112 protein-coding genes and 12 pseudogenes (1 of these 124 cut by a window edge) are annotated in these 111613 nt (G+C 59.9%); 71 read left to right on the top strand and 53 right to left on the bottom strand.

What is annotated here, in order from left to right; translation table 11 throughout:
• The 3 genes in view from ELH03_RS34795 to ELH03_RS34785 are tightly spaced (each overlapping or abutting the next) and all read right to left on the bottom strand, a layout consistent with a single transcriptional unit that may run on beyond the window.
• A protein-coding gene (locus tag ELH03_RS34795; protein ID WP_130767499.1) for a sensor histidine kinase crosses the window boundary here: on the bottom strand, positions 1-590 show its start. It extends 805 nt beyond the left edge of the window; the window shows 590 of its 1395 coding nt (coding positions 1-590); the start codon lies at positions 588-590; its stop codon lies off the left edge, out of view.
• The gene (locus ELH03_RS34790) at positions 587-1258 is read right to left on the bottom strand and encodes a response regulator transcription factor (protein WP_130767498.1); all 672 of its coding nucleotides are present in this window, start codon (positions 1256-1258) and stop codon (positions 587-589) included. The genes ELH03_RS34795 and ELH03_RS34790 overlap by 4 nt, the downstream gene beginning before the upstream one ends.
• The gene (locus ELH03_RS34785) at positions 1255-1746 is read right to left on the bottom strand and encodes a PepSY domain-containing protein (RefSeq protein WP_245504927.1); all 492 of its coding nucleotides are present in this window, start codon (positions 1744-1746) and stop codon (positions 1255-1257) included. Before ELH03_RS34785 ends, ELH03_RS34790 begins: the two co-directional genes overlap by 4 nt.
• On the opposite strand from ELH03_RS34785, the gene ELH03_RS34780 reads away from it, so the two are divergent.
• A complete protein-coding gene (locus ELH03_RS34780; protein WP_130767497.1) occupies positions 1733-2008 on the top strand; it encodes a PepSY domain-containing protein in 276 nt (91 codons plus the stop codon). The genes ELH03_RS34785 and ELH03_RS34780 overlap by 14 nt on opposite strands.
• Positions 2005-2568 (top strand): cytochrome b/b6 domain-containing protein, encoded by a 564-nt coding sequence (locus ELH03_RS34775; RefSeq protein ID WP_130767496.1) that lies wholly within the window; start codon positions 2005-2007, stop codon positions 2566-2568. Before ELH03_RS34780 ends, ELH03_RS34775 begins: the two co-directional genes overlap by 4 nt.
• Positions 2569-2667: 99 nt before the next feature.
• On the opposite strand, the gene ELH03_RS34770 is transcribed toward ELH03_RS34775, so the two are convergent.
• Positions 2668-2940 (bottom strand): DUF982 domain-containing protein, encoded by a 273-nt coding sequence (locus ELH03_RS34770; RefSeq protein WP_130767495.1) that lies wholly within the window; start codon positions 2938-2940, stop codon positions 2668-2670.
• A gap of 313 nt (positions 2941-3253) precedes the next feature.
• On the opposite strand from ELH03_RS34770, the gene ELH03_RS34765 reads away from it, so the two are divergent.
• The gene (locus tag ELH03_RS34765; protein ID WP_130767562.1) at positions 3254-3712 is read left to right on the top strand and encodes an EF-hand domain-containing protein; all 459 of its coding nucleotides are present in this window, start codon (positions 3254-3256) and stop codon (positions 3710-3712) included.
• Between the two features lie 53 nt (positions 3713-3765).
• Entirely contained in the window at positions 3766-4155 is a 390-nt protein-coding gene (locus tag ELH03_RS34760) for a DUF302 domain-containing protein (protein WP_130767494.1), read from the top strand.
• A gap of 138 nt (positions 4156-4293) precedes the next feature.
• Here the strand turns inward: ELH03_RS34760 and ELH03_RS34755 are convergent, their stop codons facing one another.
• Both ELH03_RS34755 and ELH03_RS34750 read right to left on the bottom strand, forming a co-directional pair.
• Positions 4294-4989 (bottom strand): VIT1/CCC1 transporter family protein, encoded by a 696-nt coding sequence (locus tag ELH03_RS34755; RefSeq protein ID WP_130767493.1) that lies wholly within the window; start codon positions 4987-4989, stop codon positions 4294-4296.
• Positions 4990-5174: 185 nt separating this feature from the next.
• Positions 5175-6281 carry an APC family permease gene (locus ELH03_RS34750; RefSeq protein ID WP_245504926.1) on the bottom strand — a complete coding sequence of 369 codons (1107 nt, stop codon included), beginning with the start codon at positions 6279-6281 and terminating at the stop codon, positions 5175-5177.
• A gap of 236 nt (positions 6282-6517) precedes the next feature.
• On the opposite strand from ELH03_RS34750, the gene ELH03_RS34745 reads away from it, so the two are divergent.
• Together ELH03_RS34745 and mgtA are read left to right on the top strand one after the other, a co-directional pair.
• A complete protein-coding gene (locus ELH03_RS34745; RefSeq protein WP_130767561.1) occupies positions 6518-7402 on the top strand; it encodes a universal stress protein in 885 nt (294 codons plus the stop codon).
• Between the two features lie 193 nt (positions 7403-7595).
• Positions 7596-10241 (top strand): magnesium-translocating P-type ATPase, encoded by a 2646-nt coding sequence (mgtA, locus tag ELH03_RS34740; protein WP_130767492.1) that lies wholly within the window; start codon positions 7596-7598, stop codon positions 10239-10241.
• A gap of 42 nt (positions 10242-10283) precedes the next feature.
• On the opposite strand, the gene ELH03_RS34735 is transcribed toward mgtA, so the two are convergent.
• From ELH03_RS34735 to ELH03_RS34730, 3 genes are all read right to left on the bottom strand, one after another.
• On the bottom strand, positions 10284-11213 hold the full coding sequence (locus ELH03_RS34735) for an ABC transporter ATP-binding protein (RefSeq protein ID WP_245504938.1): 930 nt from the start codon (positions 11211-11213) through the stop codon (positions 10284-10286).
• 79 nt (positions 11214-11292) lie between these two features.
• Complete coding sequence (locus ELH03_RS37685; protein WP_018073256.1) at positions 11293-11445, bottom strand: hypothetical protein; 153 nt, start codon at positions 11443-11445, stop codon at positions 11293-11295.
• Between the two features lie 36 nt (positions 11446-11481).
• Positions 11482-12147, bottom strand: a complete 666-nt coding sequence (locus ELH03_RS34730; RefSeq protein ID WP_197729084.1) for a CBS domain-containing protein — start codon at positions 12145-12147, stop codon at positions 11482-11484.
• 244 nt (positions 12148-12391) lie between these two features.
• On the opposite strand from ELH03_RS34730, the gene ELH03_RS34720 reads away from it, so the two are divergent.
• Positions 12392-13444 (top strand): type III polyketide synthase, encoded by a 1053-nt coding sequence (locus ELH03_RS34720; RefSeq protein WP_130716785.1) that lies wholly within the window; start codon positions 12392-12394, stop codon positions 13442-13444.
• A 46-nt stretch (positions 13445-13490) separates the two neighbouring features.
• Here the strand turns inward: ELH03_RS34720 and ELH03_RS34715 are convergent.
• The 4 genes and pseudogenes from ELH03_RS34715 to ELH03_RS34700 all read right to left on the bottom strand — a co-directional run.
• Positions 13491-13593: pseudogene (locus ELH03_RS34715) on the bottom strand (phosphoketolase family protein); the annotation flags it as partial.
• A gap of 69 nt (positions 13594-13662) precedes the next feature.
• Positions 13663-14835 (bottom strand): acetate/propionate family kinase, encoded by a 1173-nt coding sequence (locus tag ELH03_RS34710; RefSeq protein ID WP_130767491.1) that lies wholly within the window; start codon positions 14833-14835, stop codon positions 13663-13665.
• Complete coding sequence (locus ELH03_RS34705) at positions 14828-15181, bottom strand: hypothetical protein (protein ID WP_130686290.1); 354 nt, start codon at positions 15179-15181, stop codon at positions 14828-14830. The genes ELH03_RS34710 and ELH03_RS34705 overlap by 8 nt, the downstream gene beginning before the upstream one ends.
• Complete coding sequence (locus ELH03_RS34700; RefSeq protein ID WP_130767490.1) at positions 15162-16796, bottom strand: MBL fold metallo-hydrolase; 1635 nt, start codon at positions 16794-16796, stop codon at positions 15162-15164. Before ELH03_RS34700 ends, ELH03_RS34705 begins: the two co-directional genes overlap by 20 nt.
• A gap of 215 nt (positions 16797-17011) precedes the next feature.
• Here ELH03_RS34700 and ELH03_RS34695 point away from each other — a divergent pair, with 215 nt between their 5' ends.
• Positions 17012-17659, top strand: coding sequence for a BON domain-containing protein (locus ELH03_RS34695; protein ID WP_130767489.1), 648 nt, complete (start codon positions 17012-17014; stop codon positions 17657-17659).
• Positions 17660-17737: 78 nt separating this feature from the next.
• Here ELH03_RS34695 and ELH03_RS34690 read toward each other — a convergent pair whose 3' ends face one another.
• Positions 17738-18247 carry an Hsp20/alpha crystallin family protein gene (locus tag ELH03_RS34690; RefSeq protein WP_165420556.1) on the bottom strand — a complete coding sequence of 170 codons (510 nt, stop codon included), beginning with the start codon at positions 18245-18247 and terminating at the stop codon, positions 17738-17740.
• A gap of 206 nt (positions 18248-18453) precedes the next feature.
• Here ELH03_RS34690 and ELH03_RS34685 point away from each other — a divergent pair, with 206 nt between their 5' ends.
• Positions 18454-18897, top strand: coding sequence for a hypothetical protein (locus ELH03_RS34685; protein ID WP_018246470.1), 444 nt, complete (start codon positions 18454-18456; stop codon positions 18895-18897).
• Here ELH03_RS34685 and ELH03_RS34680 read toward each other — a convergent pair.
• Positions 18860-19603 carry a response regulator gene (locus tag ELH03_RS34680; protein WP_130713372.1) on the bottom strand — a complete coding sequence of 248 codons (744 nt, stop codon included), beginning with the start codon at positions 19601-19603 and terminating at the stop codon, positions 18860-18862. The two genes, ELH03_RS34685 and ELH03_RS34680, sit on opposite strands and share 38 nt — an antisense overlap.
• Before the next feature lie 122 nt (positions 19604-19725).
• Here ELH03_RS34680 and ELH03_RS34675 point away from each other — a divergent pair, with 122 nt between their 5' ends.
• Complete coding sequence (locus tag ELH03_RS34675; RefSeq protein ID WP_130767487.1) at positions 19726-20460, top strand: helix-turn-helix domain-containing protein; 735 nt, start codon at positions 19726-19728, stop codon at positions 20458-20460.
• The gene (locus ELH03_RS34670; RefSeq protein ID WP_130767486.1) at positions 20438-22357 is read left to right on the top strand and encodes a hybrid sensor histidine kinase/response regulator; all 1920 of its coding nucleotides are present in this window, start codon (positions 20438-20440) and stop codon (positions 22355-22357) included. The genes ELH03_RS34675 and ELH03_RS34670 overlap by 23 nt, the downstream gene beginning before the upstream one ends.
• A gap of 343 nt (positions 22358-22700) precedes the next feature.
• Here ELH03_RS34670 and ELH03_RS34665 read toward each other — a convergent pair whose 3' ends face one another.
• The 3 genes from ELH03_RS34665 to ELH03_RS34655 all read right to left on the bottom strand — a co-directional run bounded on the left by ELH03_RS34665 (position 22701) and on the right by ELH03_RS34655 (position 25920).
• Positions 22701-23348, bottom strand: coding sequence for a BON domain-containing protein (locus ELH03_RS34665; protein WP_130767559.1), 648 nt, complete (start codon positions 23346-23348; stop codon positions 22701-22703).
• A gap of 124 nt (positions 23349-23472) precedes the next feature.
• Positions 23473-24828 carry a trypsin-like peptidase domain-containing protein gene (locus ELH03_RS34660; RefSeq protein ID WP_130767485.1) on the bottom strand — a complete coding sequence of 452 codons (1356 nt, stop codon included), beginning with the start codon at positions 24826-24828 and terminating at the stop codon, positions 23473-23475.
• Positions 24829-24936: 108 nt separating this feature from the next.
• Complete coding sequence (locus ELH03_RS34655) at positions 24937-25920, bottom strand: zinc-dependent alcohol dehydrogenase family protein (RefSeq protein ID WP_197730032.1); 984 nt, start codon at positions 25918-25920, stop codon at positions 24937-24939.
• Positions 25921-26084: 164 nt separating this feature from the next.
• On the opposite strand from ELH03_RS34655, the gene ELH03_RS34650 reads away from it, so the two are divergent.
• On the top strand, positions 26085-26384 hold the full coding sequence (locus ELH03_RS34650) for a hypothetical protein (protein ID WP_130767483.1): 300 nt from the start codon (positions 26085-26087) through the stop codon (positions 26382-26384).
• A gap of 1 nt (position 26385) precedes the next feature.
• Complete coding sequence (locus tag ELH03_RS34645; RefSeq protein ID WP_029873000.1) at positions 26386-26796, top strand: universal stress protein; 411 nt, start codon at positions 26386-26388, stop codon at positions 26794-26796.
• Positions 26797-27223: 427 nt separating this feature from the next.
• Here the strand turns inward: ELH03_RS34645 and ELH03_RS34635 are convergent, their stop codons facing one another.
• Entirely contained in the window at positions 27224-27682 is a 459-nt protein-coding gene (locus ELH03_RS34635; RefSeq protein WP_197730031.1) for a pyridoxamine 5'-phosphate oxidase family protein, read from the bottom strand.
• 128 nt (positions 27683-27810) lie between these two features.
• Here ELH03_RS34635 and ELH03_RS34630 point away from each other — a divergent pair, with 128 nt between their 5' ends.
• Positions 27811-28632, top strand: a complete 822-nt coding sequence (locus ELH03_RS34630; RefSeq protein WP_130767481.1) for a universal stress protein — start codon at positions 27811-27813, stop codon at positions 28630-28632.
• On the opposite strand, the gene ELH03_RS34625 is transcribed toward ELH03_RS34630, so the two are convergent.
• Together ELH03_RS34625 and ELH03_RS34620 are read right to left on the bottom strand one after the other, a co-directional pair.
• A complete protein-coding gene (locus ELH03_RS34625) occupies positions 28629-30491 on the bottom strand; it encodes a heavy metal translocating P-type ATPase (RefSeq protein ID WP_130767480.1) in 1863 nt (620 codons plus the stop codon). The genes ELH03_RS34630 and ELH03_RS34625 overlap by 4 nt on opposite strands.
• A 26-nt stretch (positions 30492-30517) precedes the next feature.
• On the bottom strand, positions 30518-30841 hold the full coding sequence (locus ELH03_RS34620) for a TraR/DksA family transcriptional regulator (RefSeq protein WP_130716809.1): 324 nt from the start codon (positions 30839-30841) through the stop codon (positions 30518-30520).
• Positions 30842-31066: 225 nt separating this feature from the next.
• Here ELH03_RS34620 and ELH03_RS34615 point away from each other — a divergent pair, with 225 nt between their 5' ends.
• A complete protein-coding gene (locus ELH03_RS34615; RefSeq protein ID WP_130807001.1) occupies positions 31067-33742 on the top strand; it encodes a cation-translocating P-type ATPase in 2676 nt (891 codons plus the stop codon).
• A gap of 67 nt (positions 33743-33809) precedes the next feature.
• Positions 33810-34643 (top strand): universal stress protein, encoded by an 834-nt coding sequence (locus ELH03_RS34610; RefSeq protein WP_130767478.1) that lies wholly within the window; start codon positions 33810-33812, stop codon positions 34641-34643.
• Between the two features lie 221 nt (positions 34644-34864).
• Here the strand turns inward: ELH03_RS34610 and ELH03_RS34605 are convergent, their stop codons facing one another.
• Genes ELH03_RS34605 through blh form a run of 5 tightly spaced genes read right to left on the bottom strand, consistent with a single transcriptional unit; the run spans position 34865 to position 38115 of the window.
• Positions 34865-35662, bottom strand: a complete 798-nt coding sequence (locus ELH03_RS34605) for a sulfite exporter TauE/SafE family protein (RefSeq protein WP_130767477.1) — start codon at positions 35660-35662, stop codon at positions 34865-34867.
• Positions 35644-36075, bottom strand: coding sequence for a YeeE/YedE family protein (locus ELH03_RS34600; RefSeq protein WP_130767476.1), 432 nt, complete (start codon positions 36073-36075; stop codon positions 35644-35646). Before ELH03_RS34600 ends, ELH03_RS34605 begins: the two co-directional genes overlap by 19 nt.
• Positions 36072-36482 carry a YeeE/YedE family protein gene (locus ELH03_RS34595; protein WP_130767475.1) on the bottom strand — a complete coding sequence of 137 codons (411 nt, stop codon included), beginning with the start codon at positions 36480-36482 and terminating at the stop codon, positions 36072-36074. The genes ELH03_RS34600 and ELH03_RS34595 overlap by 4 nt, the downstream gene beginning before the upstream one ends.
• Complete coding sequence (gene bigR / locus ELH03_RS34590) at positions 36479-36826, bottom strand: sulfite-sensing transcriptional repressor BigR (RefSeq protein WP_130767474.1); 348 nt, start codon at positions 36824-36826, stop codon at positions 36479-36481. Before bigR ends, ELH03_RS34595 begins: the two co-directional genes overlap by 4 nt.
• Positions 36817-38115, bottom strand: a complete 1299-nt coding sequence (gene blh, locus ELH03_RS34585) for a bifunctional sulfur transferase/dioxygenase Blh (RefSeq protein WP_130767473.1) — start codon at positions 38113-38115, stop codon at positions 36817-36819. Before blh ends, bigR begins: the two co-directional genes overlap by 10 nt.
• Before the next feature lie 116 nt (positions 38116-38231).
• Here blh and ELH03_RS34580 point away from each other — a divergent pair, with 116 nt between their 5' ends.
• The 8 genes from ELH03_RS34580 (at position 38232) to ELH03_RS34545 (ending at position 44012) form a co-directional block, all read left to right on the top strand.
• Positions 38232-38426, top strand: a complete 195-nt coding sequence (locus ELH03_RS34580; RefSeq protein WP_130767472.1) for a hypothetical protein — start codon at positions 38232-38234, stop codon at positions 38424-38426.
• 450 nt (positions 38427-38876) lie between these two features.
• Positions 38877-39335, top strand: coding sequence for a hypothetical protein (locus ELH03_RS34575; protein ID WP_130767471.1), 459 nt, complete (start codon positions 38877-38879; stop codon positions 39333-39335).
• Between the two features lie 13 nt (positions 39336-39348).
• Entirely contained in the window at positions 39349-39771 is a 423-nt protein-coding gene (locus ELH03_RS38720; RefSeq protein ID WP_130767470.1) for a copper resistance CopC family protein, read from the top strand.
• Complete coding sequence (locus ELH03_RS34565) at positions 39768-40643, top strand: CopD family protein (protein WP_130767469.1); 876 nt, start codon at positions 39768-39770, stop codon at positions 40641-40643. Before ELH03_RS38720 ends, ELH03_RS34565 begins: the two co-directional genes overlap by 4 nt.
• A 74-nt stretch (positions 40644-40717) precedes the next feature.
• Positions 40718-41191, top strand: coding sequence for a DUF305 domain-containing protein (locus ELH03_RS34560; RefSeq protein ID WP_245504924.1), 474 nt, complete (start codon positions 40718-40720; stop codon positions 41189-41191).
• Between the two features lie 17 nt (positions 41192-41208).
• Positions 41209-42669, top strand: a complete 1461-nt coding sequence (locus ELH03_RS34555) for a YncE family protein (protein WP_130767467.1) — start codon at positions 41209-41211, stop codon at positions 42667-42669.
• 51 nt (positions 42670-42720) lie between these two features.
• Positions 42721-43248 (top strand): RNA polymerase sigma factor, encoded by a 528-nt coding sequence (locus tag ELH03_RS34550; protein WP_130767466.1) that lies wholly within the window; start codon positions 42721-42723, stop codon positions 43246-43248.
• Entirely contained in the window at positions 43245-44012 is a 768-nt protein-coding gene (locus ELH03_RS34545; protein ID WP_130660220.1) for an anti-sigma factor family protein, read from the top strand. Before ELH03_RS34550 ends, ELH03_RS34545 begins: the two co-directional genes overlap by 4 nt.
• On the opposite strand, the gene ELH03_RS34540 is transcribed toward ELH03_RS34545, so the two are convergent.
• The gene (locus ELH03_RS34540; protein WP_130767465.1) at positions 44009-44443 is read right to left on the bottom strand and encodes a hypothetical protein; all 435 of its coding nucleotides are present in this window, start codon (positions 44441-44443) and stop codon (positions 44009-44011) included. The two genes, ELH03_RS34545 and ELH03_RS34540, sit on opposite strands and share 4 nt — an antisense overlap.
• Before the next feature lie 125 nt (positions 44444-44568).
• Positions 44569-45759: a Na+/H+ antiporter NhaA gene (gene nhaA / locus ELH03_RS34535; RefSeq protein ID WP_130660222.1), complete on the bottom strand. Its 1191-nt coding sequence runs from the start codon at positions 45757-45759 to the stop codon at positions 44569-44571.
• A gap of 285 nt (positions 45760-46044) precedes the next feature.
• On the opposite strand from nhaA, the gene ELH03_RS34530 reads away from it, so the two are divergent.
• The 5 genes from ELH03_RS34530 to ELH03_RS34510 all read left to right on the top strand — a co-directional run bounded on the left by ELH03_RS34530 (position 46045) and on the right by ELH03_RS34510 (position 49666).
• A complete protein-coding gene (locus ELH03_RS34530; RefSeq protein ID WP_130660223.1) occupies positions 46045-47388 on the top strand; it encodes a chloride channel protein in 1344 nt (447 codons plus the stop codon).
• Positions 47389-47546: 158 nt separating this feature from the next.
• Positions 47547-47924, top strand: coding sequence for a GFA family protein (locus ELH03_RS34525; protein WP_130767464.1), 378 nt, complete (start codon positions 47547-47549; stop codon positions 47922-47924).
• A 206-nt stretch (positions 47925-48130) separates the two neighbouring features.
• Entirely contained in the window at positions 48131-48301 is a 171-nt protein-coding gene (locus tag ELH03_RS38365; RefSeq protein ID WP_245485469.1) for a hypothetical protein, read from the top strand.
• 507 nt (positions 48302-48808) lie between these two features.
• Entirely contained in the window at positions 48809-49162 is a 354-nt protein-coding gene (locus ELH03_RS34515) for a MarR family winged helix-turn-helix transcriptional regulator (RefSeq protein WP_245485470.1), read from the top strand.
• Between the two features lie 87 nt (positions 49163-49249).
• A complete protein-coding gene (locus ELH03_RS34510; RefSeq protein WP_130767463.1) occupies positions 49250-49666 on the top strand; it encodes a hypothetical protein in 417 nt (138 codons plus the stop codon).
• 72 nt (positions 49667-49738) lie between these two features.
• On the opposite strand, the gene ELH03_RS34505 is transcribed toward ELH03_RS34510, so the two are convergent.
• The gene (locus tag ELH03_RS34505; protein WP_130767462.1) at positions 49739-50050 is read right to left on the bottom strand and encodes a hypothetical protein; all 312 of its coding nucleotides are present in this window, start codon (positions 50048-50050) and stop codon (positions 49739-49741) included.
• Between the two features lie 22 nt (positions 50051-50072).
• Positions 50073-50474 carry a response regulator gene (locus tag ELH03_RS34500; protein WP_130660229.1) on the bottom strand — a complete coding sequence of 134 codons (402 nt, stop codon included), beginning with the start codon at positions 50472-50474 and terminating at the stop codon, positions 50073-50075.
• 91 nt (positions 50475-50565) lie between these two features.
• Between ELH03_RS34500 and ELH03_RS38585 the strand changes: the two genes are divergently transcribed.
• Positions 50566-50694: a hypothetical protein gene (locus ELH03_RS38585; RefSeq protein ID WP_281035124.1), complete on the top strand. Its 129-nt coding sequence runs from the start codon at positions 50566-50568 to the stop codon at positions 50692-50694.
• Positions 50695-51065: 371 nt separating this feature from the next.
• A pseudogene (locus tag ELH03_RS34495) lies at positions 51066-51189 on the top strand (glutaredoxin); the annotation flags it as partial.
• Between the two features lie 242 nt (positions 51190-51431).
• On the opposite strand, the gene ELH03_RS34485 reads toward ELH03_RS34495, so the two are convergent.
• On the bottom strand, positions 51432-51920 hold the full coding sequence (locus tag ELH03_RS34485) for an invasion associated locus B family protein (RefSeq protein WP_130660231.1): 489 nt from the start codon (positions 51918-51920) through the stop codon (positions 51432-51434).
• Between the two features lie 518 nt (positions 51921-52438).
• Between ELH03_RS34485 and ELH03_RS34475 the strand changes: the two genes are divergently transcribed.
• Positions 52439-52666, top strand: a complete 228-nt coding sequence (locus ELH03_RS34475; RefSeq protein WP_130660232.1) for a hypothetical protein — start codon at positions 52439-52441, stop codon at positions 52664-52666.
• 677 nt (positions 52667-53343) lie between these two features.
• Here ELH03_RS34475 and ELH03_RS34470 read toward each other — a convergent pair.
• Positions 53344-53901 (bottom strand): nucleotidyl transferase AbiEii/AbiGii toxin family protein, encoded by a 558-nt coding sequence (locus ELH03_RS34470; protein ID WP_245504937.1) that lies wholly within the window; start codon positions 53899-53901, stop codon positions 53344-53346.
• A 437-nt stretch (positions 53902-54338) separates the two neighbouring features.
• Between ELH03_RS34470 and ELH03_RS34460 the strand changes: the two are divergent.
• Positions 54339-55308, top strand: a pseudogene (locus ELH03_RS34460) (AraC family transcriptional regulator).
• A 60-nt stretch (positions 55309-55368) separates the two neighbouring features.
• On the opposite strand, the pseudogene ELH03_RS34455 reads toward ELH03_RS34460, so the two are convergent.
• Positions 55369-55637: pseudogene (locus tag ELH03_RS34455) on the bottom strand (SDR family oxidoreductase); the annotation flags it as partial.
• Here ELH03_RS34455 and ELH03_RS34450 point away from each other — a divergent pair.
• Entirely contained in the window at positions 55585-56253 is a 669-nt protein-coding gene (locus tag ELH03_RS34450; protein ID WP_348636486.1) for a TetR family transcriptional regulator C-terminal domain-containing protein, read from the top strand. The pseudogene ELH03_RS34455 and the gene ELH03_RS34450 overlap by 53 nt on opposite strands.
• Here ELH03_RS34450 and ELH03_RS34445 read toward each other — a convergent pair.
• Positions 56247-57233 (bottom strand): pectin acetylesterase-family hydrolase, encoded by a 987-nt coding sequence (locus ELH03_RS34445; protein ID WP_165420553.1) that lies wholly within the window; start codon positions 57231-57233, stop codon positions 56247-56249. The genes ELH03_RS34450 and ELH03_RS34445 overlap by 7 nt on opposite strands.
• A 284-nt stretch (positions 57234-57517) precedes the next feature.
• Between ELH03_RS34445 and ELH03_RS34440 the strand changes: the two genes are divergently transcribed.
• A complete protein-coding gene (locus ELH03_RS34440) occupies positions 57518-58465 on the top strand; it encodes a LysR family transcriptional regulator (RefSeq protein ID WP_432422309.1) in 948 nt (315 codons plus the stop codon).
• A gap of 163 nt (positions 58466-58628) precedes the next feature.
• Here ELH03_RS34440 and ELH03_RS34435 read toward each other — a convergent pair whose 3' ends face one another.
• Positions 58629-59357, bottom strand: coding sequence for an SDR family NAD(P)-dependent oxidoreductase (locus ELH03_RS34435; RefSeq protein ID WP_130767459.1), 729 nt, complete (start codon positions 59355-59357; stop codon positions 58629-58631).
• A 95-nt stretch (positions 59358-59452) separates the two neighbouring features.
• On the opposite strand from ELH03_RS34435, the gene ELH03_RS34430 reads away from it, so the two are divergent.
• Both ELH03_RS34430 and ELH03_RS38715 read left to right on the top strand, forming a co-directional pair.
• Positions 59453-59875, top strand: a complete 423-nt coding sequence (locus tag ELH03_RS34430) for a winged helix-turn-helix transcriptional regulator (protein WP_130767458.1) — start codon at positions 59453-59455, stop codon at positions 59873-59875.
• 194 nt (positions 59876-60069) lie between these two features.
• Positions 60070-60537 carry an alpha/beta fold hydrolase gene (locus tag ELH03_RS38715; protein WP_368389699.1) on the top strand — a complete coding sequence of 156 codons (468 nt, stop codon included), beginning with the start codon at positions 60070-60072 and terminating at the stop codon, positions 60535-60537.
• Positions 60538-60714: 177 nt separating this feature from the next.
• Here ELH03_RS38715 and ELH03_RS34420 read toward each other — a convergent pair whose 3' ends face one another.
• On the bottom strand, positions 60715-61071 hold the full coding sequence (locus ELH03_RS34420; RefSeq protein ID WP_130767456.1) for a winged helix-turn-helix transcriptional regulator: 357 nt from the start codon (positions 61069-61071) through the stop codon (positions 60715-60717).
• 134 nt (positions 61072-61205) lie between these two features.
• Here ELH03_RS34420 and ELH03_RS34415 point away from each other — a divergent pair, with 134 nt between their 5' ends.
• The 3 genes and pseudogenes from ELH03_RS34415 (at position 61206) to ELH03_RS34405 (ending at position 63558) form a co-directional block, all read left to right on the top strand.
• A complete protein-coding gene (locus ELH03_RS34415) occupies positions 61206-62060 on the top strand; it encodes an SDR family oxidoreductase (protein ID WP_130767455.1) in 855 nt (284 codons plus the stop codon).
• A gap of 125 nt (positions 62061-62185) precedes the next feature.
• Positions 62186-62323, top strand: a pseudogene (locus ELH03_RS34410) (aldehyde dehydrogenase family protein); the annotation flags it as partial.
• 233 nt (positions 62324-62556) lie between these two features.
• Entirely contained in the window at positions 62557-63558 is a 1002-nt protein-coding gene (locus ELH03_RS34405; protein ID WP_348633885.1) for an alpha/beta fold hydrolase, read from the top strand.
• An 83-nt stretch (positions 63559-63641) separates the two neighbouring features.
• Here ELH03_RS34405 and ELH03_RS34400 read toward each other — a convergent pair whose 3' ends face one another.
• The 3 genes from ELH03_RS34400 to ELH03_RS34385 form a co-directional block, all read right to left on the bottom strand.
• Positions 63642-64814 carry a Fic family protein gene (locus tag ELH03_RS34400; RefSeq protein ID WP_130767454.1) on the bottom strand — a complete coding sequence of 391 codons (1173 nt, stop codon included), beginning with the start codon at positions 64812-64814 and terminating at the stop codon, positions 63642-63644.
• Between the two features lie 598 nt (positions 64815-65412).
• Positions 65413-66354: an NmrA family NAD(P)-binding protein gene (locus ELH03_RS34395; RefSeq protein WP_130767453.1), complete on the bottom strand. Its 942-nt coding sequence runs from the start codon at positions 66352-66354 to the stop codon at positions 65413-65415.
• 270 nt (positions 66355-66624) lie between these two features.
• Positions 66625-67692 (bottom strand): IS110 family RNA-guided transposase, encoded by a 1068-nt coding sequence (locus ELH03_RS34385; RefSeq protein ID WP_130806999.1) that lies wholly within the window; start codon positions 67690-67692, stop codon positions 66625-66627.
• Positions 67693-67895: 203 nt separating this feature from the next.
• Between ELH03_RS34385 and ELH03_RS34380 the strand changes: the two genes are divergently transcribed.
• On the top strand, positions 67896-68699 hold the full coding sequence (locus ELH03_RS34380) for an AraC family transcriptional regulator (RefSeq protein ID WP_105008647.1): 804 nt from the start codon (positions 67896-67898) through the stop codon (positions 68697-68699).
• 133 nt (positions 68700-68832) lie between these two features.
• Here the strand turns inward: ELH03_RS34380 and ELH03_RS34375 are convergent, their stop codons facing one another.
• Positions 68833-69213 (bottom strand): RidA family protein, encoded by a 381-nt coding sequence (locus ELH03_RS34375; RefSeq protein WP_105008646.1) that lies wholly within the window; start codon positions 69211-69213, stop codon positions 68833-68835.
• Between the two features lie 155 nt (positions 69214-69368).
• On the opposite strand from ELH03_RS34375, the pseudogene ELH03_RS38360 reads away from it, so the two are divergent.
• From ELH03_RS38360 to ELH03_RS34355, 5 genes and pseudogenes are all read left to right on the top strand, one after another.
• A pseudogene (locus tag ELH03_RS38360) lies at positions 69369-69584 on the top strand (carbon-nitrogen hydrolase family protein); the annotation flags it as partial.
• Positions 69585-69926 (top strand): hypothetical protein, encoded by a 342-nt coding sequence (locus tag ELH03_RS38355; RefSeq protein ID WP_245504945.1) that lies wholly within the window; start codon positions 69585-69587, stop codon positions 69924-69926.
• A 52-nt stretch (positions 69927-69978) separates the two neighbouring features.
• A complete protein-coding gene (locus ELH03_RS38350) occupies positions 69979-70191 on the top strand; it encodes a GNAT family N-acetyltransferase (RefSeq protein WP_245504946.1) in 213 nt (70 codons plus the stop codon).
• A gap of 150 nt (positions 70192-70341) precedes the next feature.
• Complete coding sequence (locus tag ELH03_RS34360; protein WP_130767636.1) at positions 70342-70521, top strand: hypothetical protein; 180 nt, start codon at positions 70342-70344, stop codon at positions 70519-70521.
• 160 nt (positions 70522-70681) lie between these two features.
• Positions 70682-71290: a J domain-containing protein gene (locus tag ELH03_RS34355; RefSeq protein WP_130767637.1), complete on the top strand. Its 609-nt coding sequence runs from the start codon at positions 70682-70684 to the stop codon at positions 71288-71290.
• A 74-nt stretch (positions 71291-71364) separates the two neighbouring features.
• Here the strand turns inward: ELH03_RS34355 and ELH03_RS34350 are convergent, their stop codons facing one another.
• From ELH03_RS34350 to ELH03_RS34340, 3 genes are read right to left on the bottom strand one after another with little or no spacing between them, the layout of a single operon-like run.
• Positions 71365-74631, bottom strand: a complete 3267-nt coding sequence (locus ELH03_RS34350; RefSeq protein ID WP_130767638.1) for an error-prone DNA polymerase — start codon at positions 74629-74631, stop codon at positions 71365-71367.
• Entirely contained in the window at positions 74628-76145 is a 1518-nt protein-coding gene (locus ELH03_RS34345) for a Y-family DNA polymerase (protein WP_130767639.1), read from the bottom strand. The genes ELH03_RS34350 and ELH03_RS34345 overlap by 4 nt, the downstream gene beginning before the upstream one ends.
• Entirely contained in the window at positions 76060-76818 is a 759-nt protein-coding gene (locus tag ELH03_RS34340) for an ImuA family protein (protein WP_128404318.1), read from the bottom strand. The genes ELH03_RS34345 and ELH03_RS34340 overlap by 86 nt, the downstream gene beginning before the upstream one ends.
• 292 nt (positions 76819-77110) lie before the next feature.
• On the opposite strand from ELH03_RS34340, the pseudogene ELH03_RS34335 reads away from it, so the two are divergent.
• Both ELH03_RS34335 and dinB read left to right on the top strand, forming a co-directional pair.
• Positions 77111-77883 (top strand): annotated as a pseudogene (locus tag ELH03_RS34335) (SOS response-associated peptidase family protein).
• A 258-nt stretch (positions 77884-78141) separates the two neighbouring features.
• Positions 78142-79242 carry a DNA polymerase IV gene (dinB, locus tag ELH03_RS34325; RefSeq protein ID WP_165420565.1) on the top strand — a complete coding sequence of 367 codons (1101 nt, stop codon included), beginning with the start codon at positions 78142-78144 and terminating at the stop codon, positions 79240-79242.
• Positions 79243-79391: 149 nt separating this feature from the next.
• On the opposite strand, the gene ELH03_RS34320 is transcribed toward dinB, so the two are convergent.
• The 5 genes and pseudogenes from ELH03_RS34320 to ELH03_RS34300 form a co-directional block, all read right to left on the bottom strand.
• A complete protein-coding gene (locus ELH03_RS34320; RefSeq protein ID WP_028734429.1) occupies positions 79392-79670 on the bottom strand; it encodes a hypothetical protein in 279 nt (92 codons plus the stop codon).
• Between the two features lie 9 nt (positions 79671-79679).
• Positions 79680-79979 (bottom strand): DUF982 domain-containing protein, encoded by a 300-nt coding sequence (locus tag ELH03_RS34315; protein ID WP_028734430.1) that lies wholly within the window; start codon positions 79977-79979, stop codon positions 79680-79682.
• Positions 79980-80053: 74 nt separating this feature from the next.
• Positions 80054-80530 carry an Hsp20 family protein gene (locus ELH03_RS34310; RefSeq protein ID WP_128404304.1) on the bottom strand — a complete coding sequence of 159 codons (477 nt, stop codon included), beginning with the start codon at positions 80528-80530 and terminating at the stop codon, positions 80054-80056.
• 171 nt (positions 80531-80701) lie between these two features.
• A pseudogene (locus ELH03_RS34305) lies at positions 80702-80832 on the bottom strand (ATP dependent DNA ligase); the annotation flags it as partial.
• Between the two features lie 20 nt (positions 80833-80852).
• The gene (locus tag ELH03_RS34300) at positions 80853-81746 is read right to left on the bottom strand and encodes an SDR family oxidoreductase (RefSeq protein WP_128404303.1); all 894 of its coding nucleotides are present in this window, start codon (positions 81744-81746) and stop codon (positions 80853-80855) included.
• 146 nt (positions 81747-81892) lie between these two features.
• On the opposite strand from ELH03_RS34300, the gene ELH03_RS34295 reads away from it, so the two are divergent.
• Complete coding sequence (locus ELH03_RS34295) at positions 81893-82213, top strand: plasmid stabilization protein (protein WP_128404302.1); 321 nt, start codon at positions 81893-81895, stop codon at positions 82211-82213.
• Positions 82214-82270: 57 nt separating this feature from the next.
• Complete coding sequence (locus ELH03_RS34290) at positions 82271-82669, top strand: PPC domain-containing DNA-binding protein (protein ID WP_130767640.1); 399 nt, start codon at positions 82271-82273, stop codon at positions 82667-82669.
• 28 nt (positions 82670-82697) lie between these two features.
• Here ELH03_RS34290 and ELH03_RS34285 read toward each other — a convergent pair whose 3' ends face one another.
• On the bottom strand, positions 82698-83771 hold the full coding sequence (locus ELH03_RS34285; protein WP_130660425.1) for a PAS domain S-box protein: 1074 nt from the start codon (positions 83769-83771) through the stop codon (positions 82698-82700).
• A gap of 305 nt (positions 83772-84076) precedes the next feature.
• On the opposite strand from ELH03_RS34285, the gene ELH03_RS34280 reads away from it, so the two are divergent.
• From ELH03_RS34280 to ELH03_RS34255, 6 genes and pseudogenes are all read left to right on the top strand, one after another.
• Positions 84077-85108: an IS110 family RNA-guided transposase gene (locus ELH03_RS34280; protein WP_128410172.1), complete on the top strand. Its 1032-nt coding sequence runs from the start codon at positions 84077-84079 to the stop codon at positions 85106-85108.
• A gap of 612 nt (positions 85109-85720) precedes the next feature.
• Positions 85721-86692 carry an alpha/beta fold hydrolase gene (locus ELH03_RS34275; protein ID WP_128404316.1) on the top strand — a complete coding sequence of 324 codons (972 nt, stop codon included), beginning with the start codon at positions 85721-85723 and terminating at the stop codon, positions 86690-86692.
• A gap of 63 nt (positions 86693-86755) precedes the next feature.
• A pseudogene (locus tag ELH03_RS34270) lies at positions 86756-87495 on the top strand (alpha/beta hydrolase).
• Positions 87492-88364: an alpha/beta fold hydrolase gene (locus tag ELH03_RS34265; RefSeq protein WP_128404300.1), complete on the top strand. Its 873-nt coding sequence runs from the start codon at positions 87492-87494 to the stop codon at positions 88362-88364. The pseudogene ELH03_RS34270 and the gene ELH03_RS34265 overlap by 4 nt, the downstream one beginning before the upstream one ends.
• 26 nt (positions 88365-88390) lie before the next feature.
• A complete protein-coding gene (locus tag ELH03_RS34260; RefSeq protein ID WP_018495045.1) occupies positions 88391-89068 on the top strand; it encodes an isochorismatase family protein in 678 nt (225 codons plus the stop codon).
• A gap of 51 nt (positions 89069-89119) precedes the next feature.
• A pseudogene (locus ELH03_RS34255) lies at positions 89120-89748 on the top strand (pyridoxamine 5'-phosphate oxidase family protein).
• 10 nt (positions 89749-89758) lie between these two features.
• Here ELH03_RS34255 and ELH03_RS34250 read toward each other — a convergent pair.
• Positions 89759-92470: an ATP-binding protein gene (locus ELH03_RS34250; protein ID WP_245511922.1), complete on the bottom strand. Its 2712-nt coding sequence runs from the start codon at positions 92468-92470 to the stop codon at positions 89759-89761.
• Between the two features lie 274 nt (positions 92471-92744).
• Here ELH03_RS34250 and ELH03_RS34245 point away from each other — a divergent pair, with 274 nt between their 5' ends.
• The 5 genes and pseudogenes from ELH03_RS34245 to ELH03_RS34225 all read left to right on the top strand — a co-directional run bounded on the left by ELH03_RS34245 (position 92745) and on the right by ELH03_RS34225 (position 96500).
• The gene (locus ELH03_RS34245) at positions 92745-93551 is read left to right on the top strand and encodes a GNAT family N-acetyltransferase (RefSeq protein ID WP_130767642.1); all 807 of its coding nucleotides are present in this window, start codon (positions 92745-92747) and stop codon (positions 93549-93551) included.
• A 337-nt stretch (positions 93552-93888) separates the two neighbouring features.
• The gene (locus tag ELH03_RS34240; RefSeq protein ID WP_130767643.1) at positions 93889-94725 is read left to right on the top strand and encodes a hypothetical protein; all 837 of its coding nucleotides are present in this window, start codon (positions 93889-93891) and stop codon (positions 94723-94725) included.
• A pseudogene (locus tag ELH03_RS34235) lies at positions 94706-94999 on the top strand (hypothetical protein); the annotation flags it as partial. The gene ELH03_RS34240 and the pseudogene ELH03_RS34235, both read left to right, overlap by 20 nt.
• A gap of 237 nt (positions 95000-95236) precedes the next feature.
• Positions 95237-95686 carry a MarR family winged helix-turn-helix transcriptional regulator gene (locus tag ELH03_RS34230; protein ID WP_130727998.1) on the top strand — a complete coding sequence of 150 codons (450 nt, stop codon included), beginning with the start codon at positions 95237-95239 and terminating at the stop codon, positions 95684-95686.
• A 4-nt stretch (positions 95687-95690) separates the two neighbouring features.
• Positions 95691-96500 (top strand): NAD-dependent epimerase/dehydratase family protein, encoded by an 810-nt coding sequence (locus tag ELH03_RS34225; protein ID WP_130767644.1) that lies wholly within the window; start codon positions 95691-95693, stop codon positions 96498-96500.
• Positions 96501-96768: 268 nt separating this feature from the next.
• On the opposite strand, the pseudogene ELH03_RS38345 reads toward ELH03_RS34225, so the two are convergent.
• Positions 96769-96942 (bottom strand): annotated as a pseudogene (locus ELH03_RS38345) (GMC family oxidoreductase); the annotation flags it as partial.
• Between the two features lie 4 nt (positions 96943-96946).
• On the opposite strand from ELH03_RS38345, the gene ELH03_RS37675 reads away from it, so the two are divergent.
• Positions 96947-97150, top strand: coding sequence for a hypothetical protein (locus tag ELH03_RS37675; RefSeq protein ID WP_165420564.1), 204 nt, complete (start codon positions 96947-96949; stop codon positions 97148-97150).
• Between the two features lie 647 nt (positions 97151-97797).
• On the opposite strand, the gene ELH03_RS34210 is transcribed toward ELH03_RS37675, so the two are convergent.
• Together ELH03_RS34210 and ELH03_RS34205 are read right to left on the bottom strand one after the other, a co-directional pair.
• The gene (locus ELH03_RS34210) at positions 97798-98790 is read right to left on the bottom strand and encodes an MDR family oxidoreductase (RefSeq protein ID WP_130767645.1); all 993 of its coding nucleotides are present in this window, start codon (positions 98788-98790) and stop codon (positions 97798-97800) included.
• 48 nt (positions 98791-98838) lie between these two features.
• Positions 98839-99594: a FadR/GntR family transcriptional regulator gene (locus ELH03_RS34205; protein WP_130697066.1), complete on the bottom strand. Its 756-nt coding sequence runs from the start codon at positions 99592-99594 to the stop codon at positions 98839-98841.
• Between the two features lie 132 nt (positions 99595-99726).
• Here ELH03_RS34205 and ELH03_RS34200 point away from each other — a divergent pair, with 132 nt between their 5' ends.
• From ELH03_RS34200 to istA, 9 genes are all read left to right on the top strand, one after another.
• Positions 99727-101184, top strand: coding sequence for an FAD-binding oxidoreductase (locus ELH03_RS34200; protein WP_130767646.1), 1458 nt, complete (start codon positions 99727-99729; stop codon positions 101182-101184).
• Positions 101185-104703, top strand: coding sequence for an indolepyruvate ferredoxin oxidoreductase family protein (locus ELH03_RS34195; RefSeq protein ID WP_130697070.1), 3519 nt, complete (start codon positions 101185-101187; stop codon positions 104701-104703). It begins immediately after the preceding gene.
• Positions 104700-105521, top strand: a complete 822-nt coding sequence (locus ELH03_RS34190) for an enoyl-CoA hydratase/isomerase family protein (protein ID WP_130697072.1) — start codon at positions 104700-104702, stop codon at positions 105519-105521. The genes ELH03_RS34195 and ELH03_RS34190 overlap by 4 nt, the downstream gene beginning before the upstream one ends.
• A 75-nt stretch (positions 105522-105596) precedes the next feature.
• The gene (locus ELH03_RS34185; protein WP_130697074.1) at positions 105597-106562 is read left to right on the top strand and encodes an isopenicillin N synthase family dioxygenase; all 966 of its coding nucleotides are present in this window, start codon (positions 105597-105599) and stop codon (positions 106560-106562) included.
• Positions 106563-106630: 68 nt separating this feature from the next.
• Positions 106631-107668: an ABC transporter substrate-binding protein gene (locus ELH03_RS34180; protein ID WP_130767647.1), complete on the top strand. Its 1038-nt coding sequence runs from the start codon at positions 106631-106633 to the stop codon at positions 107666-107668.
• A gap of 115 nt (positions 107669-107783) precedes the next feature.
• A complete protein-coding gene (locus ELH03_RS34175) occupies positions 107784-108848 on the top strand; it encodes an ABC transporter ATP-binding protein (RefSeq protein ID WP_128408856.1) in 1065 nt (354 codons plus the stop codon).
• Positions 108845-109702, top strand: coding sequence for an ABC transporter permease (locus ELH03_RS34170; RefSeq protein WP_130728006.1), 858 nt, complete (start codon positions 108845-108847; stop codon positions 109700-109702). The genes ELH03_RS34175 and ELH03_RS34170 overlap by 4 nt, the downstream gene beginning before the upstream one ends.
• Complete coding sequence (locus ELH03_RS34165; protein ID WP_130713136.1) at positions 109702-110484, top strand: ABC transporter permease; 783 nt, start codon at positions 109702-109704, stop codon at positions 110482-110484. The genes ELH03_RS34170 and ELH03_RS34165 overlap by 1 nt, the downstream gene beginning before the upstream one ends.
• 535 nt (positions 110485-111019) lie before the next feature.
• Positions 111020-111613 (top strand): IS21 family transposase (gene istA, locus ELH03_RS34160; RefSeq protein ID WP_130767648.1); only part of this gene is annotated, 594 nt, incomplete at its 3' end.

The raw sequence follows: 111613 nt of genomic DNA, 5'->3' as shown, positions 1-111613 counted from the left end.
ATGCGGTCGAGAGGTCTCAATCCGATCCAAAGCTGCCCGATCGACATCAACACGAGGAGCGCGGCAAGAACGGCGACATAGGGCAGAATGTCGAGAGCAAATCCAACGCGAGCGCTGTCGACCTCGTCGGCATCCACCGCCACTGCGATGCGTATGGGCCTCCTGCCCTCAGGTGCGGCCAACGACAGCACGCGTTCCTGAACAAGGACATCTTTCCCCTCCGGCCCGGAGAGACGATATTGGTGCATGATACCGACAGGATGTGACTCCTCCGGCAGAGGCAGGACATAGTCGAAGAGCGAGGAAGATCGGACCTCCGCCTTCCCCACAGGATCGTCGATCTGCCAGTAGAGCCCCCCATAGGGTATCAGGAAACGATTGTCCGGAGGGTTCTCGGGCACCTGCAGCTTGCCTCCGGGCAAGAAGCGGATCACAGCCGCCAGACGGTTTATGTGTCCGGTCAGCTCGTTCTGCACGCGCTTGCTGTAGCTGTCCGCAAAGATCTGAACGAGAGCGCCGGATGCTGCGGCAAGGCAGATCGACACTGCTATCAGAGACGTGATGATGAAGCGGCTGTGAAGCGACCTCATGTCCCCTCGCCCGATACTATCTGGTATCCGAAGCCTCGGCGCGTGATGATCGCGTCCCTTCCAAGCTTCTTTCTCAGCCGTCCGATCAGTACCTCCACCGAATTGCTCTCCCGTTCAAAGTCCTGAGTGTAGAGCTGCTCGGTAAGTTCGAGCTGGGAGATCGCGCGACCGCGATTCTGCATCAGCACCGATAGGCATTTGTACTCCATAGGCGTGACATCGACAGGCATCCCGTCCACCATGACCGCACGTCGGCGGGGGTCGATAGAAACGGGACCTGACGATAGGACAGCACTGGCGTGCCCGGAATACCTTCGCAGGACCGCGTGCAGCCTGGCGAGAAGCTCCGCGATGCGGAATGGCTTGCCAAGGTAGTCGTCGGCGCCAGCATTGATGCCCTCGACGCGCTCCTCCCAGTTGCCGCGCGCCGTCAAGATGATGACCGGCATGTCACGACCGTTCGACCGCCACTTTTTGAGGATCGTTAGGCCGTCGATCTTCGGCAGACCCAGATCAAGGACGACGGCGGCGAAGTCGTCATGCTCGCCGGCGAACAGAGTGGCTTCCCCATCGGATTCGTGGACGACGTTGAAACCGGCCTTGGTGAGCTGGGCGGTCACGTCACGGGCTATGAGCGGGTCGTCTTCGGCAAGCAACAGGCGCATCATTCGTTCTCGATTTCGACGATCCTGCCTGACGCGGCGTCCACTTCCACCTCGGTGACCTGACCGCTGCCCCTCAGAATCCGGAACTCGTAGATTATGCGATCGTCATGCCGATCGACACTGACATCGATCAATTCGCCGGGCAGCTTGGCGAGGACTTTCGCCTTCAGTATGGCAAGAGGCAGAATCTTCCCTTCGTGGACCCGTTTAGGCAGGTCGTCGTGCGACGGCAGATCATCCGCTTCGCGGGAACGAGCAGGCAAATCGTCGGCATGCGCGCTCCATACCGGAAGCGACGGCCACAGAAGGACAAAGCAGACGAACGCGAGCGTGCGGGGCGGGTACATCGTCGGAGAATATCCTATCGAAGGTGACAATAACCTGACAATCGCGATCAGGTCGCCGTCAGGTCGCGCCCCATAGGTTCGAAGCCGACCAGATGAGCAAAACCGCTCCTGGGATGATGGAGAAAAACCAATGAAGAAGATCATGTTCGCAACCCTCCTGCTCGCCACCGCGTCGATCGGCGTTGCCCACGCCGAAGAAGGTCAGAATTGCACGCAGGCTCCCAAGGACAGGTGGCTGAGCGAGGACGGCATCAAGGAAAAGGCCAAAGCCGAGGGCCTCGACGTGCGCCGGGTGAAAATGGAGGGCAGTTGCTACGAGGTCTACGCCGTCGACGCGAAGGGCAAAAAGGTCGAAACCCTGTTCAACCCGGAGACCGGCGCAGTGGTCGGCAACGAAAGCGAATGACCATGGGCAGGATGGACATGGATGCGGCGGGCGCTTGCTCGCCGCCAAAGATCAGGGTCTGGGATCCGGTGGTGCGGATGTTCCACTGGGGTCTGGTGGGGCTGTTCGCGTTTTCCTTTCTGACGGGCGACGAGTGGAAGCAGGCGCATATTCTGTCTGGCTACGCCATCGTCGGTCTCCTACTCGTGCGGATCATCTGGGGCTTCGTCGGCACTCACCACGCGCGTTTTTCCAATTTCATCTACGATCCGGTCACGACCCTCGGCTTCATGCGTGACAGCCTAGCCATGCGCGCCAAGCGCTACATCGGCCACAATCCGGCCGGAGGTGCGATGGTGTTCGCGCTGCTCGTCGCCATTTCGGGCATTGCCGCAACCGGGTACATGATGACGACGGACGCCTATTGGGGAGTGGAATGGGTGGAAGAGGCGCATGAACTCCTAGTCAATGTGACGCTTGGCCTCGTCGGCCTTCACATCGCTGGCGTCCTCTTGGCAAGCATCGAGCACAGGGAAAACCTTGTCCGAGCGATGCTAACCGGCAGGAAGCGAGCCGATTGACCTGGATCGGCGTCGCGGCCGAGTAGGACCTGAAGCCATGGAAGGCACCTGGGTTAAGGACTTGTTGCTCACTTGACCGAGCTGATCTCGTGCTGGCGTCTACGAACGACCACGGGGCGCGCAGGTGGACATCCTGGCTTCGTCAGCGGCCTGAATGAAAGCCTTGCGCGCGGTCTCCTGCGAGACATGCCCGCTTACGGCCGCGGCGCAGATCTCTCTCGCGAATGCGTGCTCTCTACGCGAGCCTTTCCATCGGTTGGCGAGAAACTCGAGCGCCTCGCTCGCTCCGCCAACAGCCTCAGGGGCGTTCATTCCCACCTGGACGAAAACAGGTTCCGACCAGGTTCCTTCAATCTGTTTCTGGGACGTCATCCTCGATCTCCTGAACGTTTCGAACTGCGAGCGGGGCATCATCACGAGGGCCGGACCACGATCAGGCGCTGGCTGATGGCGTCAGGATACCGCGTTCGACCGGCGTGGACGTTGATATCGATCAAGCCAGGCACGATCGCACTCTGAAATCACCTTGTTCTCGCCTTAGCCGGCTCGCTCCTCGGTGTCGCTTCAGCCGCGATCGTTCCTCGGCGACGCAGGTGGCTGGCGTCGCAGTCATGGCGCGGCGCGAAGGCGATCGGTCCGTCCTCGACGACTCGAACCGTACAAGTGGTTTGATCCAGCGCAATGTCTGAAACCGGTGTGCATCGTATCCTCAAAGGGCGCTCCAACTCGTGGAGGACTATACTCAAAGAGGAGAGTCAGGATGTCCATGTTCAGACTGCCAACGATCGCTATGCTGGCCTTGCTCGGTGCCGTCGGTGCCATGGGCAGCGCCTCCGCCCAGACGAAAAGTCCAGACCCGGCCCAGTCTGAGGCAAAACCCGAGGCCAACGGATCGGAAATGATGCCCGGCATGATGGGCCGCAACATGATGTCATCGGACATGAATGAAGGAATGCGCATGATGGGGCCAATGCGCGGTCATATGATGAAGATCATGTTCGTCATCGCCGATACTGATGGGGACGGCGCAATTTCTTTCGAAGAGTTGACCGCAATCCACAAACGCGTCTTCGACGCGGTCGACGCGAACAATGACGGCAAAGTCACACCTGAAGAAATGCAGGCGTTCATGCAAGACATGTGATTGGATACCGAGCATTTGCAGGCCGTTGCATGGGAGCCCAAAGGAGACTTCTCATGACCTACACGCTCGATAGAACCCTCTGGGCGACCAGTTTCGACGATGCGGTCGGCAGGACCAAATCCGCGCTCATCAAGCACGGTTTCGGTGTTCTGACGGAGATCGATGTCAAGGCAACCATGAAAAAGAAGATCGACGCCGACATCGATGACTACCTCATCCTCGGAGCCTGCAATCCGCGCATGGCGTTCGAGGCGATGAAACTGGAACCGAAGGTGGGGGCCATGCTGCCGTGCAATGTCATCCTGCGCGGGATCGATGGCGGCAATGTCATGGTGAGCGCCATCGATCCGGTCGCATCCATGCAGGCGATCGACAACGAAATGCTGACCAGTCTGGCAGGCAGGGTCCGCTCGATGCTCGCCCAGGCGGTGGCCGAGATCTGACGAGTACGAGTTCCGGCCCTTGAGCCCTGAGGAGCCGAACTTGCGTCGGCTCCTCTTTCGTTGCGCCAGAACCGCAACATCCTAAAAACTCACCCCGTCCTCAAGCTGGGCGTGCAGGAGGGGGCGGAAAGTTACTCGTCAGACTGCGGTGCCAACCAGCGCACCGATCCCCGCCGTCAATGCCATAGCGAAAGCGCCCCAGAAAGTGACGCGCGTGGTGGCCCTCCAGACCTTGGCGCCGCCCGCTTTCGCACCGATAGCGCCCAGCAGCGCGAGGAAGGCCAAAGACGCGGTTGCAACGGTGTAGATCAGCAAGGAGGCGGGCGAAAGTACGACCATGAGCAGGGGCAATGCGGCCCCCACCGCAAACGTGACGGCCGACGTCAAGGCCGCCTCAACCGGCCGGGCCGCCATGTGTTCGACGATACCGAGTTCGTCGCGCGAATGCGCGTCGAGTGCATCATTTGCGGTCAGTTGGATCGCGACTTGCCTGGCCAGCTCGTCGGTAAGACCGCGTTTGACGTAGATCTCCGTCAGCTCCTCGTACTCACCTTCGGGTTGCGTCTCCAACTCGATCCGTTCTCGCGCGAGATCGGCTTCCTCGGTGTCCGCTTGGGAGCTTACCGACACGTATTCGCCGGCTGCCATGGACATTGCGCCCGCGACCAGACCAGCGATGCCTGCTACCAGGATCTGCGAGGGTCCGGCGGACGCGGTGGCGACGCCCATGATCAGGCTCGCCGTCGAGACGATTCCATCGTTTGCGCCAAGGACGGCAGCCCGTAGCCAGCCGATGCGGGAGACCAGGTGATGTTCCGAATGCAGTCTGCTCATGCGCGTCTCCAGGACAAAGTCGATTTTGACGTAGTGAGTGCGAGATTAACCGATGAGCGCAACGTCGATCACGAGCAACGCGGCACTCGCGATCACAGCCGCGACGAGCACCCAGAACGGGCAAATGAACACACCCGGAGGCAGCGCTATGGTCTCGGTCATCCTTATGCGGATCAGCGCCAGGTTTACCAAGTGAACAGCCCCAAAGTGCACTGCGATGTCAGCTTGGCGAGACCTTCGAGCGGTACGAAGATAGCAAACACCAGGATCGCCGTGGCCCCGATCAAAGTGGCGACGATTGGCGTTCCCGTGTGAGGGTTCAGGCGTCCGAGCACCTGGGGCAGGTTTCCCTGTTGGACCAGGCCGTAGATCACCCGAGAGATCATAATCATGTGCACGATGATGCCGTTTAACGTCGCGATGATCGCGATCGCACTCATGGTCACGAGCGGCATGCCCGTCAGGCGTTCAAAGACGAGTGCGAGCGGCGCGGGCGAGCTTGCCAGTTCGTCCGGAGGAACAGTGACCACAGCGACCCATGTGACGCCGGCATAGATGACGGCAGTCAGCCCCAACGTCACGAAGAGCGCGCGAGGCAGAGTCTTCGACGGCGTCTTCATCTCTTCGGCAATGTTGACCACGTGTTCGAAGCCGATGAAGGAGAACACCGCAATCATGGCGGTACCGAACACGCCGACCCAGGCCGTGGGATTGCCGCCGGGCCATGCCTCCGGCAGGCGTTCGATCAGGCCAACGCCTTCGGAGAACCCCGCTCCGACAACGAGGAGGAGACCACCGACCTCGATGAGCGTCATAACACCGGCGAAAGTGATCGAGCTGGCTGTCGCCAGGCATGAAATAGCAGCCATTGTCAGCACGACGCCGGCGATGATCGAGGATCCAGGAAGCGGCAGGAGGACGCCTACATATCCAGCACTACCAGCGCTGATCGTCGCTGCCGAGATGATCGCCGTCACGATGACCAGCAACCCGGTCACGATCGTGAACCATCGCACTCCAAATGCCCTATCGACATAGGCGGCTTCACTTGCGCTGACGGGCATTCGCGTGCCGAGTTCCGCAAACGAGGCCGCGCTCAAGCCCATGACTGGTGCTGCACCCAGAAACGCGAGCGGTGCATGCATGCCCGCCCGCCCGGCGGCGACGCTGACGAACACGTAAATACCCGCGCCTATGGTGACGCCGAGAGCGTAAAGGACGGCGTGCGACAGGGTTAGCGTGCGTGCTAGTCTCGGCCGCATCCCGGTGGTTTCGGCGGTCGTTGAATTCACCTCGCGCTCCCATTGTCACAGGCACGTCCTCCTGAATTCAATACCGGATCTCGGCCATCAAGGATTTGACCACGATCAACTTCCGCAGACTTCCAGTTGGAAAGGCACCGGTGTGAACGTCCGGTTATCCTGGCGCTCTTCGAAGGAGAGGCGGAATTCTGGCACGCGGCGCCGTGCCGAGGCCAGAGAAGCCGGAGCGCCGGCAATTGCGTTACATCAATGCCGAGTTGAGACGAATGGAGATAGATGATTGCAATCGTGGCGGTCCGCGAGAGATGGAGCAGGACATGACGGCACAATATTTTCTCCCGCTGGCAACATATCCCGATTCAAGTTCCGGATTGATCATTTCGAACGCCGTAACGTTTGCTGGGTATTACAGCGCGCATCTTCACGCGTGCGCGCTAACAGTCGCGATTCCGCACATCCCCAACGCATGGTCGTCTTTGCTGCTCGATACTCCGAAGATGATCGAGCATGCCGAGATTTTGAGCCGCGATCGTGCCGCAACGCTGGTTTCAGCGGCAACGAACCTCGCAGCGAGCGCCGAGGTTGAATTATCTTGTCGAACGGTGAAAACCGCCTTGCCCTTATTGCACGACACGGCAGCCACGGAAGCACGTTTTTTCGATCTGGCTATTCTCGAATGTATCGCGGACGTTCCCGATACCCGTATTGTCGCCGAAGCGGTCATATTCGGATCCGGCCGGCCAGCCATCATCTTTCCCAAAAAGACCCTTGCGGGCCCAATCGACCATCTGGTCATCGCCTGGGACGGAAGCCGAGCCGCCGCTCGGGCCGTCAACGATGCAAACCCTTTCATTCACAAGGCCAAGCGGGTCTCGGTCCTATCTCTGACGGGCGAAAAGCCGCTGCCGGAGCCAAGCGGAGTCCACCTCGCTGAGATCCTGGTTTCGAGCGGCGTCAATGCAAGCTCAACGGCCGCTCGGTTTACTTCGTCATCCATCGGACTCAGCATTCAGCGGACAGCGCTGGAACTGGGCGCCGATCTTCTGGTCATGGGAGGATTCGGACACTCAAGGCTGCGAGATTTTGTCTTGGGCGGAGCAACCGATGGCGTGTTGCACGAGCCTCTTTTGCCCGTCCTCATGTCACATTGACGAACTGTCCCCGCCGTGGCGTATGACTGGCTTCGGCTGCTATCGAGCGGCGGGACCTTACCGGGTTCGAACGGCGTGGACGTTGATATCGATCAAGCCAGGCACCTTCGACGCGAAATACGAAGCTTGACAACCATCAATGACGTCCTCCTGGCGAAGACGATAATCGGCGAAATCACATACGGAGTTCGCCATGGATATCCCCGTTCCTCCTACTCCTCTCCCTTCGTCCGCTTTAGAGGTCGCGATCCCTGCCTACTGGACGAGGTCGCCCTCGGAGCTGGGCGCTGCCCTCGCCACGTCCCTGCAGGACGGGCTAACGTCCGGCGAAGCGGAAGAACGCGTGCGACGGTTCGGGCCGAACTCTCTGTCCGAGGAAAGCGGCGGAGGCATGTTGGCGAACTTCGCGCGCCAGTTCAAAAGTCCGCTCGTGCTCGTGCTTGTGTTCGCAGCGCTCGTCGCGGGTGGCGTCGGCGAAGTCCACGACGCCATTATCATCAGCATCATCATTCTCGCTAGCTGCTTTCTGGGCTTTCTTCAGGAACATGGCGCGCAACGAGCGGTCGAGGCGTTGCGACAGCGAATTTCTCTCACTTCAAAGGTCCGCCGCGACGGCGCCGACAAGGTCGTGGCCGCAGTCGGCATCGTGCCGGGCGACCTGATCCTGCTCTCGGCGGGGAGCCTCGTGCCTGCCGATGCAGTCATCGTTGTCGCGCAGGATCTAAACGTCAGCGAAGCGACGCTTACCGGAGAGACTTTTCCCGTTGCTAAGGCGCCCGGCGTTTCGACCAAAGACGCCGGTCTTGGGGACCGTTCCAACTGCGTGTTCACGGGAACCTCGGTTCGGAGCGGCACTGCGACTGCCCTTGCGATCGCGACCGGCCCCCGCACGGAATTCGCACGGATCGCCAGCGCCGTCGCGCGCCAGATTCCGGAAACGGAATTCGCGCGAGGTGTGCGGCATTTCGGATTTCTGATGACGCGGATCATGCTCTGCATCGTCGTCGTCGTCCTGGTGGCGAATCTCCTGCTTCACAGACCTATCGTGGACTCTCTGCTTTTCTCGCTCGCGCTTGCCGTCGGCCTGACGCCTGAGCTGCTGCCTGCGATCATCAGCGTGACGCTCGCGCGCGGCGCCCGGACGATGTCGAAGTCTGGCGTGATCGTCCGCCGCCTCGATGCAATGGAGAACCTTGGCAGCATGGACGTGCTCTGCACGGACAAGACGGGCACGCTGACCGAGGGCGTCATCCGCCTCGACAGTTGCGTCGACCCGCAGGGCGTCGTCTCACCTGAAGTGAGGCGGCTGGCGCTTCTCAATTCGGCGTTTCAATCAGGAATGAAGAATCCTCTCGACGACGCCGTGACGGCCACGATCGCGGCCGGGGAGATTTCGTCCGACGCCCGCAAGCTTGCCGAGATCCCCTACGATTTCTCGCGCAAGCGCCTATCCGTAATCGTTGCCGGCAAGGACGGTGCGCCGCTGTTGATCTGCAAAGGAGCGGCCTCCAACGTGATCGGCGTCTGCGCCGCCGTCATGGCCGCGGGCCGCGAGCTGACCTTGAACGACAATGTCCGCAAACAGTTGGACGACGTCTGCCGGCAATGGGGAGAAGCAGGCATGCGCGCGCTCGCAGTCGCCACCCGGCCCATATCCGAAGCAACTCCCAAAATCTCGAGGGAAGACGAATCCGGACTTTGCCTGCAAGGTTTTCTGCTCTTCTCGGATCCGCCGAAGGCTAACATTTCAGCCGTAGTAGCAAGCCTCGTCGAACGAGGGGTGCGGATCAAGGTGATATCGGGAGACAACCGATATGTCGTCCGGCATCTCGCGTCGGCGATCGGAATCGACGGTTCCCGCATGCTCACAGGGAAAGAGGTCGGCCGCATGAGCAACGACGCACTGTTCAGCCGTGCGGGAAAAACCGACCTGTTCGTCGAAATCGACCCAAATCAGAAGGAACGGATCGTGGCGGCCCTCCGCAAGGCCGGACACGTGGTCGGATATCTCGGAGACGGGATAAACGATGCGCCCGCCCTTCACGAGGCGGACGTCGGGATTTCGGTGGACGGCGCGGCCGACGTCGCCCGCGAGGCTGCCGACGTCGTCCTGATGCGGCAGGATCTCGCGGTCCTTTCGAAAGGCGTGGACGACGGACGCAGGACCTTCACCAACACGATGAAGTACATATCGATCGCGACCAGCGCCAACTTCGGCAACATGATCAGTATGGCAGCGGCGTCGCTCGTGCTGCCATTCCTGCCGCTCCTTGCCAAGCAGATACTGCTAAACAACCTGCTGTCGGATCTGCCGGCGATGGCAATCGCCACGGACAAGGTCGATCCGGCAGACCTTCGGCGTCCGCAGCGGTGGGACATCTCCCGCATAAAGAGGTTTATGCTCTGGTTCGGGCCGCTAAGTTCTATCTTCGATCTGGCGACGTTCGTCGTCCTTCTGGCAGTGTTTTCCGCCGGACAGGACGAGTTCCGCTCTGCATGGTTCGTTGAATCGCTAATGACGCAGTTGGCGACCATGCTCGTCATCAGGACGCCCGGTCCGATCTGGAGGAGCCGGCCCAGTCCGCTGCTATTCGGTACGGCGATCGCCGTCGGTGCGGCGGGAGTGACCATCCCCTACACCGCGGTCGGCGGGCTTTTTGGTTTCGTTCCGATCCCCCTCGAAATTCTCACAGTGCTTTTGGGTATCAGCTTGTTCTACGTAGCAGCTCTCGAGACCGTGAAGATCTTCTACTTTACGACGCTGTCAACGGAGGACCATTCACAGCCCCGAACATCACGCCGTCGGCCTCGCACTCGAACAAGGCGCCATTCAAAATAGGCGCGATCGCTCAGCGCGGGCGCGCGGAATATCAAAATGCACTCATATTTCGTGGTTGCCAGCGCCATCGAACTTCGCGGCGTCCCTGATTAGCCGAAACTTCACCTGGGTCACCCTGAGGTCACGATACCAGTCCACGATCGCCCCCCAAGGGTCGACGATCTTCGCCAGTCCCGAGACGAAGGCGACAACGGTGCCTATCTCGGTCTTGCCGGTGACAACATAATAGCCCCCCAGGACGAAGATGCCGACATAGCCCAACTGCGCCATGAGATTCATGAGAAAGTTCATGGCGTACTTGTAGCGGTAGATCTCCATGTTGGCGGAGAAGATCGCTCCGATGCGCGAAGTTTGAGGATCCTCTCCCTGGCCACCTTCGATCGCATGCACCATGCCTTCGCTGACGTCGCGCATGATGGCGACCTTCGCCTCGACCCGGCGGTTGATCGCGGCCTGCATCATCGGGACGAACGCAATCTGCGGGGCGAAGGTCGCTGCGACGGCCAGCATCATCAGCGGCTGGAGATAGATCAGGTAGCTGCAGACGGTGACAAGGATGCCGACCTGCAGCAGCGGCTCGGAGATGCTGGTTCCAACGAAACCGCCGACCGGCTCGGCTTCCGCAAGAACAATCGACAGCTCGACGCCCTCGAGCATGGATTCTGACGGCGGCGTCTCGGCCTGATGCAGAACACGCGCCCGCAGCCAGAGCGTGCCCTTCTCGCCCACCCAGCTTCTGTAGAGATTGAGGGTGAATTTTACCGCGCCCTCCAACACTGCCACCGCGAGGTAGAGGGATACGAGAAAGAGAAGCGACCCGTATGACGCTTGCTCGGTCGCCTCATTGACGATCCGGCGCTGGAGTTCGAGAGGCGCCGCGCCGATAACAAAAAGAACCAGGGACAGCCCGGCGATCAACGCCTGATGACGCCTTCCCATCAGCCAGATGAAACTGAACAGGTCGGAGGGCATCGAATCCGTCGCGCTTCCGGTCTTTTGCGAGACGCGGCCCGGCAATCCAATCCTGGAGGGCCAAATGTTCATCGCGCACTCACGGGTCAGAGAGAGAGCGCTCGACGCGCCCGCTTCGAGAGTCGTCGGATGGTTTCACCAGCAGGACGCCCACGACCGTCCCGACCATGAGGATCAGGATGACGAGGAGAAGCCTCGACATGACGGCGTCTGCGATGACCCTGACAAACATGACGGAAACTCCAGGCACGATTTCATCGTTCGAGGCTCACCATGCGGAAGCCAGGGTGATCTTGTTCACCACGCCGCCGACGCCGCGGACGCTTTCCGCCGCCACCCTGGCCGCTGAGCGTTCCAGCTCCGTCTCGACCTCTCCCCTCAGGGTGACCACCCCGTTGGAGACGGTCGCATTGACCATGGGGGGCGTTATTTCAAGCTCGGCGTCCAGGCGGCTACGAACCGCGATCCCGAGGGCCTCGTCGCCGGAAGCGGTGCACTGCCGTGGAACATCGAGAAGCGCTCGCATCAAGTCGCGACGGCTGATCATTCCGGCGAGCCTGCCGTTCTCGACGACGGGCAGGTGTTTGATGTCGTGGGCCTGCAGGAGTTCGGCGAGCTGGCTCGCGGTGGCGGTCGGGGCGGCGCTGATGACAGGCGTCGACATCACGTCCTTGACGCGCCAGCTTCGGGCCTTCACATAGTCCGCCAGTGCATCTTCGCGGTCGCGCGTATGCGGTACCGCCCGTCTCGCCCAAGACGACGCCACCCGGCGCAGCAGGTCTCCTTCGGTGACGATGCCCGTGAGCCGCCCTTCGCCATCGACGACGGGCACCGCGCCGATCTTGCTGGCGTTGACGATCTCGACGGCTTCCCTGACGTTGTGTCCCTCGTCGAGCGTCGTCACGGGGGTCGTCATGATGTCTCTAGCAAGCATCGCGCTGTCTCCTTGTTGATCGGACGATTACGGAGCCAACACACGTCGAGCGCATTGACGTGGATCAAGCCTGACACGAAGCCGCGGGAGGCCGTCTTCGCGCGTCGTCGTCTCCGGAGCCTTCCGACGAAGTGCGGCATCAGGCCCGCCGGCATTGCAACCTTTTGCAGGATCAAGACGTTATGGTTCGGTCTCGTCCTCGCGCGGCGCACCAAAGTCTTTCCGCGCCGTCGCAAGGAGTCTTATGCAGCATTCCGTCAAGCTGGTATCCGTCGGTACCGCAGTTCCGCCACATGTCATCGACCAGCGTGACGCGGCGCGAGCGTCGCACACCGCGTTCTCATCGCGATTTGGCGATTTCGAAAAGCTGGCAAGGGTGTTCGAAACCTCGGGGATTCGACGCCGCTATGGCGTCCGGCCGATCGAGTGGTATCTCGAGACGTCGGGATGGCCCGAACGAAACCTCGCTCATATCGAGGGCGCGGGTGCGATGTTCATGTCCGCCGCCTGCAAGGCTCTGGCGTCGGCGGGCCTTACAGCAGGCGACGTCGACACGATCGTAACGGTCTCCTCGACTGGTATTGCGACACCTAGTCTGGAGGCGAGGGTAAGCAGAGAGCTGGGTTTCCGGGACGACGTCGAACGGGTGCCCGTGTTCGGCCTCGGCTGTGCCGGCGGAGTCTCCGGGCTTTCGATCGCGTCACGGCTGGCGGCATCTCGGCCAGGCTCCGTCGTGCTGGTGGTCGCGGTCGAGACCTGCACATTGGCATTTCGCATGGACAAGCTTACGAAGGCGAACATCGTGGCGACCGCCCTCTTCGGCGACGGGGCCGCCGCCTGCGTAGTCCGTGCCAGCGAGGCCGGTCTGGCCGAGATCGAATTTGCAGGCCAGCATACGTGGCCCGACACGCTGGACATCATGGGATGGAGCGTCGATCCGGAAGGTCTGGGCGTGATCTTCGACCGTGCGATACCACCGTTCGCCGAAACTCACGTGCTGAAGGGCGTGACATCCATACTCGCCCGATCAGATCTCACTCCTGCCGACGTTGACCGGTTTGCGTGCCACCCCGGTGGATCCAAGGTCATCACCGCCTTGGAATCGGCACTTAAACTGAGCCAGGGAACCCTCGACAAGGAACGTGAGGTTCTCTCGGATTATGGGAACATGTCGTCGCCAACCGCGCTGTTCGTACTCGAGAAGCTTCTTGCGCACGGACTACCCAGGAGAACTGTCCTGACGGCGATGGGACCGGGCTTCACGCTTAGCTGCCTCTCGTTGAGGGCTGCAGCATGATCCCCTCGATCATTCTTCTCGCCGCGGTCACGCTAGAGCGGGTGGTGACACGGTTGAGATGGGCGTAGATGAAGTTGAGGCCGGGCGTCGTTCCCCAAGGTCCCAGAAGGGGGCTTGATTTGTTCCGGCCGAAGCGGCTCGCGCAGAAGTTAGCGGTCGATGAGTTCGAGCTCGCGAGCGGTGAGCTGAAGGCTGCTATGTTCAGACCTGTTCGATCCTTAAAGCCTGTGCCGGCTGATGACTTCGATCGCTTCTTCGGCGATGACCTGTTCCTCGTCGGTCGGAATGACAAGGGCGACGATTTCGCTTTCCCTCGCGCTGATCACGGTCGCATTCATCTTGTTCGCGGGCTCGCTCAACGAGAGACCCAGCCAACCCAGATGGTGGGCGACGCCACTGCGTATTTCCGGTTGATGCTCGCCGACGCCGGCGGTGAAGATGACGGCGTCCACCCCGCCTAGAGAGACGGCAAGCCTTCCTATCTCGCCGGCGATCCTGAAGCAGAAGAGGTCGAGGGCTTCCCTGGACTCCGGATGGAAATCCTCCAGCAGGACCCGGACGTCGCCGCTTTTGCCGGAGACTCCGAGCAGCCCGCAACGGTGGTAGAGGAAATCCTCGAGACGTTCCGCGTCGTGGAAATTGTTGCGCAGAAGGTGGACGACAGCGCCCGGATCGAGCGAGCCCGGCCGGGTCGACATCGGAATCCCGTCCAGCGGGGAGAAGCCCATGCTTGTGTCTATACTCACGCCGTCGACCATGCCGCAGAGGCTCGCGCCGCTTCCAAGATGCGCACAGATGACACGGCCGGCGGCCAGGTCTGGATCGTGTTTCCTGAGTTCGCCGGCGACGTACTTATAGGAAAGACCGTGGAAGCCGTATCTGCGGATCCCGGCGTCATGCAACTCTCTTGGAATGGCGAGCCGTGAGGCAAGACTGCTCTGCGACGAATGGAACGCGGTATCGAAGGACGCTGTCTGCAGTATGTCCGGATAAGCGCTCCGGACTGCGCGGACGATGGCAAGCGCAGGAGGAAGGTGCACCGGCGCAAGATGCGTCAGGTCTTCCATTCTGAGGACGACCTTGGGTTCCAGCAGAACGGGGCCATCGAAGACCTGTCCCCCATGGACGATGCGATGGCCGGCCACCACGGGGTCGAATCCTCTGCGGACGATGCAATCGACGACCTGCGAAACCAGCCGCGCGTCGATCGCTGTGCTGGAGGGAAGATCGACGGCCTCGTCCCCGTCAGAAAATCGGAAGGTGAATCTTGACTGGTCTCCGAGCGTGGCAACACCGCCTCCCAGCCGGAGTGCCCGACCCTCCTTCAGCCTGAAGACGCCGACCTTGAGGCTGGAGGACCCGGCATTGAAAGTGACGGCAACCCTATCCATGGCCCGAAGCCCTGGAGCGTGCCGTCCCAGCAGACTTCGCAGCCACCTTCGTTGCAGCCTGCCCGGCTGCCTCCTTGCTTGCCTCTTCGAAGAACTCGCATGCGTACTCCAGGGCGGCCGTCTCGTCTTCCGGCGAAAGACCGAACGGCGCGCACTGCTCCTTCATCGCCCGCAGGACCTTCTTCTTCAACGCGGCGACCGCAAAGGCATTCTTCGAAGCGAGAACCTCCCGCAGGCAGGTTATAGCGACGACCTCGAGGACGATAAGCTTGCCTTGCACCTCCCCCTGGGTCGGTATCGCGAAGCGTTCTCCGCCGCGCTTGCAGTCACGATCCATGATTAGCATTGAAATCTCTCCTCCCTTCGACCGCCGAAACATCGTCCGGGTCCAGTGCGCGTCGAAGCCTGCGCAGCACGACCGCGCGGCCCCTCTCGTCGGCCACGGATTTCAGACGATCGGACAGGTCCAGAACGAATCCCTGATAGTCGTTGTTCCAGTCAGGCCTGCCGGGCACGACCGGCTTGATACGTGCGGGCGTCGTGTCTTCGATGAGGCGTGCACCCGCCGGTGAAAGCTCGTAGGCGTCGTCCAGCGACGGGCAGACGACCTTTGCGGAAACTTGCTTCGAGAGACGCGCGGACATCGCTTCACGAGCGCGCTCCTCTCCATGGACAAGGAAGACTGCGTTCCGGATCGGTTCCCGGCCAGCAACCCACGCATCCAGTTCGCTTGCATCCGCGTGTCCGCTGTAGGCGTCGAGCGTGGCCATCCTGGCGCAGACGTGAATCTCCTCGCCCTGGATGCGGATATCGGTCGCGCCCTCCTGCAAGATACGGCCAAGCGTCCCCGCCGCCTGGAACCCGACGAACAGCACGGTGCACTCCGGCCGCCAGAGCCAGTTCTTCAGGCGGTGGCGGATCCGCCCCGCCTCGCACATTCCGCTTGCCGCGATAATGATGTGAAAGCCACGGACGAGATCGAGGGCCTTCGACTGCTCGGCCGTCTCGGTGAAGCGGACGTTCGGCGCGTTGAGCGCGCGAAGGAACGCCTTGCCGTGACCGAGGTCGGCCGCATGCTTCTTGAATGCCTCGGTCGCTCGCGACGCGAGCGGCGAGTCTATCATGATCGGGCACCGCGGCACCTGTCCTTCGTCCATGAGGGCGACGAGATCGGTCAGCACTTCCTGAGTCCTCTCGACGGCGAAGGAGGGAATGAGAAGGACCCCGCCGGGGCTGTTCGAGCTCGCCACCACTTCACGCAGTCGGTCCCGTCGATCTTTCAGGGCGTACTCTTCCCGTTCCCTGTCTCCGTACGTGCTTTCGCAGATGAGGTAATCGACCCCGGAAGGCGCCCGAGGGAGATTTTCGAACAGTTTATTGCTCGCGCCGACGTCCCCCGAGAACAAAATTCTTGTCGCCCCGTCGGCGCCGGGCGTCTCGACTTCGATCGATGCGGAACCCATCAGGTGACCAGCATTCCAGTAACGGAACCTTACGCCGCCAACGGTCTCCCGCCACTCGCCGTACTCGACCGCGATGAACTGCGGCAGCATGCTGCGGGCGTCGTCGGCGGTATAGATGGGCTCCACCGTCTCTCGCGCCCGTCTGCGATTCCTTCCGTTGAACTGTCGGACCTCCGACTCCTGGATGTGACCCGAATCCTGCAGCATGATCGTGCAAAGGTCGATCGTTGCTGCCGTTGCAAAGATTGGCCCGCCATATCCCGCCTTCGCGAGCTTCGGAAGCAGGCCCGAGTGGTCGATGTGCGCATGTGTGAGCGGCACTGCGTCGACTTTCTCGGGATTGAATGGGAGCGGCTTGTAGTTCAGTTCCTTTTCCGATTTGGACCCTTGAAACATCCCGCAATCAACGAGAATGCGCCCCCCGACCGTCTCCAGCAGGAAGCACGATCCGGTCACCGAGCCCGCGGCGCCGTGGAAGTGAAGGATCGGATTGGCCATGACAGCTCCTATGTGTTGTCGGGCACTTTAAGGCACCCCGGACGACCGCACGTTGACGAAGGTCAAAGACATGTTCGGTGCTCGCCTGACGTTCTGTCGATTGGGAAGATGCAGGTCGTCGCCGGTTCAATTGACCGAGCGCAACGCCGGAAATTTTGGACGGCGCATCATACCCCGCGGGGCCAACGGGCTTCGGAATCCAACAGGAGGTAGAAATGACGGACTTAGGAATCCAACAGGACATAATCGACGAGCTGGCGTTCGAACCCAGCATCGACGCCGCCCATATCGGCGTCTCGGTGGAAGATGGCATTGCGACCCTCTCCGGTCATGTGTCGACCTATGCAGAAAAGCTGACAGCGGAAGACGTTGCAGCGCGGGTGAAGGGCGTCCGGGCGGTGGCCGTGGAGATCGAGGTGCGGTGCGTAGGTCACAGGCAGCATGCGGACGACCAGATCGCATCGCGGGCGATCGACATCATCGCCTGGAACACGGCGCTTCCTGAGGGACCGGTTCATGTAAAGGTCGAGAGCGGCTGGGTGACGTTGTCGGGCGAAGTGCGCTGGCAGTTCCAGAGGGCTGCCGCCGAACGTGCAGTCAGGAAGCTCGGCGGCGTGGTCGGCGTCCTCAATCTGCTGACGATACGGCCGTGCCCAACGGTGCCGGACGTCCGCCGTCGGATCGAGGACGCGCTGAAACGGAGTGCCGAAGTCGACGCCGGCGGCATCTCGGTGAAGGTTCAGGACGACAAGGTCGTTCTCGAAGGCGGCGTGCGCGCCTGGCACGAGCGCAGCGTCGCCGAACGGACGGCCTGGTCTGTTCCAGGCGTTGCGACCGTCGAGAACCACATTCGCATCAACTGAAAAAGAGGGAGGGGTCGCCCCCTCCCTCTCTCCGCGCCCACCGTACGCCACCCCCTCGGCGCAGCGGAGGGTTGACCGTCAAGCCGCCTTGACCGTGATCTTCTTGTCGTTCTTCTGCCGCTCGGGCGTCTTAGGCAGCGTTACCTTGAGAACGCCGTTGGAGAACTTCGCCTCGATCTTCTCGCTGTCCACGCCGCGCGGCAATTCCAGGCTTCGGTGGAACGATCCGTAGCGCCGTTCGGAAAGGTAATAGTCGTTTTCCTTTTCCTCCTTGGCCTCGTTCTTCTCGCCCTTGATGGTGAGCACACCGTCGGCGAGCGTGACGTCAAGATCCTTGGCGTCGACGCCCGGAAGCTCGGCCGACAGCTCGAAGGCTTTGTCGGATTCAACGAGATCGACGGCGAGCATGCCGCGCGAGAACGCGGCCGGCATCCTGCTGAAGGCCCGGTCGAAAATCGACGGACTGCCGAAGTCGTTGAACACGCGGTCGATCTCGGATCGGAGGCTGTCGAGGGGCCACCAGCGGTCGGCAGGCGCCGCCGGCCTTGCTTCGGTCTTAACGGAAAGTTTCGTTGCAGAGTCTGCCATTGTCATTCTCCTTCTCTCAAGAATGCCGTCGTTCACAGGCGGCGACGCGCACATAGAACAGTCCATCGCGTTCTCAGTCTTTGATCACCGTCAAATCACCCTGGCTTTTGTCATTCGAGTTTCCCCGAACTGGCGATTGACCTGGGACAAGGCCCCAACTGCCGGACCATGCGAACATTTCCTCTCTATCGAGGAGGAAAGCCGTCATGACATCGGGATATTGCGTCCGCCTGCTCCACTTGGACGATGCGCTGATCGCCTACAGCCTGATTCAGGTGGCGGCTCCGTGCTTTTCTGCCGACGATTGGGCGCAAGTGGTGGCGAACGCCGATCGGTGGACGCTCGTCTCGTTAAAGGATCCGGCAGGCTATGTGCGGGGGCTGGCCGCCTACCGGATCGGCGCGCATCCGATCGCCGGACGATTGATGGACGTTCCGATCTTCGCGGTGGCGAGCGTCATTGACGACATGACCATCACGGACCTCCTGTTCACCTCGCTTCGAAGGCGATCGGCGGGATGCGACTACATGCGGTTCTGGGCGCAGTTTCCAGGTGATTTCTCAGAGATGGAAAGCGAAGACCGATTTCGTCGGTGGGATCATGGCCTGATGTTCAGGATCGACCGGAAGCCGTCTCCGGCCTTGCTGTGAAGAGATATCCGACGCCACGAACAGACTTGATCAGGCTTGGATTTGCCGCATCCGTCTCTATCTTGCGCCGCAGCCTGACGATCAGTGCGTCGATGGTGCGGTCGAAGCCGTCGCGGCCACGCTTGTGCGTCAAGTCCATCAGCATGTCACGCGTCATGACACGCCCTGCATGGGTGGCGAATACATGCAGCATGTCGAACTCCCCCGTAGACATCGCCACTTCGTCCCCGGCCGGGTTCGTCACCGCTCTCCGTTCCACGTCAAGCCGCCATCCAGCGAAAAAGAGCACGCCTGCTTCCGGGGGTGCGGCTTCGTTGGAAACTGTGCGTCTCCGCAGGACCGTCCTCACGCGGGCGAGCACCTCCCGGAGATGGAATGGCTTGCCAATGTAGTCGTCCGCGCCGACCTCCAGACCGACGACGCGGTCCATGACATCGTCGCGGCCGGACAGCATGATGATGGGAACGTCCGACCCTGAACGGATTTCCCTTGCGAGCTGGAGCCCGTCGCAGTCTCCCGGCATGACGAGGTCAAGCAGAACGGCGTCGAATTTCGCCCCCGCCATTCTGGCGCGCATCTGTGAGCTGCTGCCTGCCACGTCGACGTCGAATCCCTCCTCGCCGAGATACTGCGCGAGCATTCTTTGGATCCGGACATCGTCGTCCACGACAAGTATGCGGGTCCGTCTGACAGTTCCGCTCGTCATTCCAGCATTCTTCGCTCGTTACGGATTGTTACACAATCGCACCAAGTCTTACGCTTCTCGCATTCCGGTGTCATCAGCGTTCGGTCAAATCCAGGCGACGCAACGGCAGATGGAGCCACGACATGCAAGCGGTATCAAACATCCATTCACTCGAACGGCCACTGTCGCATGGAATGATCGACTTCGCCCCGCTGTTCATGCGCCAGACCGTCGAGACTGCCCAGTCGGGAACCACGATCTTCTTTGAGGGCGACGCCGCCCGGCACGTGTTTCGCATCGTGCGCGGGAACGTCCGCATATGCCGGTTCCTTCCCGACGGCCGCCGCCTCATCATCGGTTTTCTTAGTGCAGGCGACCTGGTTGGACTATCATTTCGCAACCGCTACATGTTTGCAGGCGAGGCTATCGATGAGGTGGCCTTCACCCGGATGAACAAGCGGACGCTGGAAGAGGAACTGCAACTCGTGCCTGATTTCCGGCTTCAGCTTCTGTCGCAACTTCGCGACGAAATCTCCGCAGCGCAGGACCACATGCTCCTGCTGTCGCACAAGAACGCCGAGCAACGCGTCTGCACCTTCCTGCTGCATCGGCTGGAACGGAGCGAGGGACGGGACGGCCGGACGATCAGTCTGCCGATGGTTCGCGCCGATATCGCCGACCATCTCGGCCTAACGATCGAGACCGTGTCGAGGACGCTTACCAAGCTGGTCGCCAAAGGCATACTATTGCCTGCGGACAAGCATCAGTTCAAGGTTGCGAGCCGGTTGGCACTGGCCCGCACCGCCGACGAAGACCCGGACGACGTGTTCGAGGACGTAGACGCAGGAGCACGCTATGCTGGAACACGCTATCAGTGAGACAGACCTGGACCGGATCGTGCGCATGTTCGACGGCTCCAATCTGATCGTCCACGGCTTCGATGGCGTCATCCAGCGCTGGACCTCAGGCTGCGAGCAGCTCTACGGGTGGTCCGCGTCGGAGGCCGTGGGAAAGGTGGTTCACGATCTTCTGGACACGCGATTCCCGGCGGACGTGGAGGAGCTTCGGACCGAAGTGCGTAACAACGGGTCCTGGACCGGACAGGTGGGGCACCGGCGAAAGGACGGTGCCAGACTCGCGATCGTGACGCGGTGGACCGTTCTCGAACTTGGGGATCCGGACACGCTCATCGTCCAGTCCAACAACGACGTGACCCTCAAGCAGCAGGTCGAGGACGAGCTGCGGGAGCGGCAGGCACACCTCCAGTCCATCCTAGCTACGGTCCCCGACGCGATGATCGTGATAGACGACAAGGGTTGCATCGCCTCGTTCAGCACCGCGGCGGAAAAGCTGTTCGGGTACTCACCGCACGAGGCCATCGGGCAGAACGTCTCGATGCTGATGCCGTCTCCGGACAGGGAGGCGCACGACGGATATCTGGATTCATACATTCAGACCGGACGCCGCCGGATCATCGGCTACGGGCGCGTGGTCGTCGGCCTCAGGAAGAACGGGACCACCTTTCCGATGGAGCTCTCGGTCGGCGAGGCGGTCGCCGGCGGCAAGCGGACGTTCACGGGCTTCGTCAGGGATCTGACGAGCCGCCACCGCATTGAAGCCGAGCTGCGGCAGTCACAAAAAATGGAGGCGGTCGGACAGTTGACCGGAGGGCTCGCGCACGATTTCAACAATCTGCTCGCCGTCATCAGCGGCAATCTCGAAATGCTGGAGGCCCGTCTTGCCGAACCGGGGCAGTTGTCCCTGTTGCGGGAGGCGCAATCAGCGGCCGACGACGGCGCGAGACTGACCTCCCAGCTTCTGGCATTCGGAAGGCGGCAGGCCCTCGCACCAAAAGAGCTGGACGTCGGCGCCCTGCTTGGAGAGTTTTCAGACCTCGCCCAGCGAACGCTCGGCGATTCCGTCGAGCTCCGGACGATCATTCCTGGACGGCGGCTGAGCGCAATGGCAGACAAGGCGCAGCTTCAAAGCGCGCTTCTCAACCTTTCGATCAACGCCAGGGACGCGATGCCTGCCGGGGGCCGTCTGACGATCGAGATATCCGGCGTCGAGATCGACGCCGACTACGTCGGGATGTACCCGGCGATCCGCCCCGGCAGATACGTCCTCATTTCGGTCACCGACACCGGCACCGGGATGACGTCCGAGGTGAGGGAGAGGGCTTTCGAGCCGTTCTTCACCACGAAACCGACGGGCTCGGGAACGGGTCTTGGACTCAGCATGGTCTACGGTTTCGCCAAGCAATCCGCAGGACACTTGCAGCTCTACAGCGAACCTGGCGAGGGGACGACGGTGCGCCTCTTCCTTCCACGCGCCGACGCCGGGAAGAATTCCCATCCGGACGAGCAGCGGGCCGAGGACGCCCCGTCTCGGGGCACGGAAACCATCTTGGTGGTCGAGGACGACGCGAGAGTTCGCAGAGTGACGGTCAGCCGCCTGCAGACGCTTGGCTACTCTGTGATCGAAGCTACGAACGGGATCGACGCATTGAAGGAGCTAGAGGCGGGGCACGACGTTGCACTGCTGTTTTCAGACGTCGCCATGCCCGGCATGAACGGCGACGAACTGGCCCGCAAGGTTCGCGAACGCTGGCCGAGGGTGAAAATTCTTCTCACCTCGGGCTTTTCGGAGCCCCATGCTGCGGAGAAGGAGATCGAAGCAGGCGCCGGCTGGCTAAAGAAGCCGTACACGGCGTCGGAGATGTCGACCCGTCTCAGGCTGCTGCTCGACGAGAAGTATGATGGCGATTCCGCTTGACGGCGGGATTCCAAGTCGGAGAAACGGGAGACTCTCATTCGCGCTGTCGCCGTTGATATACGGAACATCGAGCTCGATAGGCGTCTTGGCGACAGTTCCAGTCAACATCCCGGATCGGCCTTTCCAGGCAACAAGCTTTTCCTGACGCTCGCGACGGAGGCTCAGCATCGGCAGGTGCAGAATTTCGTTTCGAAGACGAGAGTGACGCGCCAGTCGGGCAAAGCCGAAAAGACGGTCTGATCTTCGATCTCGGGATTGGTGGCGTATGCGAGGGCGCTCGCAACGGCGCCCTTGCCGCTGAGTGGGCGGAGCGGCTAGCGTCCAGCCGCTCGCAATAATTCGATCACCCGACCGTCAGCCGGTCGTCGAGAGTGCTGATCCCCGGAGCGGACCATGCCGCGCGCTCCGCTGCCTGTCGTTCCGACCAGGTCTCCACCTTGCCGGACAGTATGACGTTTCTGCCTTGGACGTCGATTCTGATTGCATCGGCCTCCAGAGCGGCGTCGCGCTGGAACGCATCCTCTATGCGTTTCTTGACGTCCACGGCCGTAATGCGTGGCTTGAGTTCCACGAGGTTGGATACCCCCACCACGCCGGCGAGATCGCGCACGGCATCGTAAGCTGCATTCTTTTGATATTGCCACTCGACCTGGCCGCGGAGGGTTATCCACCCCTTGAGGACCCGCACCTGCACCGAATCCTTTGGCACGGAGACGTTCCAGTCGAGCATTTTGACAGCCCTACGAGCGATGTCGTCGTCGTCTGTTTCCTTCGGTCCGAAAATCTGGACCTCAATGTCGGCAGCTATTCCGCGTACGCCCTTGACGCGACTGACCACTCGCTCGGCGGCTTCCTTCTCCGCGTAGGTACGCACGTGACCAGTCAGGGTTACAATCCCGCTGTGGACCGCGACGCCGATGCCAGCCGCGTCGATGCTGGGTTCGAATTCCATTTCGTCGAGAATGCTCTGTCTGAGATGAATGTCGTTCATGACAACCTCCTTCAGGTTTGCGACGAGACGATCGTGCCAGCGCCGCAGAATTTCGTCGTTGATCTTCATCAAGCACGAGAGCGACCTTGGTATTTCAGCGGACAGAAAACCGTCTGCGGGGCTGCTACTGGGTCTGCACGTCGGCGGCCACGAAGAGGCGGTGGCCGTTCCTCACGACCGTGACGAGCGCGCGGACATGCTCCTTCACGAGAATTGCGAGCAGTTGGCCGACGTCCGTTACCGGCTGCCGGTCGACAGCGACGATAACGTCGTCTGGCTGCAGGCCGGCCTGTGCCGCGACCGAACCCTCGGCGACGACGACGACGCGCGCGCCGAGACCGTCGGGGGAGTTCGCCATCTCGACGTCGGCGAGAGGGCCACGGGAGATATGGATGGTACGGGGAGCGGCCGGTTCGGCGACCGGCGCGTCGGAAACCACGGGAAACACCTCCATCCTTCGGCTGGCGCGATCGATCTGGAAGGACGGCTTGGACTGCAATGGTAGCGAACCCACAAGTCTTCGGACGTCGGACGCGCCGCGCACCGTCCTTCCGTCGACCATTCGAACGACGTCGCCCGGCTGAATTGCTGCATTCGCAGCCGGCGAACCAGGCCGGACTTCGCTGACGAGCGCCCCCGGCCCTTCATCGACGCCGAACGCTCTTGCAAGACCGGGCGTCAGGTCCTGAGCGACAATTCCGACCTCGCCGCGTACCAGCTTGCCGGTCAGGATGAGCTGCCGCATCACGATACCGACAGTCTCGGCGGGCACTGCAAAACCAATGCCGATGCTTCCGCCGGCGGGGCCGATGATCGCGCTGTTGATCCCGACGACGACGCCGTCCTCGTTTACAAGTGCGCCGCCCGAGTTGCCGGGATTTGTCGATGCGTCCGTCTGAATGAATCCTTCGTACCCCTCCGATCCAACGGCGCGGCGTCCAAGCGCGCTGACGATGCCCATCGTGGCGGTCTGGCCCAGGCCGAAGGGATTCCCGATCGCCACGACGACGTCGCCGACATGGAGCGAGGACGCGCTTCCAAAATCGGCCTGAACAAGATGATCGGGTGGAATTTGAACGACGGCGACATCCGTCTCGGGATCAGCGCCGACGAGTTTCGCTTTGAAGCGTCGGCCATCGGAGAGCGCCACCTCGATTTTCGAGGCGCTTGCTATGACATGTTGGTTGGTGACGATGTAGCCGTGGACCTCGTCGATGACGACACCCGAGCCGGCCGATTGGAAGCCGTGCTCTGCCGGCGCGGCGTCGTCAGGTAGTCCGAAAAACTTTCTGTAGAAGGGATCGGCGAGCGTCGCATCCGCGTCGTCGAGTTCCTTGCCCTGCACCGAGATGCTGACGACGCTCGGCACGACACGCTGGAGCATCGGCGCGAGCGACAGGCTGTTTGCGACGGCTGGAGCCGACAACAGGCTCTCACCTGCGATGAAGAGCGCCCCCAGGGCTAGCAACGAACGCGACATCTCTGATCTCCTCGCGGAAGCGCCGCCGGTTGTCGACGGACGTCTTGACGAAGAAGCTTCCGTTTTGCCCGATCGATCCGCATTGATCCTCGTCAACGAGGATGGCGGCTATGGCACGATGATGGCTGCGCCGTTGATGCGGCCTGCCCGCAGGTCGTCGAGAGCCTCGTTTGCATGTTCAAGCGCGTAGACGATGGTGACGCATCTGACCTCGGCCGCCTTCGCGATCGAGAAGAATTCCGCCCCGTCGCCCCGCGTCAGGTTCGCCACCGAGACGACCCGCCGCTCTCCCCAGAGCAGACGGTAGGGCATGCTCGGGATGTCTGACATGTGGATGCCGCCGCAGACCACCGTTCCGCCCTTCCGCACTACGTCGAGCGCCATCGGCACGAGCTCGCCGGCCGGCGCGAAGATGATGGCGGCGTCGAGCGGCACCGGCGGCCTCTCACCGGAGAACCCGGCCCAGACGGCGCCAAGATCAAGCGCGAACTTCCGCCCAGCCTCGTCTCCAGGACGCACGAACGCATAGACGCTCTGGCCCCGATGCTTGCACACCTGCACGAGGATGTGGGCGGCCGCGCCGAACCCGTAGATGCCGATCGTCCTCCCCTTGCCCGCCATCTTCAAGGATCGCCACCCGATGAGGCCAGCGCAGAGAAGAGGCGCGGTCGCCACCGGGTCCGTATCGTCAGGCAGTTCGAACGCGTAGCCCGCCTCGACGACCGCGTGTGTCGCGAAGCCGCCGTCGATCGTGTAGCCGGTGAAGCCGGGGGCGTCGCAAAGATTCTCGCGGCCCTCCCGGCAATATGCGCAGTGGCCGCAGGTGTGGCCCAGCCAGGGTACCCCGACTTTTCGACCGATAAGACGACGAGGAACGCCCTCGCCCGTTGCGATCACGGTTCCCACAATCTCATGACCCGGAACGAGGGGAAGCTTTGGCTGGGAGAGGTCTCCGTCGCAGACGTGAAGGTCCGTCCGGCAGACGCCGCAGGCCCCCACCTTGACGACGACGTGGCCGGGCGACGCTGGCGGGTCCGGCCGCTCCACGAGACGGAGCGGCCGCCCCACCTGTTCCAGTACCATCGCCCTCACGCTTCCCTCCACCGGCATGTGCCACGTTCTAATTGTATCACCACCTTCCCGACCTTGGCTTGATCCCGGTCAAACATCCGGATTGATGCTCGTCAAAGACGGAACGCCTTGGAGCAGATAGGCTTCTGGACACAGCGCCACGACCTCATCCAAAGGAGACGGACATGCGCGAACAAGAAAAGACCCTCAAGGCAGCAACCGACATAGCCACGGCTATTCCTCCAGTCGAGCGAACGTCCGCAGACCTTGTTCTCGAACGTCGGGACGAGGATCGCTGGGAGGTGACGGCGGCCACGCCGCGAGGCCAGGCGTGGGCGAGAGACCATTTCTGCTGCGCGCTCCGGCAATCCTTCACTGGCACCATGTGTCTCGACATCATGAGCGCCGATCGGCTTCTCAAGGAAGCGCATGGCGATGGACTGACCACCGAGTTCGTCAGCCTGTCTGGAAAGGACATATACTGACATGTTCGCCACAGTCGTCTGCGCCATCGGCCGAGGATCCCGGCAACGCATGCTCCAGCTCGTCGAAACGGCCCGCGCGCAGCTCGCGCCCAACGGAAGCCTCCACCTCGTTCACGCGGTGGAGGGCCTGCCCTCGTCGGCCTCCCCGGACGATTGGGCGGTCGAGGTGATGGCCGCCGCCGAGACCAGACTTTCGGAAGCTTTGCGGTCGACGGGCACTCCTGCTTCGATACACGTCCGCGCGGGCAACCCGTCTCAGGTCATCGTCGCCATCGCGAAGGAGATCGCCGCCGATCTCGTCTTGATCGCCTCTCACCGGGACGACGTGCTCGACCGGGTCTTCGGCTCAGTCGTGGACCATGTCGTGCAGCGCGCACCATGCTCCGTACTCGTCTTGCGAACGACCCGGTGAGCCGCGCGCTTCAAACAACCGTCTTCGCTTCAGCCTCCCTGGCCTGACCGGCGGCGGCGTCTCGATACAGTTCGGCGGCATGCGACAACGTTCGTGACCCGGCCTCGCACAGCCGCGCCACCTCCCTGGGATACTCCTCTAGCTCGCTCTCAACGTAGTCCGAAAGGACCTCGACAGCATCACTGTTGTCAATACTACAGACAAGTCGAGCCAGGAAATCGAAGTATCGGAGCCCCCGTCGCGCGGCGGACGCCGTCAAATCCGTGGTGACCCTCACCGACGCGGCGCAGATCTCGTCTTGAAACAGGAACCCCGTGCGAACAATGGGCGCGAGGTTGGCGTTCAGCGTGGCGCTGCGATGCAGGCTGGGGGATATGGCATGTGATGCTCCTTTTGTGGGATGTGGTCTCGGCTCGAGCTCCGGCGTTCACTCCGTTCTGACTGCGCTCCGTCCCGACACGGCCGTGACGGCAATGCCGTAGAAGACGTGAGGAGAACCATCGAGCATTGGGACCTCGTGGGGCTTCATGGAGCCGATCTCCCACCAGTCCGAATACTTTTGGAGAAGCGACCACGCATGGAGCCTTTCGCTTCGTCGCGCGTCGCTGTCCGGAAACTCCTCGAACCGACCGTCGACGACGACGCTTTTCCAACCGCCGGCGGCAGGACGCTGCTCGACGTGAAGGCAGACCCTGTCGTTTCCCCGCATCCAGTCGAGCTTCTTGCCGGGCATGGTGAAGCTATAGGCGACGCCGCTGGAGAAGGCGAAGTAGATTGCCGCCACGTAGGGCTGGCCATCCTTGCAGCATGCGAGATGACCGAAGCGCTCGTTCTCAAGGATCCGGTAACACTCACCGGGGTTGATCTCCGTCAGATTGATCGTCATGGCCGTGTCCTCCAGCTTTAATGAAGGCGCGATCATAAGAGCATCGTTGCGCCGCGGCCTTGACAAAGCGCAATGCGAACTCTCTCTGCGGCATGCATCATACGGCTGTTTAACCTCAGGAGGCCAGCATGAAGCCGCAGTTCCATCTTCCGTTGTCGACCTATCCCGACGCGAGTTCCTTCGCCATAATCGACAATGCTATCGGCCTCGCTCGGCAGAACGACGCCGATCTCGTCGCAAGCATCCCGCAAATGCGGATCCCCCAGGTCCATCAGCCCTTTCCCACTTTTATCGATGTCGACACATGGCGGGAACAAGCAGAGCGGTATAGCCGGGACAGCGGGACTTCGCTGCGGGAACACGTCGCCGACACTACTTCGGAAACTGGCTTCGAGGTGCGAATCCACGGATTCGAGGTCAGGGAACCGTTCGTCTATGAACGCTTTTCTGAAATTGCCAAGTGCTACGACCTTTCCATCGTCGAAGCCTCGGAGCTCTCCCGACAACTCTCCGAAACGCTGCTATTCGGAAGCGGCCGTCCGCTCGTGCTATTTCCAGCCACCAGCGTCTACTCTCGTGTGGACACGATCGCCGTCGCCTGGGACGGCAGCGCCACTGCAGCGCGCGCCCTTTCCTGCGCACGGGTCTTCATCGAACGCGCGATCAAGGTGCAGGTCATCTCGATCACCGACGACAAGGAGATCGACGAGGCGAACCGCGCCCTCCTGATCTCCTCTTTGAAGCACGCAGGATTGGACGTGGAAGACGTTGCGATCCAGGCAGGCGGCGAGACCGCGACCGCCGCCATTCAATCGGCCGCGCTGGAACGAAAGGCGGACCTCCTCGTCGCGGGAGGGTTCGGCCATTCCCGGCTTCGTGAGTTCATCCTCGGCGGCGTCACTCGGGAACTGCTCGTCAAGGCAGAGCTGCCGGTGCTTCTCGCCCATTAGAGGGCGCGAAGGGCGTTGAGAATGACCGCCACGTCGATGGCCTCCTGAAGCAATGCGCCGCCGACCGGCGGAAGGTATCCCGCTCCCGCGAACCCCATCGCGAGGAGCGAGAGACCTATGCCGGCATAGATGCTTTGAAGCGCGATCTTGCGGGAACGACGCGCGATGCCGATCGCCGTCGCTATCTTGGTGAGGTCGTCCCGGACGAGCACGATATCCGCAGCCTCCGCGGCCGCGGCAAGGTTCTCGACGCCGACCGCGATTCCGACATCGGCTGCCGCCAGCGCTGGCGCGTCGTTCACGCCGTCGCCGACCATCAGCACTTTCCCGTGGACGCGCTCCTTTTCGATGACTGCGACTTTGTCTGCGGGAGCGAGCCTCGCCGCGACGTCGTCCAAGCCCAGCGAGCGAGCTATGGCTGCCGCGACAGCCAACTCGTCACCAGAAGCCAGGACCACTCGAGAGATTCCCGACGCCCTGAGCTGGGCGACGAGTTGGACAGCGTCTTCGCGTAGCCGGTCTTCGAGCGTGATCGTGCCAGCCGGCGTGCCGTCAAACAGCACCTTTACACGCATTGCACTGCGTGAGCCGTCAGCCCCGGACGGCGGCGCCTCTCCGAAATACGTGTCTCCTCCGACGCTGACGCGCACGCCATCGACTATTCCGGAAATTCCGGATCCCGCGGTCTCGGTCACCTCCGATGGACGGCTCAGTACCAAGCCACGTCTATGCGCCTCGTCCACCAGCGCGCGTCCAACCACATGCCCCGACGCCTGGTCCAGCGAGCCGGCGAACCGCAGGATTCTGTCTGGATGCACCGGCCCCTCGATATGGCCGACTTCCGGCTGTCCCGCGGTGAGCGTCCCCGTCTTGTCGAAGACCGCGACGGTGGCCTGGGCGAGTGCCTCGAGAGGTCCCGCACCCTTCACCAGAACGCCCTCCTTTGCGGCTTTCGAAGTGCCGGCCGCAAGTGCGACTGGTACCGCAAGGATCAACGGACAGGGCGTGGCGACGACCAGCACGGCCACGATCCTTGACAGGTCTCCGGACATGAATGCCGAGACTCCTGCAATCGCTACCGTGGCGAACAGGAACCACACCGAGAACCGGTCGGCCAGGCGCATCAGCTTCGCCTTGGAGCGCCTCGATGCTTCCACGAGCCTCACTATTCCGGCATAGGTGCTGTCCTCGGCTCGGCTTAGAACGCGGATTTCGATCGCGTCCCCCTCGTTCGTAGCGCCACTTGAAATGTTGCCACCCCTGGCGATGCGCACTGGGAAAGGCTCTCCGGTCAGCACCGCCTGGTCGATCGTCGCGACTTCGCCGACGAGAGCCCCGTCGGCCGGTACGACGTCACCCTTGCGTATCAGGAGCACGTCGCCGACCGCGACCCTCTCGGTCGGAATTTCTTCGAAACCGGTTCCGGCAAGCCGCAGAGCCGTCCGCGGAACTTGCGCCAGCAAGGCCGACATGCCCTCGTCGGCGCGACGATGTGCGTATGCCTCCAGAAACTGACCGCCGGAATACATGAGACCGACGATCGCTCCAGCAAGATATTCGCCGAACCATAAGGAGGACCCCATGGCCAAGGCTGCGATCAGGTCCAGACCGTATTCCCCATTTCGCACCTTCTTGGCGATCTCAATACAAAGAGACAGCAGAATCAGGCTGGTGCAGCCTACCAGGATCAACCGATATCCAAGGCCATGATCCGCGAGATAAAAGGCGAGTGCGGCCGCAAGCGCAAGGAGCGACGACAGCACCAGAAGGCCCGACCGGGAGCCCGCCGCCCTCAGTCGCGACATGCCGCCCTCAGGCCACGTCCACCTACCCACCCTCCAAGCCGCCGCTGTAGCCACCTCTCACCCTCCCATCAATCCAGAAGTCAGCGGAACGATTTTGCGCAATCGATGCAGAACGGCGTATAGGGAACCGCAGTTAGCCGCTCCTTGCCGATCGGATGGTGGCATTTGACGCATCGCCCATATGTGCCGTCGTTCAGCCGGTCGATAGCCGCGTCGATGGCCGCGATCTGATCGCGCCCCTCGGCTTGCATCTCGCGAAGAACTTCGTCGTTCTCAACCTGGGTCGCACGCTCCTCGCTGTCCTTCTCGAGCGCGACGCAGAGATCCGCATCGATCGCTCCGAGACGACGGACAAGGTCATCCTTCATCGTCTGCAACACGGCCTGTACTGAGCTTTTATTCATTTTAGTGCCTTCCAATCTTGCCTGATCAATGCGGGTCCACACGCGGCATCGTCGGGAACCAATCCAAGCGCAGCGCGTGGCCGCATAAAGCCGCCGTCCATAAATCGGCTCCAGCATATCTCAGTTCGATCGAAGCTCCTTGATCCCGGTCAATGCCTCGTGCGCGGGAGCACATAGGCTGTCGGGGGAGCCTTCAATGAAATCGTCGCGACAAGCCCGGAGCCCATGATGAATCTGACGGCGCAGACACCCGCCCCCACGACGCCTGCGGTGATCGGACTGACAAGCATCGAGGCCGAGGAACGCCTCGCCGAGCTTGGACCCAACACGCTGCCCGAGCCTGAGCCCCCATCGCCGCTGCGGGTCTTTCTCATCCAATTTCGCAATCCGATCATCTACATCCTCTTGCTGGCATCGGCGCTCTCGTTTGCGACCGGCAGGATCGAAGACGGCCTGTTCATTCTCGTCGTGCTTCTGATCAATGCCTCCATAGGCACCTACCAGGAGTATTCTGCGGATCGAGCGGCCGCCGCCCTTCGCAAGCTTGAGCAGCCGTCGGCCAGGGTCATACGGGACGGCGTGGCTTGCAGGATCGAGGCCAAGCGGCTGGTCGTGGGCGATCTCGTTCTTCTGGAATCCGGCGACCGAATCCCTGCCGATCTGATGCTTGTCGATGCAAGTGATCTCCGATGCGACGAGTCGCTTCTGACCGGCGAGTCGATGCCGGTCCCCAAAGGGCGAACCGTCGAAGGATCGTCGGATGAAACCGCCAGTTCCATGCTGCTCGCGGGTTCCCTGGTGACGCGCGGGCGAGCCAAGGGCGTCGTGACCGCTACAGGTACCGCGACCATGCTTGGCGGCATCGCCGCCGAGTTGGGAAGAGCCAGTTCGTCGCAGCCCCCGCTTGTTGCCCGTCTGGCGAAGTTCACGAATGCGCTCGCGGTTTTCGTAGGATTGGCAGCTTTGGTGCTGGTCGTCGCGGGCTTCATGCGGGGCCTCCCTCTGCACGATCTTGTCATGATGTCCGTAGGTCTGGCGGTGAGCGCTGTTCCCGAAGGGCTCCCGATCGCGATCTCCGTCGCCCTTGCCGTCAGCATGCGGCGGATGGCCGCCCGCAACGTCATCGTCCGAAGCATGCCGGCCGTTGAGGCCCTGGGGTCGACCACGATAATCGCCACGGATAAGACGGGTACCTTGACCAGCAACGTGCAGACGGTGACCGAAATTCGCCTGCCGGACGGCGCGGACATCGCCCTGGACGCCCATGCAGATCTCGACAAGTGCGAGATCAGGGCGAGCGGCCTGGACAGCGACCTTGTCCGCGAGAGGGCGCGCAGGCTGCTACGCGCTGCACTACTCGCAAACGAAGGAACCCTGGCTCGCCGCGACGATCTCTGGGTCGCCGCCGGAGACACGGTCGACGTGGCGCTTCTTGCAGCAGGACGGAAGGCCGGGCTGGGACAGGAAGAGTTGAACGACCGATACCCGCTGGCGGCAAGGATCGCCTACGAGCCCGAGCACAAATACGCTGCGTCCTTCCACCACGGCAGTGATCGGATTCATGTCTTCGTCAAGGGGGCGTCGGAGGTGCTCATAGAAATGTCTGATCGCATGGACTCCGCGGGAAACATAGTCGAAATCGACCGTGCGTCGCTTTTGGCGCAGAAGGAAGAAATGGCCGCTCGGGGCCTCAGGGTGCTCGCGTTCGCCGAAGGGGAAATCGGCGCGTCCCTCGCCGGAAGCCTCGGACACGGTCACCTTGTCGATCTCGTGTTCTTGGGGCTGGCCGGACTGCAGGACCCGGTCCGGCCTGAAGTGCCGACGGCTATGAAAGACTGCCACGCGGCGGGCGTGGAGGTCGTGATGGTGACCGGGGACGACCCGCGGACTGCTGCCGCGATTGCCCGAGATGCCGGCCTGAGCTTTCACGCGGGCCAGGTCGTTTCGGGCTACGACATCGATGAAGCCGCTCGAGCGGGCGACCAACGGCTGGACGAGATCACGAGAGAGGCCCGCATCTACGCCCGCGTGCAGCCAACGCAGAAATCGGCGATCGTCGCATCTCTGATCCGCAATGGCCATATCGTCGCCGTCACCGGAGACGGCGTGAACGACGGTCCGGCGTTGAAGAAGGCGCATGTCGGCGTCGCGATGGGACTCAGGGGAACCGAGGTGGCGAAGGAAAGCGCCGATCTCGTCGTCACGGACGACAACTTTGCATCCATCGTCGCGGGGATCGCAGAAGGCCGGGCGGCCTATCGCAACATCCGCAAGGTGGTGCTGATGTCGGTCGCAACGGGCGCCGCCGAGGTCCTGCTCTTCATGCTCGCGCTGCCGTTCGGCCTGCCCATGCCGCTTCTCCCTGTTCAGCTCTTATGGCTCAATCTCGTGACAAACGGCATCCAGGACGTCGCGCTTGCCGGCGGCAGGCCGGAAGGAGACGAACTGGCGGGGCCGCCACGTTCTCCGCTCGAACCTGTCCTCGACCGGACGATGATCCGGCGCGTCGTCCAATCGACGGTCGTGATCGGCGGAGCAGCGTTCCTGGCATTCCAGTGGATGATTGCGCATGGATATGGCGTACCCGAAGCCCGCAACATAACGCTTCTGATCTTCGTGATGTTCGAGAACGTCCAGACCCTGGCATGCTCCTCCGAAAGACGATCGATATTCTCCGTCGATATCCTTCGGAACCGGTTCCTGCTCCTCAGCGTGCTCGCCGCCCAGACGATCCACATCTCGGCGATGTACGTGCCGTGGCTTAGCGGAACGCTCGGCCTGTCGCCGATCACGCCTCTTGAATGGGGCCTCAGCATGCTGATCGCTAGCTCCCTCGTTCTCGTGACCGAGGTCGACAAGCTCGTCTCCCGGCGACGCCGCGATCGTTCATCCCATGCTTGACGAAGATCAAAGAACGTCGCCGCAAGTGCCGTTATCCTCTCGATATTCAACAAGAGAGGTGATCGAAATGTCCATTCGCACGGTAATGAGCATCCTGACTTCCAAATATTTCGACGAAGACCTGAAGGCCGCCGTGGAGTTTTGCGGAGCCTCCGGAGCGCATCTCAGCGCGGTCGTGATCTGCATGGGCGCGTCGCCGATGATGGGAGAATACAACTCCCTGTCGACCGTCTGGCTGGAAGAACGCCAGCGCGAAATCGAGGAACTCGTCAAGAAAGCCGAAGAGATCAAGGCGTATCTCTCGCACACCGGTCTGTCCTACGACGTGCAGGACGTCTATACGGAATATGCTTTTGCGCGGGAGGACATTGCAGAACGGGCGCTCTATGCCGACGTCGTTCTCGTCGGCCGCCAAGCGTGCAAGGACGAGGAACTCCAGAAACGGGTCATGGATGGCGCTCTGTTCCATACGCCGACGCCGGTCATCATCAACCGCGGACGGCGGCCGCTCTCTTCCACTTCCAAATCGATCGTACTGGCATGGGATTCGAGCGACGAGGCGTCGCGTGCCGCAAGGCAGGCCCTCGACCTGTTGAAGACGGCGGAATGCGTCTACGTGACGATGGTCGATCCAGTCTCGCGAGAGCGGGTGAATGGAGAAGAACCAGGCGCCGACATCGCGAGCTTCCTGTCCCGTCACGGAGTCAAGGTTCAGGTGGATCGCGTGGCCAGCGGCGGAAACGCGGCCGACGAGGTCCTGAGGCAGCATGCGATGGACGTGAACGCCGATCTGATCGTCATGGGAGCATACAATCACCCTCGCTGGCAGCAGACACTCTTCGGAGGCGTGACACGCAACATGATCGAGCAAAGCAGCGTGCCAATATTCATGGCGCATTGAGGGGGAAGGACACGGCCGCGTTCCACGCGCGCCGTGCCGGAGTGGCGGCATGTCGCTTTCAGACACGATGGGTACGACCATCTCCATCAGCGACGCCGCCGCTGGTCTCTACAAGATGGTCAACGTGTTGGTGTTGCAACGGTCGCTCGCTCTTCATACGTAAGGGTCACTTCTGGCCGGAAGTCGCGGCTCGCCTGCTGTCGAGGCCTTCGCTTGGCGCCTTAGCCCGGCACCACCGTCCCCCAGTTCCGATACAGGATGTAGCCCGCGACCACGAAGATGAGCGCTGCGAACAGGCGGTTGAGGATGTTCTTATAGGCGCTGAGCCGGGTGGCGAGCAGCATGCCGAGTACGCCGCCGACGATGCCGCCGCCGATGAATTCGGCGGCAAGCCACCAGTCCACCAGGCCTGAACTGGCATAGTTCAAGGCCGTCGCCAGTCCGAACGCACCGACGGAGAGGAGAGAAGTGCCGATCGCGTTGATCATCGGCATGCCCGTCGCCAGCATGAGGCCTGGAACGGTCAGGAAGCCCCCGCCGATCCCGAAGAAACCCGATGCAGCGCCGGCGGCGAGTGCTACGGCGGCGGTGGCAAGGCACATCCTGATGTCGACCGGACGGCACTCTACCGTCACCGCCTTCCTAGGCTTCAGCATCAGAGCGCCGACGACCGCCATCAGGACGCCAAACAGGAATATCAGGCGATCTCCGTCCATCGCCTTGCCGAGACTGGAGCCGCCGAGGGCGCCGACGACGCCGAGCGCGGAGAAGACGGCCGCGCAGCGCCACCAGACGTGCCCCTTGATCGCGTGGCTTGCGAAATTCGCGAAGGCATTCACCGAGACCGCAAGCGCACCCGTTCCGATGGCGATATGCGGCTGGGTCACGCCAACCACGTAGAGCAGTAGCGGCGTCGCCAGGATGGACCCGCCACCGCCGAGCAGGCCGAGCATGAAGCCGACGATTCCGCCGGAGCCAAGTGCCGCCAAAATGGAGGTGTTCACGTCCGTCTGCTCCATACTCTGTCATACAAGGTCATCCCGACCAGCATGGCGATGACGAACAGGAACGTCTGGGGAAGGCCGACCGATAGGGATGCGACGGCCGGACCGGGACAGAAGCCACCGATCCCCCAGCCCAGGCCGAACAAGGCCGAACCGACTACCAGCGCAGCATCGATCCGGCGGCCCGTCGGCACGTGGAAGCTGTCGTCAAAGGCTGGATGCCGCATCCGCTTCATCACCTGCACGCCGATAAAGGCGACGACGACGGCGCCGCCGAGAACGAAGGCAAGGCTCGGATCCCAGTCCCCGAAGACGTCGAGGAAGCCCTGGACGCGGACAGGGTTCAGCATGCCGGACAAGGACAGTCCTAAGCCGAAGACAACGCCCGAAGCGAGCGCCGCCACGAATTGGTAGATGTTCTGGTTCATAACCCCACACCTCGCAGAAGTGCGACGGCGACCGCGCCAGCCGTCAGGAACGTGGCGACCGCCACCATCGACCGCGGCGACAGACGGGCAAGCCCAAGCACGCCGTGGCCGCTGGTGCAGCCCGATCCCATGCGCGAGCCGAAGCCGACAAGCAGTCCGGCCACGATGAGCAGCGGCCAGCCGGTGGTGATCTGCACGACCGGCCAGCCGCCGAACATGAGCAGATAGGCGAGCGGCCCGAGCAACAGCCCGAGCGCAAAGGCGAGATTGGTCGTCAAACCGATCCCTTGAGCAAGACGCCCGACGATCCCGCTGATCCCGGCAATCCGGCCGTTGAGGAGCAGAAGCATGACGGCCGACACGCCGATCAGCATGCCCCCGACCAATGAGGGGAGATACGCGTTCACTTGTCATCCTTTACGCAGAAAATGTCATAGAGGGCGGCGACCAGTTGCGCGGCCTTCTCTTCCGTCAGGCGGTAGAAGATCTGTTTCCCCTCCCGCCGGGTTTCGACGATCCCGGAGCCTCGCAGTACCGTCAGGTGCTGCGACAGATGCGGCTGGTGGAGGTCGAGATTCTCTTCAAGCTCGCCGACCGAATACTCGCCTTCCACCAGGGTACAGACGATCATGAGGCGCGCTGGATGGGACAGCGTCTTCAGGAGGTTCGCTACCTCTCCGGCCCGGCTGGCCATCTCGGCGGGGGAAAGCCCCGCCCTCCTCATCGCCTTTAGATCGGTGGTCATTCCCATGCTGCTCCCTGTAATGCATCGAGCGGAAACTTGAGGTAGCGCTTGCCGTTGGCTTCCGGCTCCGGCAGGCGCCCGCCGCGGATGTTCACCTGCAGGGCATGCAGGATGAGCTTCGGCATCGGCAGCGTCTTGTCGCGCTTCGTCCTGAGCACCACGAATTCTTCTTCCGTCACGCCAGCAAGATGCGGGTTGAACTTCTTCTGATCGGCCACCGTGCTTTCCCAGCGAGGTGCCCGACCGTCCGGCTGGTAGTCGTGGCCGGTAAAGATCCGCGTCTCATCCGGGAGCGCGAGGATGTCCTGGATCGACTTCCACAGGACGCGGGCGTCACCGCCGGGGAAATCGGCGCGCGCCGTACCGCTGTCGGGCATGAAGAGCGTGTCGTGCACGAAGGCCGCGTCTCCGATCAAAAAGGTGATGGAGGCGAGCGTGTGTCCCGGAGAGAAAAGCACTTTGGCATCGATCGAGCCGACCTCGAAGGTCTCGCCATGGGCAAACAGCCGGTCCCATTGCGAGCCGTCGGTGGCAAGCTCAGGCCAGTTGTAGATGCCCTTCCATAGCTTCTGGACGTCCACGACGCGCTCGCCGATCGCCGTTTGCGCGCCGGTCTTCTCTTGCAGATAATGGGCGGCGGAGAAATGGTCGGCATGGGGGTGGGTGTCGAGGATCCACTCGACCGTCAGCCCATTGTCGCGGACGTAGTCGAGGATCGCGTCCGCGTTGATGGTCGCCGTAGCTCCGGACTTCTCGTCGAAGTCGAGTACCGGATCGACGATAGCGCACTTGCGGGTCACCGGATCGGAAACCACGTACTGGACGCTCCAGGTGCGCTTGTCGAAGAAGCCCTTCACCTGCGGCCTGCGGGCAGCATGTTGCTTGAGCCAGGCTGCGGCGGCGCTGGTGTCGAAACCGCGGCTGCGTCCGAATTCGACGACCTTGTCGACAGGCATGCTGCCGTCCAGAACCTCTCCAATCAGATAGAGGTTAAGCGCGCGCTTGCCGGTCTCGCAATGTGCAAGAACGGGTCCGTCTGATTCATCGACGGCTCGCTGGAAGGCACGGACGTCCGCCTCGGTGATCGTGTCGGCTGTGACGGGAATGAACGCATAGGACAGGTCGCAGTGCTTCGCTTGCTGGCTTTCGGCTCGCGTGTTCGGCTGGGACGTATCCTCGTTGTCCGGTCGGTTGTTGATGAGTGTCTTGAATCCCTGGTCGCGGAGCGACTGGATATCCTCGGCACTTGGCTGCGGCGAGACCGACAGTTTCTCGGATATTTCGGTTACAGGCATGACTGGCTCCGTGGTGCCTAACAATATATGATATAATATATTGTATATTAATAGACATTCAATGGTAGGCAAGGAACTTTGTGCTCGCCCTGTGGTCTCCGTGGCCGCGCAGGTTGGTGGCGATTCAACGCGTCGAATTCATCCGCTTCCGTGATGGCCAAGGACTTGAACTCGCCAAGCACGCCGGCATCGTCGTCGCGGCAACTCGGCGGCCGACGAACGGCGAGTATGCGCTGAACATCACGACAAACTCCGGCGTGACTGTCAGGGGCGAACTGTCGTTCTCGGGGACAAAGGGCGCAAGCAAGTAGGGATAAGAAGACCATGGCCACCTTGACGTCCCGGCAGGCGGCGAAGCCGCTCAAGGTGCATAAAGGTGGCTGGCGCTGAGCCGAACACGAAAAGCCCCACGGGGCCCGTCGTCGTCAAAATCTCCGGAGGCATTATGTTGCCTGCTTAGCCGTTTTGCTGCTCAACGCTTAGCCCCGGACGCATTATCGGGCATGCGGTATCCAACCCGCGCATCAGAGCTTGATCGCCGACGAATGCGACGCCTGCTACCTCCCCGCAGGCGTTGCCAACATCCCTGGCGATAGGCACACGAGGAATTCTAGCGATCCTCAGGAATAAAGTCTTCTGGTCACTGTCTACCCTGGTGTGACGTTCGTGCACCTCATCCAGCGTCGCTGATGGGACCATGGATTTGGGTATGTCGAGTTGGATTGAGCGAACCGGTGTAAGGTCAAGGTGAAGAGATGATTATGCGGACATTGTTGCGTTCCGTCATAGCCGGATTTGCTGCGCTCGCCGCAAGTTTCGCTATCCTTGGGATGGCCGACAGGCTCGGCATCGTAACGGCCAGGGGCGAGTTTCAGCGGTTGGTGAAATCCGCTGTCGGACCGTATCTGTCGGACATGGGCCTGCCCGCGATCCGAAGCAGCTTTCACCTTCCATCCCCACAATCGTCTGTCTTTATGGTCGGTTTCGAGATCGCAGTCTGGATGGGCATGGCTTTGGCCTGTGGCTTCATCGAGCGCCACTTTCCAGGGCCTCCGCTGATCAAAGGATTGATTTATGCAGCACTGATCTGGCTGATCAACGCGGGGATTGTCTCGCCGGCGTTCGGTGAAGGATTTGCAGGAAGAAGAGCCGGCCCTCTGGGGATTGCGAGCGCGACGGCTCATGCCTGCTTCTTTATCATCCTCTCCCTTCTGATTTAGCAGCTCCTGGGTAATGCGAAACGGAAGTGCTCGTGGGTCATCAACGCCAATCTCGAAAAGGAACGAAACCATGGTCCTGCGCTTTGTCACATTCGCAACTGCCTGCCTCCTTTGCGCCGCCACTTCGGTATTCGCACACGCGCGGCTAACCATTTCCGACCCTGCGGAGGGCGCAACGCTACGCGCGTCTCCGCCAGCGGTCTCGCTGACGTTCTCTGAGGGGCTTGAGCCAGCCTTCTGTCACGTGACCCTCGCAGCCGCATCTGGCGAACCCGTCAATGTAGACCGCGAAAAAGTCGGCGGCGACAGGAGCACTATCCTGTCGGCTTCGATCCCGAAATCGCTTGTGCCCGGCCGATACATGGTCCGGTGGAATGTCCTGTCCACCGACGGCCACAAGACTTCCGGCACGTCCAAATTCACGGTCGCGCCATGACAACGCATCAAGCCCTCGTCCTTGACCGCGTCCTGCTTGACGCGGCGCTGGCCTTTTTTTGGGGCGGCAGCGGCATGGTCTTCGTGACCGCGGGAGGTGCCCGAGCGCGGCTGCTGGCGACGATGCGCGTGCCCCTTTTGGCAAGCAGTTCACTTGCGGCTACCGCAGCCATTGCCGCACTAGCAGTCCAGACCGCTGAAATCGCATCGGATTGGACCTCGGTCTTTCAGGCTGATGTGCTGACGACCGTTGCCCTTCACACCGCGGTCGGCTTTTCCACCGTCGCGGGGGCCATCACCTCGGTGGCTTTGTTCGGCGCAGTTTTCGCCGGGCACTGGCGAACTGCGGTCGCTCTTGCCGGCTTGGCTATTTGCGAGACGGTGACCAGGAGGCATGCCGCTGCCTCCTTTGACCTTGCCGGCTCGGCTCGTATGACTGTGGATGCCATCCATGTTCTGTCGGCAACAGCCTGGGTCGGAGCGCTGCCGCCATTCTTATTGCTTGTGGCAATGTCCCGGATACCAGAACTTCGCCGCGAAGCCGTGATGTCGATGCAACGATTCTCCACGCTCGGTCATGCGGCGGTCGCTCTCGTCCTGCTCAGCGGCGCGACGAACACATGGCTGATCGTTGGGCGTCTGTCGCTCCACCCGAACTCTCCCTACCAATGGAAGCTGCTCGTGAAGATCGCTGTCGCACTGGCCATGACATGCCTGGCAATCGCGAACCGTTACTTGATCGTGCCGCTCAACCGAAATCATCCCGAGACATCAAGAAACTTCCTGATGGTCGCTGCGGCCCTTGAGATCGCACTCGGTCTGCTCGCCTTCGCTCTTGTCGCGTCCTTCGGACTCGAAGACCCGACGGCATAAAAAAAGACGCTCTCTTCGGGAATAGACACCGCCCTCAGGTGTCTACCCCGGATATAACAAGAAGGAAGAAGTCGATGAACATCTGGTCCCACCGAAAGTCGACGGTCCTTGCGGCCGCGATCCTGGCCACAGCCGGAACATGTGCGGCATTCGCGCATGACCCGGTGCAGCACATACATCCGGCCAACCTAGTGGCCGACGCTACAGAGGCTGCCTTTCTCGCCGAGAACAATACGGCCATGGACAAGATGATGGCGGACATGGAGGTCAAGCCGACCGGCGATGTCGATCGTGATTTCGTGGCGATGATGACGCCTCATCACCAGGGCGCGATCGATATGGCACTCGCCGTCCTGAAATACGGCAAGAACGAACAGCTTAAGCGCATCGCGCAAGAGATCATCGTGGATCAGCAGCAGGAGATTGCGGCAATGAAGCTTGCGACCGGTGATCCACTCCCCCCATCCGACGCCGCCCCTACACAGCTCGCACCGGAGACTACCCCCGCCGAATCCATGCAGAGCATGGATCCAGGAATGAAGATGTAACCTAAAGGTCGTTACCCATGAACATTCGGACATCTTTCGCCGCCAGCTTGCTGGCGGGCAGCATGCTATTGCCTTTTTCTGCCTTCGCCGGCCAAGCGCCCTTCGCAGATTCCGCCCCGGATATTCCGGTGAGCAGTAAGGACCGCGTCTACGCCGCCGAGCAGTTTTCGAATACGGTCTCGGTCACCGATCCGGCGACCAACCAGCTTCTTGGCGTGATCAAGCTTGGCGATCCTCAACCCGGCAACCTCTCGCCGCTCTACAAGGGGCAGGTTCTGGTCCATGGCATGGGCTTTTCGCCCGACAAGAAGACGATCGCGGCCGTCTCCATCGGCTCGAACTCCGTCACCTTCATCGACACTGCGACCAACACGGTGAAGCACACGACCTATGTGGGTCGCTCGCCGCATGAAGCCTTCTATACCCCGGACGGCAAGGAAGTCTGGATCACCGTCCGGGGTGAAGATTACATTTCCGTCATCGACGCCAACACGTTCGAGGAGAAGACCCAGATCAAGGTGCCTGCGGGTCCTGGCATGCAGATTTTCTCGCCGGACGGAAAGTACGGCTATATCTGCTCGTCGTTCAACCCCGAGACGGTCGTGGTCACCGTCGCCGACCATCAGATCGTCGGCCACGTGAAGCAGGCGAGCCCGTTCTGCCCGAATATCGCTGCCTCGCCGGATGGCAAGCAAGTCTGGTTCACGCTGAAGGACATCGGCAAGGCCCAGGTGTTCAATGCTCAGGCGCCATTCGACCTGATCAAAACGATCGATACCGGACCAATCACCAACCACGTCAACCTCGTCACGAACAAGAATGGCAGCTTCGCTTACGTGACAGTCGGCGGATTAAACGAGGTCAAGGTCTTCCGGACCGACAATTTCGAGCAGGTCGCGACGATCCCGGTCGGCAATCTGCCGCACGGAATCTGGCCGTCGGGTGATGGGACCCGCGTCTATGTCGGCCTGGAAAACGCCGACGCCATGGCTGCGATCGACACGCTGACGAACAAGGTTATCGCCACGATACCGATCGGCCAAGCAGCGCAGGCTGTCAATTATGTCCCGAACGCGGTACCGGAGGGCGATGGCCTGCAGAACCTGCAACCACTCGGGACCGCGGGCGTCGCCGCTCACCTGAAGCTCGAAATGAAGGGCGACAAGGAAAACAAGGCGCCGACGAGCGTGTCCCTGTTCGATCAGGGTCTGACCCAAGTTCTGCAGGCATCCGTCACTGGACTGGAGCCGAAGAAGATGTATGTTTTGGCACTTTCCGAAAAGGCAGATGGCAGCGGACCGCTCCAGGGCCTCTCAAGCTTTATGACCAACCCAGCCGGCTCGGCGATCGTCAACGCTGTCGGGCCGATCCGGCAGATTGTGGAAGCCAAGCACAAGGACGAGCGGCGCTACCTCGTGGTTGCCTCGGTTGAAGACGGCAAACCGGGCAACGTCCTGCAGGTGCAAACTGCGGAGTAGAGCGAACCGACGGCCCGCGGAACAGCGGGCCGTCTGTCTGGAGGTCAGGATATGGATGACTTGCTTCTACAGGTAGAGCCGATGATCCCGGCCTTGAGGCGTTACGCCAGAGGTCTTGTGCGGGACATCGAAGCTGCTGATGATATCGTTCAGGACTGCCTGGAGAGGGTGGTTTTCAACTGGAGCCGCCGGCGCGACGACAATCCGCGTTCGTGGGTGTTCGCCATCCTGCACAACCTAGCAGTCAATAGGCTCAGGCAGGATGCCCGGCGTGGCGGCTCCGTGCCAATCGAGGACGTTCCCGAGGCTACAGGCGCGCGGGCGGCAACGCAGGAGGAAACGGTCTATGGCCATGAGGTGATGGCGGCGATCGAACGCCTGCCGCCGGATCAACGCAGCATTCTGCTCCTGATCTCGGTCGAAGATTTGACTTACGCGGAGGCGGCGAAGGTACTGGAAATTCCTCTCGGCACGGTGATGTCAAGGCTTTCGCGAGCGCGGGAGCAGTTGAGGACGATACTGGAAACCAAGCCGTCGGGTGGCTCAGCCGGCCGCCCGTATATCTGGAGGGTAAAATGATCATGAGACCAATTACCGAAGACGACCTCCAGGCCTTTGTCGACAATGCGCTCGATGCTGAGCGGCGTCGCGACGTGTCCGAATATCTGCTGGCGAACCCCGAGGCTGCCGCACGTGTCTCCTCCTACCGGACCCAAGCCGCGGCGTTGCGCTTGACAATGGACCCTGTGGCGCGCGAGCCTCTGCCGTCGAGGCTCAACCTCAAGACTATCATGGCAGCGCGCCCCATTTCCCGTAGACCGCAATGGTTCCGGCTTGCTGCCGCTGCTGTCCTGATGCTTACCGTCGGCGCGACGGGCGGCTGGATCACCAGAGGCTACACGATCCCATCGATGGAAGGTATTGCTGCGCTCGCGCAGGAAGCTTCCGCGAGCTACAGCGTCTTCGCCTCCGACCGGCTTCGCCCCGTTGAAGTCAGGTTTGACGGCAGCGAGAATCTGCAGCAGTTTGCAGCCGCGACGCTCGGGCGCTCTGCCGCTATCCCAGATCTCAGCAAGTCGGGCTATCGCCTCATGGGCGGTCGCGTGATCCCGACAGCGCGCGGTCCTGGCTTCATGCTGATGTATGACAACGACAAGGGCAGCCGGATCGTCATGCTCGCGCGCCACATGACGGTGGATCAGGACAAGCCGATGGTCAAAAGCGGCAAGGACGACATCCGCGGCTGGAGCTGGGCAAAGAATGGCATGGGCTACAGCCTGGTTGGATCGTTGCCGTCAGAAGAGCTTCACCCGATCGCCGATGCAGTACGCTCGCAAGTCTAGCGCTTGAAACCCAGGTCAAAGGTGAGATCATGTCCCTCTGCCGCTTCCCTCAGATTGCGGCCTGCGAAATCACGCCCCGTGATATCTACCCTTCGCGCCGCGGCCTCCTGAGCGCAGCCGCAGCATTTTTCCTTGTGAGCAGCGATTGCAGCGGCGCTTTCGGCTTTGGTGAGTGGTGCGGCGCCGGCCATCGAAGCAAGAGCGGTGGTGACAGCGCCGGCGAGGACGATGGAGTTGATGGTGGCGCTATCTCCCCGACACTTGTTACACGGATCGCTATCAATAGCTCGTGATAGCTCGCCAGGTCGCCGGAAATTCAACCGCCACGAGCGGCGCGCGAGACCTGCAATCGCTTCCAAGTCCTTACCAACATGATGAAGCTGCGTGGGACGTGTATTCACATCGAGAGATTGCGCCGTCGTCGACTGCATCGTCGCGTTCTTGCGAGCACGAGGACCAATTAGGGGCAGAAGAACTTGACGACCGCGAGCCACGAACCTTCATTCGAACAGGCCCTGTATGATCTGGAGACGCGTCGCGGCAAGTTCGTCAACAGCTACGGCCGGCTAATCTTCCTTCGGCTCGCCATCAGCACCGCAGATCCCACCACACCAGAGATCGCCGAACCGAGCAGGATGCCGATCTTGACCTTGTCCTGCACGGCTGGGTCGTCGAAAGCGAGGAGACCGATAAATAGGCTCATGGTGAAGCCGATGCCGCACAGGAGTGCAATACCCGTCATTTGCGTCCAGTTTGCCGTTGCCGGAAGCTGCGCTAAGCGCAACTTCACGAGGAGACCGACGACCGACAGCACGCCGAGCAACTTGCCTGCAAACAATCCCGCTGCAACCCCAAGCGTATGAGGATCTGCTAAACTCGAGATGGACGTGCCAAGAAGGGAAACGCCCGCGTTGGCGAAGCCGAATAATGGGACGATGACGAATGCCACGGGCCGATGAAGGAAGTGTTCGAGCCGGTGCAGCGGGGATTCCGCGTCGCTAGCCTCCGGAGCGCCGGGCGAGAGTTTGATCGGTATCGTCAAGGCCAGCAGCACGCCCGCAAACGTCGCGTGGATCCCCGAGATGAACATGAGCACCCACAAGGCGACGCCAAGGGCGAGATAGAGCGTCAGCGTCTTCACGCCAGCTCGGTTGATCAAAAACAGGAGGGCCAGAACCACGGCAGCTCCAGCAAGAGCCGCGAGATTGAGACCGCTTGTGTAGAAGAGTGCGATGACAAGGACGGCGCCGAGGTCGTCGATAATGGCAAGCGCCGCCAGAAAGATTTTCAGCGACCCAGGAACCCGGTTCCCAAAGAGCGATAGCACTCCGAGCGCGAAGGCAATGTCGGTGGCCGTCGGGATCGCCCAACCGCGGAGGCTTGCTGGCGTTTCGGCATTGAATGCCAGATAGATGAGGGCTGGGGCGAGCATTCCTCCCGCCGCGGCGGCACCCGGAAGGATTCGCCTGCTCCAGGTCGAGAGCTGGCCATCGAGCATCTCGCGCTTGATCTCCAGACCGACGAGCAGGAAGAACACGGCCATGAGGGCGTCATTGATCCAATGCTGCAAGCTCAGTGGTCCGACGTAGAGATGTAGGGCCTGGAAATATGCGCGAGCCAGCGGCGAGTTCGCGACCGCAAGGGCCATCGCCGCGGCGGCCATCAGAACGACGCCGCCGGAGGCTTCGCTATCAAGAAATCTGCGCAGACTAGATTGAATGCGACCGGTCGCGATCGGCAGGGACATGGGTTCGCGCTCCCTTGTGGAAGGTTGATCTTTGTCTCCGTCGATTTCGGGAAGCCCGCGGCGCACGCAGCACACGCCATCCGGCAAGGGATACCTAAAAGCAACAGGGATTTCCAGCGTCCCCCGTCCGATATATCCACGTCTCGTAACACTCGACCGCTATAGACATCCTGCGTGCTTCGGCACGCCAGCGGCCCTGCGCACGTTCGACATGTTGCAATTTGGGGGTGATCTTCGCGCGCGATGGCGCTAGTAAGGGACAATCCCGCATCGCCGAGCACCGACATGCCACCATCCTATCGATATTCCAAGCTCTTTCGCCGCTCCCGCGTCTTATGGGGCTCTTTTTCGCTTTGGCAGCCGAGGCTGGTGTTTTGGTGCGGGGCATTGGCAATCGGGGTGATCAGCGTCGGCTTTGCGAAGCTTGCGGATCTGGCGCAGAAGAGCTTCGGGTCTCTCACCTCGTCCGGTGAATGGGCCTTCCTGCTGCCACTTGCGCTGACCCCGCTTGGCTTCATGCTGTCGGCCTATCTGGCGGCGACGCTGTTTCCGAACTCGCAGGGCAGCGGCATTCCGCAGGCGATCGCCGCGCGACATCTGCGGGACGAGGAAGATCGGACGCGGCTGCTGTCGCTGAAGATCGCCTTCGGCAAGATTGTGCTGACGGTGCTCGGGCTGTTCTCTGGCGCCTCGATCGGCCGCGAGGGTCCGACCGTGCAGGTCGGAGCGTCGATCATGCTCGCCGTCGCCCGGTTCAGTGGCATGGCGCAGGCGCGCGGGCTGATCCTTGCGGGTTCAGCGGCGGGAATTGCAGCCGCCTTCAACACGCCGCTTGCTGGCATCGTCTTCGCGATCGAGGAAATGAGCCGGACCTACGAGTCTCGGGCGAACGGGCTGGTGCTCACGGCCGTCATCCTCTCCGGTCTCGCGGCACTCGGGCTTTCGGGCAGCTACAACTATTTCGGCATGGCATCGGCTGCCCCCACCGAGCTTCGCGACTGGGGGCTGGTTCTGATCTGCGGCATCGGCGGTGGTGCGCTTGGAGCGGCCTTCAGCGGCTTCGCGTTGCACTTCGGCCAAAAGATCCGCCGCTGGGCGCAACCACAGCCGCTGAAGCGCATGCTGGCGCTTGCGGGCATCTGCGGACTGGTGATCGCAGTCATCGGCGTGGCGTCGGGAGGCACGACTTTCGGCACCGGCTACGAGCAGGCGCGAGCTGCGGTCGAAGGCAATGCCCTGCCTCTGCTCTTCTTCGTTGAAAAGCTCGCCGCCAGCTTCCTGTCCATGCTGTCAGGTATTCCGGGCGGCATCTTTGCGCCGTCGCTTGCCGTCGGCGCCGGTTTCGGCAGCACCGTCGGATCGCTGCTCGGCACCAGCATCGCGTTAGCGGCCATCCTCGGCATGGCCGGTTATTTCGCGGGCGTCGTGCAGGCGCCGATGACGGCCTTCGTCATCATCCTTGAAATGACCGGCGACCACCAGGCCGTCATCCCAATCATGGCGGTGTCGATGATCGGCTACGTGACGTCGCGGATCCTGTCGCGCGAACCGCTCTACCACGGTCTTTCGCGCGTCTTCATCGCAGCGGCGATCAGGGCGAGGCGTGTTGTCGAAAGGGAATTGGAGTAGCGTGCCTACACGGACGAGCGACGAACCTGCGCGGCATGCTCCCGGCGTCGAAACGCTTCTAGGGCTGTGCTCGATCCGTCCACCGGCATCGCGGGGTCGACGACGGGAGGCCTGACTAGTCGGTTGGCTTCGCGGACATCAATTAGGAGGAGCACGGAATGAGACGAGCGGCCAGTTGTTCATGCGGCCAGCTTTCGATAATCGCCGACGGAGAACCCGTCAAAATCTCCGTCTGCCATTGCCGGGCCTGCCAGCGTCGCACCGGCAGCGCGTTCGGAGTGGCCGTCTTCTTCCAAGCGGATCAAATTGAGACTTCCGGAGCGTCGAGCACCTACGTCCGGTCGGGCGACAGCGGGAGATCGATCGAATTCAGGTTCTGCCCTGCATGCGGTTCGGCGGTTTTCTGGATGCCGGAGTTCAGGAAAGGGCTCGTCGCCGTCCCTTTGGGATGCTTCGCCGACCCATCCTCGCTGGCGCCAACGCAAAGCGTCCACGAGGAAAGTCGCCTGGAATGGGTGTCGTTCGATTTCGCTTAGGCAAAGGCGCATCGGCACTGGCTCTTTCTCCAAGCGATTTCCGAGGGCCGTCCTCTAGTTTGTGATTTCCTCGCGAGCAAGAAAACCATTAATATCCCGGCATGATATTTTCAGCGTCCGCGATAGGTTTGAAGCTGTTCGGGCTCGTTAGCCTTCCCTTCCACCGACGTCCTGAACCGACGTCGACGGAAGCCAGCGAAAACGTTGTGGTAAGTCTCCTGCTCGACGAATGGTGCAGGCATTCGGCAACGAACCGAAACGATCCGAAGTCCTACGCCGCCATCCCGAGGATCGTCGCGCTTCGTGCGGCGGGGAAGACCGTCGACGAAATCCGGTCCGAGATTTTCACGGAAGCCGCGGCCGAGGAGGCAGACTAGGGAGGAACATTCACAGGTTCAATCTCGTGGATCATCAGACCGCCTCGATCGATTCGGACACGTCATCATAGTCACGGGCCACAGCGCTCGAAGCCACATTTAACCAGCTCTTCTGAGTCCGCAGTAAGAAGCTCAGCATTACGCCGCCAGCCGGTGAAGATGCCGGCCATTCCCTTGAAGGCTCACGTTCAAAGGAGTGGCAGCGCTTCGGATTCGCATCTTTGAAGCACGACAGAATTTTCTAGTGAGGTCACGAAATTGGCACAGTTTTTTTAGCAACATCGGGAGAATATGGCTCGCGATCTATCCGTCGACGCCGTCGCGACCCAACACTTACCGCATCGGCTCAACTTGCAAACCGTTCTCCTATTGTGTGCCGCTGTTCATATCACATCATGACATTTGAGAAGGACTATTCGCATGCCTCGATCGGGACGCCGGACTTCTGGCCTGACTGACGATGTCTATGAAGGCCTGGCGGGGTTCCGGCTAGCCATGAGGCGGTTTTTGTCGTTCAGCGAGGCGGCCCTTGCCGAGGCTGGTGTCACCTCCCAGCAGTATCAGGCTCTCCTGGTCGTGCGCACGGCGCCGGGCTGGCAGATCAGGCTTCGCGACCTCGCCGAACAGATGCTCATGCAACACAACAGTGCCGTTCAGCTTGTGGATCGGATGTGCTCGGCAGGCCTAGCGGAGCGGATACCCGCAGAAGATGACAAGCGCAGCGTGCTGATCGGCCTGACGACGAAGGGCGAGCTGTCCCTTGAATCCCTGGCGAAGGTTCATGTTGAAGCAATGCTTGCGCACGAGCCGCTGCTGGCTGAATCCCTGTCTCGGCTTCGTCAGGTGACGGAACTGACCTGAAGTCACTCACCATTTCTTAATCGCGACGCGCTTGACCTCCGAACGCACTATTGTATCATGGCGTGATATAAAAGGAGGAGAACAGCTATGCAAAGCGGCGAAGGTGGCTGGTCCAACTACCGACCGTCCAAGACCCTATGGGCCTGGTCCATCGTCGGGGCCTCGGCATTGACGATGGCGCTTGGCTTCACCTGGCGAGGATGGACGACGTCGGGAAGGGCCAGGGTTATGACCGACATCGCCGTCCGAAACGCGAAGGCGGATCTGGTCGCGGGCATCTGCGTCCATAACTTTGTGACGGCGAAGGACGCACAGGAGAACCTTAAGGCCCTGCAGGCGAAGTCGTCATGGCAACGTGACGACTTCATCACCGATGGAGGCTGGGCCAAAATCGCGGGGATCGACGGTACTATCACGAACGCGGCCGACGCCTGCGCCGACCAGCTCGTGAAGATGAAGGAACTGCCGCAATCGGGAGGAGATGCCGCAGTCACCGACAGCTAGAGTTCAGGCCGGAAGTGATGAGTTATCCGGTCCTCGCGAGGCCCGTCCGAAATGATTTCGGGCGGGCCATTTTCACGATCTGAAATCGCCAACAGCCTCCGAATCCTGCAATACCTGCAGAACCTCTCTTGTCATGAGGTGAGCGGCCATCAGGACCGCAGGCGACAACGGTCTGCCGTCGCGCGCGTCCCGGCATATTTTCAGAAGGCCCACCAGCTCGATCGGGTTCTCGATGAATCCGTCCAGCGCGTCTTCAAGACCCTTGGGAAACTGCGATCCGACCTGGATCGCGAGCTCGCCGTCCTCCCTTAGCACTCCCCGACTGATCAGAATGATTTCCAGCCGCCCTGTCCAATGACCGAGTTCGGCGCGTCTATCGATCATGTCGTCCCCCTCCCTAGCCTGTTCAAACGAAGAGCCGCATTCCTCCTGGCGGGACGCATCGTTCGCCTTCGCGGATTGTTCTCAGATATTCGAGAACGTCCCGGATCAAGTTTGGATGGGCGGGTTTCGATATCAGGCCGATAACCTTTGAGAGATCGGTTTCAATCAGTTCGGGGCTTCCCGTGACTATGACGACCGCAACGCCGAAATCGCACGCGAGATACTGCCCGATCCGTGGACCGGTCGCTCCGTCCCTCAGGTTGACGTCCACCAAAGCAATCGTGCTGAAGGCGGCGAACTGCTGCGCGGTCTCAAAGCTGTCGGCAATCCCGGATGTCTCATAGCCAAGCGTCATCAGAATATCCTCAAGATCAGACGCGATCAGCATGTCGTCTTCGACAATCAGTATTTTCTCCCCAGCCACCAATTTCCCTCATTCGTTCATGCTGCATTCATGATTGACAATATGGGCGAACCACCAAAGAATGTCACCACATGATATAATGAGTGAGCCCATGACCAAGACCGCCTTCCTCTCTGCTGTGTTTGCCTGCTATGTCGCGGTCATGTTCGCCCTCGCTTCCATTCCCAGCGAGACATCTTCTGAGGTCTCGCAGGCTCAACAGCTACAGGCGGGGAATTGATCTCCGGCGCAGGGGCGAAAATCAACCATGGACTGTGGCGTCGGAGCGTGACCATGTCCCTCGATAGCAAGGTTTTTCTGGTCGCCGTCGTGCTATTCGTCGCGGCGATATGGGGCGGAGCGATCTACGCCTTCCTGCAGCTCTGACCCTCACATACATCATCACGTGACATTTTCTACTGGAAACGGAACCGTTGCGCGCGTCGCTCATTACTCTTGCGAAGGAGATATTCGACATGCAACGCTCGCTGATCCAGCCACACCACGCCTATGTGTCGCGCGATCCCGGACGACCGCGTTACGTGTCCCGGATCGAAAACGGCATCAGTTTTGATGGCAACCCAGGATAAAAAAGCCGCTCTCTATCGAGAACCTGAATTGAAGTGCGCCTGCGTTGGCGACGACGGCAACGTGCCGCTCGGCGTCGGGTCGCTTACAGAAAACCTGATGGGTGGCGATGGCATTGTGGATGATCACGAAAACTGTGGCGCTGTGACAACGATGAAAGGGGTTGAAATGCACGCCGAACAAGACGAATCCTTTTACAACGTCCGAAGCCTACTGCACTGCTATGGCATTGGTCGGCACGAGGCGGAGCGGCTTCTTCAGCGGTTTGGCAACTCGAAGCAGGAACTGGATCTACTCCTTTCAGCCCGTGGCAGGACTCCCAGGCATCGCCTGAAGGAACTTGCGACACCCGAGCAGAGAGCCCCGTTTGGAATAGGCTGAATTCGCCCCTCAGTTGCAGTGGGCAACGCGCTCTAGCGCCGCTGTCACCCCTGTCAGTGAATAGGTATAGGTCGTACGAGTGCCTCCCGCCGACGTCGCATGCAGCATCATTTGGCTGCCGGACCGAAGTGCATCGACGAGTTCCGGTTCGAGAGCGGCCTCCGAAACCCAGGCGGCTTTGTCCTTGACGAACATTTTGAACGTCTTGTCCCCGATTGAAACCTGCACTGTCGAGTCAGTTTTCAATGCGTATCCTAGGATCGCTTCCGGTTCATTGCCGCCCCCCTTCTCCGCCGGCGCGATCAGGAAGTAGTTTTTTCCATGGTCGACATTGGCGGGAGCAGATTCCTTCGGCACCGAGAGCGCATAGCACACCCGAGATCCGTTTCTTATAAAGGAATACACGCCCCAGTCGCCGCTTTGAGACACCATCCTAGCCGCAGCATGGGCGGCCAATGGCATCGATGCGGCGACAGCAAGGCTGGCAAGCTTCTTCATTTTTTCCTCTTCCTGAAGTGTCGAATTAACGCTCGCGGCCGGACCTAGCGGGGGTTGGTTGCACGTTTCCCGCGCAGGAACCGGACCTCTTCGAAGGTGATGCATCCGTCCGCGACATGGCCCTCCCACACCCGGTTTCCAAGCCGGCAGGTGATTATGAGGCCCCCGCTCTCAACGGCGCCGGGAGTTGAGGACACCGTGACGAGATTTTGCTTGCGATATCGCTGAAACTCTCTGGTCGTGAGGCCCAGACGGTCGGCAAGCACTTCGTCTGAAAGTAGGGATTTGGGGTTCGGGATGTCGGACATGTTGAAGGTCGAGCTCGGGCCGCATCAATATCATGACGTGATATAATTCATTCCGGACTGGTGGTTCAACCCCTTGGCGCACGGAAATGGTTATCTGACCGATTTTGATGGAGAGCCGAACTTATCCCGCGTCCTATCTGCCGGAAGATGCGAATGATGTTCAATTTTTCAGATTTCTGCTAAAACGTCTCTCCTGAAGGAGTAGGTGTCATGTTCGCAGCGAGTTTAGTTCCTGACGCGTTCTATTGGGCCAGGCCCCTCAAGCAGAGTGATGGTCGCCTCACCGTCGTCCAGATATCGACAGTCTTCGGCGTAGATCAGGACTATTGGACTCTGGCGGTGCTGGGGAGCGATCAGCACCAGATGATCGGCGACTATGAAATTGTCGCGCTCGCAGAGCCTCCTGAAGACCAATCTATACGTCTTGCGGCCGAGTAGCGGAATAGCGGTGGGTTTTATTGCCCGCGCTATCTATCGCCGACGCTTGTCACGTGCCCAATCCGCAGGCCGCAGATCGTCTCGCGGGTGCGCGATGCGGCGAACGTACTCGGCGATTACAGGGTCGTCGGTCAAATGCCTTTGAAACTGCAGCTCGTCCATTCGGCCGGCGCGATAGGCATTTACTATCTCTTCTTGGGCGGCGGTTAAGGTTGCCTGACCACCAGGCTCTGGCCAGACGACGCCGAGCTGGGTAGGCACACCCCCCGTAGCTCCTTCTTTTTTCTCACAATCGTCCACCGTAACCTCCTCCAAGGCGCGATCGCTCACGGCATCGTCAAGCTAGTCCTCTTGATGGAGCGCCCATGTCGCGATGGTGCACGAATGGATAACATGGCCATTTGCCGTTAGTTCCAGCGTCGCTCGCAGTAGACTTTCCTCGAAAAGACATTGAATTCCGAAATTTCGTGGGCGCTGGCGATAGTCCCCACTCACGGAAAGACTTGAAAATCTTGTTTTATCGAGCGTCGGCTCGGAGTGGGACCGGCGCGAAGTTGTCGCCCCGGTCGGACACCTTCAGCTTGCCCGCCTTGAACGGAATCGAACCGGCGGCCCGGCAATTGGGAGTCCGGACCGGCCCATATGAAATCCTCGCAATCAAGTGTGCTTTCGATCTGCTATCGGAGTAGGTTTGGAAACCTCTTCTCGCGCAACTGCTCTATCGCTTTTTCTGACGATTTCCACGGCTCTCCCTTGAGCATAGGAAGGACATCCGTCCAAATGAGACCGAAGGCATCAATAGCGTCGTCGTCGGTGAACCCGATCCCTGGCGGGAGCAAGGGCGCAATATCTTCCGTCAGGCTTTTTGTCAGCTTCTCGAGCATGCGTTGCTCGGCATTTACCCTCGTGATCACATTCTCCTCGATTGATAGGTAGTGCTCGAATGCAGCGACAAGCCGCCCTGGATCGAGGGAAAGCTCCCGGAACCCCTCGTGGAGTTCGAACAGATCGCGGTTCTTTCTCCGCTGTAGAAGTGCCCTGAGCTTTGTGCCAAACAGCTCTTCCTTGTCATAGGATATGATGTCCGCGGCACCGTTGAACCATCCGTTCTCCACCTTGAACGGATATCCTTTCGTGCCATACAACGACGTGTGCTCGCGTGTGTTGATCTCGACCTTGAGCTTAAGCGACGTTCCGGGCTCGGTCTCGGGCGCAAAGGAGCTCCGCCAATGCATCTTCACGGGTAAACGTCGAGTACCCGCTCATCAGTTTGTTTTCGATGTAATCATCCAACGATGGCATCCGTCAATCATACGCAAAAACAAACAGAAATATAGGGGTTTTGCATATGGTTGGCGACAGATCGTCGCCAGAGGCACCCGGCCCTTCGTTTTCTTAACACGGTAAAGACGGCCGAGCATGGGCGCTTTGATGCGGCCCATGAATTGGGCCATTTTTGCACCGGCATGGAGGCCCGAGCGGCAGACGAGCCGAGGAGGAGGCAAATCGCTTTGCTTCCTCCTTCTTGATGTCCGGCCGCAGACGTCATAGCGCGGCTGCCACGCATTCACACATTGAATCAAATCGTCGAAGCTAAGAACGAACCGATGGCGAGTTTGTTAATGTTGATTTCACTCAATCTAATGCTCGTTCGTCTCATTTAAGGCCGTCCATGTCACCGCCAATCGATTGGCTCAGCCGTCTTCTTGAATTGATGACCGTAAGCGGTCGATTGGAACTGCGCTGCCTCTATGGCGCACCGTGGCAGGTGGTCTATGGCCAAAGCGCCATGAGCGATATCGTCTATCATGTGGTCCTGAGCGGCGTGGCATTCGTGAACGATGCGGATGGTGGTGTGCCGCAGCGCCTTGAGGCAGGCGACATCCTGCTCGTTCCGACCGGTACCCCCCCATCTCTTGCATGATGGTAGCGGCGTCCAGCCAAGCCTGGCGACCCAGCGCGTCGGCCTTAATCTGACGATCAGCGAAAACGCAGGATCTGGCGAACGATTGGATATGCTGTGCGGACGGTTCATCCTGACACCACCCCATGATCGCCTGTTGGGCGCCTATTTAAGTTCCCGTCTGATCGTGCGCGGGATGCCACCCTCCCCGACTTTGCAGAAGACTGCTACGCGCGACCAATTGACGAGCCTGGTAGCGCTCATGCGAATGGAGACAAGTATCGAGGGCCTTGGCGGTCATGCCATGCTCAATGCACTCTCGGCGGCCCTGTTTACGCTCGCACTGCGGCTGGCCAGCGAATCCGACGAAGCGCCTCCCGGACTGCCTGCTCTGGCGGGGCATCAAAGGCTCGCACCGGCACTCACTGCGATGTTCCTCGACCCGGCCCATCCATGGACGCTTCCCAAACTCGCCGACCTCTGTCATATATCCAGGGCAACACTGGCGCGCCATTTTCAGCGCAATCTCGGCCGATCTGCCGACGCCCTCCTCTTCAATATCCGCATGAGTGTGGCGGCTAATGAACTGAAGGAAACAACCAACTCTACCGCAGCTATCGCGGAGGTCGCAGGCTACCGCTCAGAGGCCGCCTTTCAGCGCGTGTTCAAACAGCATCTCGGTATGACGCCTGCACAATGGCGTAGGGCATCGCGTGCATCAGACCACAAGCGAAAATGATCGCTTTGAAATCTAACACCTGTTTGTCGACAGCCTTGCCCTCCACCACTCCAAAGGAAGTCAGACCGACTTCACCTCGCCATCATCCATGCGCAGTGTGGTACCGTCATCCAGTGCGCGGCCGGGGAGACAATGAACGCCATCAGCTCGGCGATTTCCTCCGGCTCGCCATAGCGGGCAATACCGGCTTCCTTCGGAAAGCGGGCGGTTGCCTCCTCCACAGTCATGTCGTGCAATGGCGCCCAATGTTCCAGGTAGCTGCGGCGGCGGCCGGTCATGACAGGTCCGGGGAGCACGCTGTTGACCTGCACGCCATCCTCGATGCCCCGTGCGTATATTATTGAATGGGAAGACATTCGCTTCGAGAACAATTCATTGAATCCGGCGTCGCAACGCTGCATCAGCGCGGCTTCTTCGCGGCCGGGGTACGCGAGATATGAAGCCGGCGCACCACAGGGTTCCTTCATCAACCATTTCGGATCGAAGGAAGCGTTCGCAATCGCCGTACTGGATCGCTATGTCGAGCGGACCGAAGCCATCATAGCGGTGACCTTGGGTGATGAGACCCGGACAGCGATGGATCGCATGACGGCTTATTTCGACGTTATCACGGACGCCCTGGGCGGTGCTGGCTGGCGGCACGGATGCATGATCAGCAACATGAGCCTGGAAGCGGCCGAACACAGCGAGCTGATCCGTGGCCGGCTCGAACAGATATTTGCCAGCCTGACCCAGCATTTCTCTGCCGGCATCCGAGCGGCGCAAGCGTCGGGAAGTGTCCGGGCCGACCTTGACCCGGATGAACTGGCAGATGTTCTGCTCTCATCCTGGCATGGAGCCATGCTGAGGATGAAGGTCGAAGGTAGTCCCAGGGCCATCGACCGGTTCAAGCGTGTGGTGCTGTCCACACTCCTTACTCCGCAGGCCTCGCCAACGCTCTATTGAGAAAACGCCGGGCGCGTCCAATGGTGCTCGGGGGATTCGCTGTCCACGCAGGCCACGTCCTCTACCGGCTTGCCGATAACGACCGCAGCGAACCAATCGAGGAACCGCACGCCGCTCGTCTGCCGCGTATAGAGCCGATCCAGCGCATGCGGACGCCCGCGGTTGTCTAACGCATTCTTTGCTAGAACGGCGTCATAATACCCGCCGATGATGCCTTCGTCGTGCCCCCAGCTGGTGTAGGTGCGGAAGTTGGAAACCTTCGCCCGAATATAGGCGTGCGCCTGGTCCAGTTTTGCTGGAACGTCAGGCTTTCTCTCCCCGATCAGCTGCATGAACATTGCCTGGACGGCATCATGCCGCTCATTGTACTGGTGAAAGACGATGCCGGGATGAAGCTCGGCTGCGCGGATGTAGAGGTCCTCGATGGTCAGACCGTCGATCGGCACATCCTTGAAGCCTTCGACGCGCTTCAGGACGTTTTCGGTGCCCCACGACTTGAAAAGCGGGGCGAGTTTCTCGCTCAGGTGATAGGCGCCGCCGCCATCGGCGAAATGGGTGATCCTTGCCCCTGGATAGTGCTGGGCGACGATGTGCGTGAAGAGGGGCGAGGCAAGCGCGCCGGCGCTCCAGCCCATGACCGCGACAGTGTCCGGCTGCGGGTAACTCTTGAACATCCAGTCCAGGGCAAGCATGGCGTTGTCGAAGCCCTTATGCAGGATCGTTATCTTGCCTTCGAGGTGGCCATTCATCGCCGGCGTGTCATAGACAGGCGTTGCGTCACCCAGAAAGACGTCCCCGTTAGCCGTCGGAAGGTAAACTAGGGTGTAGTCTGCGAGCGGGTTTTCGGCGTTATCCGTGTCGAAAACTCCGCCCAAATTGGTGGGATCGAGTTCGAGGCCCGCGAACGCCCGGTAGTGCGGGCGGCAATGCAAAGCGCAGTTTTCGCCCGTCCAGCACGCGCCGCCGCCGGCAAAGATCACAGCGAGTTTTTTCGGATCACCCTCCTTCGCCCAGAAGGAATATGGCGTTCCCTGGGAGCAACCTGGTGCTGCCGCGGGAAGCACGTTGCGCCAGCGACGGCGAAACGATGGAAGGGGTTGGCTTGGCATGGTGCCTCCTTGTCGACTGACGATCTTGGCTCTTAATCCGCACTGCCGCGAACATGGCGAGCTCACGATCCCGAGGATAACTGCCTGCAATTGGTTCCGACAGACGCACAGGACGCATTATATTGTTGCATCAGGCGCTATATCAGAAAGAGATAATGATGTTACTTTCGGCTATGGATGATGTGGATCTGAACCTGCTTCGCGCGCTTGACGCGCTGCTTGTCGAAGGCGGCGTGACCGGGGCGGCTCGGCGCCTTGGCTTAAGTCGTTCCGCCGTGAGCCGAACGTTGGCGCGCCTTCGCTCAGTAACGGGCGATCCTCTGCTTGTGCGTGCCGGACGTGGGCTGGTGGCCACCCCCTACGCTGCCGAGCTGCGCGAGCGCGTTCCTGCTCTTAGCCGAGAGGTGCTGGCGGTCCTCCGCCTTGCCACCAACAATCTGGACATCGCCTCGCTTGAACGGACCTTCACCATTCGAGCCAACGAAGGGTTCGTCGCGGGCCTGTCGGTTGCGCTGGTCGCCGCGATCACGAAAGCGGCGCCGCGTGTTCGCTTGCGCTTCGCACCCAAGGCCGAGAAGGATGCGCGACCGCTTCGGGAGGGGCAGATCGATTTGGAGATTGGCGTCCTAGGCGTCTTCGCGCCGGAGGTTCGCACGCGGTCCTTGTTTCGCGACAGCTTCGTAGGATTGGCTCGGATTGGACATCCTCTTTTCTCCGGAGCTGACATTACGCCGGAGAGCTATGCAGCGTGTGATCATGTTGTTACGTCACGAAAAGGGGAATTCACCGGGCCAGTTGACGATGCCCTGGCAGAGCTCAAGCTCCAGCGGACGGCATCTGTTGTGGTGCCGGGATTTCCTGACGCAATGCAAATCGCTCGTCACTCGGACTTGGTCGCACTCGTGCCGCGCTCATGCCTCGGCAATAACCTGGAGAACGGTCAAACAGCGACAGCGGGCCTTCAGAGCTTTGACCTTCCGGTTCGCACGCCGGAGATCGTGGTTTCAGCGATGTGGCATCCACGGATGGACGCCGATGCGGCGCACCGCTGGTTTCGGGATACCGTGGTCTCAGTCTGCCGGACGGCTAACCCGAGACGCTGACAATTGCCGATGAACCGCGGCGTTCAGCGAGACAGCATGTAAGGGCTAGCCGCTCGAGATCGATCACGAGGGATTGGTCGCAGCCGAGACCCTCGTGGGCGCTACCACATTGGTGACTGGAGCCTGCCCATTCGCTTGCGCCGGCATTGCTGTCGATCGCAGGTCAAACCTGCGCCATGCCGCCATCGACGGCGAGCTCCGCCCCTGTCGTGAAACTGCTCTCATCGCTGGCGAGGAAGAGAACCGCAGCGGCGACCTCATCCGGCCGGCCCATGCGTCCGAGAGGGATCATGCTGGAGAGAGCGTCCCGAATTTCTGGCGAAGCTCCAGCCATCATCGCCGTATCGGTCGGACCCGGGCTAACGACGTTGACACGGATGCCCTCGGGGGCAAGTTCGTTTGCCCATGTGCGCGTGAACGAACGGACAGCGGCCTTCGTAGCACCATAGACACCGTATCCTTTTGTGCCGATATCGCCGGCTATAGAACCAATCAGCACAATCGTTCCGCCGGGCTGCATGATGTCGATGGCACCCTGTACCGCGAATACCAGGGAGCGGACGTTCAGGCCGAATGTCCGATCGAAGTGCTCTCCGGAAATGTCCTCAAGGGGGGCGTATTCCGATAGGCCCGCATTCACGACGAGCAGGTCGATGCGGCCTTGTTCCGATCGGATCTGCTCGAAGATGCGCTGAAGATCGGCGCGGCCGCTGGCATCCGCCCGGACCGTTCGAATGCTGCCCATGTCCGCAAATTCCGATGTGCTCTCCGGGCCCTTGCGGCTGGTCGCGTAGACCTGCGCTCCCTCGCTGGCGAACCTTTGAGACACAGCTCCGCCGATGCCGCCGACACCGCCGATAACGAGGGCGATCTTGTTTGCTAATTTGCTCATGTGAACTCCATCAACATTGATGAAGTCAAGATATACCCTCTATACCTACGGTCAATTACGCACTATAAGTAAAGCAGATATCGAGGAGGATACCTATGTCCGCAATGAACGAAGATTTGCCCGTCAAAGCCAGCTTGCCTCATAGGCCCAAGGCTGTCTCCACCGAGGCGTTGCTGGACGTTGAGAAGGCGCGACCCGTGCTTGAGCAGATCGCCAACAAGTGGTCGGTCCTGATCCTGACCGTCCTGTGTACCAGGCCGTCACGGTTCAACGAGATCATGCGGCGCCTGGACGGCATCACGCACAAAGCGCTCGCCGACGCATTGAAGCGCCTGGAACGCAATGGCCTCGTTCGCCGTGAAGTGCTCACCACAGCGACGCCGGTGGGCGTCGAATATACCATCACCTCGCTCGGCCGCTCCCTTCAGCAACCGTTCGAGGCTCTCTATGCGTGGTCCATGACCTACGGTCCGGAGCTTGGGCGCGCGCAGGAGGAATACGACCGCATTCGAGTCTAGACCCATTGGCATCGGCCGACGTTCAACTGCTCTGTCGACACCCTGACCACAGCTTGCCAAAAAGCAGAAGGTATTTCGATGTGGGAAAAGGCGCGCATGCGGACTGGTGGCTTCGAGGAGCCAGTTGGTCGCGATCGCCGGACGCTAAAGATTTCGTCGCGCTGCATATCCGAGGAGAGATTCGACAATGCCCGATGTTGAGATGCTGCCGAGAGTTATCATATTACATGGTGCGCACGGTGGGCCAGACACGAACTGGTTTCCCTGGCTCCAGGCGGCGCTTGAGAGCGAGGGATTCGAAGTGGTCCGCCCCCGTTTCCCCACGCCGGAGGGGCAATCTCTCAGCCTGGTTTGAAGCCCAGGATCTCGCGGTTCAGTCATTGTCTATCGCCCCGACTATCCTTGTGGGGCATAGCCTGGGAGCGGCCTTTGCGCTTCGCCTCATCGAGCGGGCAGCCGAGCCGGTCGCCGGGGTTCTGTTAGCAGCAGGCTTTGTAGGTGCGCTGGCACCTTCACCTTCCCGATTACGACCCGATCAATCAATCGTTTTTTTTCAGCGCCGTTCGACTGGCCGTCGATTCGTGAACGCAAGGGAAGAGTATTCCGATGCTGGGCGGGAGATAATGACCCATATGTCGCGCTGTCTCACTCACGGGAGGTAGCAACCTCTTTGGATGCTCCGCTCGAAATCATACCAGGAGAGGCCATCTCAACACCGAAACGGGCTTTAACACCTTTCCGCAAATTCGAGATGCAATCCTCGCCGCCAAATCTTCTTAAGCGCGCTTACCCACGGCTTGGGTCGAGGGCTGAATCGTGTCCGACGTCAGCAATGTATCTCACGATAATTCAGCCGGAGAATCACGCAGCAATAGGCGCGATCCGACCTCGACGATGGATCTGATCGCGGGAAGCAACTCCTTCCCGAGGTCCGTCAGTTCATACTCTACGGTCGGCGGCGATGTCGGCATGACGTTGCGTGTCAGGACGCCGCGCGTTTCGAGATCACGTAGCCTGCTTGTCATCACCTTTGCCGAGATGAATGGGCTATCACGGCGCAATTCGGAAAACCGGCGCGGACCTTCGCTTAAGGACCAAAGCACCTCGGGCGTCCAACAGCCACCCAGCAGATCCATACACTTCGACATGGGGCAGCCGGGCAGCGCAGTGACCTTTTTTCGTATTTTGAGAACCATAGAACATCCTTGCTGAGAGGTTTCTAATTGGATACCGGAGAATAGAGGTAACCGCAAGATACGAGGTTTCCGGTGGTAACGCCCGCTGCTATTTAAGGGCTCTCCAACAACGGTAACTAAGAATGGATTTAACGATGTACGCAGTAACTGGAGCAACAGGACAACTGGGCCGCCTCGTGATCGAGACACTCCTCGAAACGATCCCGGCGAATAGGATTGTGGCGGTGGTTCGCAATCCCGCAAAGGCCCACGATCTGACTGATCGCGGCATAACCGTGAGAGAAGGGGACTATAGTCGTCCCGACACGCTGGCTCCGGCATTGGCAGGCGTCGAAAAGATCTTGCTCATTTCGTCGACAGAAGTGAGCGGACGGCTTCCGCAACATCGGGCCGTGATTGATGCGGCTGGTTGGGCCGGGGTGCCCTTCCTCGCTTACACGAGCATGCTCCACGCCGATACGTCCCCCGCGAGGCTGGCTATCGAGCACCGCCAAACGGAAGAGATCATTGAGGCTTCCGGAATTCCCGCCGTCATCTTGCGCAACGGCTGGTACACTGAAAACCATCTCCTCGCGCTTCCAGCAGCGCTTGAGCACGGCGCCTTCGTCGGTGCCGCAAAAGGCGGCCGCTTCTCGTCTGCAGCGCGCAAGGACTATGCTGCGGCCGCAGCGGTGGTGTTGACGAGCGATGGTCATGCTGGACGCACGTATGAATTGGCTTCCGACCATGCATTCACGCTTTCTGAGCTTGCGGCAGAGGTCTCGCAGCTCTCTGGCAAGACCGTCGTCTACAACGATCTCTCCGGGGCCGATTACGAAAGTGTCTTGACCGGTGCAGGGTTGCCGGCTGACCTCGCCGCTCTACTTGCCGATGCCGATGTCGCAGCCTCACGCGGTGCGCTGTTCGATGACGGGGGCGCGCTGCGCCTGCTGATTGGTCGCCCGACCATACCGATGCAAAACCTCGTCGCAACAGCTTTGGGAATTTAACAGGATAGTCTTCAGGTGATGTCACATAGCGAGTTTTCGCAAGGAAGATCTCGCTATTTGATCTCAGCTGGCCCGGCATAACGATGGGCGGCTGCGCGCCAGGCGGAGCTTAGACTCTCTAATTTGTGAATACTGGCCTAATTTCGACCGCCGAAGTGCCGTTCGGCGGTGTGAAGATCTCAGAACTTGGTCGCGAGGGTTCAAAATACGGGATCGGGGAATTCCTGGAGCACAAATTTGTTTGTTTCGGGGGGATCGCATAGCGGCGGTGCCTGCGTACCTATTTGAAATTTCCAGGCCAGCGTCACGACGGCGCCCTGCAAAATTGCTTCTCACAATCAGATCACTGTTTCGATCGGAGTATTCGACCATGACCGCCCAACTTCAAACAATGAGATCTGCTCTAGGACTGACGCTTAACCGCCGTACGGTCCTGCTCGGGATAGGCGCGGCTACACCGTCCGGAACGGCGTGGGGGGAAGTAGCTTCCTCGACGTTGGTTTCACGCGTATTTAGCTCGCCTCGTCATACAACCCACTACCTCGAGTCCGGTCCCGTCGGCGGACCTTTGATCATCTTCCTCCATGGGTTTCCTAGTCTCAGTTTGATATGGCGGGCTCAGATGGATGCCTTCGCCGCGGACGGCTGGCACTGCATTGCTCCTGATATGCGGGGCTATGGCGGCTCTTCTGCGCCTTCCGACAAAGACGCATACGCCATGAAGGAAATCGTCGCGGACATGGTGGAACTTCATGATCACCTAGGGGGTAAGCCCGCGATCTGGGTTGGTCACGACTGGGGCAGTATCGTGACTGGGGCGGTGGCCGCGCATGAGCCTGGCCGAACTCGAGGAGTTGTCCTGGCTTCTTGGGCATATTTCCCTGATGGCAACGCCTTAAATGTTCTTGTTTCACTAGTTGACCGAACCATTTATCCAGCCGAGCAGTTTCCGGATGGCCAATGGGATTACGCCCGCTACTATAATACCAACTTCGACGGGGCGGTCGCTGACCTTGATGCAGACCATGAAGCATATCTCGCTTCGGCCTATCAACCTGGCTATCCGGCCCTAGTTGGGAAGGTTTCGCCGATGGCAATGGTCACGCGTAACGGAGGGCGCTTCGGCGCCGCACATCGCGCCCCGCCGACGCAACCTAACCCGGCCCTTTGGCCCCTGACCGACTTCAGAACACTTGTCCAGGCGTTCAAGCCCCATGGCTTCCGCGGCCCTTGCGCTTGGTACACGAACGATGACGCTAACGTCGCCTTTGCTCACGAATCAGCCAACGGCGGCCGCTTATCGCAGCCGGTGCTTTTCATCAATGGCGACTTTGATCAGATTTGTAGCATTACCGGAAATTGTCAAGGAGATCCAATGCGCGCGGCCTGTGCAGACCTCACTATAACGAGCCTGCAGGGCGGCCATTGGCTACCGCTGGAACGCGAAGCGGAGATTAGCCAGACCATTAGTACCTGGCTCAAGACCAAAAAGCTTTAGCTGTGAACGGGGGCTCGGCGTTCCTCTTGGAGCTTGGCGAAAGTGCAGCAAGAACCGCCTGACGAAAATGACTGTCTGGTCCTTCATTTGCCTGACCCCGCATTGGCTGGATAGAGGTTTGGAAACCACCGCTCGGCCGTGTCCGCCGAGAAGGCGAGGCGAAGCGGCGACCTATGCGAGGTAGCGGAAAGCATTCCCCGCTCGACGAGCGCCGATGTGACGTTACGCGCCGCCCTCTCCTCGTAGCCGGTAATCATTTGAATTTTCGAGCGCTCCACCTCGCCAGCCAGAACAGCCTCGCGAAGGACCTGGAAACTGCCCTTGGGGAGCTTCTTGGCGCGGATTTCTTCCTCGATGTGGATTTCGATGCGCATGAGCAGCTTGTCGGTCTCAATTAGGCCGCTCATAAACCGGATCTGGTCGATCGCCTGGTCAAGGAAGAAGTCACAGAACGCGACCAGCCCCCGATGGGTGAGATTGCCTCTTCCGTCGCGATCGCCAGCACGCGGACCGTCGGCAGCCATGAGTAGCGCCTTATATTTCTTTTCCTCTCGCGCGAGACCCCGGGCAACCGACCAGAGGCTCGTCCCGACGCCAAGGCGCTTCAAGAGCGCGTGCGACATCAGACGCGCCACACGGCCGTTGCCATCGAGGAAAGGATGTATCCAAAGAAAGCGATGAAGGACGGCACCCACAGATTGGAGCTGCTGAGACCGGGTTAATGGAGGATGCTGATATGCCTTATCGAAGCGGACCATGAAACGCGGTAAATCAATTGGCTCGGGTGGCAGATGGCGGCCAACTTGGACGTCCCGGTTTCGCCACTCTCCAGGAATGATTGGCACACGTTCTCCGGTCGTGCGATTGGACACCCAAAGCATCTCTGGGGGAAGGCGCGAGCTAAACTCCTGATGGAGCCATGATGCATAGGCGGCAGAAGCCGGCCACACGCCTGGATCGTCGCCGATATCGATCAATTTCTGGACATGGATATGGGCGACGGCTTCCTGCTGAAGCTCTCGCCGCTCAGGCTCCTCCGAGAAATCGTTCGCGAGTGCTCGATCGATGTCGCGTGGGTGCGTGTCGTGCCCTTCAATAAGATTCGAATAATAACAGTTCATGGAACGTACGAGGTCACCAATCGAACCAGCCAAAATCGGGTGAACACGACCAGCCAGCTGATTGGCCTCGCCGACCAGCGTTAAAACTTTATCTCCAAGGGCGCCCTTGTCGTCCGAGGGCACCATCGGTTCCATAAATGCAATATCCATACCGCATTTAATGCCGGTTTCTGTGCCGCTTGTAAAGTGATCAAAATCAAGCCTGTATGAGTATATAGCTGACCATTTTTTGCCGGTTTACATGCCGGTTTATGCCGATATAAAGGGAGCCCGAATTTTTTAAGGTTCTGTCCGGCGGTATCCGGCAAAGCCTCGACAGGCTATGAGCAGAGGCCCACAAACTTCAAGCTAATCACCGATATAAGAACCACTGGATTCTTCTGTGTTTTCCCGTCAGCAAAATCCGCAACAGACACCGGTTATGTCGCCTTGAACGGATTCGAACCGTCGACACGGTGGGAGATGTCGTCCGCTCAACAATGATTTCCGATATTTAACAACGGCTGGAGATGGCGGGAGTCAAATGGCGTTATCGCTCACCGTTTCGTTTCATCGGGATTACTCTCCTCTGGCCAACGTTGACCAAGAGCGCTAAACCATTCCCGAGGTACCGCTAAAACATTGATGGCAAAAACGCGCCAATTGCGGTCTGCCGCAATTCTTAAATTGCGGCAGCACCCAATAAAGACTGGAGATTGCTGGAATGATTCGAAAGAACCAACACGAAATCTAGCTAGTCTTTGGCGGTCCACATTGCAAACGTCTCTCGTTCGTCTCCCTCTCTGACCGACTCCAGGTAACGCGGCTTCCAAACGTCACCAATGAACACTTCCATCGTCGTGGGCAATTTCGGACGATACTCGTGCTCCCCATGGAACCTTACGATGCCACTGTTCAAAGCGTCAGCACTGAGGGTGTCGTCCTGCCATTTCTCCAGCGTCCCGAACCGCGCCAGAAATTCAGCTTCCACGTCTTTGCGGGTCGTCTCGATGTATCGGTACTCCACCGGCCTGCCGATCTCCTTGCCAATGATCACGGCCAGTTCGTTCATCGAGACCTCTTCCGAGCCGACTTCGAGATAGACGCGGTGTCTGCCCCTCGGATTGGTCAGTTCCTTCGCTGCCAGCCATGCGATGTCATCGGTCGCCACCCAGGGCATCTTTAAATCAGGTTTGCAGAACCAGGCAATTCGACCGTATTTGGCAACCGGCCCCGTCCACGCCGACACATCCTCCATGAACCAGGCGGCGCGCAAGTGGACCAAATTGATATTGTCGAGTTCGTTGAGCTTTTCGTCCAGATGGTGAAAGCACTCGAAATGGCCCGTCTTCCCTTTCACGTCGGAACCCATGGCCGTTAGGCTTACGGCCAGTTTGACGGAGGATTTTTCGAGCGCATCGACGAAGCGCTGGGCAACAACGGGGTAGTGTCCCTCGATGTTGTTCCAATCGGTCTTCACCATCAGGAACGCAGCATCTGCGTCCTGGAAAAATTGGTCAAGGTCTCCCGCTCCTGTGTCAAAGCTTCCCAGGAACGGCTCTGCTCCGAGCTCGACCAGTGCGTCGAGCGCTGGGCCACCTCTCGACAACGCTCTGACCTGATGCCCGGCGCCCAGCAGAGTCCGGGTCAGCTTGGCGCCAACTCGTCCCGTTGCACCGACGACAGAAATTCGCATAACAGTCTCCAATGAAAGAACGCAAGGGGCAGAACACCACCATTTGGCGGCTTTTCCTTGGGTTCGGTTAAGTTTTGACCGGCATTCGCACCGATCGGCAAAGTCTCTCTTTCCGCCGGACAGATCGCTTTGCTGTCCTTCGGTTCTTGAACCAGTCTCCAATGCGTGACCTGATGCCTGGGGCTTCGGTCACAGAGTGGCGTTCGGCTCCCGGTTTCCCATTCTCCTTGAGAAGCGCAGCCCAGTCCTGCCGGGCTCGCTAGACTGCCATCAGGACAACCGGGATATCGTCGACGCGCCTTCCATGGTGCTTTCGCCGCGCGGCTCGTAGGCGCGCTGGTCACGCAGGATCTGGAAGGTGATCGTCAAAAGCTTGCGCGCAATCGCCACCCGCGCCTTGTTTATTCCTTTGATCTTCAGATGCTCGTATTGGGCGCGCAGCTGTGGATCGCTGGCGATGGCAGGAGCGACGGCTTCGACGAAGGCCCAGCGCAGCCACTTGTTGCCCTGCTTGATGATCTTGCCGTGGAAGGTCTTGCCGCCGGAGGAATGGGTCGACGGCACAAGCCCGGCATAGGCGGCAAGCTTCTTCGAGTGGCGGAACCGCGATATGTCGTCGATCTCCGCATCGATCAGCCGGGCGATCAACTCGCCGATGCCGGGGATCGTCTTCAACAGCTTGACGTTGGCATTGGCCTTGGTCATCGCCCGGATCGTTGCTTCCGACTGTTTGATCCGCATGTCGATGTCGCCGATGAAGGCGAGACCACGATCGATCTGGATGCGGTCGATCTCCGAGACGTTCACTTGAGCCAATTGGACGCGGCCGGCCTTGCCAAACAAATCGCCAAGCTTCTTCAACTGCGCCGTCTGCTCCGGATAGCGGTCGAACACCGTGACGATGCGGTTCTTCGTCATTGTGCGCAGGCGCACGTAAAACATCCGCTCGCGCAGCGCGACGCGAAGGTCCCGCGATCTCTCGCTTGGCGCCCAGGCTTCGGGTACCAGATCGGCTCTGAGCAGATGTGCCAGCACCGTCGCGTCGATCTTGTCGGTCTTGATCTTGGCGTCGGCGATCGCTTTAACCTTCAGCGGATGAGCGAGAACGACATCATCACAAATGTCGTCGAGCCAGTCGTACATCACCATCCAGTTGCGCGTCGCCTCGACAACCGCATGCGAGTTCTCCCGATAGCGTTCGAGAAACCCGCCGAGCGACTGTCGGTCGTTCTTCACCCGGCCGGATCTCAGCGTCTTGCCGCTGCTGTCCTGAACCACCAGGTGGCTGTAGGATTTGTGATAGTCGACCCCGATATGGTATACATAAGAGGCAGTCATGCTTCCAACTCCCTTATTGAGATCTTCGAAACCCCAATAGGATAAGCCGAAAGGCTGGAAGTGTGACTGTCCCTCGATCATCATCTGCATCTCAGTGATCCGTTCTCTCAACGGGCGCGGCCTCTTTCATGCCACCTCCTTTCGGTTGTTGATCGCCCGATAGTAGACTATTGCAGTGCGCACGAATCTGGAGATAATGCCAAATGATCTCCAAATCGGGTCAATCCGCAAAACTGCTGCGCTCCTGCCACGACGACTTCGATCCCGACTGGTCAGATCGCCCGGCCTTCGCTGTCCGCCTCGACTTCAGTGACTATGAAGCTGAAGTGCCCCAGCACCAGCATCAGCAAGGGCAGCTCATTTTGGCCCTCCACGGGGCGGTCACCTGCAAGACGGAAAATGGCCTCTGGATTGTCCCACCGGACTGCGGGGTCTGGATACCCGGCGGCGTGCCCCACAGCAACCAGGTCACGTCCAACGCGCGCCTGTCCTATCTGTTCGTTCAACCAGGCGCCGCGACGCTGCCGCAGGAATGCTGCACTTTGTCTGTGTCGCCGATGCTCCGCGAGATGATCCTGCGACTGGCAGATGTATCGGTCAACTATGCTCCAGACGACCATGTCGGCCGTATGGTGCGGGTCTTGCTGGATGAACTCGCGCAAATGCCGATACAGGGCCTGGAATTACCCGCGTCCAGCCATCCGAAAATCGCCGCGATCACCGCTGCCCTGATGGCGGAGCCGAGCGACCGTCGCACCCTCGTGGAATGGGCGGCACACGTTGCAATGAGTGAGCGATCCTTGAAGCGGCTGATGGTCCAGGAAACGGGACTGACCTTCGGCCGATGGCGACGGCAACTGCACCTAATCATCGCATTGCGCGAACTGGCCAGCGGCGCGACGGTCCAGAGGGTGTCGAGCGACTTGGGATACGAATCGGCTACCGCCTTTATCGTAATGTTCAAGAAGGCATTGGGCACAACACCGACACGCTACTTCGCGAGATGATTTGCCGAGTGGCCGAATTCAGCAACGCTGGTCGGCCTTTGCGGCACGTGCCATGACTGCAATGGGCCAAATTCTGTCTTTCGTTTGCAGGACGTTATTCGCCCTTGGGCGCACTGCTGCCGTTAAAACCGGATCAGGCTAAGGCGATCATCGCAATCGACACCTTCATGCCGGGGACGCGGACTGGCATCTTAGCGCCTTGCCTCGCCGGCGGGTCGGTCGGGAACCAGCGTTCCCACTCTTCACTGGCGGGCGCAAAATCCTCCTCATCAGCGATGATGAGTGTGGCGCTCACCGCTTGGGCCAAACTGCTTCCGGCTTCCTCTAGTATCGCCGCGATGTTGGTAAGGCACTGCGCGACCTGCGCCTGAACCGGCCCCTCGACAATTTTTCCCGTAGCAGGGTCGATCGGCGCGGTACCCGATACGAACACTAGCCCGGCCGCCTTTACCGCTTGGCTGTAGGACGCTGGGGCCGCTGGGGCGGAGCTGCTAGCAATAATCGTTCGTAACATCGATGCTCCAGAAGAAAACGCAGCACTATTGGAGGCGCAAGATCATATGTACCAGACTAGGCGACGGGGATCAAAATCCAAAATGCTGCTTACGCCGACTGCCACCATGGACGCATTGCGCCGACACCGGACATTGCGGCATTGCTCACCCTCGCCCCCAGAGCACGGCCGCTCCCTCGGGGATCGCTTCGGCGGATGGCCAGTGGGCCGTGCAGTGCCCTACGAACGGGTTACCCGCTATTGCTGTCGCGGATATCAAAACCAACCCGGAGAGTCTTGCGCGGCCGTGGCGGAGAAAGGCTCGCGGCGATCTTTACGCAACTCTTCACATAGAAGGCGATCCAAGAAGTGATGGCAGAAACCTATTTTAGTTGATCATCAGCGATCGGGGCCGGCCTTCGGCCCCGACAACATGTTTATATCGCGGAAATCCTGAATTTCAGACGCCGCAAAAGGCAGCTATAAAAATCAAGCAAATGTCGGGATTTTTGCGAGGGGGAGCGACGGGAAGTGGAGTTCTGATGGTGAGTGACAGTGGTAATGGTGTTGTGGTTAGGCGGATCATTGAGTTGCCAGACCACTTTGATCAATTCCTTGTTGAAGCCGATGCCGAGGGCTTCGACACCATGTCCGTGCTTCAGAACGAGTGGTTCGACGGGTCTAACCGCTTCGAACGCTCCGGCGAAATACTAGCGCTAGCCACCCATCAATGATGAAATTGCCGGCATCGGTGGCATCACGCAGGATTTTGTCGATAGCAGTTGGTTGCGTATGAGGCGGTTCTACGTTCGGCCAGCCTACCGCAGGCGTGGGGTTGGTCGACAGATTGCGCTTTACGTCCTTGAACATGCAAAACCATTTGATCGCCAAATCGCACTCTATGCCGATGGTCCTGAGGCGGAAGTGTTCTGGCCAACACTTGGATTTGGCCCAATTAATCGCGAGAATACGACCCATGTCTTCCGTCGCGGTATATAAGCCCATGGCGTGTCGCACAACTTGTGATTTTGGATACATTTCGCAGTTTTGACTTCGCTTGTTCGCGCCTTGTGAACATCGCGGATTGAAGATGAAATCAGTTGTGACCATACCAAGGGCCGGTACTCTCCCCCGAAAGGAGAACCGGCAATGACGATAGACGATCAAGAACTTCTCAGCAGATTGCAGCACGCACTTGAGGGAATTGGCCCCGATGATTGCTCATCGGAACGCGCCCAGAACATCAAAGATTTGGTTGTCAAGACACTCGATACTAGCATTCGTTTTCTCACCAAGGAAAACCATGTGTCAGCCGCAAACGACAAATAGGGCTTCTGCAAAATTTCTGATTTTTTGATGCGGATGATTGTTGCGAAGAGCGGACTTGCCGCAGTCGACTAAACTTGCGTGCCTAGCATGAGCTGCTGATGGTCAAAGGATCGGCGTCTGCAATCTTGTCGTGTCCGGCAGCAAAGTCGTATAACGCGCCATGACGTCTGATTCAAAGATTTTTGTCGGCCTGAGACCGACGCGAAACAAACCGGCTGAACATCGCGAAACAAGTGGCCCGAGATGCCAATGGGACGGATGCGACAAACAAGGCATGCATCGCGCGCCCGTGGGAGCGGATGCTGAGGGACTGTACCTGCTGTTTTGCCGTAGCCACGCAAAAGAGTATAGCGAAGGCTACAATTACGTGACGAAGCTGTCGAACCCCGTCACGGCTCGCTATCAGAGGGAAGCGGCTAGTGGGAGCCGCCCTAGCTGGGGAGTTAGAGTCAATCACTCTTCTGGAACGCCCCTCCCCTCCTCAATTCGCTCCGGGACCGCGAAGACGATCAATGCAAGAAAAAACGCCACGCAAAGGCAAGCGACAAGAGTGGCCCTTCAATCCCGCAAACTTAAGGTGCTAGAAGCAAAAGCATTCGAAACGCTCGCTCTCTCACCGGACGCAACGCCGGATGAAATTAGAAGCCGGTACAAGCTGAAGCTTAAGATGCACCATCCCGACGCAAACGATGGAGATCGCGCGTCAGAGGAGATTCTGCAGGCGACGATCGACGCCTATAAAATCCTGAAGCTCAATGGCTTCTGTTAGGTGCGATACACACTGGCCGCCTTGAACGGAATCGAACCGCCGCATTCTCAAGGATGAGCTATCACACTGGATTCCTAGTGAAAATTCCGGCTCTTGATCTTCAGCGTATCGATATGCAGGTCCGGAATGAAAATATCCCGCGGTTTGACCGCCGGCGATCGATCTCGCGAATCCGAACTTCCCGGCGATCCGTGAGCAAACTCGTCGCCACGGCCCGCCGGCAGTTTGAACTCCCCGTCACGATCGGCCAAACCGGATAGTTCGCCCGACAGATCAAACAGTTGCTGGGCGATGAGGTGCACGACCTCCCCTTCCCGCTGGATCCGACCGTTGATCGCCATCATGCTCGATCCGAGCACAACGCGTCGGCGCCGCTCGAAGAGCTTCGGCCAGACGACGACGTTTGCCGGACCGGTCTCGTCCTCGATCGTCAGGAACATCACGCCTTTTGCCGATCCGGGCATCTGACGGACGAGAACGAGACCTGCGGTCATCAACCAACGGCCATCTCGGGCCGACATGGCTTCACCGCAGGTGACGATGCTTCGAGCGGCAAGGTCCTTGCGCAAGAACGCGATCGGGTGCTCGCGCAGGGTCAGGCCGGTATGGCTGTAGTCCTGGATAACGTTGTGGCCATCTGTCATCTGCCGGAGTTGGACATCAGGCTCCTGCTGCTCGGCGATCGTCTTCATCTCGCGCTCGGCAGCAGCAGCAAAGAGCGGCAGTGGCTCGTCACGCAACGCTTTGATCGCCCACAGCGCATCGCGTCGTTGAAGTTCGAGCGATGGCAGGAAAGCATCGGCCTCCGCCAGTTCGACCAACGATGCTGCCGGAACGCCCGAGCGCCGCCACATGTCATCGACGCTGTCGAAGGGCTGATCGGCACGGGCGGCGACGATGCGTGCCACGTCGACTGCGGCCAGGCCACGCACCAGACGCATACCCAGGCGGACAGCATGGCGGCGCTCGTCTCCCTTGACCTGCTCGAGCGTGCAGTCCCAGCGAGAGCGGTTGATACAGACCGGCAGGATCTCCACACCGTGGTTGCGGGCGTCGCCGACGATCTGGGCGACCGCGTAGAACCCCATCGGTTGGCTGTTGATCAAGGCCGCGCAGAACGCGTCGGCGTAATGGCATTTCACATAGCTGGAGGCATAGGCGATGAGCGCGAAGCTTGCGGCATGGCTTTCCGGGAAGCCGTAGGAGCCGAAGCCTTCGAGCTGAGAAAAGGTCTTTTCAGCAAACTCCGGCGAATATCCATTCTTCACCATGCCGGAAACGAGCTTGTCCTTGAACTTCGAGACGCCACCGGTGAACTTGAACGTGGCCATCGATTTACGAAGCTGATCGGCCTCGCCGCCGGTAAAGCCGGCGCAGACCATCGCCACCTTCATCGCCGACTCCTGGAAGAGAGGCACGCCAAGTGTCTTTCCAAGCACCGCTTCCAGTTCGGGCGTCGGATAGACGACCTGTTCCTTCCCTTCGCGACGGCGCAGGTAGGGATGCACCATGTCGCCCTGGATCGGCCCGGGCCGGACGATCGCCACCTGGATGACGAGATCGTAGAAGGTCCGCGGCCTCAGCCGCGGCAACATCGCCATCTGAGCCCGGCTTTCGATCTGGAATGTTCCGAGCGTATCGGCCTTGCGGATCATCGCATAGGTCGCAGAGTCTTCCTGCTCGATATTCGCTAGATCGATCGTTTCGCCTTTATGCTCCTCAATCAGCTTGAATGCTTTTGCCATGCAGGTCAGCATCCCCAACGCTAGGACATCGACCTTCATGAACTTCAGGGCTTCGACATCGTCCTTGTCCCATTCGATCACCTGCCGGTCGGCCATTGATGCGGGCTCGATGGGGACGAGATCGTCGAGCCGATCATGCGTCAACACGAATCCACCGGGATGCTGGCCCAGATGCCGGGGCGCGCCCATCAACTGCTGCGCAAGTTTCAGCGTCAGTGCGAGGCGACGGTCGTCGGGATTGAGGTTGAGTTCGCGCAGGTCCCGGTCGCCGACCATATCGGCCGACCAGGACCACATGCCCGACGAGAGAGCCTTGATCATATCCTCCGGCAGACCGAGTGCCTTGCCGACATCGCGGATCGCCCCTTTCGCACGATATCGGGTCACGGTCGCGCACAGAGCTGCCTTCTGATGGGTGTAGGTCTTATAGATCCACTGAATGACTTCCTCGCGGCGCTCATGCTCGAAGTCGACGTCGATATCCGGCGGCTCGTCGCGCTCCTGGGAAACGAAACGCTCAAAGAGCAGGTCGTTCGTCTCAGGATCGATCGACGTGATCCCGAGGATATAACAGACGGCCGAGTTTGCCGCAGATCCCCGCCCCTGGCAAAGAATGCCTTGGCTGCGAGCATATCGGACGATCGAAAACACGGTCAGGAAGTAGGGTGCGTATTTCATGGCCCGGATGAGGTCGAGCTCATGCCGAATGATTTTCAGAACGTTGTCCGGCAGACCTTCCGGATAACGCGTAGGCGCGCATTCCCAGACATAATGCTCGAGAGACGCCTGCGCGTCCTTGCCTGGGACGATCGCCTCCTCAGGATATTGATAGGTCAGCTCCTCGAGCGAGAACCGACAGCGATCGGCGATTTCCATCGTCCGGGCCAATGCTTCCGGGTAACGGGGAAACAGCCGCTGCATCTCTTCCGGCGGCTTGAGGAATCTATCCGCATGACGCTCCCTCTCGAAACCGACGTCATCGATCGTGGTTCTGGTGCGAATACAGGTGACGACGTCCTGCAGCTGACGGCGCGACGGTTCGTGGAAAAGAACGTCATTGGTCACAACGGTCTTCACCTTGAAGCGTGCGGCCATGTTCGACAGCTCGTGCAGCCGCATCTGGTCGTTCGGCCGCCGGCGAAGGGAAAGGGCGAGATACGCCCGGTCCCCGAACAGCTCCGCCATCTTTCTGAGCTGCACGGCGCAGGTCTCGTCGGGCAGATCGGGCACCAGAATAGCGATCAGGCCTTCGGCATAGAGGGCAAGGTCGTCGAGATGCAGGATGCAATTGGCTTTGCCGCCCCTGCCCTTGCCGAGCGTCAGCAAACGGGTCAGGCGCGAATAGGCGGCACGATCTGTCGGATAGACCAGGATCGACATGCCATCCTGCAGATCGAGACGGCAACCGACCAACAGGCGAACGCCTGTGGCGCGAGACGCCTCGAGAGCCCGGACGATGCCGGCGAGCGAGTTTCTGTCGACGACGCCAAGCGCTTCGATGCCGAGCGCCTTGGCGGTCGCAAACAGCTCATCCGCCGACGATGCCCCGCGCAGGAATGAGAAATGTGTCGTAACCTGGAGCTCGGCGTATCTCATGCGAAAATCCCGTGCAGGAACCATTTATGCGAGCCGGTCGCCGCATCGATGCCATCGCCCGACCTGAATATCCAGAAGCGCTCGCCACCCTCGTCCTCGATCACGAAATAGTCGCGTACCGCATCGAACTCGGAGCCTCTCGTCCACCACTCGCCGAAAATCCGCTCCGGGCCGTCAGCACGTTTCACCCGTCGGCGCTTGCCGCGCCAGGTCATCGACACGGGCGGATGATCCGGCAGCAGTGCGATCACCTCGATGAGATCCGGGCGGGAGAGGATGCGAACGGGTCGAGGCCAGTGCAAGCTCCATGACGAACCGGTCTCCCCGGCAACCGCACTCACGCGCTTGACGCTGCGCTCGGGCACGTCGCTCGCCACAGGCACTATCCGATAGACACGCTGCCCGCGATTGCCGATCACGTCGATCAGCGGCGCAATATCAACGATCTCCTCCTCGATCAGGGAGGAGGCTTTCTGCACTTCGGTGAGCGGTTCGGCGATGACAGCCACCAGCGAGAGCTTCTCGATCCCGAGGCCCGGCTCGATTTTCTCGATCCGGTCCTTGAAGAGCTTTGTCAGCCAGGCCACATTGCGTGCGGGCTTCGCGGTTCCAGCACGGATCGCCTGCAGAGTGTTGTCGACCTTGTGGACGAGAAGATCCGCGCGGCGAACGCCGAGGCCCTTCTGCTGGAGCGCTTCGCAGAGTTCAACGACCAGCCGGGAGACATATTTGGCGATGGTCTCGGGCGCGCCGATCGGCTCGGCGAAGGCGCGGCTGACCTCGATGGCATCCATTGGACGGATCGGATCGATCGGCTCCGGCAGCCGCCCATACATTTGGTCGAGACGGCGGCCGATTTCGGGACCAAAGCGAAGGGCAAGCGGCGCGCGTGCTGTGGCTGACAGCTCGCCGATCGTCTGAAACCCGAGGGTCCGCAGGCCGATGACGGTTTCGGAGGGCAACCGTATTGATGATATCGGCAGCCGCTCGACGAAGCGTAATGTCTCACCCCGCGCAACGATCACGGTATCGCGCTTGCTGACCCTGGCCAGCGCATGGGCCGCACCCCAGGTGTCGGCAATCGCAACCCGCGCGGTCAACCCCTTGGCGCGGAAGCGATTGACAATGCCGGACAGCATCAGATCCTCGCCACCCTGGAGATGATCGGCGCCTTCGGTGTCCATGACGATGCCGTCGGGCGCATCCATTGCGACGATCGGCGTGTACTGCGTCAACGCCCAGAGCGTGAGGCGTTCAAGGGCCGCACCGTCTGCGGTCGGATCGGCGTCGACCATCTGCAGACCCTGAACGATGGCCTGCGCCTTGGCTGCCGGCATGCCAATATGAAGGCCTGCGGATCGGGCTAAGTCATCCGCGGCCGCGATCCATCGTTTGGAGCCACTCTTGGCGACGACGACAAGCGGCCGCTCAGCGAACAGCATTCCCGCGCCGTCGGCCCGTCTGATCCTGTCGATCGCGAGATCCGGAAGATAAATGGATACGACCCGTGGCATCGCACGCTCCTACAATAAACTCTGCGCACTCACCCGCCTTCACTCTCATCAGCTCCAGGAGCCATCGCGGCCGCCCGACGCCCGGAACCGGCAGCTCTTCCGATGGCAGTACGCTGACGCGCCACCTTGATGTCGACGCCGTCGGCTGGCCAAAATCGGATGCCTCCGTCTGCCGTCGCCATCGTCGCACGACCAGCCCCATCGTTCCGGTCTTCTCGGCCGCAAGCTGAAGCCGGCGTGATGCGGTTATGGGAAGACGGACGAGCTCACCGACCACGGCGCCCAAGCCACCGTAACCAAGACCTTCCTCCATGGTCGCCAGGACATCCTCTTCCCTATCGGCTTCGGCAAAGACCACGCGACCGGGATGGAGACCCGCCTGCGCCAGTGCCGGGAAAAACAGGTCTGGACGCGTCATGCACCAAAGAATCTGTCCCTTGGTTCGCGCAGCGATCCCTGCCACGCAGAGGGCCGCGGCCGCACCATCGACCGTTCCGGATCCGCCACCCGCGAATTCGTGCAAGGCGCCATAGGCGAGACCCCCGCCTGGAAGCACCGCGTCTATTTCGGAAACCCCAAAAGCAAGGCAGCCGACCTTGCTCGTCGATCCGCCCTCAAGGGAGGCGATACGGTCTCTTAGATCGGCAATTACCCTGTTGCGGGCAGCAGTCATCATTCACGCGTCCCTTGAAGGCCGTGTTGGAGTTTCGACTTCATGTCGTTCAAATGCAGATGTTCTTTATCTGTTCCGATGCCGCCGAAGAGTCAAGCAACCAAGAATAGGAATATTATCTCTCAACTTTAGGGAACCAAGAGATTCGCTTTGCGAAACATGGCCATGGGCCGATTGCGGCGATTTGGTCGAAGCGGAAATAAATTTCGTCGGATTCGCAACCTGCTATCCGCCGGTTGGCATTTGGCAATTCCATCGGTTACGATGCTCGCAGTGTTCACGGTCACTGCCTATGTGCAATCTGTACCGCATGGAAGACAAGGATTGGGTCGCCAAGTGGGCGCAGGATGTCGAGAGCATGATCAATCTCATGCCGGCGTACCAAATGAATCCGGATCAGATGGGCCGATCGTGCGCAATACGGCCGATGGTCGAAAACAGCTGGTGCATGCGCGCTAGGGTCTGCCCTCCCCGCTATTCGCCCTCAAGAAAGAAGCTGAGAAGAAGGCCGAAAAACTGCGAGCCAAGGGCAAGGAGGTCGACTTCGAGGCCCAGCTGCGTGATGAGGTGGACGGCGGCACCACGAATGTCCGCACGCTCAATTTCCCGTACTGGAAGCGTTGGTTCGGTGTTGAGCATCGCTGCCTCGTTCCTGTGACCAGCTTCGCGTAGCCCGATCCAGCCACCAAGGAAGAGGGCGGCAGGACCCCAAACGCCTGGTTGGCGCGCGATGAAAGCAAGCCTCTGATGTTCTTTGCCGGCGTCCACGTGCCGCAATGGACGAGCGTGCGAAAGGTCAACGACGGACTGACGACCGATGATCTCTACGGTTTTCTGACGACGGATGCGAATGACCTTGTGAAGCCTATCCACGATAAAGCCATGCCGGTTCTCCTTCTGACCAAGGAAGAGACTGATGTCTGGATGTGTGCGCCATGGGACGAGGCCAAGGCGCTTGCCCGTCTTCTGCCCAACGACGCGCTGATCGTAACATCCCGGGAGCCTTACGGCTCGACGATCGTGACGAAGGCCGGAGAACCAGTCGTCCAGCCGAGCCTATTCTGAGCCTGGACCGATCTAAAGCAGCTCGATCCACACTGGGCGTGATCACTTGTATGGTCCCAGCCTCTCACCGACTTGTCGATCTTGGCCTGCTTGAGATTGTCAGCAAGTGCGGGGCTTAAGAGGAGTGATCAATCCGCAGCCCTGCGTCGCGGGCAAACGCGTGTTGATATCGCCGCGAAGACTGCTATGTTCCCTCTTTGTTTCGGGCAAGGCCCGCAAAGAGGACACCGAGCCTGTAACTTTCTTGCAAAAACCGCCATGAACGAAATGACGCCAACACCGATCCGCAAAATCGTCCATGTGGACATGGATGCCTTTTACGCATCGGTCGAGCAGCGCGATAATCCGGGACTCCGGGGCAAGCCCCTCGCCGTCGGCGGATCCGCAGCGCGCGGTGTGGTGGCCGCCGCAAGCTATGAGGCACGAGCCTTTGGTGTCCATTCGGCCATGCCGTCGGTCACCGCAAAACGGAAATGCCCCGACCTGATTTTCGTGCCGCCGCGCTTCGACGTCTATAAGGCTGTTTCCCAGCAAATCCGCGAAATCTTCGCCGAATACACGCCGCTGATCGAGCCGCTATCCCTCGACGAGGCCTATCTCGATGTCACCGAGAATCTGAAGGGCATGGAAATCGCCACCGAGATTGCGCTGGAGATCCGCGCAAAGATCAAGCAGGTCACCGGGCTCAACGCTTCGGCCGGCATCTCCTACAACAAATTTCTCGCAAAGATGGCCAGCGACCTCAACAAACCCAATGGCCAGGCGGTCATCACGCCGAAGAATGGACCAGGCTTTGTCGAAACCTTGCCCGTCAAGAAATTCCATGGCGTCGGGCCGGCCACCGCCGAGCGCATGCGTAGATACGGGATTGAGACCGGGCTCGATCTGAAATCAAAGTCGCTCATCTTCCTGCAGGAGCATTTCGGCAAGTCGGGACCCTATTTCTACGGCATCGCCCGTGGCATTGACGAGCGCCAGGTCCGGCCTGACCGCATCCGCAAATCGGTGGGAGCCGAAGACACATTCGCCGAGGATATCGATGATCTCGAACACGCAACGGCTGAGCTAAAACCGCTTGCCGAGAAGGTCTGGCGCTACTGCGAGGCGCAGGGAATTAGCGGTAAGACGGTAACCGTGAAGGTCAAATACTCGGACTTCACCCAGGCGACGCGCAGTCGGACTGGCACAATCCCGTTCGCAAGCGTTACTGACGTGTTCGACACGGCATCCGGACTTCTGGCAACCGTCTATCCCTTCAAGCTGTCCGTGCGCCTGCTGGGCGTCACGCTCTCGTCGCTGACCAACGATCAGACCAACGCCGCGACCGAGGGGAAGCCGCAACTCGATCTCAACCTGTAGCAGGAACAAGCCTCCGAAAACGAAAAAGCCTGCCGCGGGGGAGGTGCGGCGGCGCCTGGCAGGATTATTTCGATGGACAGCGTTCCCTCGAACAGGCGATCAAGCGGCTCGCCAAATCGTCGAAGCAGGCCGCTTGAACGCGCAGTCCGTCAGATACCATAGCGCCGATCGAGTTCTTTCAGCGCGGACTGTACCTCATCGATCGAAATCGGCTCTGGCATTCCCGGCACCTGCCGGAGGGCCGGCTTCGAATCGATAGCGTAAAAGTCGGAGGCCCAGGCCGCGAGGATCGTTCGCTTATCATCGACGGAAAGAGCCGGCGCTCTCACCACGTCGATTGGCCGCTGAAGCTGCATACCCTGAAGCAAGACCGCTGGTCCCATCGCCATCGCGTTGCTGGCCGCCTGCTGCAACATGTCGTGCGTCATCGAACCACCTCACTGTACCTGTGGATCCCGGTCACGCCGCAGGCGTGAGGCCGCGATCATATTGGTTTCCGGCGCCAACAGATCATGTTTCTCGGCGAAGGCCGCAAACAGACCACGCGCGGTTTCCGCTTCAATCTCGCCACGCAGTGCCGCACTGCAGGCCTTCAGGGCAATCGCATGCGTGCTGTCCCTGAGTGATGTCGGCCATTCGGAAAGATGCCGGTAGGCATCCATGACGCAGCGAACCTCTGCTGGGAAACCAAGGCCGACGAGAATGGAAACAGGCTGTCTAAACATATCGGGTTTCATCGCTCTCTCCTTCCCAACCCGGAATGTTGATGGGCGCCGTAGTCACGGCGCCCTTGTTCTGCGGTCAATGCGGGTCAAGCCGCCTTCTGCGCTTCGATCTGCGCCGGGGCGGCCGAAGGCACCAGAGCGGGCTCGGTCTGGATGGAGATCCTGCGCGGCTTCAGTGCCTCCGGGATCTCGCGAACCAGATCGATCGACAGGAGACCATTGCTCAGATCAGCCCCGTTCACTCTGACGTGGTCGGCGAGTTCGAACCGGTGGTCGAACGGCCGGCCGGCAATGCCGCGATGTAGGTAGCCCTCGGCAGCCGCTTCCTGCTTCTTGCCCGTGACCATCAGTAGATTGGATTGGAAGGTGATGTCGAGTTCGTCCTGGGTGAAGCCCGCGACCGCGATCGAGATCCGATAGGTGTCGTCACCGGTCTTGACAATGTCATAGGGCGGCCAGTCGCTGATCGACCGGGCGCGCTGGGCGTTTTCCAGAAGATTGAAAACCCGGTCGAAGCCGACGCTGGAGCGGAACAGAGGTGCGTAGTCGTAAGATGTTGCCATAGCCATATCCTCCTTGAAGCAACATGGGTACGGAAGCGCCGAAAGACGGTGCCTCCAGCAAGGCCAGCCCTTCTTTAGCGGCTGGCGGCAATCGATTTGGTTTTTGGCATATTTGGATTCAAGAGCAGCAGTAGAAAAAATTTGACGCGGTTTCTTCACCCGGCCATCGGCTCAATCAAGCGCATAAACTGCGGCATTATCCTGAACTTCGCGCAAGCCTTTTAGTATGCGTGCCGGAGATTGCCATCGTCGGTCCAGCCCTGGAATTCGATCTCGGCAATCAGCGTCGGCTGGGCGAAGACAACCTGTGAAGACGATCCCATCAAGCTACGCCCTTGCCGCCCGTGACACCATAGACCTCGCCGTTGATGAAGCTTGCTTCTGGCGATGCAAGCAGGACGAATACGGGAGCCAGTTCGACCGGCTGGCCCGGACGACCGAAGTCGCTGTCCTTGCCGAAGTTCTTCACCTTCTCGTCTGGCTGCCCACCACTCGGCTGGAGAACCGTCCAGACCGGTCCGGGTGCGACGACATTGGCGCGAATGCCACGCTCAATCAGTTGCTTGGCAAGGGCCTTCGTATAGGCGACGATACCGGCCTTTGTCGTGGCATAGTCGAGCAAGATCGGTGACGGCTGGTAAGCCTGGATGGAGGCGGTGGTGATCACCGCGGATCCCGCCGGCATATGGGGCACGGCGGTTTGTGCGATCCAATGAAGCGCATATAGATTGGTCTTCATCGTCTTGTCGAAATCCTCCGTCGACAACTCTTCGATTTTCTCGCGGTACTGCTGGCGACCGGCATTGATGACGAGGATATCGAGACCGCCAAGACCAGTGACCGCCTTGTCGACCAGTTGCCGGCACCATGCCTCGTCCTTGATGTCGCCCGGAAGCGCGACGGCCTTACGGCCCTCGGCTTCGATAAGGCCAATCACCTCCTTGGCATCCGCCTCTTCGTCCGGAAGATAGGCGATGGCCACGTCGGCCCCCTCACGGGCGAAGGCGATTGCTGCAGCACGGCCGATACCGGAATCGCCGCCAGTGACGAGTGCCTTCCGGCCAGTGAGCTTGCCCGACCCGCGATAACTCTTCTCGCCGTGATCCGGCGTGGGATCCATCTTGCGAGCGAGACCGGGCGCCTGTTGCGGCTGGTCTGGGAAAGGCGGTGCTGGATAAAGCGTGCGAGGATCGTTCAAAGAGGTCTTGTCGCTCATAATGACACCCAAGGTTTTTTGCGAATTGCATGCGGAATGACTGTCTGCGAACGCCCGTTTCATCCCTTTGTTCCTGTAACGCCGCTGGCTCGGAACAAACTTTTTGCGCTGTCGTTCGTCTGATTATCAACGAAGGAGGAAATGTCATGCCCCGTGGTGACAAGTCCAAGTACACCGACAAGCAGGAACGCAAGGCAGACCACATCGCCGAAAGTTACGAAGACCGCGGCGTGTCCGAGAAGGAAGCCGAGCGCCGAGCCTGGGCAACCGTCAACAAGGATGATGGCGGCGGCAAGAAGGCCGGCGGTTCCGGGCAAGGCAAGCATACCGGTCATCCCGCGGCCCACAAAGGTGGCGAAAAAGGTGGCAAGGCGGCAGCGTCGCGATCGGCCGCAGACCGTTCGGCTTCGGCAAAGAAGGCGGCTGCGACCCGGAAACGGAACGCCGAGCACCGCGCCCACCATTGATTGTCGTGTCCCGTGACTGAGCAGAAACGCTACATCCCAACACCTGGCGGATTCCTGATGGTCTTGAGACAGGGAGACGACGTACTTGCCCGCCTGGGAACGCTGATGGTCGGCGAAGACATACCGTCGGCCATGCTGTCTGGTTTCGGGTTCGCTGGCCAGATTACCTTCGGCTTCTTCGATTTCGAAGCCCGCGAATACAAGCCGAAGAGCTACGAAAACGTTGAGGTGACCAATTTGACCGGCTCGCTTGCCTGGAAGGACGGAAAACCGCTGCCGCATCTGCACGCAACCGCCGGCAACGCTTCGTTCGAGGCGGTCGGTGGTCACCTGTTGGCGCTCGAGGTCGGTCGTGGTTCGATGGAGCTCTACGTGACGATCCTGCCAAACCGCCTCGAACGAGCCACCGACGCGTCGATCGGCGCCAACGTCCTGCAACTCAGTCCGGCCGTTTGAGACACGAGGCTGGCTGCGCTGCCTCGTTTTAGCCGCTGATAGCGCCGCGGGGGACGGACAGTCGGATCGAGAGTCCATTTGGCATCCAGTCGCGCGCGATCTCGACCCCGAGGCTCTGACTTATTATCTGCTCAAGCCGGCTTCCAAAACCGATCGAACGTGGCTCTAATGCAGCCTGCGGAGGACCGCTGCTCTCAAGCCAGACGATCTCCAGCATCTCACTCTTCATCGTCGCTGCGATATCAAGCTTTCCCTCTTCGACGGACAGCGCGCCATATTTCGCGGCATTGGTCGCGAGTTCATGGAACAGCAGCGCGAAGTTTGTAATTTTTGTGCCGCCGATATCGATGTCATCTCCGATCAGCTGCCAATGATTGGCACCGTCCCGCTCGTACGGTGCGAGAATATTCGACAGAAGCTGAAATAGGGTGGTCTGTGGAGTGCCGGTCGCGGCCTCACCGTTCAAACTCGGCAATGTCATCTCATGCGCTCGGGACAGAGCCATTAACCTGTCTTTCATCCCGGCGGCCAGTTCGGTAGTCGTCGTTGCCGTCCTCGCTGCAAGGGTGATGATGCTGCCGGTGATGGCGAAGAGGTTTTTTACCCGGTGATGCATTTCCCGGAGCAGAAGCTCCTGATGCTCGGCGGCTCGCTTGCGCTCTGAGATGTCGCGGGCGATCTTCGATGCGCCGATGATCTTTCCGTTGTCGTCCCGAATGGGCGAAATGGTAAGGGAAATATCGACCAAGGTACCGTCTTTGCGTCGTCGTATCGTCTCGAAGTGATTGACGCGCTCGCCGGCCTGGATGCGGGCGAGAATGGCTGGTTCCTCATCGAGACGATCGGGTGGAATGACGATCGTGATCGGGTGTCCAATAGCCTCGTCTGCCGTATAACCGAAAAGACGCTCAGCGCCCTTGTTCCAGGTCGTGATGACTCCGCTGAGGCTCTTGCTAACGATCGCATCGTCGGAGGATTCGACGATCGCTGCAAGAAAAGCTGCAGCATTACGTCCATGCTGCGCAGCTTCTATGTCGGCCTCCAGCTGTCGCAAACCGAGCTGGGCCTGGCCCTCGTGTTGCTGGTTATCGGAAATCGACATTCACGCCCCGTCAATCAACGCATTTTTCAACAAATCGAGACGGCCGAGACCGCTAATGCACCGCCGACCATATTCGCTAAACACCACCAACAACAGTCAGAATCATTTTAGGGGTCGCAAATCCGTATGACGCCATCCGAATGCGAGATCGCTGGCAAAATGCCTTCGCCTTGAACATGGAGTAATCGCGGACGGTTTCCCCAAAGGCATTGCCTCAGCAATATCTGACATGGGTGGTTGCCCCCGGTAGGATGGAAATACGGGCTCACGATTGGAACCGGGCCCAACATCAAATGGAGGCAACCATGGACCAATATATCGGGCTCGATGTTTCGTTGAAAGATACTGCGGTCTCGATCCGAGAGAATAGGAAACGGATCTGGCGAGGGAAATGCCCTTCTGATCCGAAAGTTCTATCGCAGATCATCCGCAAGCACGCTCCGCACGCGAAGCTCGTTGTCTTCGAGACAGGTCCACTGTCGACGTGGTTCTATCATGCGCTGACGGCCGAAGGGATTCCTGCGATTTGCATTGAAGCTCGGCACGCGCAAAAGGTTCTGAGCGAGACGCTTAACAAGACTGACGCCAATGATGCGGATGGTCTAGCGCAGTTGGCCGAAGCAGGATTTTACAAGGTCGTGCGAGTAAAGACTTTCGACAACATGCTGACGCGCACACTGGTGGCGGCGCGTAGCCAGCTCGTAAGCATTTCCAAGCAGCTCAGCAACCAAATACGCGGTCTCCTGAAAACGTTTGGTCTTATCGTGCCCAAAGGGGAAGGTCGGGTATTTGATGCCAATGTGAGAGAACTGCTGAATGGAAATAGCGGCCTGGCAGTTGTGATATTGCCCCTGCTCGAGGCGTGGCGCGACATACGTAAGCGCGCAGCCAATCTTGATCACCAGTTGCTCGCAGCTTCCAGACAGAGCCGGGCTACGAAGCTCCTGATGACGATTCCAGGCGTTGGCGCCGTCACGGCCGTCTCTTACATTGCTGCGATCGAAGATCCTGAAAACTTCCCCACCTCACGCTCCGTTGGCGCTTGGCTCGGGCTGACGACGCGGCGCTACCAGTCAGGTGAAATCGATTATGATGGCCATATCTCGCGACGCGGTGACGGTCGGCTGCGGGGATTACTCTACGAGGCGGCAACCGTCCTCTTAACAAGAACCGGTGCCAGGACCGAATGCAGTCTCAAAACGTGGGGGCTGAAGCTGCGTGAGCGACTGGGCTTCAAACGTGCCGCGGTCGCTGTCGCGCGAAAACTTGCTGTCATCATGCATAGCATGCTCAAAACCGGGGAAGCGTTCAACCCATTGGCCGGCGCTACCGCATAGGCGAAAAAGCCGGCCTACCTGCCTCAGCGCCTCAACCCGATTGAGATGCTGGGCGTCCCTGCTGTGGACGTGGGTTGGGTCATTCCGTCGATTCCGTCGCAGCTCGTCGAGACTGCGTCTTGAACAAAGGAAGATCCGCCCTGCGAAAACCCATCATGCGGCGACTTGTGTCGACCGCGGAGACAACCGTGCTCCCCGGCGCCGGACGAATTGGCAGGAACAAAGATGCAGACCCCACCCAAAACAGAAAGATGTCGCGATGCATGAGCCACAAGCCGCTTGACCCCGAGCACGCGATTAGACAACGGAATCGAACCCAGAACCAGCAAACCCAAGAACCTATCTTGCTGATTTCCCACGGAAATGTCCTCTATAATCAACATAGTTTGCGGTCGCTAAAAGAGCCGGGCAAGCGGGCAAAGCCTCCACTGCTCTAAAGGACCGGCTTTCGTTTGGAGCGAGCAGTTCATGCTGCTCATTGCGCCTTTTAACCACGGCCGACTGTCCAACTTTTTACCCTTATTTATCCCAGGTCCGAAGACCGGCGATGCTAGTCCTTTTTCCAGAGGCGCTGATGTGGATCGGCACCCAATTTTGAAAAAGGAAAGCATCATGAAAAAACATCTTCTCACCACTGTCGCACTTCTTATTGCCATCTCTCCCGTTGCGGCCGAAGCCCGCTGCGTGCCGAATAACGCGGTCATCGCCGCGAACGCTGTTCCCGTAATTCAGTACAAAAACACGACGATCGACGGCGTGAAGGTCTTCTATCGCGAAGCCGGCCCGAAGGACGCGCCGGTCCTCCTGCTCCTGCACGGATTTCCGACCTCGTCACACATGTTCCGCAACCTCATCCCCCTGCTCGCTGACCGCTACCGCGTGATTGCGCCTGACTATCCCGGCTACGGCCAGAGTGACGCGCCCGACCACACCAAGTTCGACTACACATTCGCGAATCTGACCAACATCGTCGACAAGCTGACCGAAAAGGTCGGAGCCGATCGCTACAGCATGTACGTCATGGATTACGGCGCACCGATTGGATATCGGCTCGCGCTCAAACATCCCGAGCGGGTTGAATCGCTGATCGTGCAGAACGGCAACGCCTATACCGAAGGTCTCGCCGCATTCTGGGATCCGATCAAGGCCTATTGGGCCGAAAAGACGCCGGAACGCCGGGAAGCACTTGCCGGCCTGGTCACGCTCGAGACCACCAAGTTCCAATATACCGACGGTATGGGTGATGTTGCACATATCAGCCCCGACAACTGGGTCGTCGATCAGGCATTGCTTGATCGCCCGGGCAACAAGGATATCCAGCTGGATCTCCTGGGCGACTACGGTAGCAATGTGCCGCTTTACCCTCAGTTCCAGGCCTTCTTCCGCGAGCGCCAACCGCCAACACTGATCGTCTGGGGCAAGAACGACAAGATCTTCCCCGAACCCGGCGCGCACCCCTATCTTCGCGATCTCCCGAACGCCGAGATGCATATTCTCGACAGCGGCCATTTCGCCCTGGAAGACAAGCTCGACGTGATGGCGCCGTTGATCCGCGACTTCCTCGACCGCAAGGTTTGTAACTAATCCAGAGCTCATCCACTCCGCGGGGCTAACGGCGCCGCGGCCACCCCCCTCAAAGGAAAGATCATGACCAATCCTCTTTCGGGCACCCAGGCGGCTGGGGAGCCAGCCCGTTCGATCGTCCTCGTGCACGGCGCTTTTGTCGATGGCTCCGGATGGCAACAAGTCCATAGCGAACTTGTAGACCGCGGGTTCGAAGTGCTTGTCGCCCAACACCCGACGACCTCACTTGAAGGTGACGTTGCGACCACCGAGCGTCTTATCGCATCGGCTCGCCATCCGGTGCTCCTGGTGGGCCACAGCTACGGCGGAGCGGTCATCACGGAAGCCGGCGCCAATCCCAAGGTCAAGTCGCTGGCCTACATCGCGGCTTTCGTGCCGGATGTCGGCGAGTCCGTCGCAGCGCTGAATGAAGCGCCGGAAGAGCCCGGCGAAGCGAAGGCGCCGTTGTTGCCTCCGCAGGATGGTTACCTCGTTGTGGACCCGGCCCGTTTTTCGGAAGCGTTTGCTGCCGATGTCGATCCCGCCACCACGCGGTTCATGGCTGCCGCCCAGCTACCCTGGGGCCTTGCGGCGGTCATTGCGCCCTCACGCATGCCGCATGGAAGACCAAACCCAGCTTCTATCTCGTCGCTTCCGCCGACAGGATGGTACCTCCGAGTGCGCAGCGCCGCATGGCTCAGCGCGCGGCAGCCGCGATCACTGAAATCGATAGCAGTCACGCCGTGATGATGTCGCACCCGCAGGACGTCGCAGCGTTCATCGCAGCAGCAGTCGTAAGCACTATCCCGAGAGCCGGACAATGACCCGGCCCGTCACCTACCACCGAACCACCAGCATTGCCGGCGTCAACATATTCTACCGCGAGGCGGGAGAGCGCGGCGCACCTGTGGTGGTGTTGCTGCACGGCTTTCCAAGCTCTTCGCACATGTACCGCAACCTCATTCCAGCGCTCGCTGACCGCTATCATGTGATTGCACCAGACCTTCCAGGGTTCGGTCTGTCGGAAATGCCTTCGTCGAGCGACTTTGAATATGACTTTGCCACGTTCTCAACCGTTGTCGCCAACCTTCTCGAACAGCTGGGTGTCGAGCGGTATGCGCTATATGTCATGGATTACGGTGCGCCGACCGGGTTTCGTTTGGCGCTCGCGCATCCCGACCGGGTCACCGCCCTGATCGTCCAGAACGGCAATGCCTATGAAGAGGGCATGGGGGACTTTTGGGCACCGACGCGCGCTTACTGGGCCGACAACGGCCCGACGAACCGCGACGCGATGCGGCCTTTTCTGTCGCTCGACGGCACACGCTTCCAGTATCTCACTGGGTCAAAGGACGAGGCGCGGATCGACCCCGCGTCGTGGCTGTACGACCAGCTCTTCCTCGACCGTCCGGGCAGCGTCGAAATCCAGTTGGACATCATCTACGACTATCGGACCAACGTCGCGCTCTATCCCGCCTTTCAGGCTTATCTGCGCGAACATCGGCCTCCGACGCTGATTCTGTGGGGCAAGAATGATCCCATCTTCCTGCCCGACGGCGCGCGCGCTTACCTTCGCGACGTTCCCGAAGCCGAACTTCATTTCTTCGACACTGGACATTTCGCCCTCGAAGACAAGGCGGACGAGATGATCCCCGTGATGCGCGACTTCCTTGCTCGAAATCTGACCAAATAACTCAACCCCAAAGAAGGATAAGAACCATGTACAATAGCAAATCCAAGCCGAGCGTACTTCCGACCGGTGGCGGCGCAGCCCTCATCGACCCCTCCGACGCCCTCATCCTGCTGCTCGATCACCAGTCCGGACTGTTCCAGACAGTAAAGGACATTTCCGTGTCCGATCTGCGCCGAAATGTGGAGGTGATCTCCAAGCTCGCCACCCTCTTGAATATCCCTGTCATCACCACGGCCTCGGAACCTGCCGGGACCAATGGTCCGCTGATGCCAGAGATCCACGAACTGGCTCCGCATGCAGTCTATGTGCCGCGTAAGGGCGAAGTGAATGCATGGGACAATGACGATTTCGTCGCAAAAGTTCGCGCGACCGGCCGCAACACTCTCATCATGGCGGGCGTCTGGACGAGTGTCTGCGTGATGTTTCCGGCGCTCGACGCCCGTGCCGCCGGCTACGATGTCTATGCGGTCCTCGATGCGTCGGGGGATCCGAGCGAAATGGCATCGCGCATTTCACTTGCCAGGTTCGTGCAGGGCGGCGTCAAGCCGACCTCGACCAACGCATTGCTGTCCGAGCTTCATCGGACCTGGGCACGTCCCGAAGCTGCAGAACTCGGCAAGCTCTATGGACTTGTCGCTCCCAACTATGCTGCTGTGGCGGAGAGCTATGCCCGCGCGCAGCAGGCCGCGAAAGAGGCAATATAGCCTCGCATTCCTGATGCCCTGCGAACCGACAATACAATGAGGAGACACGATATGACTTATGGTTTTATGGATATCGCAATCACTCCTTCAGTTCGCAGGGCGCAAGCGGAAATGGGAGCGGATCGTCTGTGGTCCGACTTCAAAGGTCACCGCGAATTCGACCAGTTTTCAATGAGAGAAACCGCGTTCATCGCACAGCGCGATAGCTTCTACATGGCATCGGTTTCGGAAACGGGCTGGCCCTACGTCCAGCATCGCGGCGGACCTCTAGGCTTTCTCAAGGTGCTTGACGATCGCACGCTTGCCTTCGTCGATTACCGCGGCAATCGCCAATATATCAGCACCGGCAATCTGGCGGACAACGACCGGACATGCCTGTTCTTGATGGACTATCCCGCCCGCACGCGCCTGAAGATTTATGCCCGCGCCGAGAAGCTGGCACTCGATGCGGATCCAGTGCTCACGGCGAAAATCACCGATGGTGATTATGGCGCCAAGACTGAACGCATTTCAAGCTCAAGCTCGAGGCGTTCGATTGGAACTGTCCACAGCATATCGAGCCACGCTACACTGAAGCCGAATTTCTTTCAGCCTCACAGCACCTGATCGACAAGATTGCTCAGCTGGAGCGAGAAAATGCGTCGCTGCGGGAGCGCATCGACACGCGAAGAAAAGATTGAAGTGCCAAGGTCAGCGCACATCCACCGCAGCCATGGCAAGCTGGGTCCGTTTGATCGCGGCGCCAGCCCCCATGGCGAGGGCGCTATCCAAAGACTTCTGGAAATAGCGCATCGCTTTGTTTGGACGGGCGTTCCCGGCTTCAATCATTCCCGCAACGCGCCAGAGATCAGGATGCCACCAGCGTTCCTCACGAATCCCGATTTCGCTAAGCACGGCGCGCAGGCTGTTTTCTGCAAGTTGCATCTCACCCGCAGCAATATAAGCCTCCGCCAATAGGCTGCGGTAGAAAGGAACGCGAGCACGCCAGCTTCCCCGAAGCAATCCAGCGATGCTGTCCTGCATCAAGGTGAAACCTGCTCTTTCACCTCGAGCCGACTGGATAGCACCGGCGAAAAACGTGGCTGTCCCCTCATAAATGCCGACGCTTTCACGGCGGCTGACGTCAGCCAACTGCCGCTGAAGCTGCGAAGCGGTTTCGAGATTGCCGTCCACGAATGCGATCGGAAGGCCCGCCAACGAGATCGCATTGCCGAGGGATATCATGTGATCGAGGTCGACGGCACGATCGATGGCACGACTGGCCAGAACGGCGGCACGATCAGAGTCACCCTGTAACCAGCACAGAAATGCCTGAGACAAGCGTATGCCAGCCGGCAAGTCGACTTGGAATCGCGAGAGTCCATGGCCTTCTTCCAAGTGACCCCAATCGTTCATCAGTGCCTCCAGATGGGCCGATGCCGAATTGAGCTCACCTGCGTAGATTTCGATATGCGCCAACAGCCGCTTCCCGTCGGGCGCTGTCGTCCAGTCCAAACCCTTTGATGCCGCAAAATCGTTCATGCTGCGTAACGCCGTGCGCGGCCGGCCTGAATAAGCAAGAAAGACGGCCTGTCCGCACACCGAGCGCACTTGAAACCCGGCGTCGCCCGACCCGTTCGCATGAAAGATGCTTTCGCGCCAAGCGTCCTCGGTTTGCGGGTGCATGTGGCGTGCCAGCGTCATAGCCCAAGCCCGCGCCGTGGAGAGCTTTGCTCGTCCCAGAGGCGCGAGCCCTACCAGTGCCGCACTGTTTGAGCTTGCAAGATCGATGGCCTCCAGCATTTCCCTGAACGCCGAAAGCTCTTGCCACAGGGGCAATGCGGCGACCACCAGTTCGACACCCAACGCAGCGTCCCCTGCAGGGTCGAACGCCCAGGCGATCGCGGCACGGACATCGTCGATCTGCCTCCTATATTTCCCCAACCATTCGCGAGACGTCTGTGAGGACCATTCCCGTTCGGCGATCTGCAGCTTGTCCCTTATCCGGATGGCAAATTGTCGCCTGGCTTCCTCTCTGTAGCGTGAACCAAAGAGACGCCGTGCAGCATAGGTGCCGGTGCTCTCGGCCATCCTGTAATGCACAGTCCCGCCGTCGTATTGCGCGGAGAGCAGTGACTTTGCCACCAGCTGCGAAAGGGCATCACGTCCTGCCATCGGCACGAGGGCACCAGCGGAATACATGGCTTCTGCGTCGTCGGCGTTGAAACGCCCCGAAAACACCGAAAGCAAGGCGAGCAAGATAGCCTCGCGGTCGGGAAGAAGCCGATAGCTCCAGTCCAGCGTAGCCTCCAGCGACTGGTGGCGCAAAGGCGCATCCCTTGCTCCACGACCCATCGCGTCAAAACCATTCTTGAACAGGCCTTCAAGCGCTGAGGTAGCAAGGACACTGGCCGTGCCGGCGGCCAATTCGATAGCGAGTGCCAAGCCGTCCAGCCGTGTGCAGATTGAGACGACACTGCGAACGTATTCGTCCGTTGGTTCCGAAACGCCAGCGCCGTGGGCCGTTGAGATGAAGAGCTGGATCGCAGGAAACTGAAGCGCGTCGGTCGTGGAGAGCTCAGCCGTCTGGTCCGGATAAGCGAGCCCGGAGAGAAAATGGATTTGCTCGTGTCTCGTCCGAAGCGGCTCGCGGCTGGTCACGAGGATACGGGCGCCCGGCACCGCTGCTGAGATCCGCTCGACCGTCGTCGCTGCCATTGCAATGACGTGCTCGCAATTGTCGATGATGAGAAGCAGTTTGTTGCTTCGAAGGAGGTCAATCACACCCGCGATCGGATCGTCCAATCCGAGGGAGATGCCGAGAGCGGAAGCTATTGCGGGCACCACAAATCGGGGATCGGTGACCGTAGAGAGATCGACAAAGGCAATGGCTTTGCCTTCGTTGCAGCAATGCTGAGCAACGGTGACCGCAAGTGACGTTTTCCCGGCTCCGCCTGGCCCGACGATGGTGACATAACCCGGGTGATCAAGCTGTTCGGAGATTTGCCGGATCGCGTCATCGCGGCCGAGGAGCTGCCGCACTTCCGGTGGCGCGGTATGATGACTCGTGATTGAAGCAACTTGCCGTGCTACCGCTGGGCGGTCGTTCTCCACCGCGGCGACGAACTTGTAGCCGCGGCCAGCGATCGTTGCGATGTATTCCGCGGTGGGATCGAGTTCGGCCAGCGAGCGTCGAAGGTTGCCCACATTGACCTTCAAGTTATGGTCGTGGACGATATAGTCCGGCCATACGTGCGAGAACAGATCGGCTTTACTCACAACCTCGCCAGCCCGCGCCACGAGCAGGGTCAGTATATCGAACCCTCGCCCACCCAGCGCGACGGACTGCCCCTTGTACAGGAGGGCTTGGGCTTCAGGTAACAGACGGAAGTCGCCGAACTGGTAGGCCTTTTGCTTCGACAAGGCCTGGGAACCGCCATCGTGTGACACTTTGCTCTCACAAACCACAAAAGCTCGACGTTACACTGCCTTAGCCAATTTTCAAGACGTTAAGAGAGATGGTTGCATGCACCACATGCTGCCCGGAGATGATGGATACCACGTCACTTCTCAGATCCTTGAGGGTACATTGGGAAATCGTCAAATGTGCAGGAAGTCGGCGCTGTGATTATTCAGTTTTTATTCCAAGAATTCATTTATCCGCTTTTGGCGAAGTTTCTGCCTTAGGAGCACTCCATTGGATTCTTGTTCTTCCGATTACCCCTGCCCTACAAAAGAAGACGCCATTGAGGCAAAAGCTTTCATTGATCTGCATAACGCCGCCCGCGGCCAATTGGCGGACGAAGAACGATTCGAATGCATTTCCATGAATGGTGGATGCACGATCTCTCTTCCGAGCGCGCCTGCGATCGGCCTTAACCGCATCCTCGGCCTCACTGATAGCGAAGACCTAGACGAAGCCTACAACTGGATGAGACAGAGGCTGGGAAAACGGTTTTTGCAGGTCAACACGGACGCTGCATCCGACGAGGTGAGACGTTGGATCCAGTCGAAAGGGTTGATTACCTATGGTCCTGGTTGGGCGAAGCTGAGACGAACCACGGACGCGGTCTCTCTTCCATCGGCAGCCGCTGTGAAAACACGAAAAGTCCGGCCCGATGAAGCCCAGGTATTCGGCGCCATGATGTGTGCCGGTTTTGGCTTTCCGGAAAGCCTGACTGTCCTATGGGCAGCAATCGTTGGACGAGACGGATGGTCGTGTTTCTACGCGCTAGACGGAGACACACCTGTGGGAACGGGGGCGATGTTTGCTTCAGGATCTTTCGCCTGGCTCGGCGGGGGAACGACCGTGCCGAGCTTTCGAAACCGCGGTGCGCAGAAAGCTTTGATTCAAGCTCGCCTGCAAGAAGGCGCGGATCGTGGCGTTTCGACTTTCGTGGTCGAGACAGAGGTGCCATCGGCCGAAAAGACTAACATCTCGAACGCCAATTTAGCGAAAATGGGCTTCGTGCATATCTACAATCGCAGCAACTTCCTTTTGTGAGGGACTAGCTGTTAAGCGGGGCCAAGTTCCTACACTGGCCGTATAATTTGCTTCGGGAGCCTAAGGCGACTGACAATAGGCGTAGCCTTGGTCTTGAACGGATATGAACTGACGTCCCGCGAGGCGATGCATTGTTTTGATCCAATGCGTTGCACATCAAAACCCAGCAGTAGCCCTGAATGACTAAAGGCGCAGTCTGTGAAGACCACGCCTAGCCAAATCCGTTTAGACTCTCCAAGTGCCATGGTAAGGCCATGGGCTCGCAACACCATTGTGCCACCACTCAGCGAGTAGCTATATTATAGGGAAAAGAGACTCGCATTGCAAGGGGAAGCAAGTGTCCAGCATCACCAAGCGGCATGTGCCGACATCACAGCTACTGGGTGAATACCTGACATTCGTCCCCACCCCGCAGCAGGTGGATCACTTCAAGGCGGACATGCGCACCCTCAACCCAACCCTTTTACGTGACAGTATCCGCGAAGGGGTTCAGGTCCAGGCCCTACAGCAGATACCCATACCTGAGCAGAGGCTAGTGATCCACAGGATCTATACCCGCAAGGTGAAGGAATTTTCGTCGATTTACCCCTTCGTCTTCGCGGTAGAGAACGCCTTGCGCTCCGTGCTCGCCGACTACCTGGAGGAACGCTTCGGGCGGATGGAATGGTGGACGCTGATCCGCAATGCCCGGCAGAACGGGCAGACCTATACTGCCTTTCCCAACATCCTCGGTACGCCGGTCAATCCAGCCTTCGTGAAAGCTGTCTGGCGTGTCTTCGACAATATGGTCAATCCGCAGCAGATTAACAATGTCACCGGCAACAACAAGACCGACGAGTTCTATTATTGCCTTACCTTGGGGGACCTCTGGACGATTATGCAGGCGGATTGGCCTCTGATCCGCGACATGTTCGCTACTGATGCTGTTCTCGGCTTCACGTTCACGAAAACCATGTTCAACGACACGTTGCGGGTCATCAAGGAGACACGCAACGAGCTGTTTCACAGTAATCCGATTAAAGACCGCAAGAAGATCGTCGACGCCTGCGAGCGGATCCTGAACGGGCTGCAATTCCACCTTGGTGACTATGACCATGATCTTGGGGCCACGCAATATGTGCGCGTTCCGGCGACCGTCGCCAGGGCGCAGCGCCATGTCATACCGGCGCGATGACGGGCGGAATACACCCTTTTTGGGCCTTTGGGTCGCCAAATGGGCCCAGGACGCTGAAAGCCTGATCAACCTGATGCCGGCCTATCAGATGAACCCCGATCAGATGGGGCCGATCGTCCGCAACACCGCCGACGGAAAGAAGCAACTGGTTCATGCGCGCTGGGGACTGCCCTCGCCGCGCTTCGCCCTTGAGAAGGCGGCCAAAGCCAAGGCCGAGAAACTTGCGGCCAAGGGCAAGGCTTTCGATCTGGAAGAGCTGATCCGCATGGAGGCTGTCGTGACCGGCACTGCCAGGCACAGCGGAGCTGACGGAGGATCCCGGCTACCTTGAAGCCGTTGCCGCATCGTGGATGGTCGTCTGGATTGCCCGCTCCATCGCGCCGCTTTCGTCGAAGACGCTGTCGAGCTTTCTGGCTCAGCACTCTGAGATTACCTCATCCGAACCCGTTGACATTCGTTCGCTACCTTGCAATTATCGTATGGTAGCGAACGAAATGGGTAGGGCTTTTCCATGCACGATCAGGCGGACACCAAAAATCTCTCCGTGGGGGCATGGACGAAGCGGTGTTACTTCGCGGGCCGGGCCCTTATGGACGAGCGCTTGCGGCCCTTCGATCTGGGATCCACGCAATGGTATGTTCTCTGGTGTCTCGTCAACAATGGTCCGTCCGTCCAGCGAGACCTCGGTCGCACACTCGAACTGGAGCGCGCGACCTTGAGCGGGATCATCGCCACGCTGGTCCGCAAGGATCTGATCGCGCAGACCGCGGACGGAGGCGATCAGCGTCAACGTCTGCTGACGCTGACAGCCGCAGGCGAGAAGCTTTGGCGCCGGCTTCCTGATCTTTCTTTCATTCACGACGCTGCCTTCGGCGGGATCGATGAGGCCGACCTGGCCACGACCATCCGTGTCCTCAAATCTGCGACCGAACGACTGCAGACCCTGTTGCGAAAGGATTGAGCAAATGACCGTATTGATTACCGGAGCCACCGGACTCGTTGGCGAGCGACTTCTGCCGCGATTGTTGGAGTCCGGCTATGCCTGCCGTGTGCTGCTCCGGGCGGGCAAGGGCCTCCCCGAAGGAACAGAAGCCGTGACGGGCGATATTCTCGAGCCTTCAAGCTTAATAGACGCCGTTCGCGGGGTGTCCGCTATCGTGCATCTGGCCGCCGTCTTTCGTACACAGGACGCCGATCTCATCTGGAAGAGCAACCTCGACGGGACACGCAACCTGATTGCTGCCGTGAAGGCCCATGCTCCCGACGCGCGTTTCATCATGTCGAGCACCAGCCATGTCTACAACAAGGACAATCCGCATCCGGGAAGGGAAGAAGATCCGGTCGAGCCACAGCACGCCTATCCCGCGAGCAAGGTGGCCGCGGAGAAAGAACTGCGCGAAAGCGGGTTGAACTGGTCGATCCTTCGCTTCCCATTTGTCTATGGCGATGGTGACGGACATCTTGAATCTCTGCCCGAGCACATCAGCACCTGGCACCCGGCTCAGCGCATGAGCACGATCCACCATCGTGACATCGCACGAGCAGTCACGCTGGCGCTGGAGGGTGCCTTTGATCGGCACGTGGTAAACTTGGCCGACGAGGCGCCTACCTCCATCTACGAACTCGCGGGCATGGTGGGGTCCCGGTTGAATTCAAGTTGCGAGCCTCTCGCAAATCCATGGTACCTGCATGTCGATACGTCTCTCGCCCGCAGCCTGGGTTTTCGACCCAGCATAAGGACCGTCTACCAGGCTTGGCAGGAGGGTCTTTCTTAGGAACTGGCGTCCCCCCGGCTATTTTCAGCCCATTAGCGTCTGTTGCGTACTCAGTTCGCCCGATTAGCGGGCTTTTTGCGTAGCGCTCTTGAACGGATACGATCCCGCGGCCTGTCAGTTTCCGGCGCACTGAATCCATGATGTCCTTTGTCATGGATAAAGGCTTGGACATCTAGGGCACGCTGGCCGCTAGAAGCACTGCGGCACCCCACGCGAGTGCCGCCGTGCTTTTGTAAGCCCCCATAGACAGATCGAGAAAAGCGCCCACTCAAGCCATAAGGCAATGAGTTGCTCGGTTAGATCCGGCGGCTCCCTCTCCGATAACGACGCAAGGCGCCATCGTGTTGCCGGTTATGATCCGCGGCATAGTCCAAGAGCCGCCGACGCGGTGGCCATCTATACCGCAGACCTTGAGTTCACTGTCCATCATCGACATGCGATCGGCAATGAAGACAAAAGGCAGGCACAGTGAAGCTGGTGACGGGCGGGTGGTCCGGCAACAGCGACATGGTCTCGATCCGTTCGGGATGCGGCAGCAGTCGGGCCAGATCTCGCCATTGTCCGGCGTCATCGGCCGCCACGCGGATACGCAAAACGGCATCTTCCGCGTGACAGCGCTGCGGCACTGCAACTCAAGACGCTTACTTTGACGAACCTCTATAATCAGCGCCCAACCTGGCTCATCAACGCGCATCGTGCGCTCGATGAGGCCGTCGCGGCGGCTTACGGATGACCAGAAGATATCTCTCTGGAAGACGCCTTATCGAACCTTCTTGATCTCAACCACCACCGCACTCATTATCGCAGTCGAAGGTGCGAGAGCGACAGAATAGAGGGTGACATCGAACCGGCAGAAAAAAACGTCGTCAGGGAGACTGTGATTTCAGAGTGACCGCAACAAACATCCAAGGAAACCAAGAATGCGAGCTCTGGCAGGCTACAGCCGTGCCGACGATGAAAAGGCGCGTCATGTCCTTAGTATTCTGGTGTCGGCATAACCGGTCAGATTCAGCGCGACTTCTGCAGGATCGGAATCCGACTAGACTCGAATAACGCTCGCGGAACCGCGCGGCAGATCGTTCGGAGCCTAAACGTACATGGGCGACAAGGTAGGTTATTGGTGAGTGGCCCTGATGGGATTGGAACCTGCGACCATCCCGTGCCAACTACCTGAAATCCCGCCTCTTCACCTTGATCGCGTTAAGATACAGATTGGGATCGATATCGGGACGCACTTGCGGAACTTCGGTACAAGTTGGGGGCCATTTCCTTGGAGTGGTATCTGCCAGCGGTGATGTCAGGTGATCGCCACGACTACGCGGCCGCGGATGCGACCCGCAACGATATCGTCTGCTATTTGCGGCAATGCGGACATCGGCTCAATCCGCGTTAATCTCTCCAGATGTACCGGATCCAGATGCTGGCTGAGAGCCCGCCAGGCCCGCTCGCGTTTGGCCATGGGCGCCATGACGGAATCGATGCCGAGCAGAGCAACGCTGCGCAGGATATGCGGCAGCACCGTTGCGGGCAGATCGGCACCGCCCGCCAAACCGCAGGCCGCGACAGCGCCGCCATAGACTGTTTGAGACAGGACATTCGCAAGCGTCGTCGACCCTACGCTGTCGACGGCTCCGGCCCAGCGTTCCTTCTGGAGCGGGCTGCCCTTCTCGCTGAGCGTTGCACGGTCGATAAAATCCGTGGCGCCTAGCGACGCGAGATAGTCATGAGTTTCCGGCCGACCAGTCGAGGCCGTCACCTTGTAGCCCTTGCTGGCAAGCAGGCTTACGGCCACGGAACCGACTCCACCCGCCGCTCCGGTGACCAGCACGTCCCGATCGTCGACGCCGATCGTTCCCCAATCCTCCAGAGCATTCACACAAAGGGCGGCCGTATAGCCAGCCGTGCCGATCGCCATTGCCTGCTCCAAAGAGAATTCCTGCGGCAGCGCGATCAACCATTCCGCCTTGACCCGCTGGTATCGGGAATAACCGCCCCATTCGGTCTCGGAGAGACCCCAACCGTTTAAAACGACCTTGTCACCCGCGACCCATTTGTCCGAGCGCGACTCGACGACGACGCCGGCAAGATCGATGCCACCAACCATCGGCGTGCGGCGCGCAATCCTTCCCTTGCCGGAGAGCGCCAGACCATCCTTGTAGTTGACCGTGGAAAACGCGACTTCGACCAGAACGTCATGGTCAGGAAGATCAGCCACGGTCAATTGACGGAAGGCGGCCTGCTGTTTGCCATCAACCGTATCGATCACCATTGCCGTAAAAGAATCTGACATGGAATTCCCTTGAACTTCAATGCTTCTGAGGATGTGAGCCGACCAGCTTCAGGACTGCGCCTGCTCGCTCGCCCGGCGACCGCGCGCATCGAGTGCGGCGCTATAACTATCACGCACATAGGCGAGGAGATTTGTGAGCGCTGCCGTTGCTTCGCCGACATCGCGATTGCTTAGCGCCTCATGGATCCGCTGGTGAAAAGCAACAACCTGGCGGCGCTCGCGCACCCTGAAGACGATCATGTTCGTAATCGGAATGAAGGATTCAATCACGATGTACATCATCAGCTTCAAGGGACCGTTACCGGTCGAGTCGACCAGGGCCCGATGGAAGCGCACATCGGAAGCGCAGAAATCTTCATCGCTGATGCCCTGATCCCGCTGTAAGGCAATCTCAGTGGCCATGGCCTGCAATCCCTCTTCGCTGCGGTTTTCGCAGGCAAGCCGGCAGCAGATCGTTTCCGTCTCAAGCCTTGCGGTAATGATCTCGTCGATATCGAAAGCGCCGATGCCGACGAGAAGCGTCGCGGCACCAGTAATCGCCTTCGACAGCCCCTCCGGATCGGGCCGCATCACGAAATTACCCCCGAGAGGACCGCGACGTGAATGAATGAGATTCTGCGCCGCCAGACGCTTCAACGCCTCGCGCACCGTCGGACGCGAAATTCCAAAACTCCGGGCAAGATCCTCTTCCGTCGGCAAGCGCTCGTCGATCTTCAGGCGTCCATCCAGGATCGCGGACTTGATGTTCTCGGCGACCTGCTTGGCGATGCCAGATCTTACCACTTCGTCATATCTAAGATTCATGGAGCTCCATCCTTCGCTCGAAAGCATTGATGCCATGCCTTCATCGAAAAGGCTATAGGTATTTAAATATAGGTTTGACAAATATCAGATAGGCGATAACCTGCCCTCGATCCAGATAACCAGGGGAACAGAATGGGCGGATCGATCGACCGGGCGCTCGCCGCCCATCCCTTATCTGCGCCGTCTTTACGGCTGCGAGAATTGTTGGCCCGTCTCAACGGTAGGCTGGACAAAACCGCTGTTGTCATAGGCCAGGATGTCGGTGACGCCTATTGCACAGACGCGACAGACGAGCGCGGCGCGCGGCCATCCATCCTGTTTCGCCCCAAGGATACCGCATCGGTGTCGGCCATTCTTTCCGCATGCGATGCCGTTCGCCAGCCTGTGGTCGTGCAAGGTGGACGGACCGGTCTTGCAGGCGCCGCGCGACCTTTGGCTGGCGAGGTTGCCCTGTCCCTGGAGCGCATGAGCGCGATCGAATCCGTCAACGAGGATGCCGGAACTGTCATCGCCCATGCCGGCGCGACCCTGCAGTCCGTCCAGGAGGCTGCGGCCAGTCACGGCTTCATGTTCGGTGTGGATATCGGCGCGCGCGGCACGTCCACCATCGGCGGCAACATCGCCACCAATGCCGGCGGCATTCGCGTCCTGCGCTACGGCATGTATCGCGCGCAGGTTCTTGGCCTGGAGGCAGTGATGGCGGACGGCTCGGTGCTGACCAGCCTCAAGGGCCTCTCGAAGGACAATTCGGGCTTCGATCTCACCCAGATACTTATCGGCAGCGAGGGCACGCTTGGGGTCGTAACCCGCGCCTGCCTGCGCCTTCATCCGAAGCCGCAGTCACTGGCAAACGCATTTTGCGCCCTCCCCTCGCTCAATGCGGCAATTGCGCTTCTGCGGCGTCTGCGCAAGAGGCTGGGACCGTCTCTCTCTGCTTTCGAAGTCATCTTCCCCACCGTCTATGCCGGCGTTCTCAACCGCACCGGCGCCTCGCCGCCTGTGCCACCGGGTGCCGGAATGTATGCGCTCATCGAGATGCAGGGGCAGGACGAAGCGGGCGACGAGGATCGCTTCGCCGCCGCGCTGATGGAATGCTACGAAGAAGGCATCGTCAGCGATGTCGCGGTTTCCCGCTCGCTGCGCGACTACCATGCCATCTGGGCTTTGCGCGAGGCGGCGAGCGCGTTCATTTTCAGCATGGACCATGTCGCGGGCTTCGACGTCAGCCTGCCCATTTCCGCGATGCAGCGGTTCCTGGACAGGGCCACGGCGGAAATCGCCAGCGTCGATCCCGCCGCGTCCATCTACATTTTCGGTCATCTCGGTGACGGCAATCTGCATTTTCTCGTTCGCACGCACCACCATGATCGCGTCGCGGACGCGACATACTCCTGCGTCGCCAGCGAAGGCGGATCGATATCGGCCGAGCATGGTATTGGCCTTGAAAAGAAGAAGTGGCTGCCGCTGGTTCGAAGCCCGGCCGAGATGGCCGCCATGCGCCGTCTCAAATCGGCGTTCGATCCCAATAACATCCTCAATCCCGGCCGCGTTTTCGACATGGAACCGACAACACCGGGGGAGCGCGCATAAATGGCCACCCTCCCCGTCGCCGCCCACCCCGAAAACCGGCCCACGGCCCTCGCCGCGACGACAACCAGCCTCGATGACCGCTACATGCTCGATCGGGGACGCATCCTCGTTTCCGGCACGCAGGCGCTCGTTCGCCTGCCGATGATCCAGCGTCAGCGCGACCTTGCGCGCGGACTTAATACCGCCGGCTATGTCTCCGGATATCGCGGCTCGCCGCTTGCCAGTTTCGACCGCGAAATGACACGCGCGAAGACATATCTCGACGATCATCACATCCGCTTCCAGCCCGGCCTCAATGAAGACATGGCCGCCACCGCCGTCTGGGGCACGCAGCAGACAGCGATGTTTCCGGGCGCCCGGTATGATGGCGTCTTCGCCATGTGGTACGGCAAGGGGCCTGGCGTCGATCGCAGCATGGACGTGATCCGTCACGCCAACGCCGTCGGCACCAATCCCAACGGCGGCGTCCTTTTGCTCGTCGGAGACGATCACGGCGCCGTTTCGTCGACCCTGCCGCACCAGAGCGAACATAATCTGATCTCCGCAATGGTGCCGCTCCTGTCGCCGGCCGGCGTCGGGGAATATATCGACTATGGATTACTCGGCTGGGCGCTCAGCCGCTATTCCGGCGCCTGGGTCGGTTTCAAATGCCAGACGGAAATCGTCGAATGCACGGCGACGGTCGAGCTCGATCCCGATCGGCCCGCCATCGTCTATCCCGAGGGTCATGGCGGCCTCTCATTACGATGGCCGGATGGCCCGCATGCGATGGAGCGGCGGCTGGAAAACAAGATGGAGGCGATACACACTTTCGCCCGTCAAAATAGCATCGACAAAACGATCTGGGGTAACACTACCGGCAAAGCGAGGCTCGGTATCGTTTCGACCGGGAAATCGTGGCTCGACCTCATGGGAGCGCTGGCAAGCCTTGGCATCGACGAGCGCCGGGCCGGTGACCTCGGCATCCGGCTTTACAAGATCGGCATGGTCTGGCCGATCGAACCGGAAGGCCTACAACGCTTCGCCGCCGGCGTCGAAACCCTGTTGGTGGTCGAGGAAAAACGCGCGATCATCGAAGACCAGATCAAGGCTCAGCTTTTCAACATGGCCGCGGACTGGCGCCCAAGGGTCTACGGCAAATTCGGGGTAGATGGTAAACCGCTCTTGTCCGCGGCCGGCGAGATCAATGCCGTTGCCGTTGCCAGGGCGATTGTCTCTCTCATCGGTGAGCATCACACCGATCTGATGGCCAGATCGCGCGATATCGAGGCGCTCCTCGCGGCCAGTGCCACGGAAACGCCTGCGCTGAAACGCGACCCCTATTTCTGCTCAGGCTGTCCGCACAGCATTTCCACCCGACTGCCCGAGGGAAGCCGCGCGTCGACCGGCATCGGATGTCATATGATGGTAATCGGGCTGGAAGAGCGCAACACCTCGACGTTTACACAGATGGGCGGCGAAGGCGGCTCGTGGATCGGCCTTTCCCAGTTCACGGACGAGAAGCATATCTTCGTTAACATGGGTGACGGCACCTATTTCCACTCCGGGCTGCTTGCGATCCGCGCCGCGATCGCCGCCAAGGTCAATGCCACCTACAAGATCCTCTATAACGACGCCGTCGCCATGACCGGCGGCCAGAAGCATGACGGCGAGGTCTCCGTTCCCGGCATTGTCGGGCAGATGCTCGCCGAAGGCGCGGCCCGGGTCGCCGTCGTCGCCGAGCGCCCCGAGGTTTGGCAAGGCAATCTGCCGCGCGGCGTTACCGTCAACCACCGCGACGAACTGGATGCGGTGCAGCGCGAATTGCGCGAGGTGCCGGGCGTTACCGTCCTCGTCTACGATCAGGTGTGCGCTGCCGAAAAGCGGCGGCGGCGCAAGCGCGGTGCTTTGGCCGTCTCCGACAAGCGTGCCTTCATCAACGAGCTCGTCTGCGAGGGCTGCGGCGATTGTTCCGCGGTTTCCAATTGCATCTCCATCGAACCGCAGGAAACGGAGTTCGGCCGCAAGCGGCGGATCAACCAGTCGAGCTGCAACACTGATCTTTCCTGCATAAAAGGCTTCTGTCCGAGCTTCGTCACCGTCGAGGGCGGGACCATCCGCAAGCCGGCGCCAAAGGCAGGCAAGGCAAATTTCGACGACCTCCCCCTTCCGGCTATCCGCCCGATCACCGACCGGCCCTACAACATGCTGCTCGCCGGCATCGGCGGGACGGGCGTCATCACAGTTAGCGCCATACTGTCGATGGCCGCGCACATTGACGGTCTTGCCGTGCAGACGCTCGACCAGACCGGCCTTGCCCAGAAGAATGGGGCCGTCATTTCGCATCTGCGGGTCGCAAGGACGCGAGAGCAGATCACGTCCGTACGCATCGGACCGGGCGAAAGCGATCTGGTTCTCGGCTTCGATATCGTCGTGTCAGCGGCCCAGAACGCCCTGTCCACATTCGCTGCCGGCCGGACCAAGGCCGTTCTTGACGATCATTTCGCGCCGACCGCCTCGTTCGTGCAGAACACCGCGATCGACTTTCGCCAGGAAGCGACGGTGAAGGCGTTGCGCAAAGCGGCTGGTGACAATGCCATCAGCCTTATCGCCGCGACAAAACTGGGCGCGGCCCTGATGGGCGACGCGATCGCGGCCAACATGTTCCTGCTTGGCCATGCCTGGCAGCGCGGTCTTGTGCCAATCAGCCTCCAGGCAATCGATGCGGCGATCGAACTCAACGGCACGGGCATTGCGATGAACCGCGCAGCCTTTGGCTGGGGCCGTCGCTCGGTGGTCGATCCGGAAGCTGTCAAACAAGCCGCCGCAATCGACCTGGACGAGGCGCCAGCCAAGCAGACGCTGGACGACCTCGTCGCCAAGCGCATCGAGTTCCTGACGCACTACCAGAACACCGCCTATGCCGCAAAATACCGCAAGCTGGTGACGACTGCCCGCAATGCCGAGACCCGAGCGAAGCTCGGAGAGGATTTTTCCGAAGCGGTGGCGCGCAATGCCTTCAAGCTGATGGCCTATAAGGACGAATATGAAGTGGCTCGTCTCCACAACGACCGGAGCTTCAACGACAAGATCGCCACGCAGTTCGAAGGCGATTTCGAGATCAAGCACCATCTGGCACCGCCGCTCTTTTCCCGAAGGATCGACAAGCGCACCGGCAACCCGGCAAAGATTGCCATCAGCCGCAAGCTCATCTCGCCGGCATTCTCCGTGCTCGAGAAAATGCGCGTCCTTCGCGGCACGCCGCTTGACCCGTTCGGCTACACGCACGAGCGACGCATGGAGCGTAGGCTGGTCGCCGATTATGCGGCGTTGATCAACGACCTCTCCGCAAACCTGTCGCCGGAAAACCAGCAGTGGGCGATCGCGCTTGCCCAACTCCCCGATCAGATCAGGGGGTTTGGTCCGGTCAAATCAGCATCGATAGAACGTTTCGAAAAGAACAAGGCGGCCCTGTTGATGCAGGCATCAAGCACTGCATCGCAACCGGCTGACACCAGAGTAAAGAGGAAAAGCATATGAGCATGACCGAGAGCTTCGAGACCATCCTCTACAACAAGGATGAACAGGACAAGTTCGCGACGATCACCATCAATCGGCCGGACAAGCTCAATGCGATGAACAAGACGACGGTGCGCGAGATCGACCGCGCCGTTGCGCTGGCCGTCGCCGACAAGGACGTCAACGCGCTGGTGATCACCGGTGCCGGCCGCGCGTTTTCATCCGGTTATGACCTGCAAGGCGCAGACTATGACGTCAGTATCGAGGATTGGCATACCGACATGTCGGAAAATGCCCAAGCGCTTCTGAATATCTGGAGGGCCCCAATCCCGGTTATTGCCTCGGTGAACGGTTATGCGCTTGCCGGCGCGCTTGAACTCGTCATGTCGTGCGATCTTGCAATCGCCGCCGACAATGCCAAATTCGGCGAGCCGGAGGTCCGGCACAATTCCGGTCCGCCTGCCCTCTTCATGCCGTGGCTGCTGGCCACCCGCGATGTCCGCTGGCTGATGTACACCGGTGATCTGGTGGACGCGGAAGAGGCGCTGCGCATGCACCTGATCAACAAGATCGTGCCCGCCGATCAGCTCAAGCAGAAGACCGAGAACTTGGCGCGCAAGCTGGCGCGTATGCCGGTTCCGGCGATCAAATTCGCCAAGTCGTCCATCAACAACCAGCAGATCGCCGCCGGCCTGATGACATCCTTCGATTACAACGTGCACGCCATCGCCGCCCTTCACGTCAGCAAGGACGGACAGGAATGGATGCGCAATCTCCAGAAGATGTCGCTGAAAGAATATCTCGAATTTCGCGACGCACCCTTCAAGGGTCTCGACTGACATCATCTCCCTCGCTGGCAGGCCGTCAAGCCGCCGCGACAACACGGCTACGTTCATTCCGGAAAGGATCAGACAATGCAGACGGCCCCATCCTCAAGGCAGGATATGGACAGCATTCCGGTCATAGATATCTCGCCTTTCATTCATCAGACCGCCGGCAGCGATGCCGTCGTCGAGGCGATTGAGGCCGCCTGCCGCGAAACCGGCTTCTTCCTGATCACCGGACATGGTGTGTCCACGGAGGCAACCGCGCAGCTTTACAATCTTGCCCGAGATTTCTTCGACGAGCCGCAGGACTGGAAGAAGCAACAAGGCCGGGGAACCTCGCTAAAGGGGGGCGTCGCTTTCTCCCCCATCGCGGACGAGGCGCTGAGCGCCACGCTTGGGATCAAGACGCCGGGTGACTACAAGGAAAGCCTGAATTTCGGGCCGCGCCTTCCGGGTGACGTCTGGCCTACGGTTCCACAAGGATTGCAGGCCGCCTTCAGCGCTTATTTTGCCGAGATGGAGACGCTCGCTGGGCATTTGCGACGCGCCTTCTGCCGGGCGATCGGGCTTGCGCCCGATTACTTCGAACCGGCGTTTGCCGACCACCTTTCGGCACTCCGCGTCATCAACTATCCGGAACAACAGGAAAGCCCGCTGCCCGGCCAGTTGCGCGCGGGCGTCCACACCGATTACGGCTTCATGACCATTCTGCGCTCGGAGGCATCTCCGGGAGGGCTTCAGGTCCGTAGGCGCGACGGCGAATGGCTGGATGCACCGAACGTCGAAGGCGCCTATGTCGTCAATATCGCCGACGCCTTCATGCGCTGGACCAATGACGAATGGCTGTCGACGCCGCATCGGGTTGCCAATCCGCCCGGCCACTTCAAAGGAACGACACGGCGTCAATCCATTCCCTTCTTTGTCAATCCATCGAAAGAGACGCTCATTGAATGCCTGCCGCCTTTTGCGGCAAAGGCGCCGGCGAAATACACGCCGATTACCTACGGAGACTATATCGCGCTGAAGACAAGCCAGGCCTTCAGCAAGTCCTGAGCGCAGAAGCGAAACATCGCCTGCCGCACCAGCACCCATCGACACGCAGTATAACAAGGGGAACCCAGATGATGAACATGAACAGGCGGCAGCTTCTTGCCGGAATGGGCGGCCTTGCCGCAGCAAGCATGATCAACCTTCCCGCGCGCGCGCAAAGCAAGACGCTCGTCGTGCCAACGCTCGGCGGTGCCTGGGAGCAATTCTGGCGCTCCACACTTGCACCGGCATTTACGGCAAAGAGCGGTGCCGCGGTGACGCTTGATGCCGGCAACGGCCGTGTCTGGAGCGCCAACCTGCGGGCGGCGGGCGCTGAAAATCCTCCCTATTCAATCCTGATGACCAACGAAGCCTTCGCCTCCAGCCTGCGCAAGGAAGGCTTCTTCGAGAAGCTCGATCTGACGAAACTGTCGAACTACAACGACCTCTACCCCCTTGCGAAGAAGACGGATGGTTGGGGTGCTGTGGCGATGGTCTCGCCGATCGGCATCGCTTACCGCACCGATATGGTCAAAACCCCGCCGAAGGGATGGAAGGATCTCTGGGAAAACCCGGAATTCAAGGGTCGCATCGGCCTCTACAACTTCGCCAATACGGCCGGCAAGATGGAACTGATGCTGGCATCGAAAATCTTCGGCAAGGATCAATACGACGTCGATGCCGGCTTCAAGGCGCTGGAAAAGCTCGGGCCGGTCATACAGGCGGACTTCAACCTGTCGACGGGCCTTGCAGCCGGCGAATTCGTGGTTGCGCCCTTCGACTTCGGCGAAGTGGCGCGCCTGCGCTCACAGGGGCTGCCGATCGATGTCGTCGTTCCCGAAGAGGGCATGCTGATGTTCGACCAGACGCTGAATATTCTTGCCCACGCCCCGGAAAAGGAACTCGCCTACCAATATGCCGACTTCCTGCTCTCTCCGGAGGGGCAGATACCGCTCATGAAGCAGTTCTTCGTCTCCCCCACCAATTCCAAGGTGGTAGTGCCGGCCGACCTGCAAAAGGATGTTCCGATCTCGGGCGAGGCAATGGACAAGATCCTGACATGGGATTGGAATTTCATGAACCAAAAACAGGCCGAGTTCTCAGAGAGCTGGGCAAAGGTCATGCGCTAAGACGCGCCCTGATGATCCCCTCGCTATATGCCGGCTCGTGCTTATGCGGTCCGGCACTTTTCCCGACATGGTGGCATGGACGCGATCGCCGCCGGCAGAATTTGGAAGATCGATCATGACAGAGGTGAGCATCGAAACGCTGACCAAGCACTATGGGGCATCTCTTGCGGTAAACGGCATTTCCGTGAAGATCGCAAAGGGTGAGTTCATCTCCCTTCTTGGCCCTTCCGGCTGTGGCAAGACAACCACGCTGAAAATGATAGCCGGCTTCGAGGATGCTACATCGGGTGCAATCCGTTTCGATGGGCAGGACGTCGTGCATGTGCCTGCGGAAAAGCGCGACATCGGCATGGTCTTCCAGAACTACGCCCTTTTTCCGCATATGACCGTCGCGCAGAACCTGGCGTTCGGACTGGAGATGCGCCGCAGGCCAAAGCGCGAGATCGCCGAGCGCACGGCCCGCGTTCTCGACATGGTGCAGCTCTCCGGATATGCCGACCGCTATCCGCGCCAGCTTTCCGGCGGACAGCAACAACGCGTCGCCCTTGCTCGAGCACTGGTGATCGAACCCCGAATTCTCCTTCTCGACGAGCCCCTTGCCAACCTCGACGCCAAGCTGCGCGAAGAGATGCGCGTCTTTATCCGCGACCTTCAAAAACGTGTTGGCATCACCACCGTTTATGTGACCCATGATCAGGCCGAGGCGATGACCATGTCGGACCGTGTCGTGGTCATGTTTGGCGGGCAGATCGCCCAATATGGCCCGCCAGCCGACATCTACGATCGGCCGGCGAGCCTCGAAGTCGCGCAGTTCGTGGGGCAAGTCAACATCCTGTCCGGTCGGCTGCTCTCCACCGAAGCAAACGATATCTCAGTCATCGATACCGCGCTCGGCACGGTCAGGATCGGCAATATGCCGAGGTCGGCCGATGGAGCCGTGACGCTGGTGCTGCGGCCCGAGGCCGTCGAGCTGTTTCCGGAAAGCGCGGGGCAGACGGGCGTCCCGGCCACCATCACAGCGAGCTACTATTCGGGCAGCCTGATCGACTATCGGCTAGCGCTCGACAGCGGCGACATCATCAATGTTCAGACCTTCCCCCGCAGCCGTTTCTCTCCGGGCGACCGTGTCACCGTTAAGGTCGATGGCGATCGCTTCTGGGCGCTCGGAGCTGCCGCATGAGCCTTCGAGCGAAATCTCTGAAGCCGTTTGCCCTGATCGCTCCGGCTGTTCTGCTGCTCGGCGTCTTCCTGGTATTGCCATATATCAACATCGTGGTCATGAGCCTGCGCAATCCGGGGAGCGGGACGCCCTATGCGCCCGGCTTCACCCTCTCAAACTATCTCAGGCTCTTTGCGGACAGTTTTTATCTGGAGCAGACCGCAAACACGTTGATGATCGGTTTCATCACCACCTTTGCCTGCCTTCTCCTCGGCTTCCCCGTCGCATGGCAGCTTGCAAAGACCCAAATGCGTTTTCGTGGGCTGGCCTATGGCCTCGTGCTCTCGCCGCTTCTCGTCGGCATCGTCATCCGTAGCTATGGATGGACGATCCTGCTCGGCAATAACGGCATGATAAACCGCACCCTGATCAGCTTCGGCCTGATCGATCGCCCGCTCGGCCTAATGTACAACTCCCTTGGGATCGTGATTGCCCTGGTGCACGTCTTCCTGCCCTTCATGATCCTTCCGCTCATGAGCGCGCTGCAAGGGATAGACCCGTCGATCGAAGCCGCCGCCCGTTCGCTCGGAGCCGGACGCGTCACCGCCTTTCGAAGAATTATTCTGCCGCTGGCCATGCCCGGCATACAGGCTGGCTGCATACTCGTCTTTGTCTTATCGCTCAGTGCCTACGTCACGCCGTCCCTGATCGGCGGACTGCGCGTGAAGACGATGGCGGTCAGTGTGGTCGACGCGCTTGTCGACACGTTTCAATGGCCCTTCGGCTCGGCCATGGCGCTGATGCTGTCTTTGACAGGGGCGATGATGGTGCTGCTGTTTGCAAGGCTCACCCGCATGAAATGGAAGGCCAACTGATGTCCAGGCACCTCCTCACCGGCTACTGCCTGATGATCTATGCCTTTCTGCTGCTGCCGATCCTCGTGGTCGTCGGCGCGTCCTTCAATGCCGGCGCCTTCCTGACATTCCCGCCACAGGGACTTTCATTTCGCTGGTATGTCGTGTTCTTTCACAATGAAGTCTTCCTCAGCGCGATCAAGACATCACTCTGGGTGGCCGCGGTTTCGACCGTGATTTCCTCGATCATCGGCACGATGGCGGCAATCTTCTACGTCCAACATGCCGGACGCTGGAAGGAAAGCATCCGGCTCGCCATGCTCCTGCCGCTGCTGCTGCCGGAAGTGCTGACGGCCATCTCGCTGTTGTTCTTCGTCTATTCGATCGGCATGGGCACACGAACGATCGCGGCGATGATCATCGGCCATTGCCTCATCACTCTTCCCTTCGTCTTCATCAACGTTTCGGCGGCCATGGAGTCCTACGACCCCGCCTGGAGCCTGGCGGCCAAGAGCCTCGGCGCGGGACCACTGACGCGATTTCGTCGTATCATGCTGCCGCTGATCAAGCCCGGCGTGATTGGCGGATGTCTGTTCGCCTTCATCATATCCTTCGACACGTTCACCATATCCTTCATGCTGAAGAACGTAGGAACCGCCACGCTTCCGATCCAGCTCTATGACTATCTGCGCACGAACTTCACCCCTGAAGCCGCCGCCGTATCGACGGTATCCATCGTGCTGACCTTATTCGTCGTCGTCCTGTCGGAGAAACTGCTGGGCCTTCGCATTCACCGCTTCTGATTTCCATGTCGGGACGGAACCGATGGACACGCAAAAGCAAAAGATACCGGCATTGGTGCACCGATCATTTAGCCGGAGCAAATGGTACGATTGCGCGCGGTATGAGTTTTTGCAGGATCCGACATCGACCTGTCTCCGACAGATGTCGGACGATGTCCTCATCGCTCACGGGGATCGTATGCTTGTCGGACTAAGCGGATTTGGAGGTGCTGCGCCTGACCACATGGTCGCGCGGAACCTGCTCCGAAAACATGTCAAACTTGTTCTGCCATTCCTGCCGCAAAAGCTTCGCCGGGAATTTGCTTACTTCAAAACACGGCACGATCTAGATCAACCTTGTTGGTGGGGTGCGATTTCAGCCAACCTCTTGAGCAAGTCTTACAATCGCGAAGTTTCACGCAGTGACAGCTTTTGGGTCGTTGGTGTTGATTTCCACTGAGAGCTGACCCGGCGCAGCCAGATATTTCCATTGAGAATTGACCCATGTTTCAACCGTCCCTCGCATGCTTTCAGCGGGGGCTCTGGAGTGATCGACATGGCATTACTGAGCGTAATCCGACGCTGGCATTTTCGAGAGCATCTATCGATCCGGGAGATTTGCCGCAGGACCGGCCTGTCCCGGAATACCATCCGCAAATACCTGCGTGCCGGCGGCGTGGAGCCGAAGTTCAACGTTCCGGAGCGACCGAGCAAGCTTGACCAGTTTGCGGATCGATTGTCAGCTTGGTTGAAGACGGAATCCAAGAAGGGCCGCAAACAGAAGCGGACGATGAAACAATTACATGCTGACCTGGTCAGCCTCGGCTACGAGGGCTCCTACAATCGCGTGGCGGCATTTGCTCGGGAATGGCGTGATGATCGGCAGAGGGAATTGCAGACGACAGGCCGCGGCACGTTTGTGCCCTTGGCGTTCGAGCCTGGTGAAGCCTTCCAGTTCGACTGGTCGGAAGACTGGGCGATCATCGGCAATGAACGCACCAAGCTGCAGGTGGCGCATACGAAGCTGAGCTACTCCAGGGCTTTCATCGTCCGAGCCTATCTCCTGCAGACGCATGAGATGCTGTTCGATGCCCATAATCACGCGTTCCGCGTCTTCGGCGGCATTCCTGGCCGCGGCATCTACGACAAT

Source organism: Rhizobium beringeri (assembly GCF_004306515.1).
Lineage (GTDB): Bacteria > Pseudomonadota > Alphaproteobacteria > Rhizobiales > Rhizobiaceae > Rhizobium > Rhizobium beringeri.
Note: the sequence above shows the minus strand (reverse complement) of the source record. Positions and strands in the feature narration are given on the sequence as shown.

Excerpts from the sequence above, each read along its gene's own strand:
- ELH03_RS34710 (WP_130767491.1), bottom strand. The coding sequence starts at position 14,835 with ATGGATAGGGTTGCCGTCACTTTCAATGCCGGGTCCTCCAGCCTCAAG.
- ELH03_RS34730 (WP_197729084.1), bottom strand. The coding sequence starts at position 12,147 with ATGCTTGCTAGAGACATCATGACGACCCCCGTGACGACGCTCGACGAG.
- ELH03_RS34780 (WP_130767497.1), top strand. The coding sequence starts at position 1,733 with ATGAAGAAGATCATGTTCGCAACCCTCCTGCTCGCCACCGCGTCGATC.
- ELH03_RS34660 (WP_130767485.1), bottom strand. The coding sequence starts at position 24,828 with ATGTCGCGTTCGTTGCTAGCCCTGGGGGCGCTCTTCATCGCAGGTGAG.
- ELH03_RS34310 (WP_128404304.1), bottom strand. The coding sequence starts at position 80,530 with ATGGCAACATCTTACGACTACGCACCTCTGTTCCGCTCCAGCGTCGGC.
- ELH03_RS34340 (WP_128404318.1), bottom strand. The coding sequence starts at position 76,818 with ATGACTGCTGCCCGCAACAGGGTAATTGCCGATCTAAGAGACCGTATC.
- ELH03_RS37675 (WP_165420564.1), top strand. The coding sequence starts at position 96,947 with ATGAAGACAAAAGGCAGGCACAGTGAAGCTGGTGACGGGCGGGTGGTC.
- ELH03_RS34355 (WP_130767637.1), top strand. The coding sequence starts at position 70,682 with ATGACGTCTGATTCAAAGATTTTTGTCGGCCTGAGACCGACGCGAAAC.
- dinB (WP_165420565.1), top strand. The coding sequence starts at position 78,142 with ATGAACGAAATGACGCCAACACCGATCCGCAAAATCGTCCATGTGGAC.
- ELH03_RS34230 (WP_130727998.1), top strand. The coding sequence starts at position 95,237 with ATGCACGATCAGGCGGACACCAAAAATCTCTCCGTGGGGGCATGGACG.
- ELH03_RS34440 (WP_432422309.1), top strand. The coding sequence starts at position 57,518 with ATGATGTTACTTTCGGCTATGGATGATGTGGATCTGAACCTGCTTCGC.
- ELH03_RS34760 (WP_130767494.1), top strand. The coding sequence starts at position 3,766 with ATGACCTACACGCTCGATAGAACCCTCTGGGCGACCAGTTTCGACGAT.
- ELH03_RS34645 (WP_029873000.1), top strand. The coding sequence starts at position 26,386 with ATGTTCGCCACAGTCGTCTGCGCCATCGGCCGAGGATCCCGGCAACGC.
- ELH03_RS34555 (WP_130767467.1), top strand. The coding sequence starts at position 41,209 with ATGAACATTCGGACATCTTTCGCCGCCAGCTTGCTGGCGGGCAGCATG.
- ELH03_RS34600 (WP_130767476.1), bottom strand. The coding sequence starts at position 36,075 with ATGAACCAGAACATCTACCAATTCGTGGCGGCGCTCGCTTCGGGCGTT.
- ELH03_RS34180 (WP_130767647.1), top strand. The coding sequence starts at position 106,631 with ATGATGAACATGAACAGGCGGCAGCTTCTTGCCGGAATGGGCGGCCTT.
- ELH03_RS34685 (WP_018246470.1), top strand. The coding sequence starts at position 18,454 with ATGACATCGGGATATTGCGTCCGCCTGCTCCACTTGGACGATGCGCTG.
- ELH03_RS34320 (WP_028734429.1), bottom strand. The coding sequence starts at position 79,670 with ATGACGCACGACATGTTGCAGCAGGCGGCCAGCAACGCGATGGCGATG.
- ELH03_RS34550 (WP_130767466.1), top strand. The coding sequence starts at position 42,721 with ATGGATGACTTGCTTCTACAGGTAGAGCCGATGATCCCGGCCTTGAGG.
- ELH03_RS34675 (WP_130767487.1), top strand. The coding sequence starts at position 19,726 with ATGCAAGCGGTATCAAACATCCATTCACTCGAACGGCCACTGTCGCAT.
- ELH03_RS34610 (WP_130767478.1), top strand. The coding sequence starts at position 33,810 with ATGTCCATTCGCACGGTAATGAGCATCCTGACTTCCAAATATTTCGAC.
- ELH03_RS34380 (WP_105008647.1), top strand. The coding sequence starts at position 67,896 with ATGATCTCCAAATCGGGTCAATCCGCAAAACTGCTGCGCTCCTGCCAC.
- ELH03_RS34775 (WP_130767496.1), top strand. The coding sequence starts at position 2,005 with ATGACCATGGGCAGGATGGACATGGATGCGGCGGGCGCTTGCTCGCCG.
- ELH03_RS34260 (WP_018495045.1), top strand. The coding sequence starts at position 88,391 with ATGTACAATAGCAAATCCAAGCCGAGCGTACTTCCGACCGGTGGCGGC.
- ELH03_RS34705 (WP_130686290.1), bottom strand. The coding sequence starts at position 15,181 with ATGCTAATCATGGATCGTGACTGCAAGCGCGGCGGAGAACGCTTCGCG.
- ELH03_RS34485 (WP_130660231.1), bottom strand. The coding sequence starts at position 51,920 with ATGAAGAAGCTTGCCAGCCTTGCTGTCGCCGCATCGATGCCATTGGCC.
- ELH03_RS34175 (WP_128408856.1), top strand. The coding sequence starts at position 107,784 with ATGACAGAGGTGAGCATCGAAACGCTGACCAAGCACTATGGGGCATCT.
- ELH03_RS34720 (WP_130716785.1), top strand. The coding sequence starts at position 12,392 with ATGCAGCATTCCGTCAAGCTGGTATCCGTCGGTACCGCAGTTCCGCCA.
- ELH03_RS34190 (WP_130697072.1), top strand. The coding sequence starts at position 104,700 with ATGAGCATGACCGAGAGCTTCGAGACCATCCTCTACAACAAGGATGAA.
- bigR (WP_130767474.1), bottom strand. The coding sequence starts at position 36,826 with ATGGGAATGACCACCGATCTAAAGGCGATGAGGAGGGCGGGGCTTTCC.
- ELH03_RS34650 (WP_130767483.1), top strand. The coding sequence starts at position 26,085 with ATGCGCGAACAAGAAAAGACCCTCAAGGCAGCAACCGACATAGCCACG.
- ELH03_RS34430 (WP_130767458.1), top strand. The coding sequence starts at position 59,453 with ATGTCCGCAATGAACGAAGATTTGCCCGTCAAAGCCAGCTTGCCTCAT.
- ELH03_RS34300 (WP_128404303.1), bottom strand. The coding sequence starts at position 81,746 with ATGAGCGACAAGACCTCTTTGAACGATCCTCGCACGCTTTATCCAGCA.
- ELH03_RS34210 (WP_130767645.1), bottom strand. The coding sequence starts at position 98,790 with ATGTCAGATTCTTTTACGGCAATGGTGATCGATACGGTTGATGGCAAA.
- ELH03_RS34700 (WP_130767490.1), bottom strand. The coding sequence starts at position 16,796 with ATGGCCAATCCGATCCTTCACTTCCACGGCGCCGCGGGCTCGGTGACC.
- ELH03_RS38720 (WP_130767470.1), top strand. The coding sequence starts at position 39,349 with ATGCGAAACGGAAGTGCTCGTGGGTCATCAACGCCAATCTCGAAAAGG.
- ELH03_RS34510 (WP_130767463.1), top strand. The coding sequence starts at position 49,250 with ATGCAAAGCGGCGAAGGTGGCTGGTCCAACTACCGACCGTCCAAGACC.
- ELH03_RS34670 (WP_130767486.1), top strand. The coding sequence starts at position 20,438 with ATGCTGGAACACGCTATCAGTGAGACAGACCTGGACCGGATCGTGCGC.
- ELH03_RS34530 (WP_130660223.1), top strand. The coding sequence starts at position 46,045 with ATGCCACCATCCTATCGATATTCCAAGCTCTTTCGCCGCTCCCGCGTC.
- ELH03_RS34470 (WP_245504937.1), bottom strand. The coding sequence starts at position 53,901 with ATGCATTGGCGGAGCTCCTTTGCGCCCGAGACCGAGCCCGGAACGTCG.
- ELH03_RS34790 (WP_130767498.1), bottom strand. The coding sequence starts at position 1,258 with ATGATGCGCCTGTTGCTTGCCGAAGACGACCCGCTCATAGCCCGTGAC.
- ELH03_RS34205 (WP_130697066.1), bottom strand. The coding sequence starts at position 99,594 with ATGAATCTTAGATATGACGAAGTGGTAAGATCTGGCATCGCCAAGCAG.
- ELH03_RS34475 (WP_130660232.1), top strand. The coding sequence starts at position 52,439 with ATGTTCGCAGCGAGTTTAGTTCCTGACGCGTTCTATTGGGCCAGGCCC.
- ELH03_RS34295 (WP_128404302.1), top strand. The coding sequence starts at position 81,893 with ATGCCCCGTGGTGACAAGTCCAAGTACACCGACAAGCAGGAACGCAAG.
- ELH03_RS34290 (WP_130767640.1), top strand. The coding sequence starts at position 82,271 with ATGGTCTTGAGACAGGGAGACGACGTACTTGCCCGCCTGGGAACGCTG.
- ELH03_RS34350 (WP_130767638.1), bottom strand. The coding sequence starts at position 74,631 with ATGAGATACGCCGAGCTCCAGGTTACGACACATTTCTCATTCCTGCGC.
- ELH03_RS34375 (WP_105008646.1), bottom strand. The coding sequence starts at position 69,213 with ATGTTACGAACGATTATTGCTAGCAGCTCCGCCCCAGCGGCCCCAGCG.
- ELH03_RS34680 (WP_130713372.1), bottom strand. The coding sequence starts at position 19,603 with ATGACGAGCGGAACTGTCAGACGGACCCGCATACTTGTCGTGGACGAC.
- ELH03_RS34395 (WP_130767453.1), bottom strand. The coding sequence starts at position 66,354 with ATGCGAATTTCTGTCGTCGGTGCAACGGGACGAGTTGGCGCCAAGCTG.
- ELH03_RS34200 (WP_130767646.1), top strand. The coding sequence starts at position 99,727 with ATGGGCGGATCGATCGACCGGGCGCTCGCCGCCCATCCCTTATCTGCG.
- ELH03_RS34615 (WP_130807001.1), top strand. The coding sequence starts at position 31,067 with ATGATGAATCTGACGGCGCAGACACCCGCCCCCACGACGCCTGCGGTG.
- ELH03_RS34315 (WP_028734430.1), bottom strand. The coding sequence starts at position 79,979 with ATGAAACCCGATATGTTTAGACAGCCTGTTTCCATTCTCGTCGGCCTT.
- ELH03_RS34225 (WP_130767644.1), top strand. The coding sequence starts at position 95,691 with ATGACCGTATTGATTACCGGAGCCACCGGACTCGTTGGCGAGCGACTT.
- ELH03_RS34690 (WP_165420556.1), bottom strand. The coding sequence starts at position 18,247 with ATGGCAGACTCTGCAACGAAACTTTCCGTTAAGACCGAAGCAAGGCCG.
- ELH03_RS34385 (WP_130806999.1), bottom strand. The coding sequence starts at position 67,692 with ATGACTGCCTCTTATGTATACCATATCGGGGTCGACTATCACAAATCC.
- ELH03_RS34785 (WP_245504927.1), bottom strand. The coding sequence starts at position 1,746 with ATGATCTTCTTCATTGGTTTTTCTCCATCATCCCAGGAGCGGTTTTGC.
- ELH03_RS34745 (WP_130767561.1), top strand. The coding sequence starts at position 6,518 with ATGGAGATAGATGATTGCAATCGTGGCGGTCCGCGAGAGATGGAGCAG.
- ELH03_RS34420 (WP_130767456.1), bottom strand. The coding sequence starts at position 61,071 with ATGGTTCTCAAAATACGAAAAAAGGTCACTGCGCTGCCCGGCTGCCCC.
- ELH03_RS34695 (WP_130767489.1), top strand. The coding sequence starts at position 17,012 with ATGACGGACTTAGGAATCCAACAGGACATAATCGACGAGCTGGCGTTC.
- ELH03_RS34265 (WP_128404300.1), top strand. The coding sequence starts at position 87,492 with ATGACCCGGCCCGTCACCTACCACCGAACCACCAGCATTGCCGGCGTC.
- ELH03_RS38585 (WP_281035124.1), top strand. The coding sequence starts at position 50,566 with ATGACCAAGACCGCCTTCCTCTCTGCTGTGTTTGCCTGCTATGTCGCG.
- nhaA (WP_130660222.1), bottom strand. The coding sequence starts at position 45,759 with ATGTCCCTGCCGATCGCGACCGGTCGCATTCAATCTAGTCTGCGCAGA.
- ELH03_RS34565 (WP_130767469.1), top strand. The coding sequence starts at position 39,768 with ATGACAACGCATCAAGCCCTCGTCCTTGACCGCGTCCTGCTTGACGCG.
- ELH03_RS34275 (WP_128404316.1), top strand. The coding sequence starts at position 85,721 with ATGAAAAAACATCTTCTCACCACTGTCGCACTTCTTATTGCCATCTCT.
- ELH03_RS37685 (WP_018073256.1), bottom strand. The coding sequence starts at position 11,445 with ATGTTTGTCAGGGTCATCGCAGACGCCGTCATGTCGAGGCTTCTCCTC.
- ELH03_RS34605 (WP_130767477.1), bottom strand. The coding sequence starts at position 35,662 with ATGGAGCAGACGGACGTGAACACCTCCATTTTGGCGGCACTTGGCTCC.
- blh (WP_130767473.1), bottom strand. The coding sequence starts at position 38,115 with ATGCCTGTAACCGAAATATCCGAGAAACTGTCGGTCTCGCCGCAGCCA.
- ELH03_RS34360 (WP_130767636.1), top strand. The coding sequence starts at position 70,342 with ATGACGATAGACGATCAAGAACTTCTCAGCAGATTGCAGCACGCACTT.
- ELH03_RS34545 (WP_130660220.1), top strand. The coding sequence starts at position 43,245 with ATGATCATGAGACCAATTACCGAAGACGACCTCCAGGCCTTTGTCGAC.
- ELH03_RS34505 (WP_130767462.1), bottom strand. The coding sequence starts at position 50,050 with ATGATCGATAGACGCGCCGAACTCGGTCATTGGACAGGGCGGCTGGAA.
- ELH03_RS34415 (WP_130767455.1), top strand. The coding sequence starts at position 61,206 with ATGTACGCAGTAACTGGAGCAACAGGACAACTGGGCCGCCTCGTGATC.
- ELH03_RS34525 (WP_130767464.1), top strand. The coding sequence starts at position 47,547 with ATGAGACGAGCGGCCAGTTGTTCATGCGGCCAGCTTTCGATAATCGCC.
- ELH03_RS34560 (WP_245504924.1), top strand. The coding sequence starts at position 40,718 with ATGAACATCTGGTCCCACCGAAAGTCGACGGTCCTTGCGGCCGCGATC.
- ELH03_RS34635 (WP_197730031.1), bottom strand. The coding sequence starts at position 27,682 with ATGACGATCAATCTGACGGAGATCAACCCCGGTGAGTGTTACCGGATC.
- ELH03_RS34345 (WP_130767639.1), bottom strand. The coding sequence starts at position 76,145 with ATGCCACGGGTCGTATCCATTTATCTTCCGGATCTCGCGATCGACAGG.
- ELH03_RS34735 (WP_245504938.1), bottom strand. The coding sequence starts at position 11,213 with ATGCCCTCCGACCTGTTCAGTTTCATCTGGCTGATGGGAAGGCGTCAT.
- ELH03_RS34185 (WP_130697074.1), top strand. The coding sequence starts at position 105,597 with ATGCAGACGGCCCCATCCTCAAGGCAGGATATGGACAGCATTCCGGTC.
- ELH03_RS34435 (WP_130767459.1), bottom strand. The coding sequence starts at position 59,357 with ATGAGCAAATTAGCAAACAAGATCGCCCTCGTTATCGGCGGTGTCGGC.
- ELH03_RS34630 (WP_130767481.1), top strand. The coding sequence starts at position 27,811 with ATGAAGCCGCAGTTCCATCTTCCGTTGTCGACCTATCCCGACGCGAGT.
- ELH03_RS34195 (WP_130697070.1), top strand. The coding sequence starts at position 101,185 with ATGGCCACCCTCCCCGTCGCCGCCCACCCCGAAAACCGGCCCACGGCC.
- ELH03_RS34665 (WP_130767559.1), bottom strand. The coding sequence starts at position 23,348 with ATGAACGACATTCATCTCAGACAGAGCATTCTCGACGAAATGGAATTC.
- ELH03_RS34450 (WP_348636486.1), top strand. The coding sequence starts at position 55,585 with ATGACAGGTCCGGGGAGCACGCTGTTGACCTGCACGCCATCCTCGATG.
- ELH03_RS34620 (WP_130716809.1), bottom strand. The coding sequence starts at position 30,841 with ATGAATAAAAGCTCAGTACAGGCCGTGTTGCAGACGATGAAGGATGAC.
- ELH03_RS34755 (WP_130767493.1), bottom strand. The coding sequence starts at position 4,989 with ATGAGCAGACTGCATTCGGAACATCACCTGGTCTCCCGCATCGGCTGG.
- ELH03_RS34575 (WP_130767471.1), top strand. The coding sequence starts at position 38,877 with ATGCGGACATTGTTGCGTTCCGTCATAGCCGGATTTGCTGCGCTCGCC.
- ELH03_RS34165 (WP_130713136.1), top strand. The coding sequence starts at position 109,702 with ATGTCCAGGCACCTCCTCACCGGCTACTGCCTGATGATCTATGCCTTT.
- ELH03_RS34280 (WP_128410172.1), top strand. The coding sequence starts at position 84,077 with ATGGACCAATATATCGGGCTCGATGTTTCGTTGAAAGATACTGCGGTC.
- mgtA (WP_130767492.1), top strand. The coding sequence starts at position 7,596 with ATGGATATCCCCGTTCCTCCTACTCCTCTCCCTTCGTCCGCTTTAGAG.
- ELH03_RS34400 (WP_130767454.1), bottom strand. The coding sequence starts at position 64,814 with ATGGAACCGATGGTGCCCTCGGACGACAAGGGCGCCCTTGGAGATAAA.
- ELH03_RS34285 (WP_130660425.1), bottom strand. The coding sequence starts at position 83,771 with ATGTCGATTTCCGATAACCAGCAACACGAGGGCCAGGCCCAGCTCGGT.
- ELH03_RS34770 (WP_130767495.1), bottom strand. The coding sequence starts at position 2,940 with ATGACGTCCCAGAAACAGATTGAAGGAACCTGGTCGGAACCTGTTTTC.
- ELH03_RS38715 (WP_368389699.1), top strand. The coding sequence starts at position 60,070 with ATGTTGAGATGCTGCCGAGAGTTATCATATTACATGGTGCGCACGGTG.
- ELH03_RS34170 (WP_130728006.1), top strand. The coding sequence starts at position 108,845 with ATGAGCCTTCGAGCGAAATCTCTGAAGCCGTTTGCCCTGATCGCTCCG.
- ELH03_RS34540 (WP_130767465.1), bottom strand. The coding sequence starts at position 44,443 with ATGCAGTCGACGACGGCGCAATCTCTCGATGTGAATACACGTCCCACG.